The following is a 94,779-nucleotide window of genomic DNA, read 5'->3' on the forward strand; positions in this document are numbered from 1 at the left end:
GCGGCTACAAATCACCGTGCCATTTCTAGATAGGGGTGCGCGGTCTTTGCCCGCGCCGGGGGGAGACTTCCCCCCGCACACACAAAAAAGAAAATGATTTTGTGACGCTTGTTGAAGATAGAATAAATGTGCTATAATCAAAGTATGAACACACACACACAAATAGAACCTGAGTACGAACGTAAACCGCAACCGCAAGAATGGGAAAAGAAAATGCTCGATGATTTCATTTTCCTGTTTTCACGCGGCGTTAGAATTCAAGTCTATCCCCAACTGCAAGTCGGTCGTAATGATTTATGGCGTCGAGTCTATTTCTTCCGTCCGAACGCCAAGCCCATTGTAGGCAAGTTGAATCAATCGGCGACGATAAAAGAACTCGCCGAACTGCTGGCGCAAATTCGGCGAGTATACTTCGTCCTGTCCTAGTTTTTACTTCGGAGCATATCCCCCGAACTTCCACACGACTTTTTCAATGTAGTCGAGTGCCAGGTCAATCGAGTCTGCCCAGATGTTAGATTCGTTCTCAAACGTCTTGGTAACGCGTTTGACGTATTTCTCACTGGCAACCCCGATGATAGTCTGGCAAGGATCACCGTTCGGCAAAACAAACTCCAATTTGAACGCGTAATTACGTCCGCAATCGTTGATAGGCATTCCTGCCTCATCGAGCACTTCGGGATGATACCAAATATCACCCTCAAACGGTTTCGATTCTTCCTCTGGCAAACCGTTCGACATCACGACCGCCAATGCCACAAGCAGGAAAACGACCGCAAACCATTTCAGATTAAACATTCGCATGGTCATTTCGATTCTCCTTCGAGTTGAATTTGTCCGCGCTTGCGCCTCTCGTTGCAGTTCGGACATAGGTTTTTCAAAAACGTTTTGCCGCGCCAAATCTCGAACATCTTGACGTTGATGCCTTGGGGTCGTCCACAATAGCCGCACTTCATTTCTTCGTTCACGCGAAAGGGGATGACCCACAATCGGTTGAGGTCAATCGCCAAGGTCTGTCACTTCTTCACTCCTCCCACCTCCTTGGATTTCGTACGTCGCTTAGTTTTTTCCACACGCCGATTCCCAGGATGACGACGCGCCCGGCGGCGAGCGTAATGAGACAATCGAGCACTGGCATTTTCTTCCCTCACTTTCCGCAACCACAACTTACGGCACTCGCCCTTGTTGTGCTTGCAGTAAACTCGCCGACGGTCTGCCCAAAAAAAGTAATTCCCGTGTCCTCTGCATTGCATCGGCGGTGTTTCCACATAGACCAGCGGCGGTAGATCAACCTGGGTTATTAAGCGCACGCTCGTCCTGGGCGTCATATCGCGGAATGCCCAAAATGCTTTGGCAAACCTGGGATTGGGTTTGCGACTCCCGCCCTCATAGTGTTTAATCGTCGAGCGTGACACATCAAACTTTTTTCCAAACTCGGTTGCGGATAGTCCGAGATGTTGGCGCAACTGCTTGATTTCCTTGCCGGACGGCAAACGGCTGAGAGCGACGATTTGGGGTTTCTTGGACTCGGATGCCTCACGGCGTTTTTTCGTGCCTCTCAAACGACAAGCACTACTTTCCGCACTAGGGGTTTTCGCCTTTTTTGACTTTCCGAGAACCCTCTTTTGGGGCATCGTTCGACTGCGTTTTTCGATAGGGCGGGGTGTGTTCATCATTTCCTCAGCATCGACTCTTGCGCGATTTCGCGCTTGCGTAGTCGGATCAACGACTTGGCAAACCGATCCGCTTGTTCGTTGCGTTCATCCCCACCATGTCCGGGAACGTGCACCCATTCCACCTGCAACCCTTTCGTCGCAATCAGTTGGTCAATGTGATTGGAGATTGCGGCACACGGTAGATTCTTCCGTGCGTACGTCCCAAGCATCCACTGCACAACCAGGTTGCTGTCGGTGTAAAGGACGATCTGCGCCTCCATGTCCACGAACTCGAGGGCGCGTTCCACCGCACGCAGTTCCATCAGATTGTTAGTCGTGTGGTCTTCCGCTTGACCGAGGCGCACATCCCCGCCCTGGTCATCCACAACGATAGATGCCCACGCCCCAAGCCCAGGATTGCCGGAGCACGCCCCGTCCGTCCAAATCTTGTACTGCATTGTCACACCTCCTTAAATTTTTGAATCACGTCATTCGCATAGCGTTGCTTAGTAAAGGAAACGAAACGCCTGGGAAGCCCCCTGTCACCAGAGGGCTTTGCCGCGTATGAGGTATCCGATACGGAGCTGTCGCTGATCCCTCCGTTATTTATGCCTGGGTGCGTTTTGGTGCATCGCCGGGTCAGATGTTCCGCGATTCACACCCAGGATTATTTACCGGTGTCTGGCGGGTCTCTCAAGAGTTGCCTGTGTGGACGTGCTTGCAAGTGGCGGATTCGTCCGAATCGCTTTTGTGCCTGGACTTGCAAGGTCGTGCCAAGTTGCTTGTGCCGTTCCGCATCCTTTTGCGTTCGTGGCGATCGCGCTATGTTCAGACTCGACGACAAGCGACATCGGTCCTGCTTGTGCTCAACCTGCCAAAATGCACTCGCGCCGATGAATCAACCCATTACTCGAACTGATCGCATTTTGACTTAGAACGGACGTTCTGATACAATTATCGCGTGACTGATTTACAATTTCTTGCGTTGATCGCGATTGCTGTTGTTTCCGTTCTGCTTGCCGTATGGCTCTGGCGTCATCGCTACCGCACCACGACCAAATCGTCTGCGATGAACGTCATTGGACATTCACCCACCCCCATCCACCGTACTTGGTTGTGGGATTCGCTCACCTCTCGCGAAACCGAGGTCGCGCGCCTCGTCGTTCAAGGGATGCGCAATGCCGACATCGCACAGGAACTGCACATCTCTGTCCACACAGTCGAATCTCACCTCAAGCACATCTACGCCAAGCTCGACGTGCACACCCGCGTCGAACTCGTGCGCCTTATCCGCGACCTGACCGATTGACCTTCGCCTCATGGCGTTGCCAACCGCCATTCTCCGCCGACGACACAGATGCTGCGTGACTTGCGGCTCGCCGTCAGGCGGATATAGCCGGCGTTCTGTAAGCGATGGAGTTGATACAACGCCACACTCCGGCTTGAAATGCCGCAGGCATGCATCAGCTCGACGAGAGAGGGAGAGTTGCCATCGTGGTGAGTTTTGTAGGCGACGATCCACTCGAAGACCTTCTGTAGATCGTGGACCGCACGCCGGTGGGTGCGTTTCATTGCGTTCTTTCCTGATTTGTGATACAGTGTGGGTGGAAGGCGGACTTGCTTCCCACGGCTGATCCGCCCTCCACCACGTTTCGTGCGCGGCATCTATTTGCCGCGCTTTTTTATGCCCGTTATTGGGGAGTAACGGGAATCCGTGATATGCAAATCACGGAAAAATACCCTGCGTACGTAAAGCGCGGCATCGCAGTGCCGTGCTTTTTTATTGGTGTAACCAACCAGTAACGGAATCCCGTCATAGGCAGATCACGGTCAAACAACGGTTCTCCCGGAAATCCGTGATATTGCTATCACGGTGAAATGCCGGCACTCACGGAAACCCGTGATCAGAGAATCACGGACAAATCCCCTGTTTCAGGGATAGAACGTAGGTTCTGATTGTGCTACCCTACCCTTCACAGACCGGAGGTGCACCCTATGGAACTTGAACGCGCAATTCAATCGTTTTTGCAGGATGTCGTGGCTCGCGATTTGAGCGGCAACACCCACAAGCGTTACGCCGCCGACCTCGGCAATCTTGCCGCCTTCTTGCAGCCACGATCCATCACACTGATCGAGCAGATAACTACCGAGCATCTGCGCGCGTACTTTGCTGATTTGCACGAGCGACCAAACGGTCGTCGCCCGGACACAAAATTATCGCCTTACAGCATCGAGGGCATGTATCGCACGTTCAAGACCTTCTTTCGGTTTTGTGAGTGCGAGGAATATCTCGCGCAAAATCCGATGGTGCGTATTCGCAAGCCCAAATTGCCGGACCGCATTGTGCCGCGTCTCTCCGAAGAACAGGTCGTCACGTTACTGAATGAGGTCGAGCACACCCAATCACCTGAACGCAATCTCGCGCTCTTGATGTTGATGGTGAACAATGGTCTTCGCCGCGGTGAAGTGCTCGGACTCACGATTGATAATGTGTATCTTGATGAAGACCGCATCCGGGTCACAGGCAAAGGGCGCAAGGATCGCGATGTGCCACTCGGCGAATCATCCGCGCTCGCGTTGTGCAAATGGTTGGCGGTTCGTCCCGCGTCGCTCGTCAAGAATGTGTTTCTGAATGCGGATGGTTCGGCATTCAAGGCACCTGGCGTGCGATCGCTCTTTCAGCGGTTGCAAATTCATGCCGGACTGAAGCGCCTGTATCCCCATCTCCTCCGTCATACATTTGCCAAGCTCTATCTCAAGCGAGTGCGTGATGTGAAATCTCTGCAACAAATTCTCGGACACTCCAAATCGAGTACGACGCTCGATCTGTATGTGGAGTATGATTTCAATGACCTCATTGCCATCTATCGTGACGGCTCGCCGGTGGATGCAATAAAAAAAGCGCTAATTGTAAAGTGAATTTACAATTAGCGCTTAAGCGGGACACAAATCGCGACGACTAGGAGAAGTCCGGGTCTCTCCTTGAGCATTAGAACGTTTGTCTTATTGCCAAGGAGAAGGTCGCGAGTTCAAATCTCGTCTTCCGCTTTTTTTGTAGATCAGGGGTTTGTGCCCCACAAACCAGTCTTCACCGGACTGGTTTTTATTTTCTCGCCTCCTCGCTGTTCGGTAAATCAGTTTTGAGCGCACGAAAAATCGCGCGATGTATCTGCACATCGCGCGATCGCGCAATCCCATTTGCACAGCTTGCGCTTGTCCCGAATCCAGGTTTCTTGGAGAAAGCTGGATTCTTTCTCGCCGCCGAGAGAGTCCGACGAGTGTTGATAAACCGCGAATCTACGGAAATTCTTATTTTGATTCATGAAGATTCGCGTGATTCGCGGATCACAATTATTTTGCCTTGAGGCGATAGCCAAAGCGATAGACCGACTCGAGCAAACGATACTGCTCCAACGTATCGGGACCACAACTCGCGGTGCCGAGTCCGCGATGCGCGCCATCCAGATTGAGCATCACTTCAGCGCGCGGCGCGAGATCAATTGTGTGCCTTGCCGCGAACAAATCGGCGGCGGTGAAATGGCTCGCCGAAAATTCGATGGTCGGGTCGCCTTCGACACGCAAACCGTGTCCACTTGAATCAACCAGTGTCAGCCACCGCACATCCGTCTTGTGTCCATGCTCTTGCGGCATGATGTACGGCACATACTGTTCTGTTACCGTACTCGCGTAGCGCCCCACGATTGCCGATGTCTTGCGATCTGGATAATTTTCCCACGGTCCACGCCCGAACCATTCCAGGTGTTCTAAATTCGAAGCGAGCGCCAAGCTCACACCCGCGCGCGGAATATCGCGAATGCCATTGCCCACACGCACGATATTTTCGACGCGCAACTCGCCCGATGCGTCGAGGGTGTAGCGATGTGTGTGTGTAAAATCGTTCCACTTGCCGCGCCCGGATGCGCGATGAATGATCTCGACGACTGGCATTCCTTTTGAACGCAGCAATCGAATGCGCGCCAACGAGTGCTCGACCCGATCTAATCCCAGGTCAAGCCAGCGCACGAGTGTTTTACTGCCTTCGCGTCCCAGGATCAACTTGATGCCATCGTTATCGGTTGCCGCGCGCCAGACGTTGAGCGATGGTCCGCGCACGATCCAATTTGTGTCCGCGCCAAACTCCACCAGCGCGCCGGGTACTTTATCGAACACGGCGCGTACATTGCCCGCGCGCAAAATGATCGCGTGAGCATCTTCTTCCGCGATTATTTTGGCATCACCGAGTCGCGCGAGTTTGTGGGCGCGCGCTGGCAACGCGAGTTGCTGCCACGCGACCTCGTGCCCGGCGTTCGCCCACCACGTATCTTTGCGCTGATAAAACCGCAGGTTGAGAAAACGCTCACCCGCTGAACTGCTCTTGAGAGCAAGTGTCACATCCAGCGACTCACCCGGCGCGATGGCGAGGCGCGGCAGTTTGCCGGCTTGCGCCCGCGTACCATCCAGGGTCAATTCCCATTCGCCAACCAAATCGTCGAGCGAGGTGAAATCGCGTTTGTTGACGATGCGAATACGCCCGCGCGAATCCAGCAATTCGACGCGCACCGGTTGCGCGAGGTGCTTGAATTCGTACAGCGCCGGGTGCGGCGTGCGATTGGGCCACACGATCCCATCCACAACAAAATTCGCGTCGTTCGGCGTATCGCCGAAATCGCCGCCGTACGCCCAGTACGTTTTGCCGTTCGCATCGGTTTGCTGGATGCCGTGATCAATCCACTCCCACAGATAGCCGCCTTGCAACCCAGGATATTTTTCAAACGCCGCCCAGTAATCGGCGAGCGAACCGTTGCTGTTGCCCATCGTGTGCGAGTACTCGCACAGAATCATCGGACGCCAATCCTGGCTTTGCTTCGACCACGCGACAATTTTCTGAATCGGTGGATACATCGGGCACACCACATCGGTGACGCGATGCCCGTCCTCCCAGGTGCGACCTGCCCAGCGCGAAATCGCGCCTTCGTAATGCAAGGGACGTGATGGGTCTGCGCCGCGCACCCAGCCCGCTGCCGTATCGTGATTCGGTCCGTAGCCGGACTCGTTGCCAAGCGACCAAAAGATCACACACGGATGATTCTTGTCGCGCTCGACCATCGCGCGCACGCGCGTGACGTACGCGTTCGTGTAACGCGGATCGCGACACGTCTCGCGATAAAACGCGTGCGCTTCGATGTTCGCTTCGTCCACCACATACATGCCAAAGCGGTCACACAGCTCGAGCCAGTACGGATCGTTGGGATAGTGCGATGTGCGAACCGCGTTCACGTTGAATTGTTTCATCAAGCGTAGGTCGGCTTCCATCGTCGCGCGGCTAACTGCTTTGCCGGTCGTGTCGTCGTGATCGTGACGATTCACACCCTTGATCATCACGCGCTTGCCGTTGATGAGCAATTGCCGGTCGCGAATTTCAATTTTGCGAAAGCCGATGCGACACGCGGTACTTTCCTCGCCACGCGGTGTCTTGAGCGTGACGACGAGCGTGTACAAATTCGGCGCTTCCGCCGACCAGAGTTTCGGCGCGCGCACGGGTTGTTCGAATGTCACTTCGGAGCGCGGCAACATCGAACCGTCGTACGCGCACGTCAACGGTTGCGTGAACACCGCGCGCGATTCCACGTCGAACAATTGCGCCTCGACCACGCAATCGTTGTGCGTTTCGCCGGCAAAACCGATCTTGCACGTGACGCGCAAAATGCCATTGTGCAAATCTTCCGCGAGATCGCCGCGCGCGAAAACGTCTTGGAGATGCGGCACGTTCGTCGCGTACAGATACACCTCGCGTTGAATCCCGGCTTGCCACCAATGATCCTGGTCTTCGATGAAGCTCGCGTCCGACCATTGCACGACAACGGCGACGAGTTCGTTCGTTTCGCCAACGCGCACTGCCTTCGTCACATCGAACTCGGCGGGCGTGCGCGCGTCTTTGCTGATGCCGATGGGCTGGCGATTGACGTAGACGTACAGCACACCTTCGCATCCGCCGAAATGCAGAACGATGCGACGATCTTGCCAACTTGCCGGCACGCTAAACTCGCGGCGATAAATCCCGGTCGGATTTTCTTCCGGCACGTGCGGCGGTTCTTGCGGAAAGGGCATGACGACATTCGTGTAATGCGGCTTGCCGAATCCTTGCATCGTCCAATTGCCGGGAACCTGGATGCGCGACCAATCGTTCGCATTCAACGCATCGTCGGTTGCTTCAGCGGGCTTGGCTTTGATTTTGAATTGCCACTCACCGCTCAAGTTCGCAAACCAGGGCGACTGGTCGCGGTCGAGTGACCGTGCATCGCGCGCGGAGGGAAATGGAATCAACGTCGCGCGCGGCGGCAACGTGTTGAGACTGGAGAGTTGCGGCATCTCCCAGGTTTTTTCGCCGCCGAGATACAACAGAGGAAGAACAGGAGAATAGTTGTTCATGTTGAATGTCCTTCGATCAGCTGGTTGATGTTCTGATGGTCGGGTTCATTCTACCACAAGACGCGAAAACCGTAACGCTTGATCCAAATCGGCGATCAAATCCTGGGCGTCTTCAATTCCGACAGCAAACCGAACCAGGTTGTCCGGAATTCCCAGTTTCAATCGTTCCGCCGGCGCAACATCATAGTACGCCATCTTCGCCACGTGGAGCGCCAAACTTTCGACGCCGCCGAGCGAGGGCGAAATGTACGGAATCCGGAGCGCGTCCATAAATCGAAACGTCGCGTCCAAATCTCCGCGCACAGTAAACGAAACGACGCCGCCGAATCCATTCATCTGCCGCGCCGCGATCGCGTGCCCCGGATGTGTTTTCAATCCAGGATACCACACGTGTTCGATGTTGGGATGCGCCGCGAGAAATTCCGCGATCTGTTGCGCGGTTTGATTTTGTTTCTGGACGCGCACGCTCAACGTTTTCATTCCGCGCAGTAACAGGTATGCCGTGTTCGAATCGGAAATGCCGCCCAGGATGCCGATGGCGTCGCGCAGCGGATCAATCAGTTCGTTTCGTCCCGCGATAAACCCGGCGAGTAGATCGTTGTGACCGCCCAGGTATTTCGTCGCCGAGTGCGTGATCAGATCAATGCCCCAATCGAGCGGGCGCAGATTGATCGGCGTTGCAAAGGTCGCGTCAATCACGGTCAACACTCCACGACGGCGACCGATTTCCGCGAAGCGTTCGACGTCCAAAACGCGCAAGTATGGATTGGACGGGGTTTCCGAAAACAGCACGCGCGTCTCTGGTCGAATCGCGGCTTCCAGCGCATCGTAATCGCCGAGCGGCACGACCGTCACCGCGACGTCGTAGCGCGTGAGGAACTCTTCGCAGAATTGACGCGTGCGCCGATAGCTGTCGTCGGTCATAATGATGTGTTTTCCCGGTGAGAGCAAATTCAAAAAAGTATCCGTCAGCGCCGCCATCCCCGAGGCAACCAGGATCGCGCCTTCGGCATGTTCCAACGCGGCAAGGCGCGCCTCCGCTGCCGCGCTGGTCGGATTGCCGTAGCGTCCATATTCAAAACGGTCGGCGACGTGACTGTGCGCGTGAGATTCTTGGAACGCGCACACGTCCGCCATGTTTTCAAACGTGTACGTCGAAGTTTGGAAGATGGGATCCACCAACGCGTGATGCGATTTGACGCGCGCCTCGTGCGCGTGGACTGCGCGCGTGGAATCGCCTTGCGCGGTCGGTTGGAACGCGCGCGAATGTTTCGCGTGTTCTTCGGACTGGAGATGGTCACTCATTTTATTTGCTCCTCGTGGATAAATATATTTTCGAACGGGTAATCACCTGGTGGATAACGCAAGACCTCCTCGGAGAAACTCGCATCCAAAGGAGGTCGGCGATAAACAAAAACCTCTTCATCGGAAAGAAGAGGTTGAACATCCTTGTTTTTCCTCTCATCTACCAGAAACTTTCTGCCGGAATTGGCACCTTGTTTGGAAGGTGGAGGTTAGAAGTTAGAAGATGGATGCACGGGCTTGCCGACTTCTAATTTCCAATTTCCAACATCCAGACGGGTTGCCGAGGCTTCATAGGGCCGATCCCTCCGCCTCTCTGGATAAGAGTATCTTGTTTGATTCGATTGTTGCGGCAGTTTATAACACAGCGAAACGAAAATGTCAAAAGGTATTGTGGTGTTGCGGGTAGGTGCTTTACTCGTTCTTGCGAGTGGCGCGTCATTTGCGGCGCACATCCTCGATTGCCGCTCTCAGTTCGGCATGGTCTTGCGCGTACTCCTCAAGCGTGAGACCGCGATGGGTCGCATCCCAGGATTGTCGCAGACTTGCCGCACCGGCTTGCGGTCCCAGCGAATGTTCAAAGACGGCGCGACCTGGCACGATTCCAAAATCTACACTCTTCAATTTTTCGTACAACTGCGGGATCGAACCAGCCCACTGGCTTCCCGCCGGAACGGGCAATGATTTTTTGATGTGCCCCATTGGTTCGACACACGCCTGAATGTCACACATCACTTCCGCGTCCGATGTTTTCATGCGGTCGCCAAAGCCGGGCAAGATGATGCAATCGAACCCGACCAAGCGTTGCAGTTTGGTGATGACGCGCGAATGAACGCCGAAATATGGCATACGAGTAAAGGGCGCGATGAAATCGAAATGCGCGACCAGGGGAACCTGGGTATGTTTTCGCAGCATCCTCACCGCACTCAAGCCCGTGGTCATGCCATTGACCATCAACGCGTTCGCGCCGCGCGCGACGGCGACATCGTGCAATTCGATCAGCCGATCCACCTCGTCGGTGATATTCGCGAGATAGATTTTCTTTTCCCCGGTTATCTTTTCGCACTCCACGCGCGCCCTGCCTAACTTCTCCGCGCGTTCGTCTAGCCGCGACCATTCGACATCGCCCAACAGCTCATCATCCTTGGCGATGTCCAGCCCACCCAGCCATGCCTGGTAAGCGAGATCGGCGAAGGGCTCTGGCGCGAGACCCAGGTTCGGCTTGATGACGCCGAACAGGAGCGGACGATCGTAGACTTGAAGAATCTCGCGCAGTCCATCAATTCCAAATTTCGGACCTTGAAAATTCCGCAAGTAACCATCCGGAAATTCTAGATCCAACAACTTGATGGCAGAAATCCCAGGTGAGTAAAAAATTCCTTCGCCGCCGATGGCGGTTAGGAGGTTTGGAATTTTCGGACCAAAGTTTCTGTGGGGATGCGCGATCTTGACCTGACAGGCATACGTTCGCTTGTTTCCAACCGCGAGGAAAGGATAGGTCGGCTTATCCAACACACCTCCAACGACGAGATCAATGACTTTAGCACCGAATCGTTCGCGCAAATCCTCGTCCACGCCAACGCGTTTCCACTGAGCCGTTGACTGCTCTTGACACAAATGCGCCGCCGCTTGCTCCGGGTTTACATCACATTCAAAGTAATAGTCGAGGAGGATGTATTCTTCCAGATTCAAACTAGCGCGATCGGCAAAGAAACCGCGTTGATTTTCGTGCGCCATGTGTTTATCCTTTTTCGGATCGTAAAGCCAGAAAGAGCTGAACCGTTGCATCGGCGAATTCGGCATCGTTGATGTGCGCGTCTATTTCAACGCGCTTGATTTCCGGGTCAAGTTCCGCGCGCATCGTCTCGATGTACCCCGCGTTCGCCGCCGCGTCGTACAACGGCGCGCCTTCGCGATTGAGCATACTGAATCCGCGCAGCGGAATGATCGCCGCACGCGGACCCTTGCCGGCATTGAGTCGCTCCGCGATGAAATGCGCGACCGCCGACATTTCCGCCGCCGTCGTGCGAAAGTGCGTGTGCGTGGGCGAGTGACGCACGAACGCGCGCCCGCACAAATCAGGAGACCAATCCTCGCGCCATTCGTGCAAGCGCACATCCGCGCAACCCGGCGCGACGATTTGCGGAATGCCCACTCTGCCCGCCACCGTCATGCGACCTGGGAGCGCGGGCATCATGCCATCGTACAGCAAATCGGTGACCTCGTGCGGCGAGAAATCAATGACGCCCTTGATCACGCCATCGGCAATCAGTTCTTCCATCGCCTGTCCGCCGATGCCGTTGCAATGAAACGCGATGACCTCGAATCCCAGTTCTTCCAAACGGTCTTTGATCGCCATCACGCCCGGCGTTGTCACGCCGGCTTGCGTGATCGCGACCAATTCTTTTGCTTCGCTCGCCGCGATGCGAACCGTACTCATCGCGGCAACCGCGGCGGCGGCTTGCGCGAGTATCTTGCGCGTGACTGGATTCAATCCCAGGATGTCGGCAACCGAATGAATCATTGTCACATCTTTTGCGCCGACGTACGGACCAAAGGTTGCTTTGCCGCACGCAACGGTCGAGACCATCACCTTGGGAATGCCGACGGGCAACGCGCGCATCGCGGCGGTCGCCATCGCGGTACCTTGCGCGCCGCCGACCGCGATCACGCCATCCGCTTGACCTTGCGCGAACAAACGCGAAACAATGTTGACAAGACCAGTGGTCATCGCGTTCTGACACCGCGCCTTGTCGCCGGAGGCAAGCAGATCGGACAAACTTTCGCCGCCCGCCAGCGCGACCTGGGAGCGATCAAAGTCGGCGGTCGTCGCGGCGGAACCCAGCGTGCCAGAATCAAGCACAATCGTTGTTTGCCCGGCGCGTTGAATCAGGTCGCGGATGTAGGCGACCTCGATTCCTTTCGTATCCAGACTGCCGATGATGACGATGCTCATATTCCGGAAAAATAGAACGGCGCGCCGGGAATCGGTTTGCGTTTTTCGCGCAGAGGCATTCCCTCATAGGGATAAACCGAATGCTCGAGCACGCGCTCTTCGTGGAACGGCAAAATAAAATCGGCGCGGCGATCAATTTCCTCGTAACTTTTCCAGCCGTCAATCTGATTCACCAAACGATTTTGCACCCAATATCGCCAATGCTCTTCGGTTTTCGGTTCGAAATTGCGGTACGTGAAAATCGCATCGCCGACGACGACGCAACTGCCCGCGCTCGTTTCGACTTGCGCGGCGATGTGACCGGGCGTGTGTCCTGGCGTGGGAAATACGCGGACGCCGGGAACGATTTCCATTTCGCCTTCGACCACCTCGAACTGGCAACCCAGGAACGGCGGTTCGACACCCAGGATCGGCGCTTCGTACGAACGATAGTACGGCGGCAGCGGATTGTACGCCCACTGAATCTCGGTTTGCGAGGCGATGTAACGTGCGTTCCGAAATTTCTTCATGTTGTGGCAATGATCCCAATGCAGGTGCGTGAAAATACAAATCTCGATTTCATTCGGGTCAACGCCCATCGCTTGTAGCGCGTCCGGGCTATCGGGACAGCCGCGCTTGGTGCAGTCGTGATGATACTTGGTCGCGCGTTCAGCATCTGGCAAGCCGGTGTCAATCATCAGTTTATGCTCGCCGGTATCCACGTAAAAACAAATGTTGGGGATGTCTACTTTTTTCCCCGGTGTCCCTTTGTTGAACAAATAGACCGCATGATCGAGTACGACCCAGCCGGTGTTGATTGGATAAATTCTTGTTTTTCCAACGGACATCGAGACTCCTTTAGCGAGACCTACGGGTTTTGAAAACCTGTCACAGCACATCACCGATTTGAGTGTCATTTCGAGCGAAGCGAGAAATCTCTCCTTGTAGCGCCGAGATTTCTCGGTCGCTCCGCTCCCTCGAAATGACAACTGTGATGTACTGTGTCAGGTCAATTGAAATTGTTCAAGCAAGGTCTTGGCGGGGGACCAGAGTGCGGCGACGTAATCAAAGCGGTCGGGGCGAACGTGAATGTCGGTCCAGATCAACGGGCTTGATGTGGCGCTCAACGCGAGACGCTGAATCACCAAGATCGGCGCGCCTGGGTCAAGCCCCAGGATTGCTTGGTCTTGCGCCGTCGCGGTTGCCATCGCAAATTCTTCTTTCATTTCCGTCGTGACCGCGCGATATTTGCCGTCAATCAACTGTTGGAACGACGCGTGCGACACGTCATCGTTTTCCAAGCCCGCGCACACTTGGTACGGAATCACATTCGTTTGATTTGCAAGCACCTCGCCGTTCACCAAGCGCGTGCGCTCCAAACGATACACTGGCGCGCCGATGGGCAGATCGAGTTTCGCCGCGATTTCGCTGGATGCCGGCTCAATCGTGACGCCGCGCATCACCGACGACGGTTTGAAGCCGACCTTGGAGGTGTGCTGAAACACGCTTTCGACTTGAGGCGCGCTCAAACCGAGCACGCGAAATCCATTCGCGCCATCGCGCGCGAGCAGACCTTTGCGATGCTCTGATCGCAAAACCTCTTGTATCTCATCCAGCGAAGCATCAAAACGCGCGGCAAGCTCGGTCGCATTCACCAACTGACCAACCGGCAATTCACCCGCGACAATCGCTTGTTCGATCTGGCGTTGTAGTTCAACGGGGAAATGAATCTCCACTAGTCCTGTCCATTGACCGGCTTGCGGTACTTTTCGTCGAGCTGTTTCAACTTGATGACTTTGGGCAAAGAACGTCCACCTTGAAATTCGCTATCGAGCCAAATATCCACGAGTTTTTTCGCGGTCTCGACACCCATCACCTGACTGCCGAACGTGATGATCTGCGCGTCGTTGCTCGCGCGCGCACGTTCCGCCGTGTACGGATCGGTCACACACACCGCGCGAACGTTCGGAATTTTGTTGGCGACAATCGCCATCCCCGCGCCAGTGCCGCAAATGAGGATGCCGCGATCATATTTGCCCGCGCTCACGATTTCTGCGACCGGCGCGCCGACATCGGGATAATCCACTGGGTCGTCGCTATTCACACCCAGATCATCAACCTGGAAACCCTTGGCGACTAAATAATCGCGCAACGCGTTTTTCAAATGCCGCCCAAAATGATCCGACGCGATCACAATCGGTTTGCTTTTATCTGCCATCCCGTACTCCTATTTGATTTTTCCACCTCACGCGGCGGTTCGATGGAACTCAGTAAAAGTTGAGCGGTCGTTTCGTGATGCTCATTCGCAAATTGTTCCGCGGCAATCGCGTCGCGCTTGCTCAACGCCTGAACGATCTTGCGATGCTCGCGTGCGATTTGATTCATTCGTCCAGGCAAGCGCAAACTGGTACGGCGATACCGCCGACTCGCATCGTGGAGATTTTCCATCAACGCGAGCAAGCGCGGCGCGCGCGCCGCCTCCCAGATAATCCGGTGAAACTCGTGGTTCAACTGGAGGATGCGCTCCATATCCTGGGTCGGCGAGCATCCGCTCATCGCATCTACCAACTCGTTCAATCGCTGATGCTCTGTTGTCGTCAGGTGCGGCGTCGCCAAGCGCGCCGCGAGACCTTCGAGCACCGCGCGGATGTGATAGATTTCGATAATCTCGGATTCCGAAAGTTTGCTGACGTTCGTGCCGCGATGCGGCGCGCTCGTCACGAGTCCCACAACTTGGAGACGATGCAATGCCTCGCGAATCGGCATCCGACTCACGCTCAACTCTTTGGCGAGATCGTCAGTGACAAGGCGTTGACCCGGTTGGTAACGACCTTCCAAGATCGCCTCGCGAATAGCATCGTATGCGATTTCCTGCATCGTGCGGTACGTGGATGACATCTCTACAATATTCCCTAACTCGGTCACGCCGAAACCAAACAAATTATGGGACGCTGACCAACGCAGACAAACGCAGATAAAATTTTTCGTCCGCGTTCGTCCGCGTTTGTCCGCGTCCAAAAGTCTTTGCTTTTTGCACAATCATTTCACTGACAAAGTACTGACGCGAGATTACGCGCGCGCCCACGCTTCGGTCCATACCCTGCGCGTGCCGGCGAGCAACAATTCGCTCGATTCGCCCGGTTGCGGTTTCACTTCGATGCCGACCCAGGGTTTGGTCGCGCCCGGCTCTTTGGGCAGATAACCAATCGCGAACAAGCCGCGCAAAAATTCTGCCAACTGCGCGACATCGTTCGCGCTGTCCGGAAAACCAAAGCGCGGATGTTTATCGCCGAATGCCGGTCTGCCCTCCGCCGTCACGCAATTGCCGACATGCACATGCGCCAAGTGATCTTTCAATGTCCACAACGCCGGAATCGTTTTCTCTTTCAACAACGGTTGGTGGCTCAAATCGTACATCAAACCGAAATCCGGATAGTCGCGTTTGATGCGCGCCGCGAATTCCGCGCACTCGTGCACGGGACCGAGCAACGCCCGCACATCCACCTCGCGGTCGAAAATTTCCAGGGTAATGCCGACGCCGTGAGCGCGACCGTACGCGCAAATCTGGTTGATCGAATCGGCGAGCCAGTTGAATGCCTCGGCGCGCGTGGATTCGCCGGGATCAAAGCCGCTGAGGAGCGCGAGGCGCGCAGTTTCGAGATCGGCTGCCATATCAATGCACTCTTTCATTTGTGCGACCGCGCGGGCACGCATCGCCGAATCAGCCGAGTTCAAATCGAGTTTCTGCGAAATGAGCGCGGGTTGCGCGCCAAACACGCTCGCCAGATGTGCGCTCGCGAGAATCGCCTTGACCTGTTTCCGTTTCTCCGCGTCTTTGATCCACGCCACTTCGATGCCGGTGAAGAAATCATCTTCGGCGATCTTGGCGACGGTTTCGACGATCGGTCCTTCGCCGCGAATCGTTTCCGGGAATGCCATGAAATGGACGATGCTCAGTGTAAGATACGCGCTCCAATGTGTGTTCATTTTTCTCCGAATTTTTTTACCCACGGTAGGGGCGAGGCATTAGCTCAATAGCCGCATTAGAGTTGGGTGATTTAGCGAATTCCTCGCCCCGACGATTCCGGCAAAGCCGCGAGGGCTTGCTCGAAAATCGAAATCGGAAAACGCGAGATGCCCGCGCCGGCTCTGCCGCCGCCGGCGCGCCGATGTGGAATCGTTGCCGCGAGAGGAGGCAAGGTGTTTTGCGCGACGATGAGACGCGCGTCGAGTCCGAGCGCGGTGCCGGCGAATCCCAATGCCGGGATCGTCCACGCCGAATTTTGCGCGACTGCGATGTTGATCGCGGTACGACTCAACGCGATGGCGTCGTCCAATTTGCCGCGCACATTCGACGACGATTCCGGCGCGGCGGCTAGCGCGCATCCGCCCAAGCCGACCACTTCGGCAATCGCGCTGTCACCAATTTGCGGTGACGCGTCAGCCGGCGTGATGCCGGGCAAGAGAACACCTTCGACAACGGGCGCGGGTCCGGTGAACCAACGCTTGCCCGTGCCGCTCAAATAAATGCCGGTCTCGCGACCGTTGCTACAAATCGTCGTGACGATACTACTGCCGGGGACATTACTGCCGGCAAGCGCGATGACCTTTGCCGATGCCATCACGAAAGTGAGGAATGCACCGTCATTCGCCGCAAGAAAATCAATTACACTTGATAGATCATTGCTCGACACATCCGCGCGAACGAGATGCGGCAATAGCGTCCGCAAAAAAATCGAGGAGCCGGCATACAAGCGACTGTGACAATCGTCGCCCATATGCAGTGCTTTGGCGATGATTCCAAATAAATCAAGCTTGCCAGCGCGATGCAATGCCTGGGTCAGCGTCGGCGCAAAGACGCGTTCGAGCCATTGCAACAATTTGAGCGTGTCCGCGTCGTGGTTGCCAAAAATCAAACGTGGTTCCCACAATCGGCAAAACGCGACCTGGCTTCCTGCCGCGTCTTCGACGACGGCGACCGGCATCGAAGGCGAGGTGATGCCGGCAAGTCCGCCGACCGCGTCAACATCGTTGCAAGGAATCAGACGCACATTCCCCGACGCCATCAATTGCGCGGCGGCATCGGCGGACCGCGCCCACTCTTCGTACAACAATGCGCCGAGCACCGCGCCGCGCTGAACATCCACCATGTTTTCCCACATGACCGGCGGACCCGCGTGCAACAACGTGCGCGCGTTCAATTCGGGAATCACCTCGCGCGCTGCGCGAATATCGGCAAGCACCGGGCGCGCGGCTTGCATCGCGGCGACGGCGTTCTGATTTGACGCTGATACAGACACAAACATCTCCTATTCCGGCGGCGCGGTCACCGCGACGTACACCGCTATTTGCGAACCCAGGTTGAACGCGGCATGTTCTTCGCCGATGGGAACGAACAACGCTTGCCCAGGTTTCGCCGTGAACTTGTTCCGCTGACCATCCATAAAGGTCAGCTCGCCTTCGAGGATGTACAAAATTTGCTCCGAGCGCGGGTGAATGTGAAAAATGGATTCGCCGCCCGGTTCGAACACACCCAGCTTGACGATGCACGTCTGTGCGCCCGCCATCGGTCCGGCGATTTCTTGCGCGGATGCGCCAGTGTGATCGGGCGTGGGGACGACGGGGTTCGTTGCAACATTAACCAGTTTCAATTTCTTCTCCTCGTCAAGACCCGAAGGGTCGCTTGCGCGGAAACCCTTCGGGTCTGTGCCTTGTTCTAGTACTCTTTGTATTTTTCTGCGATGTCGGGCGTGACGATAACGGTGTTCGTGCGAATCTGCTGCGGCACGGCTTCGCCGTTCAAACATTTGACCATCGCCGCGACGCTATAGTACGCCTGATTCTTCACATCCTGGGAAATCGTGAATGCGACTTTGCCGGCTTGCATCGCCTTGACGGTGGGTTCTTGCACGTCAAAACTGCCAATGACGACATCCTTGATCTTGCCGGCGGAGGTCAACGCTTCAGCGGCGCCTTCGGACATGTTGCCGCCCACGCCCACAATACCCTTGATGTCGGGCCAGCGTTGCAGATAATCCTGGGCGACGGTTTGACCTTCTGCCATCTGCCAGTGCGCGGTCTGGACGGCGTATTCGATGCCAGGATATTTTGCCATGACATTCTTGATGCCTTTGATGCGATCATCCGAGGTTTGCTGACCTGGCACACCTTCCAACGCCAAGAGTTTGCCCTTGCCACCCATGCGCTTTGCCATTTCCTCGCCGAGCACTTCGCCAACCTTAATGTTGTCCACGCCGACGTACGCGACATAGTCGCCGCCCGAACCCATCGTGTTGTCGTACACGACCGGAATACCGGCGGCGTTGAGTTTCTTGATGCCGACCGCGATGGCTTGCGTATTCGTGGGCGCGAGGACGACGCCATCCACATCCTTGTTGATCAAATCTTCGAGAATGCGAACTTGTTCTTCGACGTTGTCGGCTTTGGTGGGCGTCAGAACGGTAATGTCAACGCCCATGTCCTTGCCGGCTTGCTCGGCGGCTTTTTGGTGTGTCATCCAGACGGGCAAGAAATTCTTGAACACGACGGCGATCTTGTAGCGTTTCTTCCCGGTGACCTTGGGATCAAAATTGGTTACTGGATCAGTCGTGCTAATCTTGCACGGCACAGCCGCTTTAGCGCCAGCGGGCGCCGCCGCAGCAGCAGTCGGTGCGCCAGCCGCTGTAGTTGGCGCGGGCACTTGAGGCGCTGGGGTTGCTGGCGCGCAGCCGGTCATCACAACAAGCGCGACGACGATCAACAGCGCGAACACGATGAGCTTTTTCATTCTAACTTCCTCCTTTGGATTTGCATTGGGACTCGTTCGATGATTCCCGGTTCAGTTTGAATGCGAACACAAATAGATTGAAAATCAATTCGATGCGCCACCTCCTGGTTGTCCATCCGAATCAAACGAAGATAGTTGCAGTCACGGTACTCGACGATGAATCAGTACGGCTCTCCCGCTTGAGCTGGAAATTAAAGCTCACAAACCAGAGATTGCACGGATTTCACAGATAAAAAACAAAATCCGTGCAATCTGTGAAATCAGTGGTTGTCTTTTCGATTCAAGTCAGAAGAACCATCGGCGTGAATGTCTCACGTTTCCTCTGGCAACGACTTGCGAACCCATTGATCTAACAACACGGCGATGACGATCAACGCGCCCAGGACAAAGGTCTGCCACTCGGATTTGATGCCCAGCAAGACCATGCCGTTCTGCACAATCGTCATGATGAGCGCGCCGATCAACGTGCCGACCAGACCGCCTTGCCCGCCGAACAAACTCGTGCCGCCGATGACGACTGCCGCGACCGTCGGGAGCAAATACGCGTCACCCATGTTTGGTTCCGACGCATTCACGCGCGCGACGAGCACCACTGCGCCGAGCGCGGACATGAACCCGCTGAACAAGTACGCGAGAACCAACGTACGATCTTTTTTGATGCCCGACATACGCGCGGCTTCAGGATTCGCGCCGACCGCATACATGGAACGTCCAAACGTTGTTCGCCGTAACAAGGTGTACGCCAACGACCAGAACAACAACATGACGATGATCGGCGTGGGAATGCCGAACACATTGCCGACTCCCAGGAAGCGAAATGTCGGATCGAAGGCGGAGATGACGATGCCGTTCAAGATCACGAGCGCAAAGCCGGACGCCACCCACATCATGCCATACGTCGCGACAAACGCGGGGAGGCGCACGATGGCAACCATCAAACCGTTAAAGAAACCGAGCACACTCCCCAGGATCAACGCGGCAACGATGACGATGGGAAACGGCACCTCGGCGCGCAGCAGGATGCCGGTCAGCACACCACAGATCGAGACCACCGCGCCAATCGAGAGATCAATGCCGGCGGTGAGGATGACGGTCGTTTGTCCGATGGCGAGAATGATCAGGACACTCGCAACGGTCAGGACGTTCAACAAGTTGGTCGGCGTGAAAAAGACCGGCGATAGAATCGTCATCCCGATGCACAACAGCGCCAAAACGATCAAACGCGAACCGCTGTAGAGAAAGCGCAAATCCAAACGTCCGGCGCGTGTTCGCGCAACACTGATGTCGCTCATTGCACTGTCCCCCTTCGCTTGAGCATCACGTCGAACACAATCGCGGAAATGATGACGACGCCGATCACCGCTGGCTGCCACATCGTCGTCAAGCCAACAAAGTTCAATCCGTTGCGCAAGACAGCGATCAACGCCACGCCGATCACGGTCCCGCCCACACTGCCGTTGCCGCGCTCGAAACTCGTGCCGCCTAAAACCGTCGCGGCAATCGCGTCAAATTCCCAACCCACGCCGACGAGCGGTTCGGCGGATTGGAGTCGCGCGGACATCACGACGCCGCCAATCGCGGTAAGCGCGCCAGCAAAAACGTAGATGGCAAATTTCCACCAGTTCGTACTCACGCCCGACAAGCGCGAGCCGTTCTCATTCCCGCCAATCGAAATGACATAGCGTCCAAAGGAGGTGTGGTACAGGACAATCCACGACCCGACGAACACCAACAACGCGATGATCGCGGGCATGGGGATGATTCCCAGGGTCCCGCCGCCGAGATGAACGTACTCCGGCGCTTCGATGTAAATCGCAGACGCGCTCGTCAGGACGACGGCAAGCCCGCCTGCCATTCCTTGCATGCCGAGTGTTGCGATGAACGGCGGCAACTTGGCGAAGGCAACGAGTGCGCCGGTCACCGCGCCACACACTACGCCGGTCAGGATTCCGACGGCGATGGCGACCAGGAAAGGCGCGCCGGCTTGGAGCGAGAGCGCCGCCATCACCCCCGACAAAGTGAGCAAACTGCCCAACGAAAGATCAATGCCCTCGCTCAGCAGCACGAACGTCGCTGCAACTGAAACCATCAAGAGCACCGATCCTTGCAGGACGATGCTGATAATATTTCGCACGGTGAAAAAGCCCGGCGCGGCGACACCAAAAAAGATCAACATCAGCAGTACCACCCACACGACCGGGGGCACACTTTTCCAGAACTTGGTTTGGATCAGTGATTTTTGCATGTGCGTTTCCTCTCTCACCAATCACTTGACGTTCGCGGGAACATCCGTCCCTGCCGTCGCGATTTTTTCTTCGCCGGTTGCCCCGTTGCCATTCTTGCGTTGAAAGCGGGCGTCTACCTGGTGTCCCATCGCGTACGCGACAATGCTTTCCTGGGTCGCGTCCTGGCGCGGCACCTCCGCAACGATGCACCCCTCGCGCATCACGTAAATCCGATCGCTCATTCCCAGGATTTCCGGCAGGTCGGACGAGATCATCAATACCGCCGCGCCTTGCTTCACCAGTTCGTTCATGAAATTGTGAATCTCGGCTTTCGCGCCCACGTCAATCCCGCGCGTCGGTTCGTCGAAGATAAAAACTTTGGACTGGGTACACAGCCATTTGGCGAGCACGACTTTTTGTTGCGTACCGCCGGACAGGTACTGCGCGAGACGCGCGATCGAAGGAGTAGCAATTCTCAAATCCTGGACATATTTCGCGACGACCTCACGCTCTTTGCCGTTGCTCACAAACCGGCGCGGGAACAAACGATGCAAACTCGCCATCACGACGTTTTCCGCCAGAGGCAACACAAGCGCCAAGCCATGCGCCTTGCGATCTTCGGGCAACAGTCCAACACCCAGTTCCACCATTTTCGCCGGCGAATTCGATTTGACGGAGTTGCCAAAGACGAACAATTCACCCTGGTCGTAGGTATCCACGCCAAAAATCGCGCGCGCGAGTTCGGTGCGTCCCGCGCCGACGAGACCGGCAAGCCCGACAATTTCGCCGCAATGCAGATTCATGTTGATGTCGTGTAATTTTTTGCCGCGCGATAACGCCTTGACGCGCAACGCTTCAGTTCCTTGGGGCTGATAATCGCGATGAAACATTTGCGTGATGGTGCGTCCGACCATCATGCCGACGAGTTCATCCAGGTCAACCGAGTGAATGTCCCGCGTGCCGACATATTTGCCGTCGCGCAGCACAGTGACGCGATCACCAATTTGGTGGACTTCTTGCAAGCGATGCGAGATGTAGACAATGCCGATGCCATGTTTTTTGAGCCGATGAATCGTCGCGAAGAGTTGCTCGATCTCGCGCTCGGTCAGCGACGCGGTCGGCTCGTCCATGATGAGCACCTTGGAACTCATCGAGAGGGCTTTGGCGACTTCGACCATCTGCTGTTGCGCGGTTCCCAGGTCTACAACCTTGGCATGGGTGTCAATATCCATGTTGAGACTGGCTAACAGAGTGCATGCTTCGGCGTGCATTTTGGCATGATCGAGTAAGCCCCAGCGTTTGGGGAAGCGCCCGAGGAAAATGTTTTGGGCGACGTTCATGTAGGGGATGAGGTTGAACTCTTGGTAAATGATGCTGATGCCGAGTTGCTGGGCTTGACGCGGCGTCGCAAAGCGAACTTCTTGACCCTGGAAGATAATTTTGCCGGCGTCCGGGTGGTACGCGCCGACCAGCACTTTCATCAAGGTAGATTTGCCCGCGCCATTCTCGCCAAGCAAGACGTGTACCTCGCCGGGCATCAAACCGAAATCAACTTTGTCGAGAGCCAGCACGCCCGGAAAGTTTTTGGTAATTCCTTCCGCTTTCAACAAGAGCTGTTCTGCCATAGAATACTCCTTGTGGACTCGGACGTTTGGGCGAGTTATTCGTCACCATTTGGTTGGATGATCACTTTGAGCGCGCCACCCTTGCGTTGGATAAACGTCTGGAATCCTTCGTTGATCTGTTCCAACGAAAAGTGATGTGTGATCAACGGCTTGGCGCAAATTTTCCCCGAGCCGAGCAACGCGAGACTACGTCCGCAGTCCGCCATGCCTTCGCCGCGCACACCCGCCGCCCGTAAATCGTCGAGCACAAATTTCTTGAGGTTGATCCGCGGCATTTCGACCGGATCGCCGACGAACGAAATGCGCGCACCGCGCATCGCCATTTCAATCGCTTGCGCCGCGGCGACCGGATGCCCGGAACATTCGACGATCAATTCCGCACCCAGACCGCCGGTTTCATTCTTCACGACTTGAACCGGGTCTTGATTGTTGACGTTGACGACGACATCCGCGCCTAATCGCTTGCCCATCGCAAGGCGATCATCGCGCGTACCGGTCAAAATCACTTTGGACGCCCCCAGCGCCTTGACCAACTGCACCGCCATCAGACCAATCGGACCAGGACCCAGGACGGCGACGGTTTCGCCGCCCATCAACCCGCCCACATTGTCGAGCGCAAAGTGAACGCACGCCGCGGTGGTGATGAGTGCGGCTTCTTCGTACGAAACCGAGTCCGCGATTTTGTACAGGTTGCTGATGTGATTCACCACGTACTGCGCGTACCCGCCATTCGTTGTAAAGCCGTAATGCCGATGCCCGGTTTCTGGCTTACCATAGTTGAGACAAATCGTGTAGCGTCCGCGCTTGCAATTGATGCAATGCCCACAACCCTTGTGGCTTTCAATCGCAACGCGATCACCCGCTTGAAACTGAGTCACGCCCTCGCCCACGGCGACAATCTGTCCGCTATATTCATGCCCGGGAATAAAGATCCCATAGTTGGGCATGGGGTTCCAACCATGCCCGATCAGGCGCGGATCCGTACCACAAATCGCGCATGCGTACACTTTCAGGAGCACTTCCAAGGGACCGGGTATGGGCACAGGATAGTCTTGAACTCGCAAGTCGTTCTGACCATAAAGAACAGCCGCGCGCATCGTCGTTGGTATTGCCATTCCTTTTCTCCTCATAAAGATTTGTTACCACAAGTATCTCAGCCGATCCTTGCGAAAGTTCCGAATCACCTGTCAAGGAATTGCACGTTCAAACCTTCGCAAGGTTGAGCAGTCATCGCCACAAAAACAATATGCCTCTCCCGCTCAGAGCGAGAGAGGCACACACGACCCCTGGTCTGAATTCGCATTGTGAAATTCCAAGCCCCATCACTTGGACGCTGCAAACAGTCGGGAAACAAGTATCTTGTATATTGTATCCAAGATACATTATACTTGGCAGACGCCGTTCTGTCAAATCGCGCGCTCCGTTGTCCGGCGAACAAAAATGCGGATGAAGGATTTCCTCCATCCGCACTCTGCCACGCCGAAACAGTATGAGTTAGTCCACACGTTGCGGGAACGGACACAAATTCTCACAACCGGTTTTCGTGACCGCCAAATTATCTTCGAGGCGGACGCCGCCAAACCCCGGAATGTAGATCGCGGGTTCAATCGCAAAGACCATACCCTCTTCCAAAACGTCCGTGCTGGCAGGATGCAATGTCGGTGGTTCGTGGAACTGCAAACCAACCCCGTGACCGAGTTGGTGATTAAAGTACTCGCCAAAGCCGGCGCGATCAATCACCCGGCGGGCGATCGCATCGAGATCCGCGCAACGCACGCCCGGCTTGACCGCGGCGATGACCGTGTTGACCGCTTCTTGCACCGCGTCGAAAATGCTTTTCGCTTTCGCGTCCGGCGTGCCGACAAAAAATGTGCGCGTGAGATCGTTGAAATATCCATTCGTCATCGCGTCGAGTTCGACCAACACCGGTTCACCCCACGCCAATCGTTTGTCGGTCGAAACACAAAACGGTCGCCACGAATTGACGGAATTCACACCAGACATGACGAAGCAATAACCACGCGAACGCGTCACGTTTTTGTACCCGACGCCGCGTCCATAGATGCGTCCCTCAACTGCGCCGGCGATTTCGGCTTCGCGCACGCCCGCCGCGATCATTTCGCGCGCGGCATCATAGCCCATCGAAGCGACTTGGTTCGTGATGCGAATCTGCGCGATCTCTGTTTGCGATTTGACGATGCGCGAGTGCTTGATGACGTTGGTCGCATCCACGAACCGGGTTTGCGGCAACGCTTGCTTGAGCGCGTGGATCGTCGCTTCGGTCACGACGCGCGCTTCCGCCGCGACGTTGTTGCCGGCAACGAGTTCGAAATTGCCTTCGTAGCCGACCGTCGCGTTGCCATAGTTTTTCTCCGCCCACAGGTCGCGCAACAACGCTTGGGTTTGCGCGGTTGGATTTGCCAACGCCTGCATGGTGATGAAACGAAACGTCCGCTGGTCCGTCACCCAGCCCGCCGTCGCGTAATCCAATTCCGAGTACGGCATGATGAGCGTCGCATCGCCATTCGCCGGCACGATGGCAAGCGATGCGCCGATGACGGGCCAGTACCCAGTCGCATACAACACATTTTCCGGCAAGCGACACAGCAATACGTCAACGCCATCCTTCGCCATGATGCTTTGCAAACGACGCACTCGTTCACGATCCATGATTCCTCCCGATTTGATAAATGGTTACAATTATCGAGACTGTAGCACGCTTACCGACAATCCTCAAACTCACCACAGAGTCATAGAGAGCACCGAGTTTTTCCTATATTTTCTCAGCGTCCTCTGCGTCTCTGTGGTGAAATTGACTTGCTTTTCGGTAGCCATGCCACGCTGTCCAATTATCATTATGAATGGTTGGCGCGAAAGTGCAAGGTCTGCATGATAAAATCGTCACGGAGTTTTTTCAGCGCCTCAATATCCTTCACTGTCCAATCGTAAAAGCCCTTGCCGCTTTTCACGCCCAGGTCGCCTTGCTGCACCTTGTCGGCGAAAACCTGGGTCGCGTGGGGTTCATTGTCGAGCGCGGGGAGTACGCTGTTTTGAATCGCGAGACACATGTCCAAGCCCACCGCGTCAATATGTTCCAGCACACCCCACACTGGTAACCGAATGCCCAGTCCGTTCTTGATCGCCGTGTCCACATCTTCCGCGGTGGCAATGCCTTCTTGCACGACGTTCGTCGCTTCGCGGATCATCGCCTGGAGAATTCGATTCGCCAACTGCCCCGGCAAATCCTTGCGCACGAGAACGGGTTTTTTCCCACACTCGCACAAAAATGCGAGAAGCGTTTGCGCGGTCTGCTCGGAGGTATCCGGACTCATCACCACTTCGACGAGCGGCACCAGATGCGGCGGCATCCAAAAATGCGTCGTCGCACAACGCGCGCGCTGCGTGGCGCGCGCGGAGATTGCGGTGATGCTCAGACCGGACGTGTTCGTCGCGAGAATCACGTCCGGCGCGGTTAGGCGATCCATGCGTTCAAAGAGTTGTTGTTTGAGTTCCAGGTTTTCGTACACCGCTTCAATGACAAGTTGAACGCCCTGCACGCCCGCGTCGAAATCGGCTGTGCCATGCACCCTGGGTTTCCCGGCGTTGAGCGCCGCCGTCGTGGTGAGTTCGTTCACCAACAATTGATCCATCACCGCGTAGGATTTGGCGACACCGTCTGCCGCCCAGTCTGGTCGTTCGCCGATGAGCGTCACGTCGTACCCTGCCAGCGCGACGACTGCCGCAATGCCAGGTCCCATCATGCCCGTGCCAATCACTGCAACTCGCTGAATGTTCATTTTGATTTTTCCTGACTCTAATAAAAGTTCGCCACAGAACCACACGGAAACACACAGAAAAAGAAATGTGACATTGGTAAAATACTCACGCGTTCGGTTCGAGCACAACTTTGATCGCGTTGTCACGCCGATGGACGAAATAATCAAACGCCGTCGCAAAATCTTCGAGCGGAAAAACGTGCGTGATGAGATCGGCGACCATCAATTGCTTGGCGGCGATGAGATTGATTATTTTGGAGGACGTATTCGGATTGGCGCGCGAACCAAAAATCGCGATCTCATCGTGCACGATGCGGCGCGTCGGCAATAAATCCTCAATCCCTTGCGCGGGTGTGCCAAGCAAAGCCACGCGTCCGCCTCGACGTACCATTTCGACGGCTTGGCGAAATGTGCTCGCCGCGCCGGCGCATTCGATCACTTCATCCACACCGTGTCCGTCCGTTGCCACGCGTACGACCCGCAACGGATCGTCTCGCTCAAAATCAATCAACACGTCCGCGCCGACAAGTTGCGCGGCTTGCAAGCGCGCGCCGCGATCAATCGCGATGACGCGCGCGGCGCCCATCAAACGCGCCAAGCGCATTGTGATGAGACCGATCGAACCGGCTCCGATGATTGCAATCGTTCCGCCCGGCGTGACGCCGGTCAATTCCAAACCGTGCAACCCAGCGCCGGCGGAATCCACAAGCGCGCCTTCGCGGAAAGTCATTTCGGCTGGGATGCGATTTACGCTTTTGATCGAAACGACGATGAATTGTGCGTACGCGCCGGGCGAGATGAATCCATAATGCCGGTGACCGGTTTCGACGCGACCATAGTTTTCGCAGAGGGTGTATCGTCCTGCCAGGCAGTTCGCGCAAACACCGCAACCTTTGTGCGCCTGCCCGGCAACTCGGTCACCAATCTGTAGATCGGTCACGTCGTGACCCAGCACGACAATTTCGCCAGACCATTCGTGCCCGGGAGTGAACGGATACGCGGGGGGCCACACACCAGCCGATTCGCCGCGCACGATTTCGGGATCGCTGCCGCAGATGGCAACGCAATGCACGCGACACAGCACCTCAGTCGCCGCGACCGGTGGTACGGGCACCGTCCGAATTTCAAATTTGCCCGGCGATGTCAACACCAGCGCGCGCATTTCAAGAGGTATGGATCGAAGCACGTAAAATCTCCAACGGGCGTTTGCGATTCGAGGATCTATCCAGAGGTTTTCTTTTCAAGCGCATTCAACAGACGGACTGCCGTACGTTCGTGATGATCATTCGCGTACTTTTCCGCTTTCACTGCATCGTGTTTCCTCAGCGCATTCGCGATACGACGATGCTCTTCGATAATTTGATCAGTGCGACCGGGCAGTTGCACACTCGTATTGCGGAACGGTTGGCTTGTGTCGTACAGATTTTCCAAAAGTTCCTGGAGGCGCGGCGCACGGGCGGCTTTCCAAATCACCACATGAAAATCGCGGTTCGCGCGCAAAAACGCTTCCGTCTCGCCGGCATTGATCGTGGTCTGCATTTCGTCCACGCGCGCGTTCAGTTGCGCAAAATCTGCATCGGTTAGATTTGGCGCGGCGAGCCGCGCCGCTAAACCGTCCAAGACCGCTCGAATGTGATAGAGTTCGATGATCTCCGGTTCGGAAAATTCGCTAACCACCGCACCGCGATGCGGCGACATGGTGACCAAGCCGCCGACTTCTAGCCGGTGAAGCGCCTCGCGTACCGGCATTCGACTGACGCCCAACTCTTTGGCTAAATCTTCGGCAATAAGATGATGCCCCGGTGGATATTTGCCATTGAGGATTGACTCGCGGATTGTGTCATAAACGATTTCCTGCATCGTGCGATAGGCGGTAACCATAGTGAAGTATTCTCCGTAAATCCAATCGGTTTGTTATGAATATTGCATCCAATATCCATTATATTGCATGAATGGCACGGTTGTCAACACCAGATCGCATTGACTCAAATGCCAACCTTGCGAAGGGTATCAATCTCGTTGCGACGGTTTTTCAAAAGTCATTTGCAGACCCATCCCCCTGCCCCTTCCCTATAAGGGCAGGGGGTTGGGGGTTAGGTTAGCAAGTGAGTCAAGCGACTTTTGAAAAGCCGTGTCTCGTTGCCGAGACAGCGCGCCTTCAAACCTTCGCAAGGTTGAACAGTTACAAACTGGGGAACAAGTACGTGGGGAAAACAAAAAAGTGGTATCTACTTCATTCGCGTTGGCGCGTATTCATTTTGCCTCGGGTAACGTCAATCCCAAAACAAATCCTCCGTCAATTCGCAATGTCGCGCCCGTCACATAGTCCGCATCCTCGCTGGCAAGATAGGCGACGGCTTTCGCCACATCGTCCGCCGTGCCCAACCGTCCCCAGGGGATTCGTTTTCCGCCGGCTTGAATTTCTGATTCGCTGGCAAAGGCGCGTTCGCCGGGCGTATCAATCCATCCTGGGTTGATCATGTTGACATTGATGTGATGCGGCGCGAGTTCGAGCGCCAGCGTGCGTCCCAGGTGATTGATGGCGGCTTTGGACATGTTGTACGCCGCGTTCGCGGCGGGCGCGAGTTCTTCGAGGATCGAACTGATGATGATGATCTTGCCGCCCGGGCATCCCGCGTTGCTCTGCTTGACCATTTGCTGGGCAGCGAACTGGCACGTGTGAAAAACACCAAACTGACTGACCTCGATGGTGCGCCGCACGTTCTCCCACTGCGCGTCAATCACGCGCTCACGTACGGACATGGCGGCATTCGCGACGACAATATCAATCTGCCCAAAGTGTTCGACAGCAATATTAAACATCTGCTCCACGGCAGAGCGATCCGCAACATCCGCTTGGCAGACGAGCGCGCGTTGTCCCAGGGTGCTCACGTTCTCCGCAACATCGTGGGCATCATTCAAATGTGACCGATAGTTGACGACGATGTCTGCCCCTTCCGCCGCGAGACCCAGCGCGATGCCGCGTCCAATGCCGAGCGATGCGCCGGTAATCAGCGCCACCTTGCCTTGAAATTTCTTCATCCCCATGCTCCGTCTCTATTTCCTCAGTGATTCATTCGCCAACCCGACCCATTCCAATCGCCGCGAAGTGAGCAGACCATAATTGTAATAGTAGACCGCGGCGCACTCGGCGGCTTGCGCGGCTTTCGCTTGGGCGATCAACGTTGTGTTATCCTTGATGTTTGGCGCGCAAACATTCAAGCCGGCAACCAGCGCGGTATTCGGCGCGAGCGCGCGCGCCCACTGTATGTCGGCGGTCACTTGCGCGGCGTCATCAAAGTATGCCAGGACGACCAGCTCGTCGCTGACCGCGCCGAGCTGGGAGAGCGGTGCGGCTTCGATCCACGCGCGCGATGCTGGACGATGAAAGCTCGAAGGGATCGTGTCTAGCGTAACCCGATACGATTGCGTGATCGCACGAACACTTGCGACGAGTCGAGTCACACTTGTCGCGCAAAGACGAACATACGCGGCGAGACCTGTGATTTCGATCAATAGTGAAGCGGCTTCGCTCTGTGCGAACTCGGGCGGTGCGGAAGACTCTTCATTCAACAAGCGGCTCACCCAAGCCGCGACACGTTCGCGCAATGTTTGGACATCAATGCCCGCTTGCATCGCGCGTTGGGCACATTCCCGGCAAAAGCAAAGCGACAAAAGCAATTCTAACGCTTCGCCCCACTCCGTCATAAATAATTCGTGATGGACTCCGTGACGCATCCCCAAATATCCGACGGCTTCGAGAATGATGCGTTGGGGTTGGAATTGTTCACACACATCATGCACCAGCCCGTGCAGATAACGTTGCGCTTGCGGTTGGCTGGGACACAAAGCATACGTGTAAATGTCGCCGAAACAGTTTTGCATGCACACGTCAGGATGTTGCGTGCCCAGCGTCGAATTGTGCAAACCCACGACCCACAAACCAAAGTCCATGCCGTGCGCCGCGCATAAGTCGCGTGTTGTTTCGATAATGCGCGATTGCGCCAGGCGCGCGTCTGGGATTGGCGTCAATCCGTCTGCGTCATACCGTTGACGTTGCGGTACGAATGCGGCAATCGCGCCGTCGAGCTGGTATGTCTTCGGTCCGCGCGCGCGCGGACGCAACAAACGCGCATGATGATAGTTGCAATTGAGCGCAATCGCGTTGCAATGCAAACGCGTTGCCATCGTTTCGATAACCGTATTCGGTTCTTCGTCCAAGAGATCCCAGGGATAAGCAAAGAAACCGCGACGCATAGTCTCCTTTTGCGCTAACACCACAACTCCCGCGCAATGTCCGCGAGTCCCAGACGCTCCAACACCGCGCGCGTCGGAATAGCGGCATCGCGCGTCCATCCCATCTCGTCCAAGTGTTCGTGAAGCATCTGCTCGACCTGCACCGTAATTCCAGCGGTCGGTCCATTCGGCAAAGGTGGGACTCCGTACGCGCGCGCGGGAATCGGTTGCGTGACTGCATTGATACCTTCGCGCACGTTGAATGCCTGGCGCACGTTCGCAATGCGTTCGCCAGTAATGAGCATATCGTCAACGGTGAACGGCATCCCCGTCACCGCGCTGAGAAATTCTGGAACAAACGTCACATGCGTGGACGTGTAGCCGAACAAGCACAACCCTGACGCGTTCATCGTGTGATTGAGGCAACTCGCTTCCTTCATCCAGCGTCCGCGACCGGCTTGCTGATCGCGTTTTTCGCCATAACCCGGACGCACCGATGTGAAACCGCTCGGCACGGTGAATTGACACGCCTGCGTGTGGCGTCCCGGCGTCGCATCCATTTTGTAGATCAGTCCCAACCCAGGTTCGAATCGCGGATCGTGCATCGGCAGTTCTTGTCCGCCGACGTGGATCGCAAACGCCTCCGCGCCATTGCCCAACTGCTCTGCCGCGCGTTGGACGCCGCCCGCGAGAACATCGCCGAAATCTTCGCGCCGCGCCAGTTTCTCCAGCATGGCGTTCATCGCGCGATGATCGCCCCACGTCAATTCGATTCCGCCGGTATCGCGCGCGGTGATCAGCCCATGCTCGAAACACTCCATCGCAAACGCGATGCACGCGCCGGCGGAAATCGTGTCCAAGCCGTAACGATTGCACAACTCGTTCGCTTTGATGATCGCCGGATAATCGCCGTTCAACGTCATGCTCCCAAACGCAGAGCCGGTTTCATACTCGGGTTGGTGCGCCTCGATTGTTTCGCCGGCGTACTCGACGCGACTCGTGCCCCAACAACCAATCGGACACTGCCAGCACGATTTGCGCTTGACGCGATGTTTCAGCAACTCGACGAATTCCAACGACTTGGTTTCGCCGAACTGCGAACCACTGATCGCCCAATTACGCGTGGGCGTGTCGCCGTGTTTGATGCCATACGCGAGATAACCCGGCGTGCCGGTTTGTTTGTAGAAATCCGCCGCGCCCACACCGCGATTGATTTCTTGGACGTATTTATTTTTGGCTTGCTGAACGGCGGCAGCATCCGCGAGCGGAATGTTGAGCGTACCGCGCGCGGCAATCAACTTGATTCGTTTCGCACCCATCACCGCGCCGACACCCGAACGCGCGGCGGCGCGTCCCTGGGAATGAATGATCGCCGAAATCAAGGACTGCTTTTCGCCGGCGGGACCGATGCAAGCCGCTTGTACTGCGTGACCCAGTTCGGCTTTCACCCAGTCTTCGATCTCGTAACAATCCTTGCCCCACAAATGTTGCGCGTCGCGCAACTCGGCGCGGCGATTATCGAGATAGAGATACACGGGATTCGCCGCGCTGCCGCTGAAAAAGACCGCATCATAGCCGGCGCGTTTGAGCGCGACGCCAAAATATCCGCTCGCGTTCGCGTCACCCCAACCGCCGGTGAGCGGTGATTTGCAAACGACGGTCCAGCGCGTCCCGGTTGGCGCGGGTGAACCGGTCAACGGTCCCGTGAGAAATCCCAGGATATTTTCTGGTCCGAGTGGATCTATCCGCGGCTTGATCCGCTCGTACACCAATCGCGCGCCGACGCCATACCCGCCGATGAAATCACGACCCACGTCTGGGTCAAGTTGCTCTTCGCGCAAATTGCCCGTATCGAGATTCACCCAGAGGATTGTGCCGACATAGCCACCTAACATTCTCGTCTCCTTCGATAGAAACCAGGTTTCTCGGAGAAACCTGGTTTCTGCATCTCCGACAAACGACTAGTACGCGCCAAACTCTCGAATCGCCTCCGCCATCGCGCGCACATTGTCTGGCTGGGCGTACGATGGGATGCTGTTGGACGAGGAAATCATATAGCGCGCGCCGGGTTTGCCAATCGTCATACATTGGCGGACCGACTCGCGTACCTCATCAGGCGTGCCCGCGCTCAATGTATCCACCGACACGTTGCCGACGATGCACACGCGCTTGCCGTACTTGTTCTTCACTTCAGCGAGATTCATCGGACCCGGTTCAATCGGATGAATCGCGCTCATGCCGAGCATCAACAGATCATCGAGCACGGGCATCAGGTTGCCGTCGCTGTGAAAAATCCAGGGCAACGTGATCGCTTCCGCCGAACGACGAAAGGCAGGCATAAAAAATTGTTGAAATGTTTTACGCGAACAAAAGGGTCCCGATTTGAACGCCACATCGTCAAAGCTCCAGATGAAATCGAATCCCATTTGACAGAGCCGTTCGGTGACGATGACTTGCCAATCTACGTAGCGTTTCAAAACTTCTTGGATCAGATCAGGATCATCCGCCAGCGCGTACGAAAAATTTTCCAGTCCCATGCTCAAGAGCATCGGCGCGACGCCGTGCTTGATCGCCGCGGCGGCGGCATAGTCGCCTTTTTCGTCGAGGACACGTTGCGCGTGGCGATAGAATGCCGGTTCGCGCGGATCGGGAAAAATAATTTTGTCGAGGTCGGCGCGCGTTTTGATCCAGCCGGTCGTCACGTACGGTTGTCCATCACTGCCGACCCCTTGATCGGCAAAGTACGGAGGAAACATCAGCGCGACCACCACATCGCGCCCGAAGAAATCGGAGATCTCGCGCTCGCTGACTTGGCGCTCACAGCGCATCAACTCCCGCGCGATGTTTTGCGCGATCGAACCTTCGCAAAAGGGAACGCGATCGGGCTGTTCGCCGGCAAGCGTACACATGACTCGTTCACGTGGTTTCATGGTCTTTGCCCTTACCCAGAGATGGGATATTTTCCGTACTCGCGCGTCGCCTGGATCATCGCTTTGAAGTTTTGCAATTTCACATAGTACGCCACGGTATTGCTCGAACCGACCGCGTACCCGCCGCCCGGCGCGAGCGCGCGAATTCGTTCTCGTACTTCGGCGGCAACCTCCGCCGGCGTGCCGAGCGAAAGTATCTCCCCGATTTCGATGTTGCCCAGCAACGCGAGCCGTTTGCCGTACTCGGCTTTGAGCGCGCGGCTGTCCATCGCTTTCGGTTCGACCGGGTGAATCGCGTTGAACCCGCAGTCCAACAGATCGGGCAAAATGGCGCGAATGTCGCCGTCGGTGTGAATCACCAAGGGCAAGTCCTTGCGTTTGCAAATGTCGCCCATCTCTTTGAGATAAGGAAACAGATACTGGCGGAAAAATTTTGGATGAATCAGCGTGCCTGAGGTGTATGCCAGGTCGTCGCCGTACCACATCGCGCCGATGTGTTCCATTTCGACGATGCGGCGAAAGACTTGCACCTGGGTTTCGCCGACGCGCCGAAACAATTCGGCAACCAGGTCAGGTTGATCGGTGAGCGCGAAACAGAACGGGTTGAAACCCATGATGCGCCACACGCGCGTGAAAATACCGCCGACGCCGGAAATGATTTCCATCCCAGGATACAGGCAACGCGCGCATTCGACCAGATTGCTGTAATCAATCGTATCGGGATGAGGAAAAGGATACGCGTGGTATTCGTCCCAGGTGCTGACCAAACTTTCCGCTTCACTCTCCCACTTGCTCACCTGCATATCGCCGGCGTAAATGTGATCTTCCGCGCGATGTCCATCGCCGACCATGCGGTACTCATAGTTCGCGCGCAGATAGATGTAATCGTACCCGGCGCGGTACCAGAATTCCACATCGTCCTGCACGCTTTGAATCGGACGACCCAGGAATGCTTGCTTGATTTGCCAATCCACGTGCAACTCGGCGTTGGGCACGCGGTCCGGTTCGCCTTCCAACGTCAACACGTGGCGCAAACGATTGAAATCCGGATCGAGAGGAACAAACTCATCGTTGGACACTTGCGAAATCCTCGCGCGCCTGACTCAACTTGGCTGGCTCGGCTAGCAAATCAATTGCCGCGCCCGCGAGCACGCATGCGCCGTCCAACATTCCCTGGAATGCCATCTCAGTGACAGAGTTTTCAGCGACCTGGACTGAATGCCAGGGAATTCCGGCAGGATGCGTCTTGATCATCAATGATGCTGCCGGCAATTGCTGACTCACGTTTCCAAAATCAGATGATCCGTTCATTTGCAACGGAGCCGATTCGAGCGGATGTCCGAGCGCGGAGAAATTTTCAGCGATCAAGCGATTCAACGTAGCGTTGAGACGCGTGTTGAACACCGTCGTCGTGTGGAGAATGTCCACCGTCGTGCCCGAGGCGATTGCACCCGCGCGCACACATTCTTGTACGCGGGCGTACACCTGCTCGAGCAAATGGGGATCGGGCGCGCGCACCATGAACCGCGCCGCCGCGCGTTCGGGGATAATGTTCGGCGCTTGCCCGCCGTCGGTGATGATCCCGTGAATGCGGACTTCGGGGCGCAGTTGCTGGCGCAGCGCGTTGATGTTGAAAAACGCGGCAAGCAGTCCATCGAGCGCGTTCGCGCCATTCCACGGATCGGCGGCGGCGTGTGCGGGACGCCCGTGAAAAATCAAATCGAACGCGACGAAACCCAGGTCACCGCCAAGCAATTGATTGTCATAGTACGGGTGGAGCATCAACGCGATGTCTATCCCATCGAACGCGCCGGCTTCAAGGAGTTTGACCTTGCCCTCGGCTTGATCGAAAAATTCTTCGGCGGGTGTGCCGACGACGCAAACGCTGCCGCCGGTTTCGGCGATGATCGTCGCTACGCCGATTGCCGCGCCAACCGCTGCCGCGCCAATCAAATTGTGTCCGCAACCATGCCCAACGTTCGGCAGGGCATCGTACTCGGCGAGGAAGGCGATCGTTGGCTGAGTCATACCGCGCCGCGCGAGGAACGCGGTCGGCAATCCGCCGTAGGGCTTGGTCACGTGAAAGCCGTGTCGCGCCAGCATCTCGCACAACCAGCCACTGGCTTTTTCTTCCGCGTAGCCCAGTTCAGGATTTTGTTGAATGTGCGTTGCCAGGTCGCAAAGTTCACGCGCTTGATTTCGAATCGCCTGCCACGCGGTTTGTTTGAGCGAACGGGTTCGGATCATTAATATTTCCGTTTCTTCTGACTCATGGAACCACAGATTTCACGGATTTCACTGATAAGAAAAAAATCTGTGTAATCCGTGTAATCTGTGGTTTACGAATTCCAGTTCATGGTTTGATCGTCGAGTTCCATTCATCCGCCGCGTCGAACATCGCGCCGATATTTTGCGGCGGAACTTCGGCTTGAATGTCATGCACTGCGGCGAGAACATAGCCGCCATCGCGCGTCAAATCATCCAACCGGCGAAACACCTCGCGGCGCACATCGTCCGGCGTGCCGCGCGGGAGAACATGCTGAGTGTCAATCGCGCCCCAGAATGTGATCTGGTCGCCCCACTGTTTTTTGAGCGCGGCAGTATCGTTCATTCCGCGCGCGGACACTTGCACGGGATTGAGCGCGTCCACACCCAGGTCAACGAAATCGCCGATGAGCGAAACAACACTCCCGCACGTATGATACAAGACCTTGAGTTCGCTCGCTTTCAACGCGTCGAACACGCGCTTGAGACGCGGGCGGAGCAAGGATTGATACACGCGCGGCGAAACCATCGTCGCGTTTTGCAGCGCGATGTCATCCGCGTAAATCACAATATCGGCGTCATCGCCGACCGCGCGCATCATCGCCTCGGCTTCGCAGAGCCAAACGTCGAGCACGCGATCCATCAACGCCGCGGCGAACCTGGGATCGCTCACCAAGTCCATCAGCCACAGATCAAAGCCGCGCAGAAACTGGCATTGGTGCATGAAACCAACTTCCAAATTGAGCACTAGCGCCTTGTCCGTCGTCGCGCGCAAGTGGCGCGCCTGCTGCGTGAGAATCGCAAAATCACTAATCGGTTCCGGAAAGTGAAACGCGTTCAAATCGCCGACACTTTGCGCGGACGCGAGCGGCGGGCGACTGACGTAATAGTGCCCGCCCTCGGCGGGCAATTTTCGTTCGATGCCCCAACGATCTACAAAGGCGCGGTTCGCGTCCAACTCAATCGTTTGCCCGGCGACATCCGGAATCAAAGGCAAGAGATCAGCGCCAAAGCGTTTTTGAATCGGCGGCTCGACCCAAACGAGTTGGGCGCGCGCGCTCAGGTAACGAAAATCATCATCCAGACCCAGGTGACGCTTGAGCGCGCGATACGCGTGCGGGTGAATCCCGGTCGCCGTCGTACTGCCCAGGTCGCGCGGCGCGCGGTCGGGCGAGTGGTGATGCAATGCCGCCAGGACGCGTTCGCGTGAATTCATTTCGCTCGCCCCACCCAATCGAAAAAGCCGACCGCGCGCAAGTCATCGCGCAGGTGCGCTTGCTGTTCCTCGTTCAACGCGACGAGTGGCGTGCGCGGCATGCCGCATTCGACGCCGTGAAAACGCATCGCGGCTTTGGTCGCGGCAATGACGCCGTACTGCGCGATCACCAGGATGATGCGATCAATTTGAAATTGCAGTTCTTGCGCGCGTTTCAAATTCCCGCATTGCCACGCGGCGTACAGTTCGAGAAATAATCGCGGCATACAATTGTACGTCGTACCGATGCCGCCCTGGACACCCATCACCAAAAACGGCAACAGCATTTCGTCGGGACCCGACAAGACGTTCAACCCAGGACAGGTCTCCATGATGTCGCGCAAGGTCAGCATATCGTACGAGGTGTATTTCAATCCTTGGATGGTCTGCGTCTTGAAGAGATTGGCGATGAGCGCGGCGCTGAGTTGAACCTGGGTCGCTTCGGGAATATTGTAGATATAGAGCGGCAAGCCCTGTGTCGCCGCCGCGATGCGTTGGTAATGCGTGGCAATACCGGTTTGCCCGGCGTTGTAGTAGAACGGCGGAATCGAAGCGACCGCATCCGCGCCGCACGCGCGCGCGTGTTGCGCCAAGCGTTCGGAAACCGACGTGGCAATCGCGCCGACGTGAGCGATGACCGGAACGCGATGCGCGACTTGGCGGACGACCGTTTCAACGACCAAGCGTCGCTCGTCTTCCGTCAACAACAATCCTTCGCCCGTACTGCCGCACAGGTAAAGCCCGTTGACTCCGCTGCCGATCAGAAATTCGACGAGTTCGCACAACCCGTTCGTGTCTACCCGATCATCGGGGGTCAGTGGTGTGAGGAACGCGGGAATGATTCCGGTTAACAAGCTTGCCTCTTTTTCTTTGTCGTTGCGAGGGTGGTCTTTGACCGAAGCAATCCCCAACCCCACCCAGCCCTCCCCTTATAAAGGGGAGGGTAGGGAGGGGTGATTGCTTCACCGCTTCGCGGCTCGCAATGACAGATGGATGTTTCCAAACAGCGTTACTGCACGCATCCGCGCGCGGCGACATCCCAGATATCCACGAGTACGCCGCGCTGAACGACGTACAACTGGTTGTGCAAATTGGTCGTCGTGCAACAGTGATTCGGAATGAACCGCACCTTGTCGCCAGGGCGCAGATGAACCAGGTCTGGATTCGCCAAATCGAGAACCGCGTGCTCCTCCGAAAGATAACGCATCGTCGCACCGGCAACATCCACGAGTTGCGGAAAACCAAAATCCTTTGTCATCGCTTTGAGTCCGGCGTCGGTCACGAGTCCGCGCGGCGTTGAGCGACTGAGCACCGTTGAGAGTACGCTCAACGCTGGCTTGAATTCGGGACGGACTTGCAAGTAAGTGCAATCCATAAAAACGTACGAGCCGGCTTGAATCTCAGTCAGCGGCGGACATTCACTCGTAATGTCGTACGTGCCGGTCGCGCCGCCGCTCACGATGCGCGGCGCAAGCCCAGCGCGCGTCAACATTTCGCCAGTCGTTTGCAATGGTGCGAATGCTTCACGTACCTTGTGTACGCGCTCGTCGGGGTCGGCGATCAAAACCAGGTGCCCTTCATACGCTTGCAGTCCAGCGAATTCCAAATTCGGCGCATCCGCAATTTGCCGCGCGAGTTCCAGAACCGGTTCACCTGGCATCGCGCCACAGCGTCCCATGCCAATTTCCACCTCGATCAGCACGCGCAGGTTCACACTCTTGGCGCGACATGCCGCAGATAAATCGCGCACATTGTCGGGTTGATCCACGGCAACGATCACATTGCATTGTCGCGCCAGATCAGTGAGGCGCTCCAGCTTGGTTGCGCCGATAACCTGGTTCGCGATCAAGATGTCGGTGACGCCCGAGCGCGCCATCGCCTCGGCTTCGCTGACCTTGGCGCACGTGACGCCGATTGCGCCCGCCGCGATTTGTTTTTGCGCGATCTGCAAACACTTGTGCGTTTTGATGTGCGGGCGCAGCGCCACCGATTTACCGGCAAAAAAATCTGCCATCGTGCGGATGTTGAACTCGAGTGCGTCCAGGTCTACGAGCAATGCCGGCGTGTCGAGTTCATCAATCGTCATCCCAGGTTTGGGATTATAGTTCATCAACATTCTCCCGCATTCGATACCTTCGCCAATTTAATTTCCTTCATCCGCGAATCTCGCGAATCTTCGCTAATTTTGTTTTTTAGTCGCGTGATTCGCGTTATTCGCGGATCAATTTATGATTTTGGCGAAGGTGTTGGCATTAGAGTGGATTCCCCATAGGTTCATCCTGGGTGTGGTGGCTGTGTGAGACCTGTCGGGTTTTGGAAACCTGACAGGTCTCCCGTAAACGCAACCAGAATTTGTCTATGCGTAAAGCAGCGGCTTGAGCGCCGCGCCGGCTTGACTGCCGCGATATGCTCCGTTCGCAACCGCCACGCGCCCATTGACCAATACCCACTCAACGCCGCGCGGCGGCGTGCGACTCGCTTTGAATGTTGCGCCGTCGGCAATCGTGTCTGGATCGAAGACAACAATATCGGCGGCAAATCCATCGCGCAAAATTCCGCGCTCGCGCAGATTGAGACGGCTCGCGGTCAAGCCGGTCATTTTGAAAATCGCTTCTTCCAATCGCAAGACTGGATGATTTTTCACGTACTGGGAGATGACGCGCGGAAACGCGCCATATCCGCGCGGGTGCGGCTGTCCGCCGACCATCACGCCATCGCTGCAAACCATGCACGTCGGGTGACGAAACAACACTTCGTTGTCGGCTTCGCTCCCGCCTGCCGCGATCATCGTCGCGTTCAATTCCGTCGCGCGCACGAGTTGCACGACGAACTCGGTCGGCTGCATGCCAAGCGCGTGCGCGGCGCTCGTCACCGAAAATCCTTCCCAGTCGCCCAACGCAGTGTGCGGCGCGTTGCTCAAAATGTACGCCGACCAATCCAGGTTCCAACTTTTCATTTCGTCGGACATGCGTTGTTGCATTTCCGAATCGTTCAAACGCGCGAGCATCGCATCCGGTCCGCCGCTCTGCGCCCAGGGCGGCAACAGGACGAATAACGCGGTGCATCCTACCGTGTACGGATAGAGGTCGAAGGTCACGTCAATGCCGCGCGCGCGCGCGCGATCAATGCGTTCGAGCATCGCATACGCGAGCCCCCAGTTCGACGGATCGGCGACGCGCAAGTGCGAGAGTTGCACCGCGACACCGCTACGGCGTCCGATCTCGATGGCTTCGTCTATCGCGTCCAAAAGTTTTGCGCCGTACGACCGCAAGTGAATCGAAAGAATTCCGCCGGCGCGTGCGACCGGTTCGCACAGCGCGATCATTTCTTCCGTCGTCGCATGCGCGCACGGGATGTACGTCAACCCGGTCGAGATGCCGCCCGCGCCTTGCTCCAACTCGCGCCGGACGAGTTCTTGCATCACACGCAATTCCGACTCGGTCGCCGCACGCGCGTCCCAGCCCATCACCGTTGTTCGCACCGCACCGTGCGGAATTAGGTACACGACGTTCGCCGCGCGATGCACATAACGCTGGAGCAATTCGTGCGCTGACGTCCAATCCCAGGTCACATTCGCAAAATCGCCGTTCAACGCAATCAAGTAACGCCGCCACGCGTCGAGACCTTGCGCGTTCAGCGGCGCATACGCCAGCCCATCCTGTCCGACGACTTCGGTCGTGATTCCTTGCAGCAAACGCAAGTCCGTCCACTGGTCTGCGAGCAAGGTGATGTCGGCATGACTATGAATATCAATAAACCCAGGACAGACAACTTTATTGCGCGCGTCAATCTGCTGCGACGCGCCGATGGACTGTAACTGTCCGATTGCCGCGATTTGCCCATCGGTGATGCCGACATCGGCGTACCGCCAGGGCGCGCCCGTGCCATCAACTACTTTCCCGCCGGTGATGAGAATTTCAAACATAATCATCCAATCGCCAGCGCGTCGCGGCGATATGCCGAATGCCGTCCGCGCCGTGAAAATAGTACACGGTCACGAGTGTGCCGTCCACGAGTTGCGTCGTAGATGGATAACCCAGGTCGCGACTGCCGCCGTCGTCGCGCAAAATGTATTCGTGCGCGATGTCCCAGGTGTGCCCGCTGTCGTTGCTCACACACGCGCGCACGCCAAAAGGCGGACGACGATAACCGTACGCGCACAGCAAGCGTCCGTCTGCGAGTCGAATGATTTGCGCGGGATGCCCCCACATCGGCGTTGGACGCAGGTCAAGCCAGATGCGTCCGGCGTCCGGGGAAATCGCTTGATGCAGATATTGATAATTGCCCGGCTCGCCGCTCCGCAACATCGCGATCACAAATCCATCGCGCGTGAGCGCGAGCGCGGGTTCCTCGAAACTGATTTTGCCGGCGGGGTCGCGTGCGATGAGCGACGGCGCGCCCCAGCTATCGCCGCGATCCGTCGAGCGGACGACGTACGCGCGGCAGACATTACTTCCGGGGTCTGCGCCGTAAATGCCCATCAACAATGTTCCATCCGGCAATTCGAGTACCGCGTCCGAGGTTCCCGCGCGCGGCAGCGGCGCACTGTTCACGCGCGCCGGTTCGCGTTCCCAGGTCGCGCCGCCGTCGCGCGAGCGGATGATCCAGGGACCTTCGACATCGGACCACGAACCGTCGTACTGCTGTCGCGCGGGATACAGCAAGCGACTTTGCTCTTCGGCAGGCACGACGCGCCAACGGAAGAAATTGATCAGCAACGTACCGTCGCGCAGTTCGGCAATCGAGGGGTCTTGCTCGCCGCATTCGGGGTCGAACGGCGCAAAGAGGTACGGCGCATCCCAGGTCGCGCCGCCATCGCGCGAACGCGCCAGCGCAATCCGCGCACCCTTGTCTACGTGATCGTACTTGCCGCGCCGCAATGCCTCGATACTGAAACCGCCGGCGCGCCGGAACGTCACGAGCAATTCGCCGTTCTTGCGCTGGGCAATCGCGGGAAAACAACTGTAGGCGTTCGCGTCTTGGTAAACGATATAATGTTCCATCGCGATCAAATCATCCGTGGATCGAGCGCGTCGCGCAAACCATCGCCGACGAAATTCACGCACAACACGGTCAACGCGATCATCGTGCCGGGCGGCACCCAGAGCCAGGGCATCCCGGCAAGAATCGAAAGTTTTTGCGCGTCGGTCAACATTTGCCCCCAACTCGGTTCCGGCGGCGGCACGCCCAATCCCAGGAAACTCAAACTCGCTTCGGTCAGGATCGCGCCCGCGATACCGAAGGTAGCGGCGACTGTAATGGGTCCCACGCAGTTGGGCAACAAGTGTCGCAGGATCAGACGACCGTTGGGAATACCGAGACAACGCGCCGCTGTGATGAATTCTTGTTCGCGCAACGAGAGAATCTGACCGCGCACCAAACGGCAAATGCTGGGCCATGCCAGCAGACCGATCACGACCATAATGTTCGTCAAGCCCGGACCGACGACGGCGACGACGGTGATAATGATGATGAGTAAAGGAAAACACATGACGATGTCGGTCAAGCGCATGATAACCGTATCCACCCAGCCGCCGAAAAAACCGGCGAGCGAACCCAGGGTCGTGCCGATAGCGGTGTAGATGACGACCGCAACCAGTCCGACCGACAGTGACACGCGCGTCGCATAAATCAAGCGCGCCCAGACATCGCGCCCGAGTGCGTCTGTGCCGAGGAGATGCTCCGCGCTCGGTGGCATTTTCAGCGCCGAGTAATCCTGGTCGAACGGGTCGTGATTGGCAACGGCTGGCGCAAAGATCGCCGCGAGTGTGAGCACGACGATGAACCCCGCGCCGAAAATCGCCGGGCGATAGCGCAAGAATCGTCGTAGGGTGCGGCGCGCGATGCTGTCTTGAGTTAGTCGAACGGTGGAATCCACTGCCATCGAGCGTACCTCACTCTAAACGAATTCGCGGATCGGCAACGGCATAGCAAATGTCGGCGAGCAGATTCGCAAGCAAGACCAGAATACCGGAAATCATATTCAACGCCATCAGTAACGTGTAATCGCTATTCATCACTGCCCAGATATTTAATCGCCCCATTCCTTCCCAGTGAAAAATCTCTTCGACGATGACTGAGCCGGCGAAGAGCGTGGGCAAACGTAAGCCGATCACCGTGATCAACGGGATCAACGCGTTGGGAAAAGCATGGCGCATGATCACAAAACTATTCTTGAGACCTTTGCCGCGCGCGGTAGTGACGTACTCTTGGCGGAGAACTTCGAGCATCGAGGAGCGCGCGTAGCGGACGAGCGGCGCGGCGCTGCCGATTCCCAGGACGGCAACCGGCATAATCATGTAGCGCAGTTCGTCGAGGAACGAGGATTCTTGTCCCAGGGTCCGCATCCCAGAGGTTGGCAGCCAGTGCAAGGTCAACGCGAAAATGTAAATGAGACCCAGGGAAAGAAAAAAGCCGGGCACACTGACCGCCGAGAAAGAAAAGAACGTCGTCAGATAATCAATCCAGGAGTACTGTTTCACCGCGGCGAGAACGCCAATGCCAATGCCGATGACGACGCTGACCAAGAGCGCGAGGAACGTCAACTTGAGCGTTGGCACGATCCGTTGCCCGATCAATTCGATCACCGGTTTGTGCGTGATCAACGAATAACCCAGGTCGCCGCGCACGACGCGCCCGAGCCACAAAACGTACTGCACCGGCAACGGCTGATCGAGTCCCAAACGCGCCCGTTCGCGCGCGATCAATTCCGTCGTGAAACTGCCTTGCGTCGGATCAATCATCCCCATCACAGGGTCGCCCGGCGCAAAATTGATCAGAACGAACACGATGACCGTGATGCCGAAAAGAACCGGAATCGAAATGAGAACGCGCCGCAGAATATAAACCCCCATCGTTCTGCCTATCTGAGACCGACTTGGCGCAAGAATGCTCTCGACTGCAACGCAGTTTGCAGTGGATTGTACGGTTGAATCTCAAAGACCGCCGTGCCCTGGAAATTGATTTCTTCCAATGTCGCGACGAGCAACTTCCAATCCGTCGCGGGAATCCCTCCCGCGCCCGGCGTGTAATGATCCACGCCCGTGCCCGGCAAGCGCACGCCGACCAGGGGTTCCGTCTCGAGGTCTTGAATGTGCAGGTGAATCAACCTGGATTTCATCGCGTCAAGAAATTTCCGCATCGGTTCGGTGGTCAGGTAAACGTGACCCACGTCCAGGCAAGCGTACAATCCTTCGATGCGTTCAAGCGCCCGCGCGATAAACGGCAGTTGTCCATTCTCCAACGCGAGTTTGACGCCGCGTGCGCGCGCGTACGCGACGATTTGATGCGCGAGCGCTTCGTCCAATTCGCGTGTGCCCGACGCATACAAATCGTTGGGGTGTAGCACGATGACTGGCGCGCGCAATTCTGCCGCCGCATCAATTTGCTTTTTGTGCAACTCGAACGTGTTGACGACGGCGGTATGCAAACTCACGCGCATACCTTGTAGGGTGGACTTGAGACGTTTGCAACCCACGTCGCTGTACAAATCGTTTTCATCGCGCCACGCGCCCCAGAGCTCGATGCCGTACCCTTGTTCACGCACGAGCGCGAGGATTCGTTCCAAACTCGGCGCGTTGGCATAGTGGGTGTAATTCCAAAGACTGATCGAGTAATCAATCTGCATGGTGATTTTCCGCGTGACCTGGAAGGCGTGCCCGCAACGCCTTCCAGGTCCGATTGTCCACTTATTTTTGGAACGACCACGCGCTGATATTCCAAGTCAAGTAACCTGGGTCGGCGCTTGGTTTCAAACCCCTCAAGCCCTTGTTCACGCCGACGAACGCGTTGGGCGTAAAGAGGAACAGACTCGGCAGTTCTTCATTGAGCAGCGCGCTGGCTTCCCAATAAATTTTCTGACGATCCTCCACTTTGCTCGTCGCGACACCTTTCTTGATCAGATCATCGAACTTGGGATTGCAGAATCCCATGACCAACTCTGCCCAGCCAGCGGTGCAAGTGTAATAGAGTGAGCTGACACTGGGATCCGCGCCAAAGCGACCGCCGGCATTACGAATCAGATCGCCTTCGCCGTCAATCGCGGCTTGCAAGAATGCGGCGCTCGTCACAAGTTTGATGTCCAGGCGAATGCCTACTTTCGATAACTGCTGTTGCAAGACTTCGCCTAGTTTGCGCGCCTCTTCGCTCGTGTTCGAAAGATAGACGAGTGTGATCGGCTTGCCTTCCCAGGTCGCGATGTCTTTCTCAAACACGACGCCGGCATCTTTCATCAATGACTTGGCTTTGTCCAGATTCAAGTCGTACTTGTTGAGGTTGGGATTGACCGCCCAATCGGGACCAAAGATCGAACTGTAGATCGGCGCGGCTTCGCCGCCAGCGACGACCTGGATGACCGCTTTTTTGTCCACGGCAAAATCGAGCGCCTGGCGGAATCGTTTGTCGAGCAAATACGGCTTGGGGACGCGGGTGATCGTTGCGTACCCTTTGCCGCCCAGGTCTTTCGATTTCATCAACGCGGCAAGTTGGTCTTTGTTGCGCGCGTCAATATGGACGACATAGTAACCGATGCCCTTGACCGGCATGACTTCGATATGCGCGAGATTACGAAAACGCGCGATTTCTTCCGCCGGAATCGTCGCCAGATGTAATTCGCCGGCTTCGAGTTGAGCAAGCATCGTCGCGGTCTGTTCAAACAACTTGATGTAAACTTCGTCGAGGTTCGCGGATGTGCCCCAGTAATTCGCCTTCTTCTTCAACTGGATATACTGCCCTGGCTCGTACTTGACGAAATCGAATGGACCGGACGTGACCGTCGGCGCATCCACGTACGCATGTTTTTCGATTTCTTTGGGATCAACCTTTCCCAGGATGTGCGAAGGTAAGATTCCCAGGTAGGTGTTAAACAAAAACGACGCGTTCGGCTCTTTGAGTTCAAAACGAATGGTCTGGTCGTCTATGACTTTGATGCCTTCGACCTCTTTGACCGTACCTTTTTGATGATCCGATGCGCCTTTGATGCTGGAGAAATTGTTTGCCCACGCCGATGCGCCAATTGCCGGATCAAGCGCGAGTTTGAATGTGAACGCCACATCCTTGGCAGTCAGCGGCGTGCCGTCGCTCCACTTGGCTTCCTTCGGCAACGTGAATGTATAGATCGTCGCGTCCGCATTCACGTCAATCTTGGTTGCCAAATGTGGAATCGGTTGCACCTTGTCATCGAACCAGGTCAGCGCGGGGAGAATCAGTGGGAAGGACAAGAATTGTGGGTTGCTAGTCAACCAAATCGGATTATAGTGCTTGCCGGTCATACCACCAGAACCGATAAAAACGGGACCGGTCGTTTTGATGGGTGGCGGTACGGGAGTCGGGGTAACGACGACCCGCACAGTCTCTTTCACCGGAACGGCAACCGTTTCCTTGACGGTTACAGCAACAGTCTCTTTCACTACGACCGTCTCTTTGACTGGGGCGGGCGCGGGGGCTGGGGCGCACGCGATCAGAATAGAAAGCAAAATCATCCCCAGGATCAACGCCATTGCAGATTTGTGTAACATCTTCATCCTCCATTTGCTTTTTCCTGAAAGTTCTGCCCAATCTGAAATAAGATACATCCACGCTTTGTTTAGATCACCTCCCTTTGCGACCACGCACCGCGGCTGTGAATCGCGACGAGGCGCGGTTACTCTGAGCTTGCCAGCCAAGTCGTTGAGAAATTTGGAGGGCGCTCTCTTTGAGCTGGTGCGCCATATCGGACATGGTGTCCGATGTGAATCGCGGACTGGGACCTGAGAGACTCATCGCCGCCGCAACTTGCCCCAAGTGATTGTAGATCGGCACCGCAATGCAACAAACGCCGATGCCGCCCTCCTGATTATCCAGCGCATAACCATTCTCACGTACCTGCTTCAAATTTCGAAGCAAGGCATCGGGGTTCGTGATCGTGTTGGGCGCGAGCGCGGGCATCCCGCGTTGTTTCAGAATGGCGAGGATTTCCTCGGAAGGCAACGCGGCGATGAGCGCCTTGCCCAATGCGGAGCAGTGCACATAATGACGATAACCGATAATCGGGTTATAGCGCATCGGCGCGAGTGGGTCGGTCGTCGCGATGTAAACGACCTGTCCCTGGTCGAAGATTGCCAGATTGCAGGACATGCCATAGTGTTCGGTGAGGTGTTCCATAAATGAGCGCGCCAGATGTTCCACGGACACGTGTGCGAGGAAAATGCTGCCGAGTTCGAAGGCGCGAATACCGACTCGATATTTTTGTCCGTCCGGGGTACGTTCGATAAAGCGCGCGGTTTCGAGAACGGCGAGGAAACGAAAAACGCTCGGCTTGGGCAAGCCGGTCAGTTCGCAAATTTCGGGGAGGGAGAGCTCCGGTTTGCGAAGCGAAAAGCATTGCAAGATGCTGAAAACCCGATCCACCGATTGGACCTGATAGGTTTTCTTGTTGTTTGTTTTCGTAGTCATCTTTGACTTGGGTAGATTGCTTTATTTCACATTATGAAATCATATTTCAGTACTATTATATTCCGAGATCCGCGTGCCGTCAAATTGCCAAACGACCCTCAATGACAGTATCGAGTGGCGTCACGAGAAAATGTTACCGAAAGGCGACCCATTGACAGGGGAGTTACTTTACCTGAACGCCCCACCCTGATCGCGTTTCTGCTCTTTATTCTTGTCGGTGGGCGAACAACTCCCTCCAGACTGCGATGGCAATCGGGGCGAAGTGAGTTTGAAGGCGTAGAATCCGCGCACCCCATTGACAACACGCCTATCAAAGGTACAATCCCAGTTGGAAAACTGGAACGTGCCCTTTATGATTTGCTTCAACTGTAACACTCCCAATCGCGACCAAGCCAACTTTTGCAAACATTGCGGAACTCTGCTCGTCCAAAATTGTCCGCGCTGTAATTCTGCGCTTTCCAATGACGCGAGTTTTTGCGACCACTGTGGACTCCGGCTTGTGGATTCGTCCGGCTTGTTCTGGCAAGCCGCGCGGCTGGAATCGCCGCGCGCGCAACGCATTTCCCCGACCCAGCCAGTAACGCCACCCCGTGAAGCAACCGCACCTGCGCCGATTCCGCCAAGCGCGCCGGCGAAACCGGAACCGCGCGCTTTACATCCCGCCACGTCAGAATCGCGCCTCGAACAATACATTCCCCAGGAACTAAAAGCGAAACTCGACGCGGCGCGCACGAGCGGCGAAATGGTCGGCGAGCGCAAACAAGTCACCGTGCTGTTCAGCGATATTGTCAACTCCACCGCGCTCGCGGAAAAGATGGATCCGGAAGAATGGGGCGAAATCGTTTCCGGCGCGCATCGCCGCGTGAGTGAAGCAGTCTATCGCTACGAAGGCACCATCGCGCAATTGCTGGGCGATGGCGTGCTCGCGTTCTTCGGCGCGCCGATCACGCACGAGGATGATCCCGTCCGCGCGGTTCATGCCGCGCTCGACATTCTGAAACAAATCCGCGCGTATCGCGATGAACTGCTCGCCAAAAAACGCGTCCCCGATTTTGAAATGCGCATCGGGTTGAACACCGGGCTGGTCGTCGTCGGCAACATTGGCACCGATCTGCACATGGAATATCTCGCGATTGGCGATGCCATCAATCTTGCCGCGCGGATGGAACAAACCGCGCAACCCGGCACGGTGCAGATCGCGCCGGACACACACAAACAGGTCAAGTCCTTTTTCGAATTGGAAGACCTGGGCGGTATCGAAGTCAAAGGCAAGCGCGAACCCGTGCCCGCGTACCGCGTGCTGGGGCGCAAAGAGAGCGCGGCGCGTCCGCGCGGCATCGAAGGTCTGCACGCCGAGATGGTCGGACGCGAACAAGAACTACTGACCTTGCGCGGGATCATCACGGATCTCAAGCAGGGCGTGGGGCGAATCGTGTGCGTGTTGGGCGAAGCGGGCTTGGGCAAAACACGTCTCGTGAGCGAGGCGCATAAAGCGTTCAACGAACTGGGCAACGCCGCGGGCAAGTGGTACGAAACGACGAGTCTCTCGTACGAAACCAATCAGGCGTACGGATTATTCCAACACTTGATTCGCCGCGTGAGCGAAATCGGCTATGAAGACCCGCCGCGCATCGTGCGTGAAAAACTCGCGTCGTTGGTCGAAGGTGTGGCGGAGGAACGTCGCGCGTCGGCGCGCCAACTCTTTGACGCGTTGTTCGGCTTGGAGAGCGAAACCGCGGGCGCGCCGCTTGACAGTGAAACGTTCAAACGCGAGCTGTGCCTAGCAATGCGCGATTGGTGGCGCGCGCGCTTTTCCCAGCAACCGACCGTTCTGGTTTTCGACGATATGCACTGGAGCGATGCGTCCTCCATCGAAACCTTGCGCCAACTTTTGGTGTTGACCGAAGAGATTCCGCTCGTCGTGATGTGCGTTCTGCGTTCCGAGCGTCAATCGCCCGGCTGGCAGATCAAGGTCGCTGCCGACACCGAGTATCAACATCGTTACACCGAAGTCGCTCTACGCCCGCTCTCCGATGCGGAGAGCAACGAACTCTTGAATCGCTTGCTGGCGATGCCGGAACTGCCCACGCGTTTGCGCGCGAGTATTCTCGAAAAATCCGGCGGCAATCCGTTCTTCATCGAAGAAGTCGTGCGGACGTTGATTGACAGCGGCGCGGTCATCGCCGAAGAGCGGACCGTCAACGGCGTGACGCGGCGAGTGTGGAAGGCGACGAGCGCGGGCGCGGACTTTGCCATCCCCGATAATTTACAATCGCTGTTAGCGGCGCGGATGGATCGGCTCGAAGACGCGACGCGCGCGACGTTGCAAATCGCCTCGGTCATCGGGCGTTCGTTCTATCGGCGCGTTTTGCAATTGGTGGATGAAGCAAGCCAGGATGTGGATAAACACCTGGGCACGCTGATCCGTCTCGAAATGATTCGCGAAGCCGCGCGCGTGCCCGAACTGGAATACGCATTTCGCAATCCCTTGACCCAGGAAGCAGTGTACAAAACGATCCTGCTGAAACGCCGCCGCGCGTTTCATCGCCGCGTTGGTGAAGTGATGGAGACCTTGTTCGCGGAGCGGTTGGAAGGATTGTATGGCTTGCTAGCATACCACTTTACGCAGGCGGGCGAACGCGCCAAAGCCATCGTGTACGCGCGCCAAGCCGCACAGCAAGCGGTCGCGGTGTACGCGTACGATGAAGCCATCCAGAATCTTCGCCACGCGCTCGAGTTGATCGAGCCAGGCGATCAAACCGAGATTCATCTGGGATTAATCGAAGAGCTGGCAGACGTGTACCGGCTCGTGCGCGATTTCGCGCAGGCGATCGCGCTCTACCGGCAAGCGCTCGATTTGTCGCGCGAGATGAAGGGCGACAAGATTATCGTGGTGCGTTTGCATCGCAAGATCATCCAAAGCGTAACCGATGCGAAATGGTCGGTGGACGCGGCAGTGTATCGCCAGGTGAGCGAAATCCGGATGGAATCGCGCGCACAGGTGGAAGAAAATTTGCGAACGCTGACCAGCGCGCCCCCGCACCCAGAAACCGTGCAACTCCTCACCGCGCTTTCGATAGATGCGTGGCGCAACCAGACGCCGCCCGATTGGGATATCGCACAACGGTTCGCGCAGAGCGCGGTGGAGATGGCAGAGCAACTCGACGATGCCGGGATGTTGTCCAAAGCATTGGGCGCGCTGGCGAATGTGTTGGACGGGCGCAGTCTGTTGCGCGAGCATTTGGATTTGGCGAATCGCCGCTTGGAGATCAGCCGCGCGGCAAATTTGGGCGACGCGCGCGAAAGCATTGATGCGTTGCGCGGGGTCGGCGTCGCGCTGATGTATTTTGGCGAATACGCCCAAGCTCTGCCCTATCTGGCGGAAGCGGAAAATGATGCCGCGCGTATCCAGGCGACGGAGCAACAGGTGAATACGATCGGGATTCAAGCGCACTGTTTGTTTCGCTTGGATCGGTGGGACGCGGTTCTCGCAACGGAAGAACGCTGGCGCGACCTCGAGCGACGGTATTCGCGCGAGCGTGTGGGCGAGACCTGATTTTTCGTCGCGCTGAGCGCGACGGTCCACGCGTTGCGTGGCGAGCAGGAACGAGCTCGAGTCTATACCCAGGAATCGTACGCCTATATGATCGGAATGTCTGGGCAACCCGATCAATGGCAGAGGAATCAGTTTTACTGAAGGTCTCTGCCCTTGCAGGCAGAGGGCGAGTTCGCTCTCGTCAAAGAAAACATCGAGCGCGCGCTCGGATTATCGGGGCAGCCGGTCAAGCGCGGCTCGATGGCGCACGACCACGACGTGTATATGATGTTGGCGGACGGCGCGGCGCGCGCGCGCGATCTGATCGCGTTACGCGCGTACACGCCGCGGCTGGAAGAACTCGCGCAGCGTGACGGTCACAAATTGTATCTTGCGATTGCACATCGCGCATGGGGGGTCGCACATGCGCTAGCGGACGAGTCCGCTAAAGCGGAAACGCGTCTGAATCAAGCGCGTGAATTATTCCAAGGATTGGAGACACGATGGCAAATCGCGCGCACAATGTACGAACTAGGTGAACTAGAACAGGCGCGGCACAATGTCGCGGCGGCGCGTGATTGGTTCGCGCAAGCACTCACGCTCTTCGAGGCGATGTCCGCGCGACCGGACGCAGACCGCACCCGCGCGGCGTTGGCGGCGTTACAATAAGCATCGCGCCATAAGCGAGGGATTCAATGAACGATGAAATGCTCAAGGTGAATATCTTGACGATCACAGTGGCAGGATTTTTGATGTTGTTGACCGGTTTGTTGCTCTATCTTTTCCGCTCGACTGTTTCTGAAAACATGCGTTTCATTTTGCCGATTCCCCCGCTCGGCGTCGCCGCCTATGTCTTTGTGTTCAACTTGTTCAGTCATTACCATGGGAAATTGCCCGGCAACATTGGGGACACGCTCCGCGAACTGGTGCTCAGCGCAGTCATTGCAGGCATCATCTTTTGCGCGTTCATCGTGATCAACGTGGCAATTACCAATCTCCTCAAGGATATCCTGTAGATCATCAGGGCGGCATCAAACTCAATACACTGGGTTGGGCACACGAACGCAGATTGGGTGTGGGTGGGTGAGCCAGATTGGCGTCCCAGGGTGAGAATCCGCAATGCCAGAAGATAAAGCGCCGGTGAAGAACAACCTGCCAATTCCTCTCACGCGCTTCATCGGGCGCGAGAAAGAAATCGCCGAGGTCAAGCGGCTGCTAGACCCTTCGGGTTTTCGCGCAAGCGACCCGAAGGGTCTGGGTACGCGCTTGCTCACACTTACCGGCGCGGGCGGTGCGGGCAAAACGCGGCTCGCGTTACAAGTTGCCGACGATCTACTCGCCGCGTTTCCCGATGGTGTCTGGCTGATCGAGTTAGCGTCGCTCGCGGATCCCGCGCTCGTTCCGCACTCTGTCGCGTCCATTTTCGATTTGCGTCAAGCTGGTCAAGTCACGGCGATTGATCTGCTCAAGAATTTTCTCCACGCGAAAAATGGACTCCTTGTGTTGGACAATTGCGAGCATGTGATTCATGCTTGCGCGCAATTAGTCGAGACACTTTTGACGAGTTGCCCCGATTTGAAAATTTTGGCGACGAGTCGCGAAGGATTGAATATCGCGGGCGAGATCACTTTTCGCGTGCCGCCGCTCGCGCTTCCGCATCTCCAACAATTACCGCCGCTCGAATCGTTCGCGCAGTTTGAAGCGATTCGCTTGTTCATCGGGCGCGCGCGTGACGCGCGACCTGATTTTGAATTGACGAACGCGAACGCGCCAGCCATCGCGCAAATCTGCGCGCGCCTTGATGGGATGCCCCTCGCGCTCGAACTTGCTGCCGCGCGCGTCAAGACGTTGGCGGTCGAACAGATTGCCGCGCGGCTCGACGATTCGTTTCGATTGCTCACCGGTGGAAGTCGCACGGCTCTGCCGCGTCAACAAACTTTGCGCGCGGCGATGGATTGGAGCTATGATCTATTATCGGCGCAAGAACAGATCGCGTTGAATCGCGTGTCGGTGTTCGCGGGCGGGTGGACGCTTGAGGCGGCAGAGGCGATTTGCGCGGACGTGGTGACGCGGCGGCAGGATGACGCGGAGAATGAAATCATCGCGTCAGAGGTTTTTGATTTGCTATCGCGTCTCGTGGACAAATCGCTCGTGCTCGCGGAAACGCGCGGCGGCGCGACGCGCTATCGAATATTGGAGACGATTCGGCAATATGTCTGGGAGAAATTGGTCGAGTTGGGCGAACGCGAGAATGTGCAGAATCGCCATTTGGAATATTTTGTGAATCTGGCTGAAGAAGCCGAACCCAAACTGCGCGGCGCAGAGCAAGGGAGGTGGTTAAATCGTTTGGGCGCCGAGTTGGACAATTTCCGAGTCGCGCTCGATTGGTCAACCAGCACCCAGAAAATTCAAATGGGATTACGCTTGGGAGGAGCGTTGTGGGATTTTTGGGGCAAGCGCGCTCTTTGGACTGAGGTGTACGAACGATTGGTCAGCTTGTTGAAAGGAAACGAAGGAAAAACACTGACGCGTGCAAACGCCTTACGCGTTGCCGCAGAAATGGCGAGTCGTTCTGGATATGCTAATGAGGTGCGTCCACTCTTTGAAGAAAGCATTCAGATTCTGCGGGACTTGGGTGAAGAAGGCAAGCATTGGCTTGGTCATACGCTGGCGCGCTACGCGTGGGCAAATCTTGATCGCGATCTTGTTCACGCATGCGCGCTTGCCAAAGAAAGCATCCAGACGAGTCGTCAAGCGGGCGATCTTTTTTGTTTAGCGTCCAGTCTATTTTCCCTGGGCTTGGTCATGCGGCGTCTCTCTGACTATGCAACATCGCGTTCTGCGCTTGAAGGGAGTGCAGCACTGTATAAAGAAATGCGAAACATGCACATGTACGCTCAAGTTCTAAACAACTTGGGAATGATTGATTACTTTGAAAAAAATCTGCCTCAGGCAAAGGATTACATCGAGCGAGCGTTGAGCATCCACCAAGAAATGGGTGACAAATTTGGCGCGGCAACGTCACGTCCGGCGTTGGGGGACATTGCGCGACGACAAGGCAACTATACGGAAGCAAGCGCGCTCTTGCAAAAGAATTTGTCGGTTCATCGCGATATGGGACAAGCCCATCAATTACTCGTCCTCGATTTGTACTACCTGGGTATGTTGGAACTGACCAGAGGAAACTTGGGCGAATCGAACAATTACTTGAAAGAAGGTATCGTGCAAGCGAGAAAAGGCGACCTCCGATACTATCTTCCATCCTTGATGGATGCGCTTGGCTACCTCGCCACCGTGGTGCAACTTCCCGAACGCGCGGCGCGGCTGTTTGGCGCGGCAGAGTTGTTGCGCGAACAATTGGGAACCCCGATGCCACCGGTCTATCGCGACGATTGCGAAAAATATCTTCCCCGTACGCGCGCCCAACTCGACGCCGCCGCCTTCAACGCGGCATGGGCAACAGGTCAAGCGATGACGGTAGAGCAAGCCATCGAGTTTGCCCTCGCCGAAATCAAAATTCCCGATATGCCGGATGCGCCAGCACTCTCACCTCGCCAAGCCGCGAAAGAAAAATTCGGCGGACTGACCGCGCGCGAACGCGAGGTCGCCGCATTGATCGCGCAAGGAAAATCGAATCGTGAGATTGCCGAAATGCTCGTGTTGAGTGAACGCACGATTGAAGGACACGTTGGCAACATTCTCGACAAGTTGGGTTTCAGCGCGCGCACACAGATTGCGGCGTGGGCGGTTGAGATAGGATTGTTTCAAAGCAACAAGCAATCGTGACACTGATTCATGGACGGTTCGATTACGATCCCGCAGAACTCTGCCGGAGGCGCAGGTCTCGCCATCGCGAAACCGGTGCCAGGGTCTTTTAATCATGGCTCAATCCGACTTCCTGAATCATCTCCTGAAACAATTTCTCTAATTTTCCCCGATCCAGATTTTTTGTTTCAATAATCAGATGCTTGGCGTCGAACTCATCCCACTTGTCGGTTAAAAGCCGGATGCCAAGCGCGTCCATGTGATGATAATAGTCAGTCCCAGGAAACGGGGTGGTAAACGCCAAACTCACCTGTGCGCCCATCGTGACCAGTTCTTTCATGAACTGCTGCTGCTCGCGGATTGTTGCGGTCGTATCCTGCGGGTGCGGAAACATGAAGGAACATAGTACCGATAGACCGGCATCGCGCGCCATTCCGACTGAATGCTTGACCTGCTCCAAGGTTATTTTCTTGGCGATGGCACTCATGACCTCTTGCGAGCCGGTTTCAACGCCAAAGGTGATCGCGTAACAACCCGATTCGACCATTCGTTCAATGAGTTCTTGATCCACCAAGTCCACGCGAGTGGTGCATCCCCAGCGCCAAGGAAAAATCTCTTTCAGTTTTTTGGACTGTTCGCACAGCCGGAGTATCCGCGCGCGATTCAGCGTGAAGGTATCATCGGAGAAACTGATGTCCGCGTCGCCGTTTTCACCGTAGAGATGGAGAATCTCTTTGATTACATTGTCGTTACTCCGGAATCGCCGTCCGCCTTGCCAGATATTGTTGACGGCGCAAAAACAACAATTGAATGGACAACCTCCGCGTGACAATAACACCTGCCCCGGTTGTTCATAGAGTGGAAGCGGGAAAAGTTCTCTAGACGGGAAGGGCAGTTCATCGGGATTGGCAATGAACGGACGGTCGGGAGTCACGCGGATTTTTCCATCCTGCCGGTACGCGATTCCCTTGATCTGCGACAGGTCGCCGATATTTCGAATGAGGCAGTCGGCTAACTCAAGCATGGAATATTCGCCCTCACCCCGAACCACGACGTCAACGCTTTTATTTTTCAGGATATCGGCGTACATGACCGTCGCGTGGGGACCACCCATAATCACGGTTGTGCCTGGATCAATCTGCTTGGCGAGTTCCGCGAGTTTCAGACCGTTGGGATACGTCTCGGTCAACACGGAAATGCCGAGAAGGCGCGGCGACCACTGCTGGAGGATGATGCGCATGTGATGCGGGTCGTCCGTCATGAAATTGAAATCCTGAGCCGTGACGCCATATCCATGTTGTTGCAACACGGCGGCAATGTACGCCAGTCCAAGCGGCGGACTAAGCCGCGAATGTTTACTTTTGATTTTGACGCCGGCGCTTGCTAATAAGATATCCATCTCTCAACCTGCCTCTACTTGATTATGCAGTACGCGTATCGCATCTGTCAAATCAAGAGGGCTTCCTTCTACTCGACGGGAAGCCCTCCGCACTACGCCTGAATTTCTTGATCCGATTTACGCCAGCTTGTTTGCTGCCACCAGCGCGTCCGCCACAAAGCCCAGCCCTAGCCCTTCCAATAGCTTTCGGGTGGGCCAGCCGGTCTTGAGGTCCCAACCTTCGACGGTATAAAAGTTGTCCTTGAATTGCTCGATGCCTTCCTTAGTAAAGTAGACTTCCTTCAAACCGCTGTAGTCCCATTTGCCATTCTCGTAGACCGGATAGTTCGTGGTGCCACTGTGCCCGGCGCAGAGGAACATCTGGCTCTTGTCCGTACCCATGCCGCCATACGCCGCGCCCGGCTTGTACATGAATCCGGCGAATTGCTCCAGGTCGCGATGTCGCCCTTGCAACACCCAGATGGCATGGTCTATGTTGTAGATTTTCTGACCCAGGGTCATGCCATCCTTGAATGTCATGTTCTGACCGGTCACGGCATTGTAAAACTTGGGTTCCGCATCCGGGGTCAGACCGACCTTGGCGCGGGTGCTGGTCATGAAGCTGGGAATGTAGTTGCTTTGGTCACAGTACAACACCGATTGTTTCCAGAACCGGCTATAGTGCCGCATCCAGGCGATGAGTTTCGCGCCATGGATCGAATAGACGCCGTCAGGTCCGTGACCGTAGTTGACCATCAACGGGTCGCCTTCGTACGGAATCAATTTCTTTGCCGCGATGTTGGCAACTTGCTCCGCCGTGGTGGTTTTGACGACATCCGCGGAGGGGAACAGCGTTCGCATCGAGTGTTCGTTGATCTCGCGTTCGGACATCAACGAGCCAAGCGCCCAGGTGTGTTCCATCGTCGTGTGGTACGGATAGCCCCACTGCGGGAATTGCAGTAAACCGCTTTCCAGGTCTTCTTCGAGTCTGCCCCACTTTGCCGCCGCTCGGATCGCGCCTTCGGCTAGGTCAGCGCCGATGCCGGTTCGGCTGGATAATGCTTTCAACCATTCTTCGGCAAAGCCCAACGTGCCGTACGCTTCCATCGGCAGAGGTTTCGTATCAATCTTTTTGCCGGGACCAGCCACGCCCATTTCGTACAACTTGCGGACGTACTGATGCGACATGTACTGTTCCATCGCATCGAGTCCGTAGCGTTGAATCAAGTCGGTTGCGCGGCGAGCTTCCATCGCGGACATATTCGGGTTGACGAACGGCAGACTTCTGCCCGCATACCAGTAGGTATCTACGCACTGGGATTCATTGTTGGTGTTCGATGCTGAACGCGTTCGACACGGAATAGAACAACCCGAACAACCGGACGCTCTGAACGTCGCAACTTGCGCAGTATCAGCCGCGACCCCCAACGTATTCTCTTTAATCCACAAGCGAGCTTCCATCAGCGCCTTGGGGTCAGCCACTTGAATCATGCCAGTCCCAATCACGCTGATTGCCTTGAGATTCTTCGAGCCCCAGACTCCGCCAAAGCCGCTTTCTCCCGCGCCGTTGCCGGCATCGTGAATCAGCGCGGCAATGCGCGATTGATTTTCGCCGGCGAGACCGGTGCAGAGAACGGCTGGTCGTTGCGTGCTAAAGCCGTTGCCAACCGTGCTCCACTGACCGGCGGAAACATTGCCGGCTTGCAATGCCCAGAGATAAGATTGCGTATCCCAACAGTCCATGCCTTTGATAGCTTTGGCATCCTCAATCGTCACCTTGTCATCAACGATCTTGAGCCAAGAGAGCGCGTTCGCTTTGCCTTCAATGACAATGCCGTCCCAGCCCGCCATTTTCAGCAAGGGACCGAAACGTCCGCCAAAGTTGCTGCGATTGAACCACTCGATTGGGTACGGTTGGGGCGCGATACCCTGGACTTCGACGCGTCCCGCACAAGGCGCTTGCGTGCCGGTGATGGGCGAGGTCATGATCGTGACGACATTCCCAGGATCGTTGAATTTGATCGTCTTGTCTTTGCACAAGTCCCAAAAGATCGCGGTGCCTATGCCGTGACCGCCACCCCACTGCTGATACTGACTCGTTGGGATAGACGTGATGGTTTGGGTCGTTAGATTGACCCTGAGAATCTTGCCTGCATATCCGTTAGCCATATTTACCTTCCTTAATCCTTGTAGTTAGTTGTCCCTAACCTGCGCTCGCTTAGGTCTTTCTCAGGTTCACGTCATAGCCGCCGTCATCCGTCTGATCGGGCGTTTTGTTCACGACCGAAATCGCGCCCATCGGGCAGACAAGCACACACGCTTGCTGCGGCTTGGAGGCATCGGGTTTGTTAAAGTACGGTGTGTTGGTACACAAGTCGCACTTGGTGGCTTTCTTTGTAGCCGTGTCCCACATCGTTCGGTGAGGCGGATGCGGGCACGTCTTCAGGCAGGTCTGGCAACCGATACACTTGGCTTGGTCAATGACGCGCACGTTTCCATTCACCGCATCCACCTTACACGCGCCGGTCGGGCAATTGTCCACGCACAACGGATCGGTGCATTGGCGGCACTGGTACATGGTCAGATCATACGGGAATGCCTGAAGCGAATTCTGGACAATCTGGATTCGCGATGCCGAAAGACTTGCCGCGCCTTCGTGGACGATGGAACAGGTAAACATGCAAGTCAGACAACCCGCGCATTTCTTGCTGTCTACGACCAGGTACTTTTCAGCCGCGGCTGGCTTGGCAACGGGCTTTTCGACCGGGATCTTTTTGATGACGACTTCTGGAAGCATGGGGACCCCAACCAACCCACGCACCACACTCCCTGCAACGACCGCGCCGCCGCCGATTACAAACTCACGCCGGGAGACACCCTTCTTTGTTTCATCCATGTTTCTCTCTGACCCCCTTTCAAACTAAAGAACACTCCAAAGCGATCGGATGTGATTTCCGAGTCGCGCATGCACAAAAAACGAAATCTCACGATGCCGCCGGCAGGCAACACCGAGAGATTTCGCGACCCTCGTCATGGGTCACCACCGAAATTATCGCCAATCAGCGCGTGGCTCGCCATACTCGTTCGAGTGATTTTGGAAATAAAAACCGGGCTATTTTTCAATAGCCCGGTCGAGTTATGCGTGGAATTCGTTATCGCCCGGAAGAGTTACTTGGATTCGCTCCTTCGTGAACCAGACCTTGCCGAACAGCGTAGACGGCGGCTTGAATTCGATTACTGAGATGCAGTTTTTCGAGAATGTTGCGGAGATGAATTTTGACCGTGTCTTCGGCAATAGACAAGGCAGCCGCAATCTCGCGATTCGTCGCGCCTTGGACGATCAACTCGAGCACTTGAATTTCGCGCGCGGTCAATTCGTTCCGAGTTTCTTGCGCGTCAACGGAATGCTTGCTCGGTTGTCGGAATTCATTCAATATCTTGGCGGCGAGCGATCCGGAAACCGGCGCTTCGCCGCGGCTAATTCCATCGAGCATTTCAAACAATTGCGCCGGTTCCAGGTTTTTTAGCAAGTAGCCGTCCGCGCCATTCTTGATCGCCGTAAACAAATCGCGATCATCGTCCGATACGGTCAGCATGATGATCCGTGCGTGAGGCATTTCTTCCTTGATCGCTTTGACCGCCTCCAAGCCGTTACAGCGCGGCATGTTGATGTCCATGAGGATGACGTCCGGCACGGTCTCCCGCGCGCGTTCGATTGCGTCAAATCCATCGCCGGCTTCGCCGACGATTTCAACATCGGTGCGCGTGGAGAGAATTGCCGCCGCACCTTTGCGGAACAAGACATGATCATCTACTAGCAAGATACGCTGTGTCTTCATGGGGCGCCTCAACCACTGGATAAATGGGTACGAGAAGCATAACTCGAGTACCGGATCCGTCTCGCGAATCAATCATCAGTTCTCCCCCTACACTTTCGGCGCGCTCCCGCATGATCTGCAATCCCACATGTTGGTGATTCTCTTGGTTCAGGTGTGCTGGGTCGAATCCCTTGCCATTGTCTTCGATGCTGATCCGCACCTGGCGATCCATTTGTTCAAAGCGCACGCGTGTCTGGTTTGCTCCCGAGTGCTTGCGCACATTCGTCAGCGCCTCTTGAATGATGCGATTGACCTGGACTTGGATCTCCGGCGGAAAATCGGCGTGACATCCCGGCTCGACCACGAGTTGCGCGTCAATGCCGTAATGCGCGCGGTATTCGGTCAGATACTCGCCCAGGGTGTGAACCAGCCCGAATCCCGAGGTCGTCGAACGCAAATTGAAGATCACTTCGCGCACATCCGTGTACGCTTCTTTGACGATCTGTTTCAGTTCGAGCAAACTGGAACGCGCCGGAGCGATCTGGTTCTTTGCCAACTGATCGTCGGTTATCGCCGTTTTGATATTCATATAACCCAGCATTTGCGCGAGGTTGTCGTGCATTTCGCGCGCCAAGCGGTCGCGTTCTTCCAAGATTGCGAGCGGACGCACGCGCTGGTAGAGTTCGGCATTCTCGATTGCCACGACCACTTGCTGGGTCAGGCGCATAAAAAGTTCCGTCTCATCGCGCGTAAAATGCCGGCGCTGTCGCGTCATCACGCCGACATATCCGTACCGCCGTCCGTTTGACCACATCGGTGCGGCAAGCGACGAAACGATACCCTCGTGTGTAATCAGTTCCGCGACGCGCGGGATCGGCAAATCCAAGCTCCAACACTCGATATAAATCGGTTTGGCGGAGAAAGGGTCGGAACTCGATTCGACGCTTGGAATCGCGAGTCCGTCGAGGATGTTGGTGCGGCAGCCGAGGCACGCTTTCACAGTCATCTGGCGTGGGTTCTCGTCGTTTAACGCGAGGACGCCGATGTCGGCATCCAGCATTTCGCGCGCGCCTCGCGCGATCGCGTCCAAGACGTGCTCTAGTTCCAGCGATGCGGAAATGTTTAGCATCAAACGATGAAGCATGGTCGCTTCTCGTTCGCGGCGTTTCATTTCCGTATGCGACGATTTAAGTTGCTGGCGCATGGCATCAAAGGATTCGGCAAGGTTGCCCAGTTCGTCGTGGTTCGGCGCCGGCAGCGCATAGTCCAGATTGCCCGCGCGAATTTCGGCTATCCCCTTGTCCAAGTCTCGCACCGGTTGAATGATCAGTTTCCGTAATGCCAGGATCATTAGTCCCGCCATCAATCCAAGCGTGACGAACGCGGCGATAGAAATGCGCCAGAACGCCGCAGTTAATTGGTTGCTCAAATCCGCCAATGGTAACTCGACCACCAGGATGCCGAGAATTTTTTCTTGGGGAACATGGCATTGATAACACTGGGGTTTGTTGTAGATCAAGTTGACATTGAGCAATACTTCAGACTGATCGGGCACCGCGTGGATCGTTGTTTGGTTGCTGGGGCGCGTGTGTCCGGCGTGGCAGAACTGGCACGCGGGATTCGAATAATCAAAATGTTTGCCGATCTCGCCCGGCAACGAACTGACCGTCACTGCACCGCCGGCATCCAAAATGCGAATGCGTTCGATGCCTTGCTTTTGCACGATCCTCTGAATGATCTGATTCGCCATTTCGCGATCATTCAGGAACATGGCATATTCCAAACTGGCTTGGATGCCGTCGCTCAAGCGCGTGGTCGCCGACAACGAATTGTCAATGAGTTGTTGCCGTTGCAGCGTGAGGACGAGCGCAGAGGATGTCAACGCGCCGATCAGAGAAACACTGACGATAATCAACAATACCTTGAAACTCAGCCCAGCATTGGACACTTGCACTCGGAACCGTTCCAAACTCAAGCGCCGACTCAAGACCGCAGAACGCGAAAAGTGAACACGAGAAAGATTCATGTTGCCGTACTCACAAACAAGAACCTCTCCCAACTTTGTTGAGAGAGGCACTCGGTACCACTATATTGGCGCAAGCCGCATTGCTTACCATTTTCATTATAGTGCGCCGAACGAGGAAAGTCAAAACACGTATCTGCTTCAAACGCGGCGCATCATCCTGGTCGCCGGTCGTCAAAATACATCGGTAAAACAAGTTCATTTTGACGATTCAGAATCCTGCGACAAGGGCTTGGCTCTTGTCTCATTCGATTTGACGATTTCCCCCAGTTTTGCTAGAATAGCGCCGAAATGAGAACCAAGAATTTGTTCGCGATTCTGTGTATTTGCCAATGCGTGATGTTTGACCACGCGTCGAGACATTTGCGATAGACCGGCTCGTTCCGGCTGTTGATTCTCGACGCGAAGGTGCGCTTGCCCTTCGCGTTTTTTCTTGCCTGTGTGTTATCACGCGAAGGTCGTTCATCGTCCTTCGCCTTTTTGTTTATCGGTGAGTGGTTTCTCAGGAGGAATGGTGGTTCAATCCGTTCTCTTGCTCAACAGCACTTATCAACCCTTGCGGTTGATCGGTTTGTCGCGCGCGCTGACGCTGTTGCTCTCCGGCAAAGCGGAGCTTGTCGAGACGCGGCGCGGTCGCACGATCAGCACGATCAACCAAACCTGGCAATTTCCGAGCGTGATTTGTCTCAAGCGGTACGTGCATGTGCCGCAACGCAACGCCACGTGGTCGCGGCGCGGCGTGCTTGTGCGCGATCACTACACGTGTCAGTACTGCGGTGAGAAAATGAATCATCGCGACGCGACCGTGGATCACGTTATTCCACAATGGAAATGCAAAAAGACCGGCGAACCGGCGAACACCTGGTCGAACACGGTCACGTCTTGCCGTACGTGCCAGTCGCGCAAAGGCGGACGTTCGGTGCACGAAGCCGGGATGCATTTCTATGATCCGAACTTTGAACCCAAGATTCCACGCGCGACGTACTTGGTGCTCACGCTCGACATTCTGCCCGAGTGGAAACAATACATCCAGGTGTAAAAAAAGAGAGACGTTGAGATCCAACGTCTCTCTTCATTTTCAGATGGACTATTGATTCCAATCGGAAGCTTATCCACGAATCACGCAAATCACGCAAATGTAAAATTTACTAGCGGAGATTCGCGTGATTCGCGGATAATCAAATTCAAGTTGGAAGAACCTCCAAACGCCAACACGCTACTCAGTCAATCAACAAATTGACCGGATTCTCCAACAACGCTTTCAGGTCGCGCATGAACTGCGCGGCTTGCGCGCCATCGGCAACACGATGATCTACCGAGATGGTCGCTTTCATCATTTGCGCGATTTGAATTTGCTCGCCGATCACGCTGGGCTTTTTGATAATCGCGCTCACCGCCAGGATCGCGGCTTCGGGCGGAACGATGATCGCGGAAAATTCTTCGACGCCGTACATGCCCAGGTTGCTCACGCTGAAGGTGCCGCCGGTCAAATCGTCCGCCCTCATCTTGTTTGCGCGCGTACGTTCGACGAGCGCCTTGGTATCGCGCGCGAGTTCCTTTAACGATTTCTGGTCGGCGTGGTGCAGCACGGGCGTGATGAGTCCATCGTCGAGCGCAACCGCAACGCCGATATTGATGTCGCCATGCAATTCGAGCTTGTCGCCGCGAAACGACGCGTTGAACGTGCGCCATTTCTTGAGCGTTTTTGCGGCGGCAGCGACCACGAGATCGTTCACGGAAATTTTGTCCTCTGCCGACGCAAGATTGTTCAACTGCTCGCGCATCTTCATCGCGTCCGTCATGTTGATTTCGAACGTGACGTAGAAATGCGGGACGGTCGTCTTGCTTTCGGTCATGCGCCGCGCAATCGCTTGGCGAATGCGCGAAAGTGCAACCTCTTCCCTGCGCCCCTCTCCTGCTAGGAGAGAGGATGGGGGTGAGGTTGGTGTCGGTGCGACGGGCGCACGCGGCGCAACCGACATCGCGGGCGCGGGTACGCCGCTTGGGCGACGTGTGAGATACGCTTCGACATCGCGCTGGATGATGCGACCGTTCGGTCCGGTGCCAGCCACATCCGCCAGATTCACACCTTCGACCTCGGCGATGCGTCGCGCGACGGGCGATGCCTTGACCCAGCTATCGCCGTTGCTTGGTTGCGATTTCGTTTCCGAAACCTGGGTCGGCGCTGTTGCGACCGGCGCGTTCGATTTTGGCGAAACAGACATTGCGCTTGTCTCACCCGGCGCGCCAACAATCGCGATCGTCGTCCCGACCGGCACATTTTGTCCGGCGGGCACGAGAATTTTTTGCAGAACGCCGGTCGCGAATGCCGGAATTTCAACCGTCGCTTTTTCCGTGTCCACTTCGGCGATCGGTTCGCCTTCGCGCACTGCGTCGCCTTCTTTTTTCAACCAGCGCGCCACCGCGCCACTCGTCATATCAAAGCCCAGGGCGGGGAGCAATACATTTGTAGCCATTTGTGTTATTCCCAGGAGCAGGGGGCAAAGGAGCAAGGGAGCAGAGGAGAAAAATCTCCCCTGCTCTTCTGCCCCTCCGCTCCCCTGCGGATTTACGCAATCATCTGCTTGACTGCCGCGATGACATGCTTTTCTTCCGGCAGCGCCATCAGTTCGAGCGGTTTCGAGTACGGCATCGGCACTTCAATCGCGCCGAGACGTTCGACCGGCGCGTCAAGGTAATCGAACGCGTCCTTCGCGATGCGCGCGACAATCTCCGCACCCATGCCGCACGAGACCCAGTCTTCTTCGACGATGAGCGCGCGATGCGTCTTCTTCACCGATTCAATCACCGGGTTCATATCCAGCGGACGCAACGTCCGCAGATCAATCACTTCGGCTTCGATGCCTTCTTGCGCGAGTTTCGCCGCCGCGGCGAGCGACACATGCAACATACGCGAGTACGTCACGATTGTGACGTCCTTGCCCGCGCGCTTCACATCCGATTTACCAAACGGCACAAAGTATTCGCCATCTGGCACTTGACCCGTGACGCCGTACAATCGCGCGTGCTCGATGAACATCACCGGGTTGTTCGAACGCAACGCGCTCTTGAGCAAACCCTTCGCGTCGTACGGCGTGCCCGGCATCGCGACGATCAAGCCGGGGAGACTGGCGTACCACGCCTCGAAACTTTGCGAGTGTGTCGCGGCGAGTTGTCCCCAGCCCGCCGGGGTGCGAATCACAACCGGGCAGTTGAACTGTCCGCCAAACATATAGTACATTTTCGATGCGTTGTTCACGATTTGATCAATCGCGACGAGCGAAAAATTGATCGTCATCAATTCCGCGACCGGACGCAAGCCGCCCATCGCCGCGCCAATCGCCGCACCGACGATGACCGCTTCGGCAATCGGCGTGTCGCGCACGCGCTTGTCGCCGAACTCGTCGTGCAAGCCGCGCGTTACGGCATACGTGCCGCCCCACACGCCCACTTCTTCGCCCATGATGAACACGCGCTCGTCGCGTTTCATTTCTTCGCGCAACGCGTCTTTGATCGCGTCGCGATAACTCTTCTCAGCCATTGGACGCCTCCGGCGCGAACACGTCGGAGTACAATTCCGACGGATCCGGGAACGGGCTGGTTTCCGCGAACTCGACGGCTTCGCTGGCGACGCGATCCACGTCGTTGCGTAGAAACGCAAAATCATCCTGGGTCGCAAGTTCGTGCTCGACGAGTTGAAGCTCGAACCGCACAATCGGATCGCGCGCCTTCATTTTTTCGACTTCTTCTTTCGTGCGATAGCGTTGCGGGTCGCCCATCGAGTGACCGCGAAAACGGTACGTCTTTGCCTCGATGAACTGCGGTCCCTCGCCGCGACGCGCTTTGAGCGCGGCGACCATCATTGCATCGCGCATCGCGAGCACGTCGTTGCCGTCCACTTGCGCCGCCGGAATGTTGTAGCCGAGCGCTTTCGTCACCATGTCCGGCACGGCGGACGCGCGATGCACGGCGGTACCCATGCCGTACTGATTGTTCTCGACGAGAATGATCATCGGTACGTTCCACACCTTCGCCATGTTCAGCGATTCGTGGAACATGCCGATGTTCGTCGCGCCGTCGCCAAAAATCGCGACGGCGACGCGCGGCTGATTTTGGTACTGCGCGGCGAATGCCAAACCGACCGCGAGCGGGATGTGTCCGCCGACAATCGCATAGCCGCCCCAGAAATGTTTCTTGGGATCGGCAAAGTGCATCGAGCCGCCCTTGCCTTTGCAGATGCCGGTCGCTTTGCCGTACAATTCCGCCATCGCGTTTTTCGGATCAATGCCGCGCGCGAGCGCGTAGCCGTGATCGCGATAGTGCGTCACCACATCGTCGTCCGCGTTCAGCCCTGCCATCGCGCCGACGGCAATCGCTTCCTCGCCGATGTAGAGATGCAAGAATCCGCCGATCTTGCCTTCGGTATATGCCTGCTCCGCGCGTTCTTCGAATCGGCGGATCAGCAACATTTGCCGCAAAAATTCCAAACCCTGCTCGCGTGTGACCGGCAGTTGCGCGTCACGCGGCGCGGTTTGCATCTTCGCAGCCGTTTTAGTTTGAACCATCTTGTTCCTCTCCAAGTGTGTCTGGCAAAAAATGAACCACCGGGTAAATCGCATATCCCCACGGCGGTCGCTGCTAAAAAACATAACACTTGTATCTTGAAATCGTTGCATGACGATTGTATCCAAATCGAAATTGCGCGCAAGAGGGGTGGCGCGTGTTCGTTGACAGTGCGTTGCCTTGTGTTATAATTTCGTAAAGGAGCAAACGCGACAATGGAAAAACTCAAATTCGGTTCGGCGGAATGGTTGCAAGCACTGCACGATCAATTGAACGCGAGTGAAGCGTACGCGGACGCGGCAAAAAGCTGGGAAGGTGATTTTTATTTTGTCGTCGAGCCAGACGGCGCGCTTACGCAACCGCTTTATCTCTACATGGATTTGTGGCATGGCAAATCGCGCGCGGCGTCCATCGTCGCCGATCCCAATTCAATGACACCCGCTTTTGTCATGTCGGGCAAGTACGCCAAATGGAAACAAGTCGTCACTGCAAAATTGGATCCGATTCAGGCGTTGATGACCGGGCAGTTGAAACTCAAAGGCAACATGGTGATGATTATGAAGAACGTCAAAGCCGCGCAAGAAATCATCAAAGCGTGCACGCGCATCGAAACAGAATTTGAACTGTAGTGCCTATCCAATGAAAGCGTTGCGCAACAAGCAAGAGATTTTGGGACGCGGATAAACGCGGATTTTCGCGGACAAGAAAAATATCCGCGTCCTAAATTGCTTTGTTTGGTTGCGGCTTGTCCGAGTTAGAAATCGGAAATGAGGAACGATGTGGTTCTTTAACAGTCCGCAAATCGTGTTTGGCGAAGGCGCGCTGTCGTACCTCGCGCAGATTCACGGCACGCGCGCGTACATCATCACCGACGCGCAAATGGTCGCGTTCGGTTTCGTCGAATTGGTCCAGCAACAACTCGCCGAAGCGAACATCGCAACGCGCGTCTTCGCCGCGGTCGAACCCGAGCCGTGTCTCGAAACAGTTCAACGCGGCGCGCAACTCTTGCGCGAGTTTGCGCCGGACTGGATCGTGGGTCTCGGCGGCGGCTCGGCGATGGACGCGGCAAAAGCGATGTGGGCGTTGTACGAACGTCCCGATCTCCCGCCCGACGGCATCAGCCCGCTCGAATACCTGGGTCTGGGCAGCAAGGCGCGGCTCATCACGATTGCGACAACGAGCGGCACTGGCGCAGAAGTGACCTGGGGTATCGTCCTCTCTGACACACACGAGAAACGCAAACTGGGTCTCGGCTCGCGCGAATCGCTGGCGACGATTGCGATTGTGGATCCGCAGTTCGTGATGAAGATGCCGCCGCGTCTCACCGCCGACACCGGACTAGACGCGTTGACGCACGCGATTGAAGGATACTCCGCGACGTGGCACAGTGATTTTTCGGACGCGATGTGTTTGCAGGCGACGCGCTTGATTTTCGAATACTTGCCGCAAGCGTACTATGACGGCAACGCCGCCGCGGCGCGCGAGAAAATGCACAACGCCGCCGCGATGGCAGGGCTGGGATTCATCAATTCGATGTGCGCGCTCGCGCACGCGTTGGGTCACGCGTTCGGCGGCGCGTTTCACGTTCCGCACGGACGCTGTGTCTCGCTCTTTTTGCCGTACACGATGGAATTCGCGGCGAACGCCGGACACTATCGCTACGCCGACCTCGCGCGTTTCATCGGCATGGACGCGTGCGATGTGGAGGACGCGACGCACAAATTTATCGCGGCAGTGCGCGCGCTCGAAACGCAACTCGATTCGAACACAAACGCCGCGTCGCTCGGCATTGCGCGCGCGGACTATGACGCTGCGCTCGAGTTGATGATGGACCACGCGGAGAACGACACGCAGATCGTTGCCAGTCCGCGCCAACCCGAGCGCGCCGAGTTGCGAAAATTGTTCGAGTACGCGTACGTGGGCAAGCCGGTGGATTTTTGATCGCCTCACCCCCAACCCCCTCTCCTCTAGCCACGCCCTTAAGGGCGTGGCTAGAGGAGAGGGGGCTACAAAGAGCAAAGCATGACAGGAGCAACGCGTATGACAAGGAAACTGCGCGGCAAGACTACTTCTCAAGCCGTTTACACTGCGCGCGAACAACGCCGCACTCCAACCCGCGCCGAAGAAATTTTGTGGAACGCGTTGCGCAGGCGCCGTTTGGGTGGATTGAAATTCCGCCGACAACACCCATTCGAACCGTACATCCTCGACATGTTTTGCGTCGAGCATCAACTCGAAATCGAAGCCGCTGGCGAAATTCATCGCGACCTTTCGCAAAAGGAACACGATGAAATTCGCGCGGCATATCTCGAAGCAAATGGCATTCGCGTCTTGCGTTTTTCGAATCAAATGATTGAAAACAATCTTGCCCAAGTTCTCGAACACATTCGCCGAGCAACCCATTCCCCCTCTCCTCTAGCCACGTCCTTAAGGACGTGGCTAGAGGAGAGGGGGCTAGGGGGTGAGGTTTGAATTCCTACGCCGGAAAAATTCTCGTCGTTGACCTGACCTCGGGCACATTCACGACCGAGCCGCTCAACGAAAAGTACGTCGCGCAATACCTGGGCGGCGCGGGACTCGCGGCGCGTTATCTTTACGATTTGATTGACGCGCGCACCGACCCGCTCGGTCCGGACAATCCGCTGATTTTCATGACCGGTCCGCTCGACGCGACGCCCGCGCCGAGCGCGGGACGTTTCGTTGTCGTCGCGCGTTCGCCACAGACCGGACTGTACGGCGAAGCGAACGCCGGCAATTTTTTCGGTCCCGATCTCAAATGTGCCGGGTACGATGGCATCATCGTGCGCGGCACAGCGCCAACGCCGGTCTATTTGTTGATTCGCGAGGATCGCGTCGAGTTACGCGACGCGACGCATCTGCGCGGCAAGACGACGTTCGACACGGGCGACGCGATTCGCGCGGAACTCGCCGACGCGAAACTCACCGTCGCCGCGATCGGTCCCGCCGGGGAACATCGCGTCAAGTACGCGATGATCCTCGCGACGAGCGCGCGTCCTGGGTCGAAAAAAGGAATTGCCGGACGCTGTGGCATGGGCGCAGTGATGGGCGCGAAAAATCTCAAAGCCATTGCCGTGCGCGCGGGTAACGCGAAAATCGAACTGCGCGACCCTGCCGTATTCCAAGCCGCGTGGCGTCCCGCGCTCGACATGTTGCCCGACGATATGTCCACACAAATGTTCAAGGCAACCGGCACCGGCGGCGCGATTGATTACATGGGTCTGCTCGGCGACCTGCCGGTCAAGTACTGGACACAAGGCGCGTTCGATTTTTCCAAGATCAGTGGCACGACGCTTACCGAGACGATTCTTACCGGCACGGGAACCTGCCATGCATGTCTCGTCGCGTGCGGACGCAAGGTCGAACACGCGGCAGGACACGCGTTGCCGCATCGCGAAGGACCCGAGCTCGAAACACTCGTCGCGTTCGGCTCATTGATGCTCGTGGACGATCTCGAAACGATCACCTACATCGGTTCACAGTGTGACGCGCTCGGACTCGATTCGATCAGCGCCGGTTCATCCATCGCGTTCGCGATGTTTCTGCGCGAGCAAGGCATTCTTGCCGATGATGTCCGGTGGGGCGACGCCGCGTGCGCGTTGCAACTAGTCGAGATGATCGCACGGCGCGAAGGCATCGGCGACGCGTTGGCGGAGGGTGTGCAATCGTTCGGCGCGCGGTACGGCGTTGAATCGCTCGCGGTGCAAATCAACGGGATGGAATTGGCGATGCACGATCCGCGCGCGTTGAGCGGCATGGCGCTCGTCTACGCCACCTCGCCGATTGGCGCGAGCCACAACCAATCGGAATATTATTTCGTCGAGACCGGGCGCGTGCTCGAAGACCTGGGTGTCTTGCCGATGGACCGGTTCGAGACGCGTGGCAAAGCCGCGTTGGTCGCGCGGCATCAGGATTGGCGCGCGGTGAGCGCCTCGCTCGTCCAGTGCATCTTCCCGAATCCGCCAGTGCAAAACATGGTCGCGATGATTGCCGCCGCGACCGGATTCGATGTGACGATGGAGCACGTCCTGGGTTGGGGTGAGCGGATGTGGAACTTGAAACGCGCGCTCAATCTCAAACTGGGTTATGACGCGCGCGCGAACGAGAAATTACCGGAATTGTTGACGCGCGTGCTCGCCGACGGCGGCACGGAAGGACACGTCGTCGAACTCGAACCGATGCTGCGCGAGTATTATACGTATCGCGAGTGGGACTGGGAGAGCGGCAAGCCGCGCCGCGAGAAATTGGAATCGCTCGGAATGACCGAAATTGCAAATGATTTGTGGAAATAGTACGTGATTTAGAATCCAAGGAGGATGAAATGGCAACTGCTCAACCAACACCGACAAATGCCGAACTCGTGCGCGCGATGCAAGCCGTGGCATCGGTAGATAACGCGGATGTACGGCGGGATCTCTACACCGCGTTCTTGCAAAGCACGTTACTTGTGCCCGTCGCGCCGCAACCCGGCGCGCAGAAAAAAATCGGCTGGCGACCGGTCGAAGGCGAAACACCGGTCGAATTCATCGTAGCGCAGGACGACGAAGAAAAGTTCGCCTTGTTCGCGTTCACGGACGAAGAATCCATGACCACGTGGAAATCTCAAGGCAGCAGTTTCATCGCGGTCAGCGCGCCGAATCTGTTTCAGATGGCGCTCGATATGAACATTGAGAGTATGCTCATCAACGTCGCGGGACCGGTCGTCGGCGGCGAGTTGACGCGCTGGGAGATTCAGGCGCTCGCGTCCGGGATAATGCCGACGGAGCAAGGCGACGAGGGCGCGGCGCAGATGACGATTCCACCCGGCACGCGCGTCGCGTTTGGTCCGCTTTCGCAACCGGCGTCGGAGCCGTTGCTCGCAACCTTAAAGAACGCGCTCGCGAGTCATTCCGAAATTCGCGCGGCGTATCTCTTTGAATTGCAGGTGGGCAACGGCGATCCGCAACGCGTCGCCGGGATTGATTTCGAAGGCGAACCGGACGAGGCAGTGATCGAACGCGTGATGAACGCGCTCGGTGAAGCGATTACGCCGGTGTTGGGCGAAGACGAGTTTCTCGATTTCATGGTGTTGGGCGATGAAGACGCGCCGCCGGTCACACCCGATCCGGAAACGCTCATCTACGAACGCCATTAAATTTTAGCCACGCCTTAAGGGCGTGGCTAAAATTTACAATTTCACTTTCGCGCGCACCGTGCCCGCGCGTTCGTGCCGCGCGACCAGGTTGACCGTGCCGCCTTTCGGCGCGTGTACGACCCACTCGACCTTGAGCCGGTCGTCGGTTTGATCGTTGAAACTCCAACCGACCGGCGCGGCGGGTTTGTACGCGCGTCCTTCCAGTTGACCCAGTTCCTCGCGCAGTTTGCCGGTTTCGAGCGTCGCGCCTTTCGGCAATTCGATTTCGCACACGATGCCGCGCACCGTCTTGTTCTTCAACGCTTGCTTGGTCACGTTCGTCGGCAGCCAGCCCGTGTTGTTGACGACGAGCCGCACGCGATACGCGCCTTTGCCGAGCGGCGTCGCGCTCGTTTCCATCAATTCGAGTTTCGGCGAAATGAGCAAATGCCAGATTGCCCAATCGGCAAACGGCGCGATTTCTTTTTCGAGAAATTCGACGGGCGGATTGCGGAACGCGTACAACTGATTCCAGCCACCCAGTTCGACCTTGCCAAGTTGCGGATGCTCGAACGGGTACCAATCAATGTAACCCTTGCTGCCGAGAACTTGATCGCTCCAACGCAACATCGTCACATCGTGCTCGAACGGATGCTCGCGATACCAATCCACAAACTTGTACTCTTTGATGCCGGCTTGACGTTGCGGACTCCAGATTTCGACGGTCCATCCATAAATGCCGAGATGATCGTAGAGCCAATCGTCGAACACGCCGGTGATGACTTCTTTCGGGTGATAGCGAAATTCGTGATAGACCGAAATGTTGGGATAACCGGAAAGGTCGGTCCCTTTCTGTCCGATTTTTTGGAACGTCCACAAATCTTCGGTTGGCATTGACTCGTCGTTCTTGGTGCCATACGGTCGCAAGATGACGCCGCTGTACGTGTGGAATGCGATGCCGCCGGTGATGTTCGAATGGCTCGCGATGAATTGCACGACCGCGCGCACTTCCGGTTCCGAAGTAGGGTACGGACCCGCGCCAGTTTGTTCGCCTTCTTGTCGCCATTCGAATGGAAAATTGCGATTGAGGTCGAGCCGCTCTTTTTTCGGTTGCGGTTTGATGATGACGCCGTCGTAATCGTCGAGCCGACCTTCCGCCAACAAGCGATAGTACGTCCCGCCGCTTTCGGTTGGATCGCGGCGCACCATCAAGCGCGGTTCTTCCGCTGAAATTTTCCACGCGCCGTTCGGATCCGGCACGCGCATCATCAACATGCGCCCGTCGCCGTCCATGTCTTCTTGCACGAGTCCGCCGATCGGATCTTCGTCGTACGGGTACGGGCGCACGCTCGACCGCACGATTTTCGGTTTGTCCGCGAGCGCGAGTTCCGCACCGTCAGGATTGAAACGCGGGCAGATGTAGAACGCGCGCGTGTCGAGCGCGCGGGTTGCGTCCGGTTTTTTGCCGTACTCGTTGACGAGTTTGTTGATGAGATACAAACACGCGGACGACGGCGAGATTTCGCTCGCGTGAATGTTGCCGTCCACCCACAGCGCCGGTTTCTCTTTCGCGTCGCCGGTCGCCGTGTTCGTCACCGTCGCGACCCAGATATCGCGCCCTTCGTAACTCTTGCCGATGCTGGCGATGCTGACGAGTTTGGGATGCTCTTTCGCGAACGCTTTCAGAATACGCGTCAGTTCATTGTAGCGATAGTACTTGTTGAAGCGAACGTCTGGCATCGTGTTCTCCTTGAACGCGGAAGGATGAAGGCAGAAGGATGAATACTGAAGAATTTATTCATCCTTCTGCCTTCATCCTTCATCCTTGTTTTTTGCTTGCTTCACAATTTCCACGATTTGCTTCAGGTGATCCGTGTCGTGCTTCAAACCGTAAATAAACCGCGCGACCGCATTGCGCGGTTCTGCGCCTGGTCTGACCTGGTACGCGTTTTGCAAGTCAGGTTGATTGGGCCACGCGTCGAGCAACGCGAGGCGCATGCGCCGACTCTCTGCGAGACGCTGCCGGCATTGCGCGATGGTCGTCACCGCGCGCCAGGGTACTTCGACGCGCGAACGTCCGCCGCGAAACGGTACGCCGCGCGCGAGCTCGCACGCGATGGCGGCGGCTTCTTCCGATGTGGCGGTCGCGTGAACGATGACGTGCCCCAGAGTCCACGCAATCGTCAATTCGTCTTCGGTTTCGGCAAACTGATCGTGTGCGAGAGGATCGTTCGGGACAAAGGTGACATCGGCGTCGGCGCAATCGGCGATGAGCGCGAGTTGCGCGTCAATCATCTCGTTCGTGAATCGGCGTAGATCATTCACCGAGAATTGCGCCGCGAACTGGGCGAACGTCATTTGTCCGGTGATGGCGGGTGTGAAATCGAGCATCGTTGTTTCTGGAAATTAGATGTTGGACGTTGGAAGCTAGAGGTTGGAACTTGGATGTTGGATGTTGGAAGTGAGCATCCAACTTGAAATTTCCAATTTCTAACTTCCAATTTCCAATGCTCGCTTCATCCATTCCTTGTCCGCCGGCAGATTATAGCACCGAATCCCAGTCGCGTTAAAAATCGCGTTGATGATCGCGGGCGCGGTGGGAATGGACGCGAGTTCGCCGACGCCCTTGGCGCCGTACGGACCATCGCGCGTTTCGTCTTCGACGAAGAACGCGATGACCTCCGGCGTTTGGTCAACCGTCGGCAAACGACATTTGTACAGCGAATCGGTCTGCACGTAACCATCTTTCATCACGAAATTTTCTTGCAACGCCATGCCCAGCCCCATCGAAATACTGCCTTCGATCTGTCCGAGCAACGCGAGCGGATTCATCACGCGTCCCACATCGCACGCGGCAATCACCTTGAGTACGCGCGTCTCGCCGGTCTTGACATTCACTTCAACTAGCGCGGCTTGTGTGCCAAACCCGAATGCGACGTGTTGATATTTATCGGTCTTGGGCGCGACGTACTGATAACTGATTTTCGGCACGCGTCCTTCGCGCCGCGCTTGCTTGACGACGTCTATCAGTGGAACGCTACGAGTGGAATCAAGGGCACTGAGGGAAATAAGGGAATCGAAGGAATTAAGGGTATTTCCTTCATTTCCCTCATTTCCCTTGCTTACAATCACATTCCCATTTTCAAACGCCAAACTCTCTGGCGACGCATCCAACATTTCCGCCGCGACCTGGCTCAACAACGCACGCGCTTCGCGACACGCGTGCCGCGCCGCGTTGCCAGTGACGTACGTTTGGCGCGACGCGGTCGTCGCTTGACCGTCGAGTGTGAAATCAGTGTCGGCGACGAGCACCTCGACTTGATCGTACGGCACACCCAGTTCTTCGGTGACGATTTGCGCGAGGATGCCGACGAGTCCTTGCCCGATCTCCGCCGCGCCGGCGCGAATCGCCGCGCGCCCGTCCGCGAAGAGTTCGACCTCTGCGCCTGCCGCATCGTATGCGCCGCTGCCATAGCCGGTGTTTTTGTACGCGCACGCGATGCCCCACGCGCGTCGTTTGTCGCCTTCTATCGCGATGAAATCGTGCTTGGTCATTTCGGCGGCGACCTTTTCCAAGCACTCTTCGAGTCCACAACTTTCGATCATTACTTGACCCGCGAGCGTGCGCTTGCCGTATTTCAAAATGTTCTTGCGCCGAATGTCGAGCGGCGACAAGTTGAGCGCGCGCGCGAGTTCGTCCAGTTGGCTCTCCATCGCAAAGCCAACCTGGGTCACGCCGAATCCGCGAAACGCGCCGGACGGAACATTGTTCGTGTACATCGCGTAGGTGTTGACGCGCACGTTCGGCACTTGGTACGGTCCCGCCGCGTGCGTCGTCGAGCGGAGCATCACATGATTGCTGAGACTCGCGTACGCGCCGCCGTCGCCGTAAATCTCGACCTCGTGCGCGACGAGCGTGCCATCTTTCATCGCGCCGGTTTTCATCTTGATGATCGTCGCGTGGCGCTTGGGATGCACGAGCAAGGATTCTTTGCGACTGAACACGAGCTTGACCGCGCGTTTCGTTTTCTGCGCGAGGAGCGCGGCGTGAATCTGGACGGTCGGGTCTTCCTTGCCGCCGAACGCGCCGCCGATGAGACAATTCACGACGCGAATTTTTTCTTCGGACACGTTCAACGATGCGGCGATGCACGCGCGGTCGTTGAACGGAATTTGTCCGCCGCAGTACACCGTGATGCGTCCCGTCGCATCGGGCACCGCGAGTCCGGCTTCCGGTTCGATGAACGCGTGCTCGACCGTTTGGGTCGTGTACTCGCGCTCGATCACGACATCGCTCTGCGCAAAGCCGTCGGCGGGGTTGCCGTTTTCGAGATGAAAGTGCGCGAGGAAATTGCCGTGCGCCTCTTTCGAAAATCGTTCGGGATGTTCGTGGACGAGCGGCGCATCCGGTTGCGCGGCTTGTTTTGGATTCGACACGACCGGCAACGGTTCGTACTCGACCTCGATCAACTTGAGCGCGGCTTCCGCAATCGTTTCCGACTCCGCCGCGACGAGCGCAATCGCATCGCCGACGTAGCGCACCTTGTCCCCTTCGGGGCACAACACGAGCCAATCAATTTCGTGGACGCCGAAAACCTTGCGACCTGGGATGTCGTCCGCGGTCATCACTGCGACGACGCCGGACAATGCGCGTGCCTTGCTCATATCCACGCGTTTCAAGCGCGCGTGCGGGTACGCGCTGCGCAGTACTTTCGCGTGCAACATTCCTTCGATGTACAAATCGTCCGCATAAATCCCGGCGCCGTTTACTTTGGCGACTGCATCGGGACGCGGCAACGCGCGGCTGATCGCGTGCATTGCATTTTTCACGGACGGCAATGGCGGTATGGGATGCCCCGCCAAATCTTCAACTGCGCGCAGAATCGCGTTGTGCCCGGTGCATCGGCAAATATTCCATTTCAATGCGTCGTCAATCTCGTCGCGCGTGGGGTGCGGATTCTGATCGAGTAATGCTTTCGTCGAAATGATAAACCCCGGTGTGCAAAAGCCACACTGTGTCGCGCCGTGATCAATGAATGCTTGTTGAATCGGATGCAATACGCCGTTTGCGTCGGCGATGCCTTCAATCGTCGTGATCGTTGTGTTGTTCGCGCGTTCCATCAGTACGAGACACGCGCGCACGGCTTTGCCATCCTGGATGACCATACAACTACCGCAATGCCCGGTCGCGCAACCATCCTTGACGCCGGTCAACCGCAGTTGATCGCGCAGGACATCCATCAGGCGAGTCTTGGGCGTCGCCTCGACATTATACGTTTTGCCATTCACGGTCAGTGTGTAAGTCTGACCAGGTGGCTGGGTGATCGGGTGATTGGACACGGTTTTTCTCCTCGGTCCCTCGAACGGAGTAATTTGGCGATGGGCACTTTTCGACGAGCGGGGATGCTCGACGCCGTGGATGCACCGTGCATTCGCGACCCATCACCGAGGTTCTATAGATTATTTTAGCACAAATTAAAACACGCGGCAAACTGGTGTCGCCCCCCGGGTGTCCGTCAAAATTTTGGAACACTCAACCTTGCGAAGGTTTTGACGACAAATCAAATAGGATTGCCGTTGAACCTTCGCAAGGTTTTTTCACCACCCAAAAACTTGACGCACTCCCGCTATCCCCAGTTTGCCATAGAGAACATAGAGAACATCGGTTGCAAATATGCCGCTGGGAAGATTGCGGTGTCTCCTAATGCGCCGCGTCGTTGGCGAGCGATTGCGCGCGGCGCGCGTGGACGAGGGGCGCGTGTTTTCCCCGCGCACAATCGCTCGATGCTCCGCGACTTGCATCGTCCCCACATACCTACAGATTCCGTTGCGGGTCTAGCCCTCTTTCAATGACCACTCCGAAGAAGACCCCGGCGCAAAGCGCAAGATCTTTCCCTTGTGCTCTCCATCGAGAATGCGATAATAGTTCATGATCCCCAAGACACCCCCGCCAACATCTTCGATGACCGCCCCCGTAAACTCCACATGCGTACCCACGGGAGCGAATGTCCCAGGCATTTCGTGCACACCCAGCTTGTGATGCAAGGTAAAGCGTTGCCCGACCGCACGACCGCTTGTTTCGAGGAGAGTTGCCGGGATGAAAAATTCATTCTCGTTACCCAGGAATTTGACCTTGACGAGGTGATCGCTATTAACCAGTGTGACAATCCCCTCTTTTCCAATCCCGACGCCGGCTTGACCGAGATAGTCCCGAATGTACTTTTGCACTCCCTCGAAACCGGCGACCTCCATTGTCTTGGCAATAGAGTTGATATCCTTCTTTGCCCGAGACAGGTCGAGGGTTTTCAGGCGGACTGCCCTTCCTTTTTGAATATCCACTGGCGCCTCCCACATTCCATCGCTTTCATTTTTGCCGATGAACTCGTCGAGTCGAAGGTTCACCGCGCAGTGTTTTTCGTTCTACGCTGTGCAAGACTGGATGTAATCCTGGAACTACGCGCGCCCATCCCAAAGGGTCCGCGGTTCACAAATCGGTTAGCTGGGCGTGGTACGGGATTTGCGAGCCGCTTGCTTCAATCGCCGCACGTGTGTGCGCTGACCTTTGGACAATCGTTTGGTTTTAGTCTTGGCTGTTTTGTTTGCCATTAGTGTCAACTCCTTTTCCGTTTTTGTTCTTGTTCCTGTTCCAATTGCCGTTGAGCTTCTTGTTTGAGTTTGCGTTTCTTTTCTTGTTCCTGTTCCAGTTGTTGCCGCTCTGCTTGTTGGAGTTTGCGCTTCCGTTCTTGTTCCTGCTCCAATTGTTGCCGCTCCTCTTGTTGGGACTTGTGTTTCTCATCTTGTTGTTGCCCCAATTTTTTCGCCTCCTCTTGTTGTAGCTCCATCTCCTTTTGCGGCGTGGGCTGCTGGGATTGTTGTTCCGGTTTCATCTCATTTTCCTTTTGGGTCACTCATCTTGACTGCCCAACCTTACACGGGTTTAAAGCGCACTAGTGTTTGTCAAGCCACGCGAGCATCCCACGAATACTCCCGGTCGCGAGGGCGATGCTCGTATCCGCCGCGCCGTAATAAAGATTGATGGTGTCGCCATTGGGGGCAATAGTGTAGCCGCACGGGAAGACGACGTTGTCCACATCGCCGCGTACCTCGTAGGGTTCTTCCGGTCCGAACACCCACTCGTTACCGCGTTTTAGACATTGGTCGGGTTCATTCAAATCAAATAGTGCGAGTCCCAGCCGATAGATCGAGCCAGCCGCAGTCCGGCGCACGCCGTGGTAAATCACCAGCCACCCCTCTGGCGTTTCGATTGGCGGCGAGGAGAGTCCGATTTTATTCGCATCCCACCACGCACCCAGCCGAGACTCGAGCATCATTTTGTGGTTACCCCAGTGCCTCAGGTCAGGTGAGTAGGAAATCCACATGTGCACGCGAGGTGCGCTGACCGGGCGATGGATCAAAGCCCAATTGCCGCCAATGCGATGAGGCAACATCGCCGCGTCTTTATCTTCCGGCGACATGATCACGCCATATCGCTCAAAGTGGTGGAAATCTTCCGTGAACGCCAGGGACACGCCCGGTCCGTCGCGCGTGTACGCGGTATAGACGACGGCGTATTTTTTTAACTCGGGAACAAAGGTGATCCGCGGGTCTTCAATCCCCCAGAGCTCTTCCGGAAAATGATCGGGATCCGGTGATAGCGTCGGCTGAGAATCAATCTCCCAACCGTCTACGCCATTGGCGGAGCGCGCCACACACAAGTGCGAAAGCCCGCGCCGATCTTCGACGCGGCACAAGAGCAGGGTGGTTCCGTCGGGTAGCAACGTCGCGCCGGGATTAAACACGGTATGGACGGGATAATGCCAATCGCGCGCGGTCAAAATTGGATTGGATGGATGACGAAAAAAAAGTTCGGTGTGTTGATCGCTCATTATGTTCGTGCCTCCACGGCTAAAAGTGTATTCTCCGCCAAGCGGAGTTCCAACAAGGATTGCAGAAAAGCGAGCGTAGATTCCGCGCCCTGGTTTTCGTTTGCGCGATCCGGATGCAGCCCGTCGCGGCACCCCCCTGTGGTCGGGTCATAGATGGGCAGGTTGAGATCATTGCGACCCAGGAACCATTCAAAGCCGCGGCGGGCTTCGTTACGCCAACGTGTGTCGCCGGTGAGGCGGTACGCTTCAAGACACGCCGAGACCATCGCTTGTGCTTCGACCGGTTGTTGATCGAACCGGGCGCGCTCGCCGCCGCGTTGATAAAATCCGTTAGAGCCAATCGGGACAAAATGTCCACCCTCGCCATCCGCGCGTTGCAAGTCGCCAAGCCAACGGAGCGACTCGAGTCCGGCTTTAGTCATCGCGTCATTCGGCATCCACTGACCGCACATCAGCAATGCGTGTGGCAACGCGGCGTTGCAATAGCTCAACCCATCTTCGTACCAGCGCCATTCATCTGAACGATGGTGTTGATACAACGACATTAATCGTTCCGCCAATTCCTCGCGCACCTGGCTCGCCTTGCGATCACCGGAAAATCGCCGAAGATATTCGTGGATACCGATGAGCGCGAATGCCCAGGCACGTGGGCTGGTCGTGTCGAGAATCGCCGGCAACGCTTGCTCGAATACTCGTCCCGCCATGCTCTGTAGCGCCGGCGTATTCGAGCGCCCCATGACAGTGCCCAATGCCCACAAGGCGCGACCGTGGCTATCGTCCGAACCACCGTCTTCCAACCAGTGTCGCTGGTAATCCATGAAATTGCGAAACCGTCCAATCTTGGGATTGAAGGCGAACCAAATGAAAGCAAGATAACGCGAAGCCAGTTCGCACGCCTCGCCGTTGCCTAGCTCTTCCAAAAGCGCGCTTACCATCAACGCGCGCGCATTGTCGTCGGTCGTGTAACCCTCGCGATAATTGGGCACCGTAAAAATGGCGTGTTGCAACATCCCCGTTTCATCGGTCATGTGCCGCAAGTGATCGAGCACAAGCGGCGGGAGTTCACCCAGATGTCTGTCGAGCGCCTTCGCCGGAAAACCCGGCGGAGTGAAATGGCGACGTTCGGCGCGCGCGCGTTTGAAACTTGCCATGTAACGATGCGCCACATTCGACCAAACCATCTCGCGCCCAAACAGATACGCGCGCTTGCGCATTGCGTGCCGCTTGGACTCGTTGTCCAGCAAGTCAATCACTTGCTCCGCCAACGCCGGCGGATCACGAAATGGCACGAGTGCGCCGCGTTCCTCGCCGAGCATCTCCTCCGCGTACCAATACGGCGTCGAAATGACGGCTTTGCCCGCGCCAAGTGTGTAAGCCAAAGTGCCCGATGTGATCTGCGCCGCGTCGTGGTACGGCGTAATATAAATATCCGCCGCACTGATAAATTGAACGAGTTCCTCCAAACTCACAAAGCGGTTGTAAAAGATCACGTGACTTTCCACGCCTTTCTCGTGCGTCAGCCATTGCAAGGACAAACGATACGTCTCGCCTTCGTTTCGAATGACGTGAGGATGCGTCGCACCGAGAATGAGGTACACGACGTTCGGATAACGTTCGACAATCGCGGGCAACGCGGCAATGACGTTTTCGATTCCTTTGTTCGCGGAGAGCAATCCAAAACTGAGCAGGACGATTTTGCCCTCGACGCCGAACAAGTCTTTGTGAAAGCTTGGATCTACAAATGGCACATCGGGAATGCCATGGGGGATCAGATCAATTTTCTCCGGCGACACGCGATAGACCTCCTGCAAAAATTCCACGCCGCGTTGGCTCATCACGACTAGGCGATCCGACAACGCGGCGACTTGTTCCAAGACACGACGCTGATCCGCGTCGGGGTTCCGTAGAATGGTGTGCAAAGTGGTGACGATGGGCATCCGCAATTCGCGCAAGAGCGCAAGAATGTGACTGCCCGCGCTTCCGCCGAAGATGCCGTACTCGTGCTGCAAGCAGACAAGGTCAACATTGTTGATATTCAAAAAATCCGCGGCGCGATGGTACGAGTCAATGTCTTTTTCGGTCAGTTCGAATCGAACGCGCGCCGGATAAGCATACCCAGATTCAATATCGTTGACCGGCAAAGCAATACAGGTTGTGCCCGCATATTCCGCCGCAAACGATTCACACAAATCGGTGGTGAATGTCGCAATGCCGCATTGGCGTGGCAAGTAGTTGCCGATAAACGCAATGCGGTTGATCGTCGAATTGGTCGAACTTTGGTCCATAACAAACATCTCCCAGGGTGTACTCTCTACGCATCTCACAAACATATTTCGTTGCTGTCGGTCCGCAGATGTGTGCAGCGGGCGCCAAGCAACCTACCGAGCAGACCATACCCTACCCCGAAAGCAAGTGAGAACACAAACAGGAATTTGAAGATGAGCACGAGGTCGTAGGCAAGAAAGCTGAGCAACTGTCCACGCGCGTGATGCCAGCGTGGCTTGAGTATCCCGTACAAGAAATAGGATGCATCTCCCAGAAAGATAATTCCAAAGAATCACGTGCTATCATTTTCTCTACCTGGGTGGACATTTGCCACAAGTCGCGCCACTATCATTGCTTACACTGATACCGATATGTGATGAGTTTTGACAATGCCCTTGTTATTCGGTCGGCGGACGAGGCGTCGCGGGACTCGCCCGTTCCATGAGTTGCTTTAATGCTGGGACAACCCGATCGAATTCGGTGGATTTGACGAAAAAGAAATCCGCGCCCGCTTCGATACACTTTTGGCGGTATTGCGGAAACGGATAGTCGGTCAGAATAATGACCGCCAGAGTTGGATCCACTTTTTTCAAGTTTTGGAGTACGTCTATGCCGCTCCCGTTGAACAAGTGGATATCCAGAAGAACCACATCCGGTTTCTGTTTAAAGATCGCGACCGTCGCTTCCTGCACGCCCCCCGCTTCGCCGATGACTTGGACGCCTGGCACATTGGCAAGCATTCGCTTCAACCGTTGGCGAATGACCGCCGAGTCATCTACTAGAAATACTTTCATGAATTCATCCTTCGCCCCGAGTTGCAAGTGGTTTGAATCATAATCTGATTCAATTGTAAATAAAGCATACGCCGATTTGGAGGAAAAAGGAATCAATTGGACAGGTTGGTTTTTGTCGTAAATACATCGGACGCGCTGTCGTATTTAACGACAACGCGTCCGATGTATTCAAGCGGCGTTGATTTGATGACGAATTATTCGATCAACTTGTGCTCAATGGCATAACGCGACAACTCGACATTCGATTTCATTTTCATCTTTTCAAGAATCCGCATGCGATACGTGTTCACGGTGCTCGGCGTGACGGCAAGTTCTTGCGCGATCTCGCTGCTCGTTTTGCCCGCGGCGAACAGACGCATCACTTGAAACTCGCGGTCGGAGAGCGTTTCGTGGGGTTGCTTGTCGCTCGCGGTATCCAATTCGGCGGCTAGTTCTTCGGCGAGCGCGGCGCTGACGTACCTGCCACCGCTGACAATTTTGCGAATCGCGTGCACCAATTCTTCCGTCGCGCTTTGCTTGGTGATGTAGCCGGCGGCGCCGGCTTTTAGCGCGCGCACCGCAAAGCGATGCTCCGGATGGAAACTCAGGATCAGCACCGGGAGATGCGGATACTTTTGACGCAACTCTTTCAAGGCGTCCAGCCCGCTTTCGCCCGGCATGGTAATATCCAGCAGGACAATGCTCACGTCGAGCTGTGCGAGTTGCGTAAACAGTTCCGCAATGTTGTTTGCCGCGCCGGCGAGAGCCATATCCGACTCGCCACTCAGCGTTTTTTTCAACCCTTCGCGAATCAACGCATGGTCATCTGCAACCAGGACGTTGATTACCGAGGTGACCTTGGTCATTATCTCCTCCATAGACTTGGGTCGCGGCGACTTGAGTCTATCACACCGGAATCCTGACCGTGACGACAGTCCCCTCTCCCGGCGATCCGTGGATCGTCACATCGCCGCCAAAAACATGCGCGCGCTCGCGCATACCCAGGATGCCAAACCGGTTAGTATCGGGCGCTTCGGAAATTCCCTTGCCATTGTCGCGCACTTCCAAGATCAGGTATGGGTCTTCTTGCCGGAGATTCGCTTTGACGCGGGTCGCATCGGCGTGGCGCGCGACATTCGTCAGCGTTTCCTGCATGATGCGAAACACCGCCGTCGCCCGCGCCGAGTCCAGGTCGAGTTCATCCAAGTTGGAATCAAAGTGGCACTCGATTTTTGCGCGCTCTTGAAATTCCTGCATCTGCCATTCGAGGGCGGCGCGCAATCCCAGGTGATCCAACACGCCGGGGCGCAGCTCGCGCGCGATGTGGTGAACCGACTCAATCGCATCGTCTACGAGTTTCGTCGTGGCGCTGATCTCGTCGCGCAAGGTATCAGGCGATTTCTGTGAACCGTTTCCGCCGATCTCGCGACCCAGGAATGCCAAATCCATTTTGATGGCGGTCATCAGGGTTCCGATCTCATCGTGAATCTCGCGCGCGATGTGGGTGCGCTCTTCCTCACGCGCGGACTGGAGATGCGCCGCGAGAAGCCGCAGTTGCTCGTTCACGGCTTGAAGTTCGCCAGTCCGTTGGGCGACGCGCTGATCCAATTCCTCGTTCAGAGATCGCGCTTTCTCCGATTTCCTCTGCGCGGTCAGGTCGCGGGAAACCAGCGCGACAATGACAAGCGCGATCAACACGAAACTTGCGATGCCAAATGCGCCGATCGGCAAAAGGGAAAAGTAAATACTCGTCGCCGTAGTCAACAAGGTGGCAAACAAGCCGGGACCCAGCCCGCCCAAGCGGGTGCTGATTATTATCGCGACGATGAAAAGCAGAAAGGGATTACCCGTTTTCAGCGGAGTGACCACGGTCAACCCAAGTGCGAGGACGCTCAGAGTGAGTGCGGCACCAAAAGTAAAGAGCAGTGGACGCCTAACTGGCATCGTATCACCTGCCTATGTAAAACAGAGAAAACGATCAAACATCGAACTAGTCCAATTATACCGCAGACATGCATTCCTGTATATGGCATTTCTGCTTCTGAGTGACTCGACCAAATTCGTTGTCGTTTTTTGCGACAAGGTATTCAATCATTTTACGACAAAAACAATACGTTCCAAGTGATTCCATTTTTGGTCAAGAAAGTGTATGCTGTCGTTGTAGGTGTGGCTACTATGACTTGTGATCGTCGAAAGCACGAAACGAATACGAGGAGGTAAATTCCCATGGCTAAGGTCGCACGCGAGATGGTCGAGAAAGCCGGCGTGAACGTAGATCAACTTGTCGAACTGTTGGTCAAGAACGCCGCGGCAGAACTCACCACATTTTATTACTATACAATCCTGCGAGTAAACCTGATCGGATTGCAGGGTGAAGGGATCAAGGAGATCGCCGAGACCGCGCGCATCGAAGACCGCAATCACTTTGAGGCGCTGGTGCCGCGCATCTATGAACTTGGCGGCAAGTTGCCCGACAACATGAAGGATTTTCACGACCTGTCTGCTTGCCCGCCTGCCAACTTGCCGAAGGATCCGACGAATATCACGGCGATGCTGACCATCCTGGTCGAAGCCGAGCGGTGCGCGGTGCGCGGATATACTCACATTTGCAATTTGACCGCCGGTAAAGATCATCGAACGTATGATTTGGCTCTGGCGATTCTCAATGAAGAAGTCGAGCACGAGTCGTGGTTTTCCGAATTCCTCGGCGAGGGTCCTTCGGGTCACTTTTTGCGACGCGGCGATACGTCGCCCTGGGTCGGCAAGTTCCTCCGCTAAAGCGCGCCAGGTTCCTGGGACACGTCACCGCATCAGGTCTATGCCGAACCGCCGATTCACCAAAAAGGATCTTGCCAAATACAACGGCAAACACGGCGCGGCATCCTTCGTCGCGTACCAGGGCAAGGTATACGATGTGACGCGCAGTTTTCTGTGGCAAGCCGGTACTCATCAGGTGATTCACACTGCCGGCGCGGACTTGACCGCCGAATTGGCTCAAGCGCCTCATGGAGCAGAGATGCTTGAGAAATTTCCGGTTGTCGCAGAACTGACTGAAGAATGATCCAGCAAGACGCGTGTTTTGTTTGGAATGCCCTGGAACGTCACCAGACAAATAACGGAAGGGTGTGCGTCAAGTTTTTGGGTGGTGAAAAAACAATGCGAAGGTTGAACGGCAATCCTATTTGATTTGTCGTCAAAACCTTCGCAAGGTTGAGTGTTCCAAAATTCTGACGGACACCCACAGCGGAAAACGTGTTTGCTTATATTAGCCAAGTGTGCTATTATACGGGCGGTAGAGACAAGTAAATATGGTCTATTTACGCCGCTTGCACCAGATGACCGGGCGGCGTTTTATTTTCTCTTGCTTTAATGCGTGTCATCCGCCAAAGACGTGGAGGCGGATAGCATACGATCTATTCACATGATATTGCCAGTCCACGTACTGGACATTATCCGACCAAAAGGAGATTCTCGAGTGGAATCAAAATTGTACGTAGGCAATCTGTCTTACAACGTAACCGAGGAACAGCTACGCGAGCTGTTCAGCCAAGCCGGCACGATCAAGGAAATCGCATTGATTATGGATCGCGATACCCAGCGTCCCAAAGGTTTTGGTTTTGTCGAAATGACCACCCAAGTCGAAGCCCAAAAAGCGATTGAACTCTTCAACGAGCACGAATTGGACGGTCGTCGCTTGACAGTCAACATGGCGCGTCCGAAGGAAGACCGCGGTGGTTCACGCGGCAACTACCGGAATCGCTACTAACCCAAACACCGGGCATTACGAATACACATCGGCAGAATTCCAAGTTCAACCGGCAGGTGTTCGCGTCATTGGCTCGCGTAGAGACGCCTGCAAACCATGCATCGCTGAGCATTCGTTTGTTCAGCGATGCTCACTTTAGTCCAGATTCTTTTCACCCCTCCGTGCATTCGAGCAACCTCAATTGGACTAGAAAACAATCCTATGATTCAGAATAAATGGCGTCGTGTCGGATTCATCCTTTTGCTGGCGAGTGTCGTAGCGGTGGCTGGCTATTTCTACTTTTTTCAGTCGCCGCCACCGACCACTATCGTCCCAATTAGTAAGCTGGGGCGAGATGTGCAATTGGGTACCGTCAAGAGTATCGCTGTTAACGGCACAGTGGTTAACATTGTCTACCAAGACGGCTCTGTGGCAACATCCAGCAAGTCAATTGGAGATAGTGGGATCGAGAAAACGTTGACCAACTTGAATGTGTCTCCCGATCGAGTTATCGCCGTTGACATCACATACGATAAACCATCGCAATGGAGCGATGCGTTGCCGATTCTCATTGGGTTCTTGCCTTTGATATTTATCGGCGTGATGATATTTTTCTTCATGCGCCGGGCGCAGAACGGCAATAATCAGACACTCGCATTCGGCAAATCGCGCGCGCGTATGTTTCCTAGCGACAAGCCAACGATTACCTTTGCCGATGTCGCCGGCGTGGACGAAGCGAAGCAAGAATTGCAAGAGGTCGTCGAATTTTTGAAAGAGCCAGGCAAGTTCACCGCGCTCGGCGCACGCATTCCACGCGGCGTGTTGCTCGTCGGACCACCGGGGACCGGCAAGACCTTGATGGCGCGCGCGGTCGCGGGCGAGGCGAATGTGCCCTTCTTCTCGATTAGCGGATCGGAGTTTGTCGAAATGTTCGTCGGGGTGGGCGCGTCCCGTGTTCGCGATTTGTTTGCGATGGCGAAGAAGAACTCGCCCTGCATCGTCTTCGTAGATGAGATTGACGCGGTCGGGCGTAACCGTGGCGCAGGGATCGGTAGTTCGAACGACGAACGCGAGCAGACGCTCAATCAGATTCTGGTTGAGATGGACGGGTTCGATACCGATACGAACGTCATCATTGTCGCCGCGACCAACCGCCCGGACATTCTCGATCCGGCGCTTTTGCGCCCCGGTCGTTTTGACCGGCGCGTGATGATTGATCGTCCTGACATGAACGGGCGTAAGCAAATTCTCCAGGTGCACACCAAAGGCAAGCCGATCTCCGACGAGGTTGATCTGGGAGCAGTGGCTAAACTAACCCCCGGCTTTTCCGGCGCGGACATCGAAAACCTGGTCAACGAAGCCGCAATCCTTGCCGCGCGGCGCGCGAAAACAGCAACCGGGATGGATGAATTACAAGAGTCCATCGAAAAGGTAGTTGCCGGTTCCGAGCGCAAAAGTCGGTTGATGCATCCAGATGAAAAACGGATCGTGGCGTATCACGAAGCCGGGCATGCCCTCGTCATGCACATGCTGCCAAACTGCGACCCAGTTCATAAAGTTTCGATCATTGCGCGCGGCACGGCGCTGGGGTACACGATCCACTTGCCCGACGATGATCGCTATCTGCAATGGCGGTCGAAATTCATGGATGATCTTGCCGGCGCGCTCGGCGGTCGTGTCGCCGAACAGATCGTCATTGGCGATATCACCACCAGCGCCGCGGATGATTTAACCAGCGCGACCAATCTCGTTCGGGCAATGGTCACGCGGTACGGCATGAGTGATAAGCTGGGTCCGCGTACATTTGGCGCACGTCAAGAAATGATCTTCCTGGGTCGTGAGATTTCCGAGCAGCGCAATTACGGTGAAGCGGTCGCGCGGCAGATTGACGAGGAAATCAAGGAGATTATCACCACGGCGTACGCGCAAGCCAAGCAAGTCATCCAGGCATATCGGGATGGATTGGACGCGATTGCCAATCGGTTGATGCTCGCGGAGAGTATTGACGGGACCGAGTTGGCGCTGTTAGTGGGAAGATCAAAAGTTGCGCCAATGCCGTCACCGGTTCCAATCAATTGACAATGAATTGAATGGAACATGAGTCACGCAGGCAGCGCGCGCGGATCACCGGAGGTTCTTATGCAGTTTCAAATTGGCGATATGGTTGTGCATCCCGTCCACGGGGTGGGTACGATCATGACCTTTTCGAAACAACAACTTTTTGAAAAGGCATACGACTATTACCAAGTCATCGCCGGAAATGTCACGGTGTGGGTTCCGATCAATGACCAGGGCACCACAGTGCTGCGAAAGATCGCGTCGAAAGAAAGTCTTAACGAGTGCCGTAAATTGTTACGGCGGCGTCCTGTCCCCTTGGATCGCGATCGCAAAATACGGGAAGTCGAAATCGCGCATCTATTGAAAGGCAGATTGCTCCCCGCCTTGTGTGAGACGGTACGGGATCTCAAGGCACACAGTCAACAAAAACCGTTGGGAAGAATCGAGGGTGAGCTATTGAAAAAGGCATTCAAAGCACTGTGTGACGAATGGGCGGCTTCGGATGGCGTAACCCCAAAAACCGCCCTTGGTGAAATTGAATCTCTCCTTCAAGAGGGTCGTTAAAAGTGATTTCGCAAATGGAATAGTGGAACATCCAGGTGTAAGTTACGCACGAGGAAAATTCGATGAATGAGAAACAAACTTGGCTAGTGATCGAGGCGATCAGCAAGAATGAGTGGTGCGGTACTAATCGAGATATCCGGCTTGACCTGTGGTCCAACTTTCGCGGATCGCCGGACGTTCTCAGAAACTATCTCTGCAAGGATCGGAGTGGATACATTCGCGGCTACTACGATGAAGCCGGTATCTTTTATGTGATGCGATTTCATCTCCGCGATGACGAGTGGACAGAACCGCAAGCATCTCCAATCTAAAGACACCGACGAACCTACAGCTTCTTCATGTCGCGCGGTGCGGTTGGGAGAATTTCGCCGACCTGCCGTTGCGCTTCCTCGATTTATTGCCTACGCAGTTCATTGATGGTTTTGCAACTCCGTTTGTTGTGCTCACACGCGTAGGGACCCAACAGAATGTTTCTTGGTCGGCTGAAAATAACCTGGGACAAGTTAGGAATAGACTTGTCCCAGGTTTTGGGTTGGGGCGAGAGGGAGTCGAACCCACACGCTGGGTTGACCAGCAAGAGATTTTAAGTCTCCCGCGGCTGCCATTTCGCCATCGCCCCATATTCAATTGTTGTGCGCGATTTTATTCCCGATTCACCGAATTGTCAAAACACCCCTTGACAGTTGTCTTGGGGTGTGCATCAAAGTTTTGGGTGGTGAAAAAACCTTGCGAAGGTTGAACGGCAATCATATTTGATTTGCCGTTAAAACCTTCGCAAGGTTGAGTGTTCCAAAATTTTGACAGACACCGTGAATAAAAAAGACTCGCCGAATGCGCGAAATTCGGCGAGTCGCGTTTTTTCACGGACTACAGTTGTTGACAAAAGTGGCTTGGTTCGATGTGACATTGCCGGGCGACAAGATACGCAAATGCTCGGACCACGTTCCTTTGGGCGCGGCATTCCACGCGTCGGTAACCTGTAGTGTGCCGGTGGTGTTGAACGTCAGGGTTGCCGACGGTTTGTTGATTCCATCGCTCCGTTCCCAGCGATACGTCACGGTCGTCGCGCTATCCACCGTGATCGAACCGGTGAATGTGAAATTAGCGCCAGTACACGCGCCGCTATAGCTCGTCGGCAGAACCGCCGCGCCCACACTCACTTGTGGCGTCGGCGTTAGCGTCGGCGTGCGCGTGGCTGTGTTTGTCGGCGTGGGCGTGATCGTCGGCGTGTTTGTCGGCGTCGGCGTATTCGTCGGCGTACGCGTGGGTGTGTTCGTCGGCGTGTGCGTTGACGTTGGCGTGTGCGTTGACGTTGGCGTACTGGTCGGCGTGAGTGTGACCGTCGGCGTCGGTGTCGCGGTATTGGTCGGCGTAGGCGTGGGCGTGGGACCGATCACGGTACGAATCAACTCGTTGTTGTTGTAATTCGTCTCTTGAACTTCTTGCAGCGAATTCACGCGCACCGAGATACTGTGCGTCCCCACCAACACGCCGGTCGGCAGAAAGAGCGAAACCTCTTGACCCGCCGGCACCACCGTAATCTTGCGATGAGAATCTACGATCACGCTATCCACGCGCACTTCGGTGAGGAACGACCGCGCTACATCTCCCGTACCGATGTTGCGAATCGTATAGTTGACGAGTCCATTCGCATCAATCCAAATATCGGCGACGATGAGGTCGGGCAGTTCTTGCACGGTCACCACGATCGTGCGATCAATCGTGCCGGCGGAATTGTTCGCGATCAATGTGAACGAGGTCGTCGCCGCCGGCGAAACGAGCCGATTGCCGCTCGCATCCACCTTGTCTTGATTGAGGAACACGACATCCGCGCCCGTCACGCTCCAACTGATGAGCACTGGTTGTCCGCGCGCGATGATCGTTTGATTCGCCGTAAAGAAATTGATCGTCGGCGGCGGATTGATGAACATGGTGGGAGTGGGCGAGGGTGTCCGTGTGCTGATCGGCGTGATGGTCGGCGTGTCGGTCGGCAAGACCGGCGTCGCGCTCGGCGTCAACGCGCTAGTCGGTATCGCGCTTGATGGGTTCACGTTAAATTGCCAATCGCGAAATTGCAGATTGCCATCCACGTTTTTTACTTCGACGTGAACGATATGCAAACCCGAGTCGAGGTCAACGGCTATTGACACCGAACTTTCGGAAACCGTCGCTTGACGCGTCACTTCTTTACCGTCGAGTACGAGGCGCACCGATTGCGGATCAATCCCTTTCTTGTCGGTGAACGCGGCTTTGATCGTCACGCGAGTTTGCGTGAGCGTTGTGTTATCTTGCGGATCAATCGCGGTGATGCTCGGCGTGCTCGTGTCACGGAACACGAGCGACGCGACGCCAATCGCGAGCGCGGTGACGAACAGCGCGATCAAGAACGCGAGTCCGACAAGTCGCAGCGAACAGCCCGCCGGCAAGAACGTTCGCGGCGCGGGCACGGTTTCGATTTCGTCCGTCGCCGCCGGTTCGAGCGCGGTCGCCGCGGCGGTTGTCGGCGCAGGGGATGGCGGCGGCGCGATTGAAACGGGGCGGAGCGGAGTCGGCGCGGGCGCGGTGACGGCGGTGGTCGGGACGGGTGGCGGAGTGGACGGGAGCGGTGGTACGATCCCGCCGGCGCGCGTCGCGGCGAGAATCTTGATCCGCACCATCGCGGCAAGCGATTCGGGCAACACGATAGTTGGCACGTAGCCGAACAGTGATCCTTCGGTACCAACGCGGCGATGCAAGCCCCAGATTCGTTGCGGATCAATTTGCCCGGCGAGCGGTCGCCCTTGTTGGCGCGCTTCCAAATCGAATTGATGATTGAACGAACGCCGCGCTTCTTCGACCAACCGATTGATGTCGGTGCGCGCGACGTTGAGCGCGCGCGCTTTTTCGCTCGGCGACAAGGCATGCAATTCTTCGACGACGAGCACCGCGCGATGGAACGCCGGCATCGCACGCGCCGCGCGCCAAATGTCGCCGGCGAGACCGGCGACGCTCGGTTCGGTGGAAGGCGGCAACGCGTCGAGCCAATTGCGTTGCCGCAAAAAATTCACCGACGCCTCACGCGCCAAACCGTAAATCCAGCCGCGCAACGATTCCTTGTCGCTCGCCGTCGTCGCAAGCGCAAACACGCGCGCGAACACTTCTTCGAGCAAGCGCGCGGCTTGATCGCGGTCGCCGACGATGCGATAAATAAATTCGTACACGGCAGGACCGTGCCGGTCGAACAACGTGCCGAGCGCATCGCGGCGACCTTGTTGCATCGCCATGAGCAAATCGCGATCAGAGGACGTTGCCACCCTTCACCTCAATCCGTGACGCGGGACGCGTGGCGAGCAGCGGATGGCAGATAGCAGATGGCAGATGGCAATTCGCCATTCGCTATTCGCTATTCGCTATTCGCCATTCGTCATTTGTTTCAACGACAAACCCGCACGCCACAAATAGTACAGTCCCAACAGTGTGACCGGCAAATACAATGCCGCATGTAACACCAGCGTGTAACTCGTCGCCAGGTTCTGGTCAATGCCAAACGTTTTGAGCACGCCGACAATCGGCGCATCGAAGACGCCGACGTACCCTGGTGTGCTCGGCGCAATCGTCACCAAATTCGCCAGCGCGGTCGCGACGAGAAACACGGCGAACGGCAGGACGATGTTAAAACCGAATGCGACCACCACGTACATGCCGCACTCGAACAACCACACGACGAGCGAGAGCGCGTACACCGCGAGCGAATCGCGCGGACTGCGTAACACACCCAGCCCTTCGAGCATCGCGCGCATCAGTTTCAACGCGCGTGCGCGCAGCGGCGCAGAGGGCAGACGGCTCAACCCAAACTCGGCGAGGCGCTCGACGCGTTGCGGCATCCCGGCAGCAATTGCCAGCGCGAGAATCACCGCGATGAACACGGCGCTAACGATTTGGACGCGCGCGTTCAGTTCCCCGCCCAAGTCCAGAAAAAAGGAGGCGGCGACGATGAATGTGAGCATCGTCAAGCCGTCGAACACGCGCTCGACGAGGATCGTCACGAGCGTCGCGGTTTTGCTGACCTGCTCTTGCGCGCCGAGCACGTACGCGCGCACCAGTTCGCCCATCCGCAACGGCAAAACGTTGTTCGCCATGTAGCCGATGACGACGGTGCGAAAGAGCGCGCTGCTCGGAATCGGTTTGATCGAACGCAGGAGATAGTGCCAGCGCACTGCGCGCACGCCGACGCCGACAAAGTAGAACGCGAGCGCGGGAATCAAATAGATGTACTGCGCCTGGGCGAGCGCCGCGACGATTTTCGCGGGATCGGTTTGGTAAAAAACATACGCCAATAATGCGAGACTAACGATGAGACCAAGCCAGAGACGTTTTTGTTTCAACATTGGATTGGCGCAATGATAGCACACATCGCGCAAAAATAAAAGTGCGCGCGTGGGATCGCGCGCGCGAGTCCAGCCTGCCGCGCAACCGATTGACCGATTTGCTGGGATACGCTAGAATGAGCGCACAAGATATGAGGAGGAATGTGAGCAACCAGCTTCGTCTGATAATCCAAATCATTACGCCGCAACCCGTGATCGAAGGCGCGGGCGTGCGCCTCAAACGCAGTTTTCCCGGGCAGGCGCTCGATTATCCCGATCCGTTTTTGCTGTTCGACCATTTCGGTTCGGATGATCCCAACGATTATCTCGCCGGTTTTCCGATGCACCCGCATCGCGGCATTGAGACGGTGACGTACATGCTCTCCGGCGTCGTCGCACATCGCGATAGTATTGGCAACGCGGGAACGATTGGCGCGGGCGACGCGCAATGGATGACCGCGGGACGCGGCATTCTGCACGAGGAGATGCCGCAACGCGCGCAAGACCGGCTCGATGGATTTCAACTCTGGGTCAACTTGCCGGCGAAAAGCAAAATGATCCCGCCGCGCTATCAAGATATTTCGGCGGCGAGCATTCCAACGGTCACGCGCGACGCGGGTATCGCAATTCGCGTGATCGCGGGGCAAGTGGACGGCGTGCGCGGTCCGGTCACCGACATCATCGCCGATCCGACGTACCTCGATGTGAGCGTGCCGGCGCACGCGACTTTCACGCACGCGATCGAATCGGGACATACAGTGATCGCGTATGTCTTCGAGGGCGCGGGCGCGTTCGGCGCGAGCCGCGAGACGATGGGCGCGCCGCGCTTGATCGTGTTCGGCGACGGCGATGCGATACAAGTACGTGCGGAAAAGAGTGGCGTGCGGTTTCTGTTGATGTCGGGCAAACCGTCGTACGAGCCGATCGCGCGGTATGGTCCATTCGTGATGAACACGCGCGAGGAAATCCTGCAGACGTTGCGCGAACTTGAAGACGGTACCTTTGCGCGCGAATGATTCTTGCGCGCGGCAAAAACAAAAACAAGACCGGTGTTGCCACATTTTGCCACGCCCTTAAGGAC

At 56.2% G+C, this 94,779-nt stretch carries 79 protein-coding genes, 1 tRNA gene, 1 pseudogene and 1 riboswitch; of the genes and pseudogenes, 20 read left to right on the forward strand and 61 right to left on the reverse strand.

Annotation, left to right across the window (positions count from 1 at the left end):
* Window positions 1-213 precede the first annotated feature (213 nt).
* Complete coding sequence (locus tag HY868_26190; GenBank protein ID MBI5305646.1) at window positions 214-426, forward strand: hypothetical protein; 213 nt, start codon at window positions 214-216, stop codon at window positions 424-426.
* A gap of 3 nt (window positions 427-429) precedes the next feature.
* Here HY868_26190 and HY868_26195 read toward each other — a convergent pair whose 3' ends face one another.
* The 3 genes from HY868_26195 to HY868_26205 form a co-directional block, all read right to left on the reverse strand.
* Window positions 430-807, reverse strand: a complete 378-nt coding sequence (locus HY868_26195) for a hypothetical protein (GenBank protein ID MBI5305647.1) — start codon at window positions 805-807, stop codon at window positions 430-432.
* Window positions 808-1,013: 206 nt separating this feature from the next.
* Entirely contained in the window at window positions 1,014-1,670 is a 657-nt protein-coding gene (locus tag HY868_26200) for a helix-turn-helix domain-containing protein (protein MBI5305648.1), read from the reverse strand.
* On the reverse strand, window positions 1,670-2,110 hold the full coding sequence (locus HY868_26205) for a reverse transcriptase-like protein (protein ID MBI5305649.1): 441 nt from the start codon (window positions 2,108-2,110) through the stop codon (window positions 1,670-1,672). The genes HY868_26200 and HY868_26205 overlap by 1 nt, the downstream gene beginning before the upstream one ends.
* A gap of 611 nt (window positions 2,111-2,721) precedes the next feature.
* Between HY868_26205 and HY868_26210 the strand changes: the two genes are divergently transcribed.
* Window positions 2,722-2,961 carry a helix-turn-helix transcriptional regulator gene (locus HY868_26210; GenBank protein ID MBI5305650.1) on the forward strand — a complete coding sequence of 80 codons (240 nt, stop codon included), beginning with the start codon at window positions 2,722-2,724 and terminating at the stop codon, window positions 2,959-2,961.
* Between the two features lie 8 nt (window positions 2,962-2,969).
* Here HY868_26210 and HY868_26215 read toward each other — a convergent pair whose 3' ends face one another.
* Complete coding sequence (locus HY868_26215) at window positions 2,970-3,224, reverse strand: hypothetical protein (GenBank protein MBI5305651.1); 255 nt, start codon at window positions 3,222-3,224, stop codon at window positions 2,970-2,972.
* Window positions 3,225-3,647: 423 nt separating this feature from the next.
* Here HY868_26215 and HY868_26220 point away from each other — a divergent pair, with 423 nt between their 5' ends.
* On the forward strand, window positions 3,648-4,571 hold the full coding sequence (locus HY868_26220; GenBank protein ID MBI5305652.1) for a tyrosine-type recombinase/integrase: 924 nt from the start codon (window positions 3,648-3,650) through the stop codon (window positions 4,569-4,571).
* 432 nt (window positions 4,572-5,003) lie between these two features.
* Here the strand turns inward: HY868_26220 and HY868_26225 are convergent, their stop codons facing one another.
* From HY868_26225 to HY868_26400, 36 genes are all read right to left on the reverse strand, one after another.
* Window positions 5,004-8,021: a DUF4981 domain-containing protein gene (locus HY868_26225; GenBank protein ID MBI5305653.1), complete on the reverse strand. Its 3,018-nt coding sequence runs from the start codon at window positions 8,019-8,021 to the stop codon at window positions 5,004-5,006.
* Window positions 8,022-8,126: 105 nt separating this feature from the next.
* The gene (locus HY868_26230) at window positions 8,127-9,386 is read right to left on the reverse strand and encodes an aminotransferase class I/II-fold pyridoxal phosphate-dependent enzyme (protein ID MBI5305654.1); all 1,260 of its coding nucleotides are present in this window, start codon (window positions 9,384-9,386) and stop codon (window positions 8,127-8,129) included.
* A 153-nt stretch (window positions 9,387-9,539) separates the two neighbouring features.
* Window positions 9,540-9,710: riboswitch (SAM riboswitch) on the reverse strand.
* A gap of 111 nt (window positions 9,711-9,821) precedes the next feature.
* The gene (locus HY868_26235; GenBank protein MBI5305655.1) at window positions 9,822-11,120 is read right to left on the reverse strand and encodes a ribulose 1,5-bisphosphate carboxylase; all 1,299 of its coding nucleotides are present in this window, start codon (window positions 11,118-11,120) and stop codon (window positions 9,822-9,824) included.
* A gap of 4 nt (window positions 11,121-11,124) precedes the next feature.
* Window positions 11,125-12,339, reverse strand: a complete 1,215-nt coding sequence (locus tag HY868_26240) for a Tm-1-like ATP-binding domain-containing protein (protein MBI5305656.1) — start codon at window positions 12,337-12,339, stop codon at window positions 11,125-11,127.
* Entirely contained in the window at window positions 12,336-13,166 is an 831-nt protein-coding gene (locus tag HY868_26245) for an N-acyl homoserine lactonase family protein (protein MBI5305657.1), read from the reverse strand. The genes HY868_26240 and HY868_26245 overlap by 4 nt, the downstream gene beginning before the upstream one ends.
* Window positions 13,167-13,322: 156 nt before the next feature.
* Window positions 13,323-14,054 carry a GntR family transcriptional regulator gene (locus HY868_26250; GenBank protein ID MBI5305658.1) on the reverse strand — a complete coding sequence of 244 codons (732 nt, stop codon included), beginning with the start codon at window positions 14,052-14,054 and terminating at the stop codon, window positions 13,323-13,325.
* Window positions 14,054-14,536 (reverse strand): ribose 5-phosphate isomerase B, encoded by a 483-nt coding sequence (rpiB, locus tag HY868_26255; protein ID MBI5305659.1) that lies wholly within the window; start codon window positions 14,534-14,536, stop codon window positions 14,054-14,056. The genes HY868_26250 and rpiB overlap by 1 nt, the downstream gene beginning before the upstream one ends.
* Complete coding sequence (locus tag HY868_26260; GenBank protein MBI5305660.1) at window positions 14,509-15,216, reverse strand: GntR family transcriptional regulator; 708 nt, start codon at window positions 15,214-15,216, stop codon at window positions 14,509-14,511. The genes rpiB and HY868_26260 overlap by 28 nt, the downstream gene beginning before the upstream one ends.
* Before the next feature lie 171 nt (window positions 15,217-15,387).
* A complete protein-coding gene (locus HY868_26265; protein ID MBI5305661.1) occupies window positions 15,388-16,305 on the reverse strand; it encodes a sugar phosphate isomerase/epimerase in 918 nt (305 codons plus the stop codon).
* Between the two features lie 71 nt (window positions 16,306-16,376).
* Complete coding sequence (locus HY868_26270; GenBank protein ID MBI5305662.1) at window positions 16,377-17,618, reverse strand: DUF1116 domain-containing protein; 1,242 nt, start codon at window positions 17,616-17,618, stop codon at window positions 16,377-16,379.
* Between the two features lie 9 nt (window positions 17,619-17,627).
* Complete coding sequence (locus HY868_26275; protein ID MBI5305663.1) at window positions 17,628-17,969, reverse strand: cupin domain-containing protein; 342 nt, start codon at window positions 17,967-17,969, stop codon at window positions 17,628-17,630.
* A 65-nt stretch (window positions 17,970-18,034) separates the two neighbouring features.
* Window positions 18,035-19,105, reverse strand: a complete 1,071-nt coding sequence (locus HY868_26280) for a sugar ABC transporter substrate-binding protein (protein MBI5305664.1) — start codon at window positions 19,103-19,105, stop codon at window positions 18,035-18,037.
* A gap of 311 nt (window positions 19,106-19,416) precedes the next feature.
* Window positions 19,417-20,397, reverse strand: a complete 981-nt coding sequence (locus HY868_26285) for an ABC transporter permease (GenBank protein MBI5305665.1) — start codon at window positions 20,395-20,397, stop codon at window positions 19,417-19,419.
* Window positions 20,394-21,350, reverse strand: coding sequence for an ABC transporter permease (locus HY868_26290; protein ID MBI5305666.1), 957 nt, complete (start codon window positions 21,348-21,350; stop codon window positions 20,394-20,396). Before HY868_26290 ends, HY868_26285 begins: the two co-directional genes overlap by 4 nt.
* A 21-nt stretch (window positions 21,351-21,371) precedes the next feature.
* A complete protein-coding gene (locus HY868_26295) occupies window positions 21,372-22,955 on the reverse strand; it encodes a sugar ABC transporter ATP-binding protein (protein MBI5305667.1) in 1,584 nt (527 codons plus the stop codon).
* A 35-nt stretch (window positions 22,956-22,990) separates the two neighbouring features.
* Entirely contained in the window at window positions 22,991-24,070 is a 1,080-nt protein-coding gene (locus HY868_26300) for an alcohol dehydrogenase catalytic domain-containing protein (protein ID MBI5305668.1), read from the reverse strand.
* 379 nt (window positions 24,071-24,449) lie between these two features.
* On the reverse strand, window positions 24,450-25,625 hold the full coding sequence (locus HY868_26305) for an aminopeptidase P family protein (protein ID MBI5305669.1): 1,176 nt from the start codon (window positions 25,623-25,625) through the stop codon (window positions 24,450-24,452).
* Between the two features lie 185 nt (window positions 25,626-25,810).
* A complete protein-coding gene (locus tag HY868_26310) occupies window positions 25,811-26,752 on the reverse strand; it encodes a 3-hydroxybutyryl-CoA epimerase (protein ID MBI5305670.1) in 942 nt (313 codons plus the stop codon).
* Window positions 26,753-26,837: 85 nt separating this feature from the next.
* Window positions 26,838-27,893: an alcohol dehydrogenase catalytic domain-containing protein gene (locus HY868_26315; protein MBI5305671.1), complete on the reverse strand. Its 1,056-nt coding sequence runs from the start codon at window positions 27,891-27,893 to the stop codon at window positions 26,838-26,840.
* Between the two features lie 59 nt (window positions 27,894-27,952).
* Window positions 27,953-28,612, reverse strand: coding sequence for a GntR family transcriptional regulator (locus HY868_26320; protein ID MBI5305672.1), 660 nt, complete (start codon window positions 28,610-28,612; stop codon window positions 27,953-27,955).
* A 372-nt stretch (window positions 28,613-28,984) separates the two neighbouring features.
* On the reverse strand, window positions 28,985-29,773 hold the full coding sequence (locus tag HY868_26325; protein ID MBI5305673.1) for a glucose 1-dehydrogenase: 789 nt from the start codon (window positions 29,771-29,773) through the stop codon (window positions 28,985-28,987).
* 15 nt (window positions 29,774-29,788) lie between these two features.
* Complete coding sequence (locus HY868_26330; protein ID MBI5305674.1) at window positions 29,789-30,988, reverse strand: hypothetical protein; 1,200 nt, start codon at window positions 30,986-30,988, stop codon at window positions 29,789-29,791.
* Between the two features lie 14 nt (window positions 30,989-31,002).
* A complete protein-coding gene (locus tag HY868_26335) occupies window positions 31,003-32,862 on the reverse strand; it encodes an aldehyde ferredoxin oxidoreductase family protein (GenBank protein ID MBI5305675.1) in 1,860 nt (619 codons plus the stop codon).
* A 66-nt stretch (window positions 32,863-32,928) separates the two neighbouring features.
* Window positions 32,929-33,897, reverse strand: coding sequence for a hypothetical protein (locus tag HY868_26340; protein MBI5305676.1), 969 nt, complete (start codon window positions 33,895-33,897; stop codon window positions 32,929-32,931).
* A gap of 11 nt (window positions 33,898-33,908) precedes the next feature.
* Window positions 33,909-34,976 carry a hypothetical protein gene (locus HY868_26345; protein ID MBI5305677.1) on the reverse strand — a complete coding sequence of 356 codons (1,068 nt, stop codon included), beginning with the start codon at window positions 34,974-34,976 and terminating at the stop codon, window positions 33,909-33,911.
* Window positions 34,963-36,144, reverse strand: a complete 1,182-nt coding sequence (locus tag HY868_26350) for a M20 family metallopeptidase (GenBank protein MBI5305678.1) — start codon at window positions 36,142-36,144, stop codon at window positions 34,963-34,965. Before HY868_26350 ends, HY868_26345 begins: the two co-directional genes overlap by 14 nt.
* A gap of 106 nt (window positions 36,145-36,250) precedes the next feature.
* Entirely contained in the window at window positions 36,251-37,378 is a 1,128-nt protein-coding gene (locus HY868_26355; GenBank protein ID MBI5305679.1) for a hypothetical protein, read from the reverse strand.
* Window positions 37,375-38,271: a dihydrodipicolinate synthase family protein gene (locus HY868_26360; protein MBI5305680.1), complete on the reverse strand. Its 897-nt coding sequence runs from the start codon at window positions 38,269-38,271 to the stop codon at window positions 37,375-37,377. Before HY868_26360 ends, HY868_26355 begins: the two co-directional genes overlap by 4 nt.
* Before the next feature lie 155 nt (window positions 38,272-38,426).
* Window positions 38,427-39,533, reverse strand: coding sequence for a DSD1 family PLP-dependent enzyme (locus HY868_26365; GenBank protein ID MBI5305681.1), 1,107 nt, complete (start codon window positions 39,531-39,533; stop codon window positions 38,427-38,429).
* A 240-nt stretch (window positions 39,534-39,773) separates the two neighbouring features.
* On the reverse strand, window positions 39,774-41,348 hold the full coding sequence (locus tag HY868_26370; GenBank protein MBI5305682.1) for a D-aminoacylase: 1,575 nt from the start codon (window positions 41,346-41,348) through the stop codon (window positions 39,774-39,776).
* Window positions 41,335-42,420, reverse strand: coding sequence for an exo-alpha-sialidase (locus HY868_26375; GenBank protein MBI5305683.1), 1,086 nt, complete (start codon window positions 42,418-42,420; stop codon window positions 41,335-41,337). The genes HY868_26370 and HY868_26375 overlap by 14 nt, the downstream gene beginning before the upstream one ends.
* 5 nt (window positions 42,421-42,425) lie before the next feature.
* Window positions 42,426-43,301 (reverse strand): ABC transporter permease, encoded by an 876-nt coding sequence (locus HY868_26380; protein MBI5305684.1) that lies wholly within the window; start codon window positions 43,299-43,301, stop codon window positions 42,426-42,428.
* Window positions 43,302-43,311: 10 nt separating this feature from the next.
* Window positions 43,312-44,271: an ABC transporter permease gene (locus HY868_26385; protein ID MBI5305685.1), complete on the reverse strand. Its 960-nt coding sequence runs from the start codon at window positions 44,269-44,271 to the stop codon at window positions 43,312-43,314.
* Between the two features lie 8 nt (window positions 44,272-44,279).
* Entirely contained in the window at window positions 44,280-45,044 is a 765-nt protein-coding gene (locus tag HY868_26390; GenBank protein MBI5305686.1) for a sugar phosphate isomerase/epimerase, read from the reverse strand.
* 61 nt (window positions 45,045-45,105) lie between these two features.
* Window positions 45,106-46,932 carry a hypothetical protein gene (locus HY868_26395; GenBank protein ID MBI5305687.1) on the reverse strand — a complete coding sequence of 609 codons (1,827 nt, stop codon included), beginning with the start codon at window positions 46,930-46,932 and terminating at the stop codon, window positions 45,106-45,108.
* A 73-nt stretch (window positions 46,933-47,005) separates the two neighbouring features.
* A complete protein-coding gene (locus HY868_26400; GenBank protein ID MBI5305688.1) occupies window positions 47,006-47,848 on the reverse strand; it encodes an IclR family transcriptional regulator in 843 nt (280 codons plus the stop codon).
* Between the two features lie 343 nt (window positions 47,849-48,191).
* Between HY868_26400 and HY868_26405 the strand changes: the two genes are divergently transcribed.
* From HY868_26405 to HY868_26420, 4 genes are all read left to right on the forward strand, one after another.
* Window positions 48,192-51,404, forward strand: a complete 3,213-nt coding sequence (locus HY868_26405) for an AAA family ATPase (protein ID MBI5305689.1) — start codon at window positions 48,192-48,194, stop codon at window positions 51,402-51,404.
* 153 nt (window positions 51,405-51,557) lie between these two features.
* Window positions 51,558-52,052, forward strand: coding sequence for a hypothetical protein (locus HY868_26410; protein ID MBI5305690.1), 495 nt, complete (start codon window positions 51,558-51,560; stop codon window positions 52,050-52,052).
* A gap of 26 nt (window positions 52,053-52,078) precedes the next feature.
* Window positions 52,079-52,399 carry a hypothetical protein gene (locus HY868_26415; protein ID MBI5305691.1) on the forward strand — a complete coding sequence of 107 codons (321 nt, stop codon included), beginning with the start codon at window positions 52,079-52,081 and terminating at the stop codon, window positions 52,397-52,399.
* Window positions 52,400-52,502: 103 nt separating this feature from the next.
* A complete protein-coding gene (locus HY868_26420; protein ID MBI5305692.1) occupies window positions 52,503-55,169 on the forward strand; it encodes a tetratricopeptide repeat protein in 2,667 nt (888 codons plus the stop codon).
* An 88-nt stretch (window positions 55,170-55,257) separates the two neighbouring features.
* Here the strand turns inward: HY868_26420 and HY868_26425 are convergent, their stop codons facing one another.
* The 5 genes from HY868_26425 to HY868_26445 all read right to left on the reverse strand — a co-directional run bounded on the left by HY868_26425 (window position 55,258) and on the right by HY868_26445 (window position 62,298).
* Window positions 55,258-56,457: a B12-binding domain-containing radical SAM protein gene (locus HY868_26425; GenBank protein ID MBI5305693.1), complete on the reverse strand. Its 1,200-nt coding sequence runs from the start codon at window positions 56,455-56,457 to the stop codon at window positions 55,258-55,260.
* A 207-nt stretch (window positions 56,458-56,664) separates the two neighbouring features.
* The gene (locus HY868_26430) at window positions 56,665-58,695 is read right to left on the reverse strand and encodes a hypothetical protein (protein MBI5305694.1); all 2,031 of its coding nucleotides are present in this window, start codon (window positions 58,693-58,695) and stop codon (window positions 56,665-56,667) included.
* A gap of 49 nt (window positions 58,696-58,744) precedes the next feature.
* Window positions 58,745-59,422 (reverse strand): 4Fe-4S dicluster domain-containing protein, encoded by a 678-nt coding sequence (locus HY868_26435; GenBank protein MBI5305695.1) that lies wholly within the window; start codon window positions 59,420-59,422, stop codon window positions 58,745-58,747.
* A gap of 256 nt (window positions 59,423-59,678) precedes the next feature.
* Window positions 59,679-60,365 (reverse strand): response regulator transcription factor, encoded by a 687-nt coding sequence (locus HY868_26440; protein MBI5305696.1) that lies wholly within the window; start codon window positions 60,363-60,365, stop codon window positions 59,679-59,681.
* Window positions 60,334-62,298 (reverse strand): GAF domain-containing protein, encoded by a 1,965-nt coding sequence (locus tag HY868_26445; GenBank protein ID MBI5305697.1) that lies wholly within the window; start codon window positions 62,296-62,298, stop codon window positions 60,334-60,336. The genes HY868_26440 and HY868_26445 overlap by 32 nt, the downstream gene beginning before the upstream one ends.
* Window positions 62,299-62,881: 583 nt before the next feature.
* Between HY868_26445 and HY868_26450 the strand changes: the two genes are divergently transcribed.
* Window positions 62,882-63,406 (forward strand): HNH endonuclease, encoded by a 525-nt coding sequence (locus HY868_26450; protein MBI5305698.1) that lies wholly within the window; start codon window positions 62,882-62,884, stop codon window positions 63,404-63,406.
* Between the two features lie 181 nt (window positions 63,407-63,587).
* On the opposite strand, the gene HY868_26455 is transcribed toward HY868_26450, so the two are convergent.
* From HY868_26455 to pdhA, 3 genes are all read right to left on the reverse strand, one after another.
* The gene (locus HY868_26455) at window positions 63,588-64,844 is read right to left on the reverse strand and encodes a 2-oxo acid dehydrogenase subunit E2 (protein MBI5305699.1); all 1,257 of its coding nucleotides are present in this window, start codon (window positions 64,842-64,844) and stop codon (window positions 63,588-63,590) included.
* Between the two features lie 92 nt (window positions 64,845-64,936).
* Window positions 64,937-65,908, reverse strand: a complete 972-nt coding sequence (locus HY868_26460) for an alpha-ketoacid dehydrogenase subunit beta (protein ID MBI5305700.1) — start codon at window positions 65,906-65,908, stop codon at window positions 64,937-64,939.
* Window positions 65,901-66,905: a pyruvate dehydrogenase (acetyl-transferring) E1 component subunit alpha gene (pdhA, locus tag HY868_26465; GenBank protein MBI5305701.1), complete on the reverse strand. Its 1,005-nt coding sequence runs from the start codon at window positions 66,903-66,905 to the stop codon at window positions 65,901-65,903. Before pdhA ends, HY868_26460 begins: the two co-directional genes overlap by 8 nt.
* 240 nt (window positions 66,906-67,145) lie before the next feature.
* On the opposite strand from pdhA, the gene HY868_26470 reads away from it, so the two are divergent.
* The 5 genes from HY868_26470 (at window position 67,146) to HY868_26490 (ending at window position 72,082) form a co-directional block, all read left to right on the forward strand.
* Window positions 67,146-67,559 carry an SCP2 sterol-binding domain-containing protein gene (locus HY868_26470; GenBank protein MBI5305702.1) on the forward strand — a complete coding sequence of 138 codons (414 nt, stop codon included), beginning with the start codon at window positions 67,146-67,148 and terminating at the stop codon, window positions 67,557-67,559.
* A 148-nt stretch (window positions 67,560-67,707) separates the two neighbouring features.
* A complete protein-coding gene (locus tag HY868_26475; GenBank protein ID MBI5305703.1) occupies window positions 67,708-68,871 on the forward strand; it encodes an iron-containing alcohol dehydrogenase in 1,164 nt (387 codons plus the stop codon).
* A gap of 99 nt (window positions 68,872-68,970) precedes the next feature.
* On the forward strand, window positions 68,971-69,402 hold the full coding sequence (locus HY868_26480; protein MBI5305704.1) for an endonuclease domain-containing protein: 432 nt from the start codon (window positions 68,971-68,973) through the stop codon (window positions 69,400-69,402).
* Window positions 69,399-71,240: an aldehyde ferredoxin oxidoreductase family protein gene (locus HY868_26485; GenBank protein ID MBI5305705.1), complete on the forward strand. Its 1,842-nt coding sequence runs from the start codon at window positions 69,399-69,401 to the stop codon at window positions 71,238-71,240. The genes HY868_26480 and HY868_26485 overlap by 4 nt, the downstream gene beginning before the upstream one ends.
* 29 nt (window positions 71,241-71,269) lie before the next feature.
* A complete protein-coding gene (locus HY868_26490; GenBank protein ID MBI5305706.1) occupies window positions 71,270-72,082 on the forward strand; it encodes an enhanced serine sensitivity protein SseB C-terminal domain-containing protein in 813 nt (270 codons plus the stop codon).
* Between the two features lie 33 nt (window positions 72,083-72,115).
* Here the strand turns inward: HY868_26490 and HY868_26495 are convergent, their stop codons facing one another.
* The 10 genes and pseudogenes from HY868_26495 to HY868_26540 all read right to left on the reverse strand — a co-directional run bounded on the left by HY868_26495 (window position 72,116) and on the right by HY868_26540 (window position 84,929).
* Window positions 72,116-73,801, reverse strand: a complete 1,686-nt coding sequence (locus tag HY868_26495) for a carboxypeptidase (protein MBI5305707.1) — start codon at window positions 73,799-73,801, stop codon at window positions 72,116-72,118.
* Window positions 73,802-73,873: 72 nt separating this feature from the next.
* Complete coding sequence (locus HY868_26500; GenBank protein MBI5305708.1) at window positions 73,874-74,452, reverse strand: DinB family protein; 579 nt, start codon at window positions 74,450-74,452, stop codon at window positions 73,874-73,876.
* Window positions 74,453-74,551: 99 nt separating this feature from the next.
* Window positions 74,552-77,365 (reverse strand): annotated as a pseudogene (locus HY868_26505) (molybdopterin-dependent oxidoreductase).
* Window positions 77,366-77,896: 531 nt separating this feature from the next.
* Window positions 77,897-78,400, reverse strand: coding sequence for a hypothetical protein (locus HY868_26510; GenBank protein ID MBI5305709.1), 504 nt, complete (start codon window positions 78,398-78,400; stop codon window positions 77,897-77,899).
* A gap of 272 nt (window positions 78,401-78,672) precedes the next feature.
* Window positions 78,673-78,948, reverse strand: coding sequence for a hypothetical protein (locus tag HY868_26515; GenBank protein MBI5305710.1), 276 nt, complete (start codon window positions 78,946-78,948; stop codon window positions 78,673-78,675).
* A 60-nt stretch (window positions 78,949-79,008) separates the two neighbouring features.
* Entirely contained in the window at window positions 79,009-79,947 is a 939-nt protein-coding gene (locus HY868_26520; protein MBI5305711.1) for a glycosidase, read from the reverse strand.
* The gene (locus tag HY868_26525) at window positions 79,947-82,232 is read right to left on the reverse strand and encodes a glycosyltransferase (GenBank protein MBI5305712.1); all 2,286 of its coding nucleotides are present in this window, start codon (window positions 82,230-82,232) and stop codon (window positions 79,947-79,949) included. Before HY868_26525 ends, HY868_26520 begins: the two co-directional genes overlap by 1 nt.
* A 378-nt stretch (window positions 82,233-82,610) precedes the next feature.
* A complete protein-coding gene (locus HY868_26530) occupies window positions 82,611-83,006 on the reverse strand; it encodes a response regulator transcription factor (GenBank protein MBI5305713.1) in 396 nt (131 codons plus the stop codon).
* A 194-nt stretch (window positions 83,007-83,200) separates the two neighbouring features.
* Entirely contained in the window at window positions 83,201-83,851 is a 651-nt protein-coding gene (locus HY868_26535; protein MBI5305714.1) for a response regulator transcription factor, read from the reverse strand.
* A gap of 40 nt (window positions 83,852-83,891) precedes the next feature.
* Complete coding sequence (locus HY868_26540; GenBank protein MBI5305715.1) at window positions 83,892-84,929, reverse strand: sensor histidine kinase; 1,038 nt, start codon at window positions 84,927-84,929, stop codon at window positions 83,892-83,894.
* A gap of 282 nt (window positions 84,930-85,211) precedes the next feature.
* Here HY868_26540 and HY868_26545 point away from each other — a divergent pair, with 282 nt between their 5' ends.
* From HY868_26545 to HY868_26570, 6 genes are all read left to right on the forward strand, one after another.
* Entirely contained in the window at window positions 85,212-85,763 is a 552-nt protein-coding gene (locus tag HY868_26545) for a DNA protection protein DPS (GenBank protein MBI5305716.1), read from the forward strand.
* A 40-nt stretch (window positions 85,764-85,803) separates the two neighbouring features.
* Window positions 85,804-86,046 (forward strand): cytochrome B5, encoded by a 243-nt coding sequence (locus tag HY868_26550; protein MBI5305717.1) that lies wholly within the window; start codon window positions 85,804-85,806, stop codon window positions 86,044-86,046.
* Between the two features lie 360 nt (window positions 86,047-86,406).
* On the forward strand, window positions 86,407-86,751 hold the full coding sequence (locus HY868_26555) for an RNA-binding protein (GenBank protein ID MBI5305718.1): 345 nt from the start codon (window positions 86,407-86,409) through the stop codon (window positions 86,749-86,751).
* Window positions 86,752-86,952: 201 nt separating this feature from the next.
* The gene (locus HY868_26560; protein MBI5305719.1) at window positions 86,953-88,809 is read left to right on the forward strand and encodes an ATP-dependent zinc metalloprotease FtsH; all 1,857 of its coding nucleotides are present in this window, start codon (window positions 86,953-86,955) and stop codon (window positions 88,807-88,809) included.
* 60 nt (window positions 88,810-88,869) lie between these two features.
* Window positions 88,870-89,352 carry a hypothetical protein gene (locus HY868_26565; protein ID MBI5305720.1) on the forward strand — a complete coding sequence of 161 codons (483 nt, stop codon included), beginning with the start codon at window positions 88,870-88,872 and terminating at the stop codon, window positions 89,350-89,352.
* A 62-nt stretch (window positions 89,353-89,414) separates the two neighbouring features.
* Complete coding sequence (locus HY868_26570) at window positions 89,415-89,663, forward strand: hypothetical protein (GenBank protein ID MBI5305721.1); 249 nt, start codon at window positions 89,415-89,417, stop codon at window positions 89,661-89,663.
* A 222-nt stretch (window positions 89,664-89,885) separates the two neighbouring features.
* Here HY868_26570 and HY868_26575 read toward each other — a convergent pair.
* From HY868_26575 to HY868_26585, 3 genes are all read right to left on the reverse strand, one after another.
* Window positions 89,886-89,971: transfer RNA gene (locus HY868_26575), tRNA-Leu, on the reverse strand.
* 241 nt (window positions 89,972-90,212) lie between these two features.
* On the reverse strand, window positions 90,213-92,645 hold the full coding sequence (locus HY868_26580; protein MBI5305722.1) for a hypothetical protein: 2,433 nt from the start codon (window positions 92,643-92,645) through the stop codon (window positions 90,213-90,215).
* A gap of 96 nt (window positions 92,646-92,741) precedes the next feature.
* The gene (locus HY868_26585) at window positions 92,742-93,719 is read right to left on the reverse strand and encodes a flippase-like domain-containing protein (protein MBI5305723.1); all 978 of its coding nucleotides are present in this window, start codon (window positions 93,717-93,719) and stop codon (window positions 92,742-92,744) included.
* A 131-nt stretch (window positions 93,720-93,850) separates the two neighbouring features.
* On the opposite strand from HY868_26585, the gene HY868_26590 reads away from it, so the two are divergent.
* Window positions 93,851-94,714 carry a pirin family protein gene (locus HY868_26590; protein ID MBI5305724.1) on the forward strand — a complete coding sequence of 288 codons (864 nt, stop codon included), beginning with the start codon at window positions 93,851-93,853 and terminating at the stop codon, window positions 94,712-94,714.
* Window positions 94,715-94,779 lie beyond the last annotated feature (65 nt).

The organism is Chloroflexota bacterium, assembly GCA_016219275.1.
Taxonomy (GTDB): Bacteria; Chloroflexota; Anaerolineae; order UBA4142; family UBA4142; genus JACRBM01.

Coding starts and splice junctions, on each gene's coding strand:
- HY868_26540 (MBI5305715.1), bottom strand. CDS start 84,929: ATGCCAGTTAGGCGTCCACTGCTCTTTACTTTTGGTGCCGCACTCACT.
- HY868_26315 (MBI5305671.1), bottom strand. CDS start 27,893: ATGCGCGCGCTGGTGTTGACATCGCCGGGCAAATTTGAAATTCGGACG.
- HY868_26240 (MBI5305656.1), bottom strand. CDS start 12,339: ATGAGCATCGTCATCATCGGCAGTCTGGATACGAAAGGAATCGAGGTC.
- HY868_26395 (MBI5305687.1), bottom strand. CDS start 46,932: ATGTTACACAAATCTGCAATGGCGTTGATCCTGGGGATGATTTTGCTT.
- HY868_26480 (MBI5305704.1), top strand. CDS start 68,971: ATGACAAGGAAACTGCGCGGCAAGACTACTTCTCAAGCCGTTTACACT.
- HY868_26225 (MBI5305653.1), bottom strand. CDS start 8,021: ATGCCGCAACTCTCCAGTCTCAACACGTTGCCGCCGCGCGCGACGTTG.
- HY868_26525 (MBI5305712.1), bottom strand. CDS start 82,232: ATGGACCAAAGTTCGACCAATTCGACGATCAACCGCATTGCGTTTATC.
- HY868_26565 (MBI5305720.1), top strand. CDS start 88,870: ATGCAGTTTCAAATTGGCGATATGGTTGTGCATCCCGTCCACGGGGTG.
- HY868_26365 (MBI5305681.1), bottom strand. CDS start 39,533: ATGTTGATGAACTATAATCCCAAACCTGGGATGACGATTGATGAACTC.
- HY868_26325 (MBI5305673.1), bottom strand. CDS start 29,773: ATGAAGAAATTTCAAGGCAAGGTGGCGCTGATTACCGGCGCATCGCTC.
- HY868_26205 (MBI5305649.1), bottom strand. CDS start 2,110: ATGCAGTACAAGATTTGGACGGACGGGGCGTGCTCCGGCAATCCTGGG.
- HY868_26295 (MBI5305667.1), bottom strand. CDS start 22,955: ATGGCAGAACAGCTCTTGTTGAAAGCGGAAGGAATTACCAAAAACTTT.
- HY868_26290 (MBI5305666.1), bottom strand. CDS start 21,350: ATGCAAAAATCACTGATCCAAACCAAGTTCTGGAAAAGTGTGCCCCCG.
- HY868_26500 (MBI5305708.1), bottom strand. CDS start 74,452: ATGCTCGATTTCACACCCGCCATCACCGGACAAATGACGTTCGCCCAG.
- HY868_26335 (MBI5305675.1), bottom strand. CDS start 32,862: ATGTTAGGTGGCTATGTCGGCACAATCCTCTGGGTGAATCTCGATACG.
- HY868_26495 (MBI5305707.1), bottom strand. CDS start 73,801: ATGCCAGACGTTCGCTTCAACAAGTACTATCGCTACAATGAACTGACG.
- HY868_26585 (MBI5305723.1), bottom strand. CDS start 93,719: ATGTTGAAACAAAAACGTCTCTGGCTTGGTCTCATCGTTAGTCTCGCA.
- HY868_26520 (MBI5305711.1), bottom strand. CDS start 79,947: ATGAGCGATCAACACACCGAACTTTTTTTTCGTCATCCATCCAATCCA.
- HY868_26420 (MBI5305692.1), top strand. CDS start 52,503: ATGCCAGAAGATAAAGCGCCGGTGAAGAACAACCTGCCAATTCCTCTC.
- HY868_26215 (MBI5305651.1), bottom strand. CDS start 3,224: ATGAAACGCACCCACCGGCGTGCGGTCCACGATCTACAGAAGGTCTTC.
- HY868_26530 (MBI5305713.1), bottom strand. CDS start 83,006: ATGAAAGTATTTCTAGTAGATGACTCGGCGGTCATTCGCCAACGGTTG.
- HY868_26385 (MBI5305685.1), bottom strand. CDS start 44,271: ATGGGGGTTTATATTCTGCGGCGCGTTCTCATTTCGATTCCGGTTCTT.
- HY868_26415 (MBI5305691.1), top strand. CDS start 52,079: ATGAACGATGAAATGCTCAAGGTGAATATCTTGACGATCACAGTGGCA.
- HY868_26235 (MBI5305655.1), bottom strand. CDS start 11,120: ATGGCGCACGAAAATCAACGCGGTTTCTTTGCCGATCGCGCTAGTTTG.
- HY868_26550 (MBI5305717.1), top strand. CDS start 85,804: ATGCCGAACCGCCGATTCACCAAAAAGGATCTTGCCAAATACAACGGC.
- HY868_26340 (MBI5305676.1), bottom strand. CDS start 33,897: ATGAAACCACGTGAACGAGTCATGTGTACGCTTGCCGGCGAACAGCCC.
- HY868_26380 (MBI5305684.1), bottom strand. CDS start 43,301: ATGGCAGTGGATTCCACCGTTCGACTAACTCAAGACAGCATCGCGCGC.
- HY868_26555 (MBI5305718.1), top strand. CDS start 86,407: ATGATATTGCCAGTCCACGTACTGGACATTATCCGACCAAAAGGAGAT.
- HY868_26375 (MBI5305683.1), bottom strand. CDS start 42,420: ATGGAACATTATATCGTTTACCAAGACGCGAACGCCTACAGTTGTTTT.
- HY868_26220 (MBI5305652.1), top strand. CDS start 3,648: ATGGAACTTGAACGCGCAATTCAATCGTTTTTGCAGGATGTCGTGGCT.
- HY868_26320 (MBI5305672.1), bottom strand. CDS start 28,612: ATGGTTACCGCCTATCGCACGATGCAGGAAATCGTTTATGACACAATC.
- HY868_26330 (MBI5305674.1), bottom strand. CDS start 30,988: ATGCGTCGCGGTTTCTTTGCTTATCCCTGGGATCTCTTGGACGAAGAA.
- HY868_26490 (MBI5305706.1), top strand. CDS start 71,270: ATGGCAACTGCTCAACCAACACCGACAAATGCCGAACTCGTGCGCGCG.
- HY868_26440 (MBI5305696.1), bottom strand. CDS start 60,365: ATGAAGACACAGCGTATCTTGCTAGTAGATGATCATGTCTTGTTCCGC.
- HY868_26400 (MBI5305688.1), bottom strand. CDS start 47,848: ATGACTACGAAAACAAACAACAAGAAAACCTATCAGGTCCAATCGGTG.
- HY868_26570 (MBI5305721.1), top strand. CDS start 89,415: ATGAATGAGAAACAAACTTGGCTAGTGATCGAGGCGATCAGCAAGAAT.
- HY868_26475 (MBI5305703.1), top strand. CDS start 67,708: ATGTGGTTCTTTAACAGTCCGCAAATCGTGTTTGGCGAAGGCGCGCTG.
- HY868_26190 (MBI5305646.1), top strand. CDS start 214: ATGCTCGATGATTTCATTTTCCTGTTTTCACGCGGCGTTAGAATTCAA.
- HY868_26430 (MBI5305694.1), bottom strand. CDS start 58,695: ATGGCTAACGGATATGCAGGCAAGATTCTCAGGGTCAATCTAACGACC.
- HY868_26515 (MBI5305710.1), bottom strand. CDS start 78,948: ATGAAACCGGAACAACAATCCCAGCAGCCCACGCCGCAAAAGGAGATG.
- HY868_26390 (MBI5305686.1), bottom strand. CDS start 45,044: ATGCAGATTGATTACTCGATCAGTCTTTGGAATTACACCCACTATGCC.
- HY868_26560 (MBI5305719.1), top strand. CDS start 86,953: ATGATTCAGAATAAATGGCGTCGTGTCGGATTCATCCTTTTGCTGGCG.
- HY868_26195 (MBI5305647.1), bottom strand. CDS start 807: ATGACCATGCGAATGTTTAATCTGAAATGGTTTGCGGTCGTTTTCCTG.
- HY868_26455 (MBI5305699.1), bottom strand. CDS start 64,844: ATGGCTACAAATGTATTGCTCCCCGCCCTGGGCTTTGATATGACGAGT.
- HY868_26300 (MBI5305668.1), bottom strand. CDS start 24,070: ATGGCAATACCAACGACGATGCGCGCGGCTGTTCTTTATGGTCAGAAC.
- HY868_26435 (MBI5305695.1), bottom strand. CDS start 59,422: ATGGATGAAACAAAGAAGGGTGTCTCCCGGCGTGAGTTTGTAATCGGC.
- HY868_26230 (MBI5305654.1), bottom strand. CDS start 9,386: ATGAGTGACCATCTCCAGTCCGAAGAACACGCGAAACATTCGCGCGCG.
- HY868_26285 (MBI5305665.1), bottom strand. CDS start 20,397: ATGAGCGACATCAGTGTTGCGCGAACACGCGCCGGACGTTTGGATTTG.
- HY868_26210 (MBI5305650.1), top strand. CDS start 2,722: ATGAACGTCATTGGACATTCACCCACCCCCATCCACCGTACTTGGTTG.
- HY868_26280 (MBI5305664.1), bottom strand. CDS start 19,105: ATGAAAAAGCTCATCGTGTTCGCGCTGTTGATCGTCGTCGCGCTTGTT.
- HY868_26370 (MBI5305682.1), bottom strand. CDS start 41,348: ATGATTATGTTTGAAATTCTCATCACCGGCGGGAAAGTAGTTGATGGC.
- HY868_26200 (MBI5305648.1), bottom strand. CDS start 1,670: ATGAACACACCCCGCCCTATCGAAAAACGCAGTCGAACGATGCCCCAA.
- HY868_26590 (MBI5305724.1), top strand. CDS start 93,851: ATGAGGAGGAATGTGAGCAACCAGCTTCGTCTGATAATCCAAATCATT.
- HY868_26545 (MBI5305716.1), top strand. CDS start 85,212: ATGGCTAAGGTCGCACGCGAGATGGTCGAGAAAGCCGGCGTGAACGTA.
- HY868_26460 (MBI5305700.1), bottom strand. CDS start 65,908: ATGGCTGAGAAGAGTTATCGCGACGCGATCAAAGACGCGTTGCGCGAA.
- HY868_26260 (MBI5305660.1), bottom strand. CDS start 15,216: ATGTCATCCACGTACCGCACGATGCAGGAAATCGCATACGATGCTATT.
- HY868_26245 (MBI5305657.1), bottom strand. CDS start 13,166: ATGTCCGTTGGAAAAACAAGAATTTATCCAATCAACACCGGCTGGGTC.
- HY868_26310 (MBI5305670.1), bottom strand. CDS start 26,752: ATGAACATTCAGCGAGTTGCAGTGATTGGCACGGGCATGATGGGACCT.
- HY868_26305 (MBI5305669.1), bottom strand. CDS start 25,625: ATGGATCGTGAACGAGTGCGTCGTTTGCAAAGCATCATGGCGAAGGAT.
- HY868_26535 (MBI5305714.1), bottom strand. CDS start 83,851: ATGACCAAGGTCACCTCGGTAATCAACGTCCTGGTTGCAGATGACCAT.
- HY868_26350 (MBI5305678.1), bottom strand. CDS start 36,144: ATGATCCGAACCCGTTCGCTCAAACAAACCGCGTGGCAGGCGATTCGA.
- pdhA (MBI5305701.1), bottom strand. CDS start 66,905: ATGCAAACCGCGCCGCGTGACGCGCAACTGCCGGTCACACGCGAGCAG.
- HY868_26265 (MBI5305661.1), bottom strand. CDS start 16,305: ATGAACACACATTGGAGCGCGTATCTTACACTGAGCATCGTCCATTTC.
- HY868_26470 (MBI5305702.1), top strand. CDS start 67,146: ATGGAAAAACTCAAATTCGGTTCGGCGGAATGGTTGCAAGCACTGCAC.
- HY868_26355 (MBI5305679.1), bottom strand. CDS start 37,378: ATGAATTCACGCGAACGCGTCCTGGCGGCATTGCATCACCACTCGCCC.
- rpiB (MBI5305659.1), bottom strand. CDS start 14,536: ATGGCAGATAAAAGCAAACCGATTGTGATCGCGTCGGATCATTTTGGG.